The following is a 101,028-nucleotide window of genomic DNA, read 5'->3' as shown; positions in this document are numbered from 1 at the left end:
CCCAATCATATTTTATTATTACAAATCTAAAGGAACGGAGCTCTTTTTGTGAGGAGGAACGACGAGCAAAAAAGCGGTAGTGGAAGGCGGATTAAGCTGCCCAAATAAATTTATCCAGCCGCTTCAACCGATTGCACACCTCAAATTATTTCTTCGAAGTCTGCTTCAAAAGCCACTTCACCCATTCTTCAGTTCCCCGATAATTGGTAAAATCTGCAGGTAACTTTTTGCCGTCGATGTATTCGTTGTAGCACCACGGGTCGCCCAATGCGAAAACCGTCCCTTTGCCGAATTTTGCAATGGCTCCGATGTTTTTCCCCTCTGCCTTCAAAATAGCTTTGGCAGGGGATTTCACGTCGATGGAACTTACTTCTTTCATATATAATTTCTGCTCAGAAAAAATTTTGTTTCCGGCCGAAACCATTACTTTTCCCTGCTCAAATTCTCTTTTCTGAACGCGGTTGTAGCTGTCATCGTTGAAATGAATTCCAAATTCTCCAGCCAATTTATTGAAATGTTCGAATTCTGAATTTCCATTATCGTTGCTCATCAAGACCAAAACGCCTCCTTTTTTCACCCAATCAGTCAGGTTTTTGATGCTGGTCGGGTCAATCAGATTGGCTTTTCCACCATATGCTTCTTTATCAATATCGGCATCGACGATGATGTAAATATTGGCGTTTTTCAAATCTTTTTTGGTCGGAGCGGTTGTCAAAGTACTGATTTCGGCACCCTGTTTTGTGAAAATTTCTCCCAACAGAGAAAACCCGCCGTTGGAAGTGTCGTTCCACGTGTAATGCCACGATTCGAGGACTTTGGTTTCTTTGTTTTCCTTTTTTTCGTTGTTGAAAAAGTTGTCTAAAACGACTTTAGGTTTCTGCTGAGCATTGGAAAAACTAAAGGTCAGCAAAGTTCCTAATGCGAATGTTTTTATGATATTTTTTGCACTCATTTCTAATGATTTGTTTTTTGAATTCGTGAATTTTCGAGTTCTTTTTTTAATATGTTTCTAAATAATTTTAACGCAAAGTCCGCAAAGTTTTTAAATCTTAATCCAAAAATTATTTTGAATAATAAATTGGAATTAATTGAATTTCTCCGTCAAGACCGGAAGGCTGAACTTTCCAGTTGGATGCATCAAATGGCTTGTAGTTAATATTCACAAAATTGATTTCGTGGTAATTTCGCCACTGAATTTTCTTCTGGTCCATATCACGGATTCGGTTCGCCATCAGGTTGCAGACTTCGATTTGGATGGTATTTTTTCCTTTCTTTAAATATTTTCCAATGTTAATTTCAAAAGGCAGACTCCAGACTATTCCGGCATCCTGACCGTTGACAATCACCTTTGCACTTTCATAGAGTTTATCGAATTTCAGAAGATAATCGTCAGCATTTTTCTTTTTTAATTTCAAAGTCGTTGTGTACACTCCGGTTCCGGAAAAACTCTGCGTTGAAGTGTCTTCTGTGAAATTTGTCCACGGTTGAAGTTTGTCTAACGTTTTGGATTTTGGAAGTTCAGGACCGCCTTCTTTGAAAGTCAATTGCCAAGGTTGATTTAAAGCGATTGGCGCATCGGTTTTTTCAGCGTAATACCAATTGGGAATCGAGGTATAAATTTCTTCGGTATTTTTTATAATTAAGGATTGTCCTGATTTCAACTGAACTTTAACTGAATTATTCTGAGTCTTTGCAAGTCCATAATCTCCATTTTCAGGATTCATCAAAGTCACTTGTTTTCCAATATAATTTAACGGAATATTTTGATTGATTTCCTTTGAAGTATGGTTGACGATGTAATAATATTTTCCGCCGTCGAACTGTCTTCTCACGAATTTCAATCCTGTATCGGTCAGTTTTTCTCTTTCAATTTTTAAATATTCCAAAGCTTTTGCAACATCTGAACTCAACAAAATTTTACCTTTCCCGATGTTGGCAAATTTCACATTTCCTGACTGGTTTTGAAACGGTATTTGATTCCATAAAGATTTTAACTGCGTTCTTCTTTTTTCGACTTCAAAATTTCCGGGAATATCTTTTGGCTCGTTTTGAAAGATAATTGATGCGCCGTTTTGAGCTAAATTTATGATGCTTTTTAAAGTAGATTCCGGCAGATACGTCAGTTCAGGAATAATTAAAACCTGATAAGCCGACCCTTCCTTCGAAACCTGAATTTTCTGATTTTCCGACTTTGATTCGCCAATCATTTTATCCGAAATCATATCGAGAGAATACCCCATTTTACTGAGTTTATTCATATTTTCATACATCGGAGTCGGCATCAACCATTTTTCCACGTTATGAACTTTGAACGTCACGTCCTTCCCTTTCGGACTCGCCCATTGGTCGTAAATTGGCCAGTAAATCAGTAGTTCGTTGTCTGATTTTCCGCTTTGCAAAACAGATTGCGTGCGTTCGATATAAGAATTTAATCCTTTCAGATGCGGCCATAAACTGTTTTCAGGAACGAAATTCACCGATGCGTAAAACAACCATCCCGGAAACTTTACATCTGTAGGCGTATAAGTCGTTCCGTGATAAAAAACGTGATTGATTCCTGATAAAAAAACCTGCTCAACTTCCGGTTTTGCCTGAGACCACGAGGTTTTGAAATGCTCGGTTAACCAGGTAAACGTTTCGTTTGAAGTTAATTTTTTGCCTGTCACATTTGCTGCTGAAGAAGCAAATTTCAACATATTAAAATCAGGCATATCTGATTTCTGAATATCAGCAGTATCTCTTTTTAACCCCGGAATTTCAAAAATCGAACTTCCGAAAGTTTCAGATTCGGGAATATCGACAGCTGCGTACAAATCCAACAAATTCCCCGGCGAACCGTGTGCCTGATTGGTATTTTTTGAGTTTTTTGAATGTGCCCAATTGGTGAAATCTTTGGTAAAATTGTTTAAAATCAATTCGCTCAACGTTTCTCTGTAATCGGATTTTACCCTTCCTGCAATTTCACTTTCCTCATTACTCACAAGATATTTGATGTACGGACTTAAATCATAGCCTCTTCTTTTTTTGAATTCATTTAAAAAATCCGGCGTCCAGTCGGCGTTGTAAACCTCATAACTGTCATTGAAAAAAGACCTGATTCCATAATTGGAATTTCCAAAAGCCTTGTCAAAAGTTTTCAGATAATTCTTCGTCGCGTCTGGCGAAAAGTGGTCTAAAGTGTAACCTTCGCCACCCGGCGCCGCACGTTTTACTTTTTGTAAAATTTTACCCACAAAAACTGCGTAAACCGTCCACTTTCCTGCTGTTGGTTTCCAGTTTAAAGAGCCATCAGCATTGATTTTATCTGTTAAAACTACCGCTTCATTTTTTTCATTGTAAGCCGTGACAACATCGAGTTTAATTGTTTTTAAATTCTTCTGTTTCTCGTCTTTCAGAACAATTTTATCTGAAAATTTTTCGCCTGATGAAATCGTGTAGATCTGAACAATCATTTTCGTAGCAGCATCCTGTTCGTCCACTTGCGGTCCGCCAATTGGCCAACCTGTTCCCACGGACATATCAACGCCCATATTTAAGCTTTTGGCTTTGTTGGTCGTGAACTGGAGCATTTTCATCCACTCCGTAGAAAGGTAATTAATGTATTGTTTTTCAAAACCTTTTGCACCGTAAATTGGCACGATTTCAACTCCTCCGAAACCTGCTTTATGTAAAGTAGTGAGTTGTTTATCCAATCCTTTTTCATCAACGGCATTTCCCATCCACCACCAGCGCGTCCAAGGCTTTGCTGTCTCGGTGGTTTTGGGCCACGGATTTTGTGCGGAGAGATTTCCGAAGGCAAAACAGAGGAGACTGAGACTGACTATATTATTAATTTTCATTATTAAATCTTGGCTTTTAAACGTTTGTCATTTAACTTCGTTCAGTTCGAGCAAGCTCTTGTGTCGAGGAACGAAAAATCTAATAATGCTAGATTCTTCACTACACTTCGTTTCATTCAGAATGACAAACTGCATATTACTCAGAGCAATTTTCAATTTCCATCAGGCTTCAGAGATTCCATAAAAACAGATTCTGGCCAATGGAACTCTTCGACTTTATCAGGCTTATTGGGGTTAAAATTTTTATAATTTTTCGAAATATGTTTCTTTAAAGTTAAATTTTGGTCTACAATTGATTTCACAACACATTTTGCCAATTCGTAAGCGCCATAGGTGTTGAAGTGCGTATCATCAGCCAAAGCAGTCGGTTGGTTGGGATAAGAATTTGCGGGATAGTGTACGAATGCTTTTTTTCCTTCTTCCTGTCCCATCGCTTCGAATAAAGTTTTGCTCAAGGCATTCAAATCGATTAAATCGACTTTTTCCTCCTTTGCAATTTCACGCATCGCATCAGGAAAATCATCTAAAGTATTGACGATTTTATTATTTCCGTCAAAAACTCTGCGGTTCATTGAGGTAACCAAAACAGGAATTGCTTCCAGTTCTTTGGCTTTTAAAATCCATTCTTTCAATCTTTTTCTGTAGCCGGATTTTGTACTGTTGCCCGCTTTCTGGTCGTTGTGTCCAAACTGAATAAACAGATAATCTCCGGGCTTTATTTTATTCCAGATTTTATCGATTCGGTGGCGGTCTTCGAAGGCTTTCAGGGTTTCTCCGCTTTCGGCGTAGTTGGCAATCACGACTTCATTCGGAACAAAAAAATACGGCAACATCTGCCCCCAAGACGCCCAAGGTTCGTACTGCGCATCTACAACCGTGGAATCGCCAGTCAGATAAATGGTTTTTGCGGTTTTGTTAGACTGAATGATGACCGAGCAAACTTTTGGCGCTTTGTCATTGAATTCAATCGTCAGCAAATTGTCCCAATGTAAATATTTTCGTTCTCTTGGTTTCAGCTTTACAATCCCAATTTGAGTTCCGTCGTGTTTTCGGATGATGCTGTCTTTGACGTGAACTGTGATTTGTTTTTCGACGATTTCACCTTTTTTTGTCTTAATATCATTCAGCATCAGACGGCGGTTTTCTACTCGCACAGTCGTTTCCGAATTCCCTTCCGTATCGCCAAGATTTAATGTAATATTATAATTTCCTTCAGGAATTGCAACTGAAAAATAGAATGGTTTTTCGCTGGTTATGAAATCTCCTGTCAAAGCATTTCCGCCATTATCAACGGATTTCAAACCGGAAATATCCATAAAACCGTAGCCGATTTTCTTATCAAATTTTGAGGTTGATGTGATGGGAATAAATCCGTTTTCGGTTCTGTCTGTACCAAAATCAAACTTGAAAGTCGTCTGTTGCGCAAACAAAAACGAACCTAAAAACAGCGTCAAAAATTTTATCCAGTTCTGCATCTTAATCTGTTAAAATATTTTCTTTCGGCATTGTAAACTGCTTATTTTCATCGCCCAAATCCGGCAATCCGAAATAAAAATATAAGGTTCTTTTAAATGTTCCATTCAGATGATTCGGTTCACTTTCCAATCCTAAAGATTCGGTTTTATCGTTAATGTTAAATGCTAAAACAGTTCCCAGCGGTGGAATTGAATCTAAAAATGAAATATTTCCGCTTGGCAATTTCGGATAACCTTCTGCTCCGTAAATTCCGTAAAAATCAAAAAGTCTGACGAACATTTTTTCTTCTTTGGTTCCGACCGTTATTTTGCCTTCTGCTGTATCTAATTGCAACCACGAAATATCATCAAAATAGCCTTTAAATTCAGGATAAATCCAAGGTGATTGCCCGGTTTTGGTTGAGTTCTTTAAATTTTGCCAAATATTATAAGTCTGTCCCTGCAAACGGTTTTTCCAAACGTGATAAGGTCCTTTTCCGAGCCATTTTGCGTTGATAACGTAGTTTTCCGGATAATCGAAACTTACGCCTGAAAACTGGTAATCTCCATTTAAAGAATATTGATAATTTAATTCTAAAATTCCGTTTGGATTGAGTTTCCAAATGATTTTATTTCCGTTTTTATAATTGACTTCAATCAGCTGATTTTGACCTTCTGCAAAAGATTTGATAGAAGATAATTCCATTGCTCCGTTCACAAAAACTGGTCCGTTTTTGAAGGTTATTTTTTTTCCTTTTTTATCGACAATCACTGATTTTAATAATCCATCTTTTTTACCAATGGCGAATTCTTTTTCGTCTGATTTTAAAATAAATTCAGTTTCATTTTCAACCACAGAAACCGGAAATTCTTTAATTAAAGAGTTTGAAAACTGTTTTGAAATTTCATCATTAGACTTCAATTTCCAAGTCCAGGTATAAATTTCTTTTCCGAAAGAATCGGTTGCCGTTAATAATAAACCTTCATTTTCTTTCCAGTTTGAAGGAAGACTAAGATTGATATTTCCTTTTTCTGTCGGTTTAATATTCGGAGATTCTGTTTTTCCTTTTTGAAGAACATCAAATCCTGATTCTGATGAAAATGGTGTTTTGAACTTGACCAATTTCCATTCAAATTGACACTCATTTAAATTGGTAAAATGGTAGCGGTTTTCAATAGGAATAATTCCATTAAAATCATCCGGTAACGTTTTCAAATCAATTTTTAGCGGACTGTAAATTTCACGGATGGCATAAAAACTTCCCTCCTTTTCACGATGCGGACCCACAACTCCATCGGGAGCGTTAATGGCATTCACATCAATTTGATTATTAAAGTCTGTTCTTACCAAACCTTCGTCCGCAAACGCCCAGAGAAAACCACCTGCACCTTTTTTGGAATTCCAGTGAAGTTCCCAGTAATCGGCTAAAGAAGTTCCGCCACCGCCGTCATCCTGTGCGTGCAGAAACTCGGTCGGCATATAAATATTTTCTCCTTCGAGAATTTTTTTGGTGCTGTAATAATCTTCGTAATGATTGCAATCGATGCCGTTGAAAGCATTTCCAGGCTTATGATGCGCGTGAATAACGGGACGGTTTGACAAGTCGTATTTTGCATATTCTGCATCCAAATCAAAATTATGTCCGCCCTCATTTCCGTTGCTCCAAAAAATGATGGACGGATGATTCGCATCTCTTGTAACCATTTCTTTCACGAGTTTTTTGCCAACTTGCGTGCTGTATTTTTTTTGCCAGCCAGCGAGTTCATCCAAAACATACAAACCTAAAGAATCACAAATCTGAAGGAATGACTTATTTGGCGGATAATGCGAACAACGAACGGCGTTCATATTCATTTCTTTAATGAGCTGAACGTCCATCAAATCGATGTTGTTGTTGACTGCACGTCCGGTTTCAGGCCACCAAACGTGTCGGTTGATGCCTTTCATCTTGATTTTGGTACCGTTGACGTAAATTCCGTCGCCTTTTTTTATTTCAATCGTTCGGAAACCTAATTTTTCTTCGCTTTGGAAGATATTTTTTTTGTTTTTATTTAAACTGAACTTCGCTTTGTACAAATTAGGCGTTTCAGCGGTCCAGAGTTTTGGATTTTTAACGGAAAACTGAATTTGTTTTAAAGTATCTCCTTTCTTAATGGTGACTTGAGATTCTCCAACGAGATTATTTTTAGCATCAAAAATTTCAACTTTCAAATTGTTGACAGAATTAATTCCTTTTAAATAAATATTAGAGCGAAACGTTCCGTCCGCTTTAGCATCAATTGCTGTTGAAGAAATATTTTCTTTTGGGGTTGCTTCCAAATAAACCGGTCTGAAAATTCCTCCTAAAATCCAATAATCAGCCAAACGTTCTGCATTATTTACCGATTTGTCGGCAGACATTTTAGAAACTTTGACTTCGAGAATATTTTCTTTTCCGAATAGTATTTTGTCGGAAATATCATATTTAAATTCATAAAAAGCACCCTGATGAATTGCTCCGGCCAACTTGCCGTTAATTTTCACTTCGGTGTCCGTCATCGAACCTTCAAAAACGATGTTGACTGATTTTCCTTTCCACGAATTTAGAACTGAAAATTTGTGTTTGTACAAACCTACTTCATCGTTAAATTTAAAGTTTTTGCCGTAGGTTACGTAATCTCTGCCGTAATTGTACGAGCCAAATCCCTGCTGTTCCCATTGTGAAGGAACCTGTATTTTATCCCAGCTTCCTGATTTTCTTCCACCGGTTATCCAAAAATCCCATTCTTTGGTATGTTCAGAATCTGTCCCGCTCAGGAATTGGATTTCCTTAGATTGAGAATGCAGTACCTGTGAGCAAAAGCATAAGAAAACGAATATTTTAATAAAAAAACTCATTTAGCAGAAATATCAGAGTCGTCTTTTTTGTCGTAAGATTGTGTGAGAGAAGCTACTTTCGTAACATTGACTTTGGTTTGCTTTAAATTTTGAATGTTACTTAAATTTTCGATTTCGGGCTTTAAAGCCTTGATTTTTAAATTTTCAAAAGTGAAATCTTTTAAATCAAACAAATCTGATTTTTCAATAGAGAACGCTGTTTCGCAACTTAAATCTATATTTTTGATGGTAATATTATTTGCCAATCCTTTTTTCGGTCTTGCTTCTCCTTTTAAATCAAAAAACTGATTCCATCCTTTTGCGTAAATGAATGTTTTTACGTTTCCTTTGATGTTATCTAAAGTAATGTATTCATAATGTTGAGGCGTGTCGGGACGCATTTTCAGGTGTAATAACCTTGAAGCATCTTTCACCGTAGAATTTCTGAAAATGATATTGTAGTTGTGAATGGATTCACTTCCGCAAGTGAGTGCAGAATGGCAGAATCCGAAAGTATTGTCTTCAATAATGATGTTTCTGTTTTCTCCATTATTCGGGTCTGTGTCTGCTTTTGGACCTTTTCCTCCCTTTAAAGCGATAGCATCATCATTAACCGACATATAACAGTTTTTCACAAGGAAATTCGAACAGGCATCAATATCAATAGCGTCTGTACTTGGTGCTTTTACCGGTTCTTTTGGAGCTAAAATTGTTAAGTTTAATAATTTTACGAATTGAGATTTGTAATAATGCGTGCTCCAGAACGGTGAATTTTTAATCGTAATTCCCTCAACCTGAACATTTTTGGAATTGGAAACATAGATAATTCTAGGTCTCATTTCATCCATATTGGTGCATTTAGGATTCCATTCTCTTCTTTTCCAGAAGGATTTCCAAAATCTTAAACCGTTTCCATCTAAAGTTCCTTTTCCTGAAATCGTGAAGCCGTCCAATCCATCAGCATTGATTAATGCAGGGAAATATTTCACAGTCTGACCTTCCATTCTTGTCGTTACCACTGGAAAGTCGTTGATATCATCGCTTCCTTTTAATTTTGCTCCGTTTTCTAAATATAAATGTGTTCCTTGTTTGAAGAAAACTGAACTTATAAGAAAAGTTCCTTTTGGTACAATGACAACTCCGCCTCCATTTTTCGCAGCCAAATCTATGACAGCCTGAAGTTGTTTTGTCTGAAGAACTGTGCTGTCATTCTTCATTCCATTGGCTGTAAGGATGTATTTTTTTCCTAATTTGTTGATGTCTGTTGGTTTGTTTTCTTTAAACCACTTGTCGATTTTGGTTCCGTCTGGCCATTTGTCCTGGCTTTTCAGACTTGATGAAAATAAGAAAAATACTAATAGTGATATAATAAATTTGGTTTGAAATTTCATAATTGGGTTTAATTAATAAAACTGGTTACGTTGTATTTCAACTTTATAAAAGTAGACATTCTATGAACTTACAGTATCCTGCACTTGCATGTTGCTCATATTCTTGCTTTGAAATTTAATTTAGAAAAAAAAACAAATCTACATTCTCTGAATATACATCAACATCACCTTAATTAACACGCTTTTTTATCTCATTTTTTAATAATTGATTTTGATTAAGCTCAAATCTACTTTTGTAATCTGTTGATTTATAGAAATTAAAAGCAAGACGGAGCAGGACACTCATCTTTTGGTTTGTTTCTAATTTTCCATCATTACAAATTTTTAATCATCAATTAACAATAATTTTATGAAAAATAAAAAATTACCAGTTAAAGAGTCGCTGAAACTTTTTGTGTTTTGCGGGCTGATGTCAACAGCTGTTGGCTTGAATGCTCAAACATTGGCTTTCCCGGAAGCTACAGGATTTGGAAGATATACTACAGGTGCAAGAGGCTCAGCTAATCCTCAGGTTTATCTCGTAACCAACTTAAACGACAGTGGCCCGGGTTCTTTTCGAGATGCGGTAAGTCAGGAAGGTAGATTTGTGATTTTTAAAGTCGGTGGAATCATCAATACCTTATCTCAGATTGCAATCGCAAAAAATACCACTATTGCAGGACAAACTGCTACAGGAGAAGGTATTGTACTTCTTGGAGCAAAGGTCACATTTACTGGTGCGAGCAATACGATTGCCAGATATATCCGCATCCGCTATGGCAATACAACACAAGGTCAGGACACTTCCGGATTATCCAACGGTGCTAATATCATTTTGGATCACATGTCGTTTACTTGGGGAACAGATGAAGTTTTCTCCATCAACTGGGATAACAAAGGTGAAAGTCCTGATAATATCACGATTCAAAATTCTATTATCGGTCAAGGTTTGCATCGCCACAACCACTCTGCTGGTGGACTGATGCAGCCATCCGAGGGTAAAATAAGTCTGATCGGAAACTTGTACATCTGCAACAAAACTCGTAATAATAAAGTAAAAGGAATCAATGAGTTTGTAAACAATGTGGTTTACAACTGGGGAAATTACGGTAATACTTATGGACATACGGAATCCGGTGACGCCTACATTATGGGAGGCGACTCTGCGGGAAGCTCTGATGTGAATATCATTAATAATTATTTCATTGGTGGTCCCAATACGCAAAGTACGCTTACAACGCCTTTCAACAGAGGAAACAATAATTTCTCTTTGTATGGCGCAGGAAATTATTTTGACAACAACAAAGACGGCATTCTGAACGGTACTCTGGTTCCAGCAGATCTTACAGGATATCCGACGGGAGATATTAATTCTATCAAGTCTACGCCGTACGATTATCCGATGAAAAATACACCGTTGTCTGCTCAGGAAGCTTTTGACAAAGCAGTATTAAGTGTTGGCGCGTCATATCCAAGACGTGATCAGGTGGAGAATCTGATGGTTTCCGATCTGGCTTCGAAAGGTACAACGGCGACTTATGTTTATGTTCAATCTGATCTTACATCACAATTTGGTTTTACCAATGGTGGCGCAGGACACGTTTATGGTGCGCCGGCTGCGCTGGATACGGATAATGACGGAATGCCGGATGCTTGGGAAGATGCGAATGGACTTAATAAAAATGTGAACGATGCTTTGGCAGTCAATACGACCAATGCGCCTTATCTTAATATAGAAGTTTACATCAATAGTGTGCCAACTCAAACGCCACAACCTTTTATCATTCCGCCAACAAATGTTAATTTTACGAATGTAGTATCAACTGAGGTTCCGCCTTCCAGCTCTTTTACTGTAAACTGGAGTGATAATGCAGATAATGAAACGAATTATATTCTGGAACGTTCTACGAATGGTACAACTTTTACAGAACTTGCAACACTTGCTGCGAATGTAACAAGTTACAACGAAACAGGTTTGACGCCAAACACTCAATATTATTATCGAGTTAAAGCTATCAATGCAACAGAATCTTCGGTTTACACTACAGTGGGATCTGTGACTACCCCACCAATTCCGTCTGCGCCTACAAAAGCCACTACGCCAACACCATCTACAGGGAATAATAATGTAGAATTAACAAGTGGTAATCTGCTTCTGAAATGGACAGGCAGTTCCAACACAACTTCTTATGCCGTTTATTTCGGAACAAGTGCGTCAAATTTAACTAAGGTAAGCGATGTAGCTTACAGTGCAACACCAAGTTATCAAATGACTGGTCTTAGTCCTGCGACTGATTATTTTTGGAGAATAGATGCGTCTAATGATAAAGGAGTTGCAACAGGTGACGTTTGGAGCTTCAAAGCTTTGACAGCAAGTCTTGTGGGACATTGGCCATTTCAGGAAGCACCGTCGGAAGGAGAAAAAATTGCAGATTTAACAGATTATGAAAATGATGGAATTCTTGACCTGGCGTATGATAATTCGAGTGTAAGAGTTCCGGGGAGAGAAAACAATGCTATCAATCTGGCAACAGCGCCAGGTAGTATGTACATCACAAGCATTCCGGATCAGGATCACATCAGATTTGACAGAAATTCTTTCACTGTTTCTTTCTGGATGAAAGCTCCGGCAAGTATGATCCCGAGCTCATCTTCAACAAGTCTCTATGTTTTGTGCAAAGGCTCCATCACAAAAAATAATACAACTGGTGCTACCGGAAAACGTTTCAATGTGGAGCTAAAAGGTGGACAATTGCGTTTCGCTATAGATGATGACGTTACGAAAAAAGAAATCACGTCTTCTCTTGCCAAATATTTCACAGATCAATGGGTAAATGTGGTCATTATGAGAGATATTGTTGCTCATAAAATGAGAATTTACACAAATGGCATTCTCATCTCTGAAGGCGATGAGACTGCGGTTACAGGCATTGGTGAAGCAAGTGATCTTGTTATAGGAAATATTGGTGAACTTGAGTTCAAAGCAACTACGAATACGCCGGCTCCTTACAAAGGTGCGTTTGATGAACTGAAAATCTTCAATTACGCATTGTCTGCATCAGAAGTAAATGCTTTATACAGCCAGGCCACATTAGACGTTGATAAATTTGGGTCCAAAAATAGAGGAATTGTTTATCCAAATCCAGTGAAAGACCAGATTTTCATCCAACTTCCTAATTATGAGAAATCTACTCTGACTGCAACATTAACAGATATGAGTGGAAAAGTCATTCTTAAAGAAACGATTACTTCCACATCAAAAGGACTTTTCAAACTTAATATTGTTAGTAAAAAAGTGTCAGGAACGTATATTCTCAATGTTTCCGGAGAAAGTCTGAACAGTAATTTTAAAGTAATTGCCAAATAAAATCTAAACCACTTAATTTTTTAAATCATATTTTTCATTATCAAACCTTTCAAATTATTTGGAAGGTTTTTTTTGTATCAGCACAAAAAAAAGAGAGACAAATTTGAGCTGCCTCCCTTCTTTGGTTAAATATAATTGAATGTATAAATTTCTGGGAAAGAGGACATTGCTGCCCTCCTTATCAATAAATCTAATAAACTATGAATTAGATTTATTTGATTTTTTCACATCAAATTTTTTGCCAAAATATTTTTGACAAGAGAAAATTTTATATTTTTTTTGGCAATTTGTCGATGGTATTTTTTAGTCTGAAATCAACGTTAATTTAAATTACTAAAATTTTCAGATGATGATTTTAATCAAAATCTAAACATCTTATTTCTTCCCATTTTATACCTGGAAATATCTTTTAGAATCACTTCATCATTAGGATTGAAATGTTTTAACTCATTTACAATTTCGGAGTGTGTTTTTACTTTTTCTGCTATGATTTCGTAAGCGATATTCCTTGTGGTTTCCTGAAGCTTTGGATCTTTTTTGAATTCAGTTTTTAAGGCTTTCAAGTAATCTAGCTTTTTTTCCGCCGATAGATTGTGATACAATTCCTGAATCTTATCATCCAGGATTTTAACATCGTTAATATTAGCAAAATAATTATTAAGACAATTGAATCCATCGCGGTCTTCTTCCCAGCCTTTTAGCAAAATCTTTTGAGCTTCTTCCTGCAATTCCATTTTTTTTCTGTAGATGAGGGCTCCTTTTACCATCTGACTATTCTTCACGTAATCATCCACAACCATTTGGTAATAAGTATTTGCATTCTTTATATCATTGATCTCTCTGTACAGATCGCCAACTTTTTCTTTCTGTCCCAGTTCTTTGTGGAGATCTATTGCTTTACTGTATTGTTTTGCCTTTTCGTAGCAATTTGCGGCTTCGGATTTATTGTTTAATTTTTTGAGATAAATTACGGCTGCTTCATTATAGAGACCACCATTTTCCAATGTTTTGGCGCCACGAAAATTATCTTTGAGCAGATTCATATAAACTTTTGCTGCTTTGATATAATTTTTTTCTTCGATATATCTTTGAGCAAGCTCTTCATATTTATTAAGCAGCCTGTTGAAAAGCACATTTTCTACATAGCCGGTTCCGCCACGTTTCTTTTGTCCTGCGGAATTTCCATTGTTATTTTCTTTACTTTTCAAAGCAGCTATAACTAAGGATAATATGAAAACCACAGCGATAACTATGAATAAACTGCCAATTGCCGACCAAAAACTTTGCTGTAATAACTGCGCCAGTACACTGATGATTTTCAGAACCGCCAGAATGAGAAATGCAGCCAAAAACTTCTCTGTAAATTTCTGCTTATTCATTTTTATCGGATTTTAAAATGGTTTTATCTTCACTGAAAAGGTAGTACAACAGAAGGATAACACAGATGATAAGAAACCAGGTAAACAGATTGTAACCAAACATTTTTATGACCGGATAAAACAGGTAGACCAACATGCCAAGGAGGATAATAACAAGAGAAGCCTTGACTGTAAATGGAATATTGTCACCACCCATGTTTAAGGTTTTTTTCCTGAAAAAGTAAGAATAGAGTCCAACAATCCCAACAATTCCTGCTATTAAATAAATAATATCCAGAAATGAAACGTCATTTTTTTGAGATGCTATAACTGTGTCCAATGTCTGTATTTTCTTTGCTTTTTTCAGAACAAATTTTGGTTCCGGAGATTCCTTTGTCCCATAAAGACGTCCCAAAGAATCCTCAATCAAAACCTTTTTCTTTTTCAGAATCATGCTTACAACTCCCTCATCTGCAGGTTTTCCTGAACCTGATTTCTTCAAAGAATCGGTGATTTTCTTTTTGTACAACGGTTCATTTTGAGCTAAAAATTTCACAATTTTTTTACCGTAAACTTTTACTAAAGAATCTGTTGCGAGGTTTGTTTTGTCATTGATATTAATAATATCCTCCTGAATTTCATTAATTGGTCTTCCGCCTTCTTTCAAATATTCTTCATAGCTCTTGTCATTCGCACTGCTAAAAGATAACGAAGCTTTTATATGTTCAGCCATCAAACGGCGTCTTTGCAAACCGTACATTGAATCAATTTTCAAATCAATATCTGTAACGCCGGATTTGTAAGCCACTATTGGAACAGACATTTCGCTATCAATGTCCGATATATTATGTATAGAACCAGCTGATTCTTTTGGTGTAGTATCTTTATTAAAATTAAATGACATTCTGATAATAACCATAACAACTAGAAATGCGGGAATTATCCACTTGTTTCTTTCCCTACCGGAAGTACCATTTCCCGAAAATGACGATTGCTGATTTCCGAAAAACTTATTAAACCAGGTATTATCAAATTTGAATTTTGCAAAACCATCATCTCGTGAAGTTCCGGCAACATCAAGCGGAATTCCCAGATCAGCAACTCTGTCGGGATATTTTTCCAGATATTTTAAGTATTTTTCGATCTCTTTTTTATTGCCGGCCATTACTTTTTTAAGGTCAAAAGGCAGATCTTTCATCCACTCTTCTTCTGTCTTCGGATTTTGAAGTGATTCCAGAATTTTTTCATCATTTATTTCAACGGTGAAACGCTCTATTTTCTGAGGAATCTCTATGCCTTTTACAGCTTTTCTGATGATATCATTACTTCTTTCCGGTTCCTGAAGCAGAGAAATCCAGTCTATTTCTTTTGCCAATTTCACAAATCCGAAATCCGGATGCATGATCAAATATTCTTGATCAATATTTCTCCAGTCATCATCATTTATCTTAGGATATATGATGGTATTCTCCGGGATAAAAAACTTGTTATCAACACATTGAAAATAGATATTTCTGCCAATTTCTTTTGGAGCAAAGCTATCAAAAACTAAAAGGCAACCATACAAAACATTGGGTTCAGTAGAAGGAACAGCGTAAGACTTTACCTGATTAAGGTCAATGCCGAGAAAATCCATTTCGGAAAGCCAAATCAGCGGGGATTCTCCTTTGATCAAAATTCCTTTTTTTGGATAGCTGTTATTATAAAAAGGTTTAATAATCAGTTCCATAAGCCAAAATATGATTGATATAAGCATCCAAATATTCCGAATACATTTCCTCTCTTTCCCTTATCTTTAGTTTTGTGCCTTGATGTAAATAATATTCTGAACCACCAAATTCCACAGCTGTTGCCAAAGCCAAAAAACCGTCTTCAGCAGATGGAATATAAAAAACAGGAATATTCTTGCTGCTGCTGGTAAAAGTCAGCATTCCCCGGGAATCTGTGATGATCTCGCTGCCATCGGAAAACACAAATTTGTTTTTGTTCTGCTGCGCATGGATCTTTATGATAGCTCTTCTTTTGTAAAATGTCAAGGAACTGTCATATTTTTTTATCAATTCATTATTTGAAAAGACCAGATTATTTCCTGCGCTGATTCCTGCATTATTAAAGCTATTGAGTATTTTGACACTATTAAGAATCTGTTTACCAATCTCAACATTCACTTTGCTCAAATTTTTCGCAATATCTTTATCATTATTCACTGTTTCGATAGAGCATTCGCCTTCAATATTAATTTTAAAAATTGAAGGTGCATCTTCGTTGTGCAAATAAAAATTTTGATTAAAATAAACCGGTTGGAAATCTCCAGGAATGTGATGACCCATCAAATTGATTTCTGAATATTCTTTTGTGGTCAGATTGAGTTTAGAAACCAAAAATTTATCCTCCTGATACTGGCAAAGAATAAAATGCTGCTGCTTATTTCTGGCCAATGCAAATTTGCCTTTTGGTTTCACGGATATATTTTCTATCAGGACTTCGCAGCCTCTGTGCGTTTTGTAATGTTCGAAATAATTCTTGTTGTAATAATTACTTGACAGATAAGTTCTAAGCAATTGTTTCTTGGAACTTAAAATATAAAATTCCCCTTCATATAAGAATGTGGCAATTTTATTTTTTGGTGTCGGGAATAGCAATGGATAATTCTTGGGAACATCTATTTTTTTTGCATTTTTCGAAGTGTTATCTTCAACTTTCGATTTTTCTTTAGGCGGATTTGACCACAATTCTTTTATCGGGAGCTGAATTTTCTGAACATGTTTCCTTGTTCCCTTGTGGTGTTTGTAAAAATTTAATTCTCCGTCTGAAGAAGTTGTTACTAAAAATTTCAAACGGTCTCTATTCTCGTGAACGACTTTCTGAATGCTTTGATTTCCTAAATTTTCCTGATGAGTAATGAAAAACACTTCTAAATCTTTTTCTGTATGCTCTTCATTGAAAAACTTTTCCAAAGCGTGGGAAACTTCCAAAACTGGACTAACGTGATTCAGATGATCTATCACCTCATTAGTTTTATCCAGAGAAATCGGAATATTGGTTTCTCCCAACGCAAACACTTTACATTCCGAATGTGCTTTCGGATGTTTGATGACTGCAATTGCGGATGCAAAAGCCAGAACCTTCGGAGTTCCCCAATTTCGCAGCGACGTATCAATAAGAATAATTCTTTCAAAAATATTCTCTTCAGGCGGAATTTCACGTTGAATATACAATGCTTCGTTATTCGCTACACGGTTCATGAAAACGTCGTCTTCATTGGCAAATTCCGACAAAAGCATTCTGCTGAAATAGCCTTTGTTCGTCATATCAGAAATTCCTCCAATTGGCTGTTCTCCGGGAGAAAGATGACGCATCGGAATTTTCAGTCCGCTCCAGATTCTTTTAATTAAACTTCCGACCTGAAAAGTTTTTGGCTCCTCAATGAGTTCCTGAATGAAATCTTTGCCGCTTTCTACTGTAGTTTCTTCTTCCACCATTTCATCCTCCAAATCCGGAATATCGACGTGATCCCGCATGGCTTTTATGATAGATTCTGTGGTCGGAAATCTGCTTTGAATAATTGCTAAAGTTTTAATATCCTTGTTAACAACAGATTGCGTCAGTTCAATTTTATCAGCCGCTTCAGAAATTTTGTGTGGTCTTTTTTCGAACCTTTTGATGATTAAATCCGAAGCTCCGTCAGAAATTTGATTGTGACCATCTTTAAAAATGGTTTTTAGAAGAATGATTTTATTCTGTCCTCTTTTGAAAGAACGTCCAATTTTACTTAGATTTTCAAGTAATGCAATAGCAAGTTCGATATCATTAAGGTAGGTTTTGTCCTTTTGTCTTTTCAAATGATAAAAAAGACCATCGAGATTCAGATATCCGTCTTGTAAAGCGTAGAGTACAAGGAGAAATGAACCAAAAGGCGGAAAACCCTGATCTTTCAATTCCTTCAAAATACCGATTGTGTAAGCTCTGTAAGCTATTGCGCCCACATTGGGGATCGAGATGAGATTGTGCTCATTGTACAGCGCATCATCACGAACGTCTTTATCCGTATTCCATTCCCAGAAATAATCTTTATATGATTGGAAGTACTCTCTTAACTCCATTCCTGCGATTTTTCAGTCAGACGAAATGAGCTAACAGAAAGTTTTCTGAAATCATCTTTGTTGAGATGTAAAAAACTTCCATCTTCATTCCATAAAATCCATTGTTCCTGACTTGCATTATATTTTTGTTGTAACAGAACACTCAAATTTTTGAACTCAAAATCAAAACCCGTCGGTAAAAGATGTCCGTCTTTTGTCCAGTAAGTTTTTCCTGGAAAACTCAGTAAAGGATTTCCTAAAAATAATGCTTTATCATTAATGATAATCCAATCAAGCTTTTCCAGTTTGAATTTTGGTGAATCTATAATTAAATCTTTAATCTCAGAAATTGAACAAAGCAATGCAACGGCAGACTGCTCTTCTTCGCTTGGTTTTAATTTAATTTCAACTTTCTCATTGATTCCGAAAAAATTATTATTTGAAATCGGAAAAGTAAGTTTTAAAGCTTTGTCTATAGAATTCCAAAGCAAACCTGTTCTCACCTTTTTTGTAGGAACCAATTCATTTTTTCTGAAAAGAAGACCTTCTCGTAATTCATACAAAATGAAATCAGGCAACTGACGGATTTCGGATGAAATAGCCAGTTCATCGTTAAAACCTTTCAGCCAGATGACATCATCTTCCAAAGCAACCTGAACATTTTTCCAGTCCCGGATCGAGCCTAGAAAATCTTCAGAATGTTTGGGAATTTCTGCCCAAAATTCTTTTATACCGTTTGAAGAATCTTTTGCCATAGACTTTCGATTTCTGTTTGAATATACTGTTTCTGCTCGGGATTTCTGATCCAGTCGCAGCGGGTTTGTAGGTATCTTAATTTATCTTTGATGACGTTTTGTTCTTCAAAACTGAGATTTCCCGAATTCCATTTATCGACAAGAATTTTCACATCTTTCATTACCTCTTCCGGGTTCGGAGCTTTGTTCTGTAAAGCTTGTGGATGTGATTTCGGATGATCGTCTTTCTCAACGGTTCTGTTGATGATTCCTTCCAGAATTTCGATCTGTTCTTCGGTATCCCAAATGTGTTTCAGCACCCACAAATCCGACAGAATTGCTTCGTTTCTTCCGCAAATTAAAGCGCTTGCAGCAATCAGATTTTGCAATTTTACCGCTCTACGATCGGAAATAGCGATTCCTGTATTTCGGAGATTGATAATGGTGTTTAAATAAACTTCATAAATCGGTTTCAAATTAATTGTTTTGCACAAATTCTGAAGCTCTTTTATTTCTTGAGAAAGAATTTCAGGAATTTCAGTTTCTATATTATTTTCCAGTCTTCTTCCGGCTAAAAGCACCTGATGAAGTAAGTCAGGATGAACATAATCAACATTAATTCTTATTAAAAAACGGTCAAACAAAGCGTTCAATGCTTCATCTTCGGGAAGCACATTGCTGGCACCAACAAACATCAATGCAGGAAGATTTCTGGTTTCTTTTCCTCTTTTAAAAATTTTCTCGTTCAAAGCCATTAAAAGTGAATTCAGAATCGCAGAATTCGCATTGAAAATTTCATCCAGAAAAACCATTGACGCTTCCGGCATCATTCCATCTGTATTGGTAAAAAGCTCGCCTTCTTTGAGTTTTCTGATGTCAAACGGACCGAAAATTTCATTCGGTTCTGTAAAACGGGTTAAAAGATATTCGAAATTGTTGCCGTCCTTTACGGTTTTTGCCAATGTTCTGATTATTGCAGATTTTGCGGTTCCGGGAGGTCCGTACAAAAATGCGTTTTCCCTTGCCAAAAGACAGATTCCTAGCAAATCTACTACATCATTTTTTCCAACGAAAGTGTCTTTTACATAATTAAGGACAGTGTTTAGTTTATTAATACTTTGATTCATTCTCGGTCTTTTACATTTTTTAATTCTCTCCAGAATTCATTTTTATAGATTCCAAATTCAGCCATTAATAATTGATTGATAAATGGGATTTCTGCCAATGAATAGGCTTTTTTTTCCATAATTCTTTCGAGATATAATTTTCGGTAAGTTTTGTCTTTTAGTTCTTCTTCCCAATTAATCTTTTCCAAATCAAGATCAAAACCAATTCCCGAATAGTGAAATTGCAATAAAATATTTTTCAATATTTTGATCAATGGATCTTCAGTATCAGCGTTTTGCAGTGCATCTATAATCTGAGGCAAAAATCTTAATGACAAGTCTGCCGACAAAATGGAGATAGAATTTCTTGTCCCATTAAACAGTGGAATCAATTTATCAAGATTTTTTGCAGTATCATTCCGGATCAGATACAATTGTGCAGCGTGATATAAAATTTTTCCGGCCCAGACTGCCGCATCCCGATCACAACTGATCCGATCAGAAAAAAATTCTAATCTTTCTTTTTCAAATTCGGATTCAAAATAATCTGCAGCATCTTGCTCTTCTTCTTTTGAGATTTCATAAAAATCCGTAAAAATGGTAATGCATCCATCCTTCCGAAGTAAAAATAATGTATCTAAAAATGAAGATTTGGTTTTAATCATTTAACAAAAATAAAACTAATTCTTTGACAATTAAAATTTTAGCTGAATGATTGATAGTTAAATAATTATAAAACCGAAAACAATCCTATTTTTGATAAAATGGATGTTTGATTACTGGAAAAATTTAAAGAAAAAAAATGAAAATTGAGTTACAAAATTTATAGTGATAAATATTTATTGAACTCTAATAAGCTGTATCATTTTACAAAAAAATACGATAGATTTATGAGTTCAAATATTCGCTAATAATCTCCAACACCCCAAAATCATCATTAGAAAGAGCAGAAAACGAAGCCGCTTCTTTCACAGAAGAATGGGCATTTTCCATAGCATAAGAATATTTTGATTTTTTCAGCATTGTGATATCATTCATATAATCGCCAAACGACATAGTTTGGGAAGGAGAAATATCAAGCAGATTTTGCAAAATTCCAACAGCATTTCCCTTATTGATATCTTTATTCATTATATCCAGCCAGTACTTGCCGGAAACTACAACTTCTAGATTGTACTTTTGAAACTTTTCCAAAAACGGATATAGATGTTTTTCAGAACCTTCGGGATGATACACTGCAATTTTGAATGAATCATCATCTACTTCATCAGTCAAATCTTTTACCTTTTGATTTTCAGTATAATATCTCGTAAAATAATTGACGAATTTTTCATCATCACTTTCATAATAAGCCTTTTTCTTGGCTGACAATACTGCTCTTGCACCAGGAATCTCACGAATTGTTTCAATGATTTCCCTTACGAATGAGTTTTCTAATTTATCCGCAAAAAGCTCTTTATTTTTATAAATTACATAACCGCCGTTTTCAGCGATAAAACCAATTTCATTTTCAATATCTTTAAAATATTGAGTAATCCCGGGCATCTGTCTGCCGCTGGCAGGAACAAAAAGTATATTTCTTTTTTTAAGTTCTTGATAGATTGTAGGAAAATCCGGACTGACTTCATAATTAGAATTAAGAAAAGTGCCATCCATATCTGTGACAATCAATTTTATGTCTTTCATAAAGTTATTCTTACACAAATAATCCTAAAGAAAATTTGATTTTAATTGAATTAAAAAATTACAGATGCGAAGATAATCACTTTTAATTATCCATTCTTATAATGAATTATTGATAAGTTTCTCAAAATCTCTGCACTCTGCTCCGGTGTAATATCACGTTGCGGCTCTGCCAGCATTTCATAGCCGACCATAAATTTTTTCACTTCGGCATTTCGTAGCAAAGGAGGATAAAAATGCATATGAAAATGCCATTCAGGATGTTCTTTCCCATCTGTTGGAGATTGATGAATTCCCGCTGAATACGGAAAAGAAATTTCAAAAAGATTGTCGTATTTTGTTGTTAAATCTTTTATTATTGAAGCTAAAGAAAGCTTTTCGGAATCAGAAAACTGCAGGATGTTTTCCGCTTTTCTCTTGCTGATAATCATTGTTTCGTAAGGCCAGATTGCCCAAAACGGAACTAATGTGACAAAATCCTCATTTTCAAGAATGATTCTTTCTCCAGCTTCTAATTCTTTTTTGACATAATCTTCCAGAAGCGAACTTCCGTTTTTCTCGAAATATTTTTTCAGATTTTCCTGTGTTCTCAAAACCGTTGATGGAATCGACGACTGTGCCCAGATTTGTCCGTGAGGATGCGGATTGCTGCATCCCATTACGCTTCCTTTGTTCTCAAAAATCTGAACGTGATTGATGTAATCTTCGTCTCCCAAATTTTCATACTGCTGTTGCCAGACATCTACCACTTTTTTGACGTCATCAACTTCCATTTCCGGTAAAGTGAGACTATGATTTTCCGAAAAACAAATGACTCTGTTGATGCCTCGTTCCGGCTTTAATGAAAAAAAATCAGACGGTTCTTCAGAAAAATGAACATCGTCTTTCATCAAAGAACCAAAGTCATTGTCAAAAACAAAAACACCTTTATAATCAGGATTTTTATCACCATTTACTCGTACATTTCCTGAACACAAGTAACAATTCGGGTCGTGAGCTGGAAGTTTTTCTTCATCTACTTTTTCGGTTTGTCCCTGCCAAGGTCGGTTGGCTCGTTGTGGGGAAACCAAAATCCACTCATCCAAAAGCGGATTATATCTTCTGTGAGGGTGTTGCTTTTGATTAAATGACGAATTCATTTCTTTTGTATTCATTAATCCCATCTGATATTTTTACACGGTACACTTTCATTTCGATGTCAAAATCTGCTTTGTATTTTGCGGTGATATTTTCGATAACATCATCTACATTCTCATCTTTTATAAGATTGATGCTGCATCCGCCAAAGCCGCCGCCCATTATTCTTGCACCCAAAACACCGTTTTCTTTTAAAGTTTCTTCCACCATAAAATCGAGTTCTTCGCAACTCACTTCAAATTCAGTAGAAAGTCCAGAATGCGTTTCGATAAGAAGTTCTCCTAAATATTTCACGTCGCCTTCTGACAAAGCTTTGGCGGCTTTTTCAACCCTTTTTATTTCTTTCAGAAGATACAGACATCTTTTGTACGACGTCTCTCCTATTTCTGCTCTCACTTCATCCAGCATTGAAAAGCTAAAATCTCTGAATTTTTCTATTTCTGGAAACTTTTCCCACAGTACTTTTTTACCATTATCAACATCTTTTCTTCGGTCGTTGTAGCCGGAAGTAAGATGCGTATGTTTTACACAACTGTCGAAAAGCACCAGACTGTAACCCTCGATATTAGCTTCAAAATACTGATGTTCCAGAGAATTGCAGTCGAGCATAATTACTTGGTGTTCTTTACCGAAAACGGATGCAAATTGGTCCATAATTCCACACTTTACACCAACAAAGGTATGTTCGGATTTCTGACCAATCAGCGCCAAATCTTTTTTAGATAAATTTAAATCAAAAATTTGATTGAGAATATAGGCAAACCCACATTCCAAAGCTGCTGAAGAAGACAAACCTGAACCCATCGGAATCGTACTGCTGAAGGTAATTTGCAAACCGCCAATCTTTTTTCCACTTTCCTGAATAGCATTAAAAACACCTAGCAAATAATTCGCCCAAGTTTGCACAACCGGAGTTTGCTTTTGATGAATATTAAAACTAAAAGATTCATTAAAATCTTTCGCAAAAAAAGTGCAATTTTCTGAGTCATCCACCTTTTTTACGGCAAAACAAATATGTTTGTCGATAGCGGCAGGAAGTACAAAACCATCGCTGTAATCAACGTGTTCGCCGATAATATTAATTCTTCCCGGAGCCAGAAAAAAACTTTCGGGCTCAGATTGAAAGGCTGATTGAAACGCCTCTTTGGTATGTTTGATTAATTTCTCCTGCATAGATGACTGCAATTTATGGCTTTTTTATAATATATTTTGTCTAAAGCCAATTTAATTATTCATATTAAAAACGGGCTAAAGCCCGTTTCTATTGATATTATAGTAATGTTTAATAATTAATTATTTAAAAACTAATTACTTTCTTTTCATCACCTTTTTTGCGGCTTCAACAATGTCATTTGCAGTCAATCCGTATTTTTCCATAAGTTGGTCGGGAGTTCCGCTTTCCCCAAAGCTGTCGTTTACGGCAACATATTCCTGAGGCGCAAGATTTTCTGTAATCAAAAGCTGAGCAACGCTGTCGCCCAAACCGCCTAATCTGTTGTGTTCTTCGGCAGTTACAACGCAACCTGTTTTCTTTACTGATTTTAAAATTGCTTCAGCATCCAAAGGTTTGATGGTGTGAATGTTGATAATTTCGGCATCAATTCCCTGTTCTTCTAAGATTTCTCCAGCTTTTATTGCTTCCCAAACCAAATGTCCGGTTGCAATAATCGTTACATCTTTTCCTTCGTTGACCATCCAGGCTTTTCCGATTTCAAAAGTTTGATTTTGATCGGTGAAAATAGGAATCACAGGTCTTCCGAAACGAAGATAAACAGGACCTTCGTAATCTGCAATGGCAATAGTTGCTGCTTTGGTCTGATTGTAATCGCAAGTGTTGATAACTGTCATTCCGGGAAGCATTTTCATCAAGCCGATATCTTCCAGAATCTGGTGGGTTGCGCCATCTTCGCCTAAAGTTAAGCCAGCGTGAGAAGCACAGATTTTTACATTTTTATCAGAATAAGCTATCGACTGACGAATCTGGTCGTACACTCTTCCTGTAGAAAAATTGGCAAAAGTTCCTGTAAACGGAATTTTTCCTTCGATGGCTAATCCTGCTGCGATCCCAATCATATTGGCTTCGGCAATTCCAATCTGGAAAAAACGTTCTGGTGCTTTTTCGATGAATTTTTCCATTTTCAAAGAACCGATTAGGTCGGCGCAAAGAGCTACGACATCAGGGTTTTTATCTGCCAGTTCTGCAAGACCGGCTCCGAAACCACTTCTGGTGTCTTTTTTTTCTGTGTATGTATATTTTTTCATTTTACGATTTGTTGTTGAAATGATTTTAATAGGATTCTATCCTATCCTTTGTTAAGTCGTCCCTTTGGGACTTTTGGATTGCGGTGAATCGCTCGCAGCCCGACTTGAGTGGAGCTCTTTTTCTGTTATTGCGATGGTCTAAAAGTTCTACAGATTGCTTCACTTTGTTCGCAATGACAGAAAAAAGCGGGAACGGAAGGCGGATAAAGCTGCCCAAACCTAACGTAGTGGTTCGACGTAGTCAAATAATTTAATCTCTAATAATCTCCTAAAGTTTCTTCGAGTTGGTCTAATGCTTTTGCCAGTTGTTCATCGTTAGGTGCTTTTCCGTGCCAAGCGTGACTTCCCATCATATAATCGACGCCGTGACCCATTCCGGTTTTCAGGAGAATACAAATTGGCTGACCTTTTCCTGTTAATGATTTTGCTTCGTCCAGAACGTTGAGAATTTCTTCCATATTGTTTCCTTTTTCTACTTCCAGAACTTTCCAGTCGAAAGCTTCGAATTTGGTTTTAAGATTTCCTAAAGAAAGGACTTTTGAAGTCGGACCGTCAATCTGCTGACCGTTATAATCGATGGTTGCAATCAAATTATCAACCTTGTTGTGAGAGGCATACATTATGGCTTCCCAATTCTGCCCTTCCTGCAATTCGCCATCGCCGTGAAGAGTGAACACAAGATTTTCGTCTTTATTCAGTTTTTTTCCAACTGCGTGACCGATTGCGACCGACAAACCTTGTCCAAGAGAACCCGAAGCAATACGAACTCCCGGAAGATGCTCGTGTGTCGTGGGATGACCTTGCAATCTTGAATTGAGCTTTCTGAAAGTTGCCAGTTCTGACTTATCAAAATAACCTGCGTGCGCCAAAACGCTATAAAAAACAGGAGAAATATGACCATTGGAAAGATAAAATACGTCTTCACCTTTACCCTTCATATCAAATCCTTCTTTTCTTTTCATCGCATCAAAATAAAGAGCGACCAAAAAATCCGTACATCCGAGCGAACCGCCAGGATGACCTGACTGACAGGCGTGAACCATTCTTACAATATCCCTTCTTACCTGCGAAGCGATACGATTAAGCTTTGAAATATCGTGTTGCATAAATTATTGCATTTTTTGTGAATCTTTGATAAACTGCTCCAATCCTGAATCTGTCAAAGGATGTTTTAGCAAGGAAAGAATCGGCTGAATCGGACAAGTCACGACATCGGCACCGATTTTTGCACAATTGATGATGTGCATACTATGTCTTACAGAAGCCGCTAAAATCTCTGTTTCGTAGCCATAATTATCGAAAATAAGACGGATTTCTTCAATAAGATTCAAACTGTCTGTTGAAATATCATCCAATCTTCCTAAAAACGGAGAGACGTAGCTTGCACCTGCTTTTGCGGCTAAAAGAGCTTGTCCGGCAGAGAAAATCAAGGTGCAATTGGTTTTAATGCCTTTGTTGGAAAAATATTTGAGTGCTTTCACACCATCTTTTATCATTGGAATTTTAACAACGATATTTGGATGAATCGCGGCAAGAATTTCGCCTTCTGCAATCATTTCTTCGTAGGTTGTAGAAAGGACTTCCGCAGAAATATCGCCGTCTACAATTTCGCAAATGTCTTTGTAATGTTGCAAAATAGCTTCTGTTCCGCTGATTCCTTCTTTTGCCATCAAAGATGGATTGGTTGTAACGCCATCCAGAATTCCGAGGTCGTTAGCTTCTTTTATCTGCTCTAAGTTGGCAGTATCAATAAAAAATTTCATAAAGTATTTGGTTAAATTTATTTAAGTGTCAAAATTACACTTATGTGTTTGTCCGTACAATTTTTCTCTGAAATTTTAGATGTAATTAATTTACAATCTTTATTTTAGAGAAAAAGTAGAAACAATATATAAAGTGATTTCTAAGTTGGAAAAATCTTAATTATGATGTCCCATATTGAGTTTAATTTTCTTCAAATCTTCAAGCTCGTGAACCGGTCTTTCAATATCATAAGGAATTGGCATTTTTGAAAACGTCTGGAAATACAGCAGGCAAGCATCTTTCCACCAAACTGCATCTTTTGCCTGTATTTTCAGCTTATCCTGAACATCTGAAAACCTCTCCCCATCAATATAAGGCTGCATTTTATCCCAAACTTTTTGATAGTCACGGACATTTTTTACGCCTGTGTCATATTTGTAAGAGAGTTCTTCCCACAACGTCTTCCCGTCTTTCATTTTATAATCCCAAGGAACGTGATGAAACCAAAGAATGAGGTTTTCGGGAGTCGTTTTGATATTTCCGTAGATGTCGTTGAGTGGAGGAAAATATTGTGAAACAGCATTGCTTCCCGTTTTGGTTCTGTCAAAACCAAGTCCTTTTTCATCAGCCTTATGATAATAAACCGGCGACCAATCAGGTCTTCCGCCTTTGTAATCGCCCCAAGGTTCCGGACCATAATGATGTCCACCTGCGAAAATATGATGAAGACCAAGCGGCATCATATAATCTACGGCAGTTTCTCTTGAAGTGAGCATCATTTCTTTTACTGGATTGAGAAATTTTTCATCATCGTTAAACGTCATTTTAATCCATTCATCAGCAATCTGTTCTGAAGTCAAATCGTGGTTCCAAGCCAAACGTCCGAAAGCATACCAATTGGCTTGTGCAAAATGATGCCCTGTCCAGTTTTTATCCTCACCAATATTTGCAACAGCAGAAATTGCGGTCAATTTTGCTGGTCTTAAAGTTCCGTCCGTAATTTTGGCAATCGTAGAACCTTTTCCGTCAGAATACGTATCGCTGTCTAAAGTCTCTTTAAACAAAGGTGCGAGAAAAACCAAATGATTTGAGAACCCCAAATACTCCTGAGTAATTTGAAATTCAACCATTTCCGGTGTTTTTTTCAATGCTCCGAAAAGCGGATTAAACGCTTCGCGAGGCTGAAAATCAACTGGCCCATTTTTAATCTGAACAATCACGTTATCCCTGAATTTTCCATCAAGAGGAACAAATTCCAGATAAGCCTGCTTTGCACGGTCTTCTTTGCTCGGACTGTAGACAAACGCTCTCCACATCACGATTCCGCCGTGAGGTTTCAGAACATCTGCCATCATATTGGCACCTTCTACGTGGGTTCTTCCGTAATCCTGCGGTCCCGGCTGTCCTTCCGAATTGGCTTTTACCAAAAATCCTCCGAAATCAGGAATTAATTTATAAATTTCGGAAGCTTTGTCTTTCCACCACTTCTGAACATCTTTATTCAACGGGTCAGAGTTTTCCAATCCGCCCAAAACTTTAGGCGATGAGAAATTGACTGACAAATAAACTTTGATTCCATAAGGTCTGAAAATGTCTGCGAGAACTTTTACTTTTTCAAGATAGTCTTTGCGGAGCATATTCGGTGAAGCATTCACATTGTTGAGAACAGTTGCATTAATTCCAACGGATGCATTTGCTCTTGCATATTCTTCGTATCTCGGCGAAATGGTATTCGGTAAATCTTCCCATTTCCAAAGCGAATGTCCGGCATAACCACGTTCAATAGTTCCGTCAAGATTATCCCAATGGTTGAGAATTCTGACATCATACGATGGTTTTTCGGTAATATCGAGATTTGTTATTGATGAATGAGTTTGTTGTAAACGCAAAATATGGTAAACCCCGTACAACAATCCGATTTCTTTTTCGGCAGAAATAACCAGTTTATTCTGAACTGATTTTATGGTATAACCGTCTTTTAGATTTTTCAATGACTTATCCGTACGAAGTTCAGTTTCCTGACCTTCCCAATGATTCATCAGTTCTTTTTTGGCAATATTCAAAGTCGGATTGTTTCCTTTGGAAATAATTTTATCTGCCGAAACTCCATTCTTTGCAGGGAAACGAAGCCAAAGCTGACTTCCGTCTTCTGCGAAAATCATTAATGGAATCATTAGAAATAATAGGATGTACAGTCGGAAATAGCGCATTAGATTTTCTTTTAATTTTATTTAAATAAGTTTTGGCTAAAGCCAAATTGTATCTCTTCATCTTTAAACGGGCTAAAGCCCGTTTCTATTGATAATAGGATTTCATCCTATCCTTCGTTAAATCGTCCCTTCGGGACTTTTTATAGATTATTCTTGTAAGCCCTGAATGGTTTTAATTTTACCATCTTCATCATATTCTAATTCTATTACTTTCATACTTCTAAGCCAGGTTTTTCCTTCACTCGGAACAGAGTCGTGGAAGAACAGATACCATTTTCCTTTAAATTCAACAATGCTGTGATGTGTTGTCCAGCCTACAACAGGTGTCAGAATTTCTCCCTGAAAAGTAAATGGTCCATACGGATTGTCGCCGGTTGCATAACAAATCAAATGCGTGTCGCCGGTAGAATATGAGAAATAATATTTACCGTTGTATTTATGCATCCACGAGGCTTCAAAAAATCGGTGTTTGTCGCCGTGAAGCAAAGGATTTCCGTTTTCATCAAGAATTAAAACGTCTTTCGGTTCTTCTCCGAATTCCAGCATATCATCGCTTAACAACGCAACTTTTGAGGGAATTGCCGGTTCATCGTCATTTGGAATTACTGTAGATTCTAAGGCTTTGTTGTTTCGGTAACGTTGTAATTGTCCGCCCCAGATACCTCCGAAATACATATAATATTTTCCGTCTTCTTCGAAAATACAAGGATCAATACTGTAGCTTCCCATCATCGGATGATTCTCCGGCACAAACGGTCCGTACGGTTTGTCGCTCACTGCAACGCCAATTCTGAAAATGTCATTTTTATCTTTTAAAGGAAAATACATATAATATTTTCCATTTTTGAAAGCCACGTCACAATCCCACAATTGTCTTCCAGACCAAGGAATATCTTCGACAGAAAGGACAACGCCGTGATCTGTAATTTCGCCATTTTCTAAATCATCAAGAGAAAAAACGTGATAATCATTCATATCAAAATGGTCGCCGTTGTCATTTTCTTCGATTCCGCTTTCACGGTCGTGAGACGGATAGATGTAGATTTTGCCTTCAAAAACGTGTACGGAAGGGTCTGCCATATAATCGCTTGGGAAGAGGTATTTTGCTTTGTTCATTGTTTTAATATAGAAATTTAGATAATAGACTGATAGATGATAGATTTTATTTTCTCACAGATTTTCAAGATTACTAAAATAAATAATCTGCTTAATTTGCTAAATCTGCGAGATGAAAATTTTATTTTTCTTTTGTTAACTGAATGATTTTTTCTACCACAGGTTTTGCCTGATTATTCCGGTCAAAAAGTAACGGGTAATCGGTTCTGCCTTTTACCGGGAAATCATTTTTCCAGGATTGTGCATCGGTAGTTCCCCACAAGGTTACTCTTCTGATTTTGTCCTGATGTTTCAGAAATAATCTGAAAAAATCCAGATAACGGTTTTCCCACTCGGCTTTTACATTTTCGGGAAGTCCGGCTGTGTAAGGATTCATTTTTGCTTCATATTCTACCTTATCGGAAACATTAGCAGAAGTTCCCCACGGTGACGGAAGTGCGCTGATTTCCATTTCAGTAACATTTACTTTTACACCGTTTGCTGTATAGTCAAGAATTGCTTTTTCGTATTCAGCAAGAGTTGGTGTGTCGAGACCAACGTGCGTCTGCATTCCTACTCCATCGATGCGGATTTTTCTGGATTTTAAAGTTTGAACCATTTTATTTACGGTTTTAACTTTTTCTGGAAACCATTCGTTGTAATCATTGTAATAGAGTTCTGCATTCGGGTCTGCTTCCTGAGCGTACTGGAAAGCCAACGGAATAAATTCTTCGCCAAGGATCTCATAAAATTTACTTTTACGGTAAGTTCCATCTTCCATAATAGCTTCATTAACCACATCCCAACCTTTTACTCGGCCTTTGTATCTGGTGACAACGGTGGCAATGTGATTTTTCATTCTTTGTTTTAAAACTTCCGGAGAAACGTCTTTGCCATTTTTGTCTACGAAAAACCATTTCGGTAATTGCGAATGCCAAATCAACGTATGACCGATGATGAACATTTTATTTTTCTCTCCAAACGCTACAAATTTATCGGCATCATCGAAAAAGAATTTGCCTTCTTCGGGTTGAAGAAACATCGATTTCATACAGTTTTCTGCAACGATTGAACTGAATTGATTTTTAATAATTTCTACAGACTTTGCTTCTTTCTCATCAATCTGCGGAAGACTCATCGCTGTTCCGATGTAGAATTTATTTTTGAATGCGTTTTTAAGGGAATCGTTGGAAGTTGCCGAGTTGGCTGTCTTGCAGGAGACGGTCAAGGTTAAAATTCCTAATAATGCTACTATTTTTTTCATAATTATTTTTTTAAAATTTAAACGCAAAGCGCGCAAAGATTTTTTGACTACTAAACTTTTTTAAGTTCGCAAAGGCGTAAACTCAGCGAAGAAATACAAAAGTTCAAATAAAATTCCTTTCTTAAGCCTTGTCAAGGTTTTTTTTTTCGTCGAATCACTCGCAGCCCGGCTTGAACGGAGCTCTTTTTCTGGAGCGAAGCGGAACAAAAAAGCGGGAGTGGAAGACGGAAATAGCTGCCCAAATTTTACTATATCTTTAATCTTTCGCTTTTCTTCTTTCTTTAAGGTCGTGCTCGATTTCGATTTCCTTTTTCTTATTAATTTCGTAGAACATAAGCAATCCACAAGCTAAGAAGAACGGAATGGAAGGAAATATGCTGACCAACATTTTGGCTCCTGCGGAAACGGTTTCAGGCTGTATCACGTTGACTGCTCCCTCGGAAGAAATGTAGCCGTACTGACCGATGATGTAAGCAACCAGCGAACTTCCGATGCTCAAGCCAACCTTTAAGCCCACCATCATTGCTGAAAAAATAATTGCTGTCGCTCGTCTGTTATTTGTCCATTCCGAATAATCTGCAACGTCGGCAATCATCGCCCAAAGTAATGGCGTCCCGATTCCGTAGAAGAAACCGTGTAAAATCTGGGATAAAAACATCAATCCAACTGATTTTGGAGGGTAAAATATAAATGCTAAAACGAATAGTGTTGAAATAAACAATGAAGCGATGAATGCATCTCTTTTACCATATTTATCAGCAAACTTTTTGGAGAAAGTGATTCCAACAATCATCATAATGATTCCACCAGCGTTAAACAATCCGAAACCTGCAGAACGAGGGTCTTCTCCGAAGAAATTCATCCCGATGGAATTGAAGAAATTGGTAATCGGCGATATAAATTGCTGAAGGGAAACTTCATCGACATAATTGTTGAAATAATAAACGTACGAACCGCCTTTCATTGCCAATGTAATGAAAATCAATGCGGTAACGGTTAACATAATAATCCACGGCTTGTTTTTCTTTAAATCCTTTAAATCAGCGCTTAGAGTAGATTCCTGTTCCGGTTTTGGAATGACTCTTTCTTTGGTTGTGAGAAAAGTAATTAACAACATTACCGTTCCGATAATTGCAAGCCAGGTCATCACCACCTCGATTCCGGCTGCTTTGTCACCGTGTCCAGCTGACAAAATAATAGGCAACATAAATACCTGAACGAAGAATTGTGCAAACATAACGGCAACAAAACGGTAAGACGAAATACTGTTTCTTTCACTCATATCACCTGTGATAACGCCACTTAAAGCTGCATAAGGTAAATTATTGGCTGCATAAAGTAATAGTAAAACAGAGTAAGTAATTGCTGCATAAATCATTTTTCCTTTATAAGAAAAATCGGGTGTGCTGAACGCAAAAAGTGCCGCTGCACCCAATGGAATTGCCGTTAATAAAATCCACGGACGGAATTTTCCCCATTTTGTGCGGGTTCTGTCTGCCAAAGCTCCAATCAACGGATTAAAGACGAAACCAGGCAATAAACCGACGGTGAGCGTAATGATAGAGGCATCTTCCGGTTTTAATCCGTAAATATCTGTGTAAAAATAAGCTAAATACGTCACTAAAGTCTGGAAAACCAGATTGGCGGCTAAATCTCCTAAACTGTAGCCGATTTTTTCAACGACAGATATTTTTTGAGATGAGTTGTTCATTTTAATAATTTATGATTGATAAATGATTGTTGATTATTCTGTGGTAAAAGGTGATGCGGGAAGACCGGTTTTGTTTTTCAGATTTCCGTCTGGATTGTCTGCCCAGTCGTATCTTACTGAAATGGGATTTGAAACGGTGTCGTTCCAGACAATGATTTTATTGCCTTCGATTTTTGCTTTTGCCCATTCGTATTTTCCGTCTTTTCCTTTGATGGCGAAACCTTTCAGTTCTGAAACGGGTGCGAAATCATCGGTGCCATTTTTAAAGGAAAGAATAATTTTATTTCCTTCTACTTTCATCGACTGATAAACCGGTCCGTCTGCGATGATATTCTTTTTGTAGGCAATCTTCAGTGCCTGTAAAGCCAATCGGTCTCCAACTGTTTTCTTGTTTAAAGGATGAATATCGTTCCACTCTCCTATGTCGATAATTACAGCCAATCCGGTGTTCGGAACTTTCAGCGAAACCTGACGCTGTTGGTCTCTTAATTCTGCCCAATTGCTTTCCACAGGTTGTGTTTTTGGTTCCATAAAATTGGCTAATTGTACTGTGAAAAAAGGCATCTCTTTCTGGTTCCATTTGTTTCGCCAATCCAGAATCATTGTGGTCAGCAAATCGCCGTATTCTTTTGGTTTTCCGGTGTTGCTTTCACCTTGATACCAAATAGCACCTTTGATGCTATAATTGATAAGCGGATTAATCATTGCATTGTACAATCCGGTCGGTTTCCAGCGGATGAAAGTAGTTCCGGGAGCCATTTTTTCCATTTTAGCACCGATTTTATATTTCCATTCTGTTTTTAAATCGATTTTATTTCCGTCGATTTCTAAGTAATAAGGTTTGTCAGCAATAAATTGACCTTTTCCGCTCCCGTTGGTAATCCTTACAGCAATGACGTTTTTGCCTTCTTTTAAAACTCCTGCCGGAATATCGTACCAACGTGGCGGATATTCATAGGTTACATTTCCGACTTTTGTTCCGTTGATGTAGGTAACATCAGCATCTTTTATTCTTCCTAAATTTAAAAAAGCGGCTTTTCCTGCCTGATTTTTAGTTAAATTAATTTCTTTTCTGAACCAAACTGAATCTTCAAAGGAACCTTCCTTATCTTCCCAAGAACCGGGAATATTCATTGTTTTCCAATCAGAATCATTGATGTCAAAATTTTCCCAATGTTGGTTTAATCCGATATCGCTTTGGTCGAGTTCTGCGTACCACGCTTTGCTCAATGCCTGTTCGCCGGATTCGGTAGATTTTATCAAATCATCATTTTGCCATTTTTTGGCTTCGTCCAAATATTCAGGATATTTTTTCAGAGAATTTTCATCCATCCACGCCTGAATCGGAGAACCACCCAAACTTGCGTGGATAATTCCAACGGCAACTTTATTTTTCTGGCTTAATTCTTTTGCGAAAAAGTAAGCAACACCCGAAAAATTAAGAATCGTTTGTGGATTTGTCGCTTCCCATTTTCCTCCATCAAGTTCGCTCTGAGGCGATTTAAAATTATATTTCTGAGGAACAGTAAAGAATCTGATGTTTTGGTTATTTGCATTTTTAATTTCGTCAGCATAAAGCGGAGTCAGCCTGCGCATCGGCAATTCCATATTCGATTGTCCGGAAGCGAGCCAGACATCACCGATGAGAATATCCTTCAATGTAATTTCATTGATGGTCATCGTGTAAGGACCTCCTGCTTTCTGTTCGGGAAATGTGATTTTCCAGTTTCCGGTTGGGTCGGCGGTGGTTTTATAATTTTTATTGAGGAATTTCACTTCCACTTTTTCCCCTGCATCGGCTTTTCCCCAAATATTAAGTTTTTGGTTACGCTGCAAAACCATTCCGTCTGAAACCAGTGCTGGAAGTTTGATTTTGGCTTCAATGAACGAAATGCATAATGAGCCTACGAATAAAATTAATATTTTAAAAAAGATTCTGTTTTTCATAGCAAGTTTGAATTCTGCAGTTTATTTTTAGTTTTTATCTGGCATTTGGGTCAGCAACCTTACCTCGATGATTTTCGGAGTAAGGGATTTTTCATTTGTATTAAATTTCACATTAAGAATCTCTTTCCTATTTTCAGATTCAGGAATCGGGATTAATAATGATTGTGGAGAACCGCCCATTTTTCCGTCGAAATTTTTAGAAATCGCTTTTATTCCGTTGATTTCCACATTCAAAGTTCGGTTGTTATTGGCATTAAAATACACAAGGTAAAGATATTTTGCATTCTTATCTTTGTTCCTCATCTGATAACTGAACCAGCCTTTAGCCTCACGGAAATGGCGGTCTTCCATATATCCAGTGTTGGAATCTTTGCTGTCGATGAAATGGTCAGATTCCGGTTGCTGTTCGCCAAGTTGGATTTTATCAGTTGTGATATTATCTAGTTTTCTGATTTTCTCCTCTTCTTTGGCTTTCTGTTTCTGAATCATTTCGATTTTATCCTGATTCGCCTGCGGAAAATAAATAATGTAACGTTCTTCCTGAATTTTATAAAACGGAACCAACTCCAATCCGTTACTGAACTTATTCTGAGGATACAAACCTTTTAATCTGAAAGTCAAACCCTTATCATTCACCGTTTCCAAATGATTTAAAACTGAATCTGAACTTCCCAAAATCGTCGGGATTTCATTTAACGGAATTTGCAATCCGTGTGCGATATGTCCGCCTCTGCTGTCATCAGCGAAAAGTCCGTCCTGATTTTCTTTTCCGTATTTGGCAGCCAAAACGATAGGACCATATTTGAAGGCAAAATAATCCGAATGGTCAGGAAGCTGCTCTGCGGAAAGGTGCATCGGCATTTTCATTTCGATAACATCTCCTTTTTTCCATTTTTTATTTATCGTAAAATAACCTTCGGCATCAACCGTAACATTGATATTTTTGCCATTTACTAAAATGGTAATTTCAGAAGCATTTGCCCATTCCGGTGCTCTTAATTTTAAATTTATATTTGATTTTGAAGCAACATCAAAAATCAGTTTTGTCGATGGATTTTCAGGGAAATTGTTTTCCTGTCTCAGAACTATTTTCTTTTCAGACCATTTTAAGATGGAAGGAATAAACAAATTCACGTACAAATCTTCATCAGAATAAGCATAAATCATTTCACCATATTTGGCGTGATTTTCCATTCCAGAACCTACACAACACCAAAAGCTGGTCTCCGGCTGAGAATAAACTCTGTAATGACCAGGACGCATCGGCGTGAAATAGACAAAACCTCCTTTTTCGGGATTTTGGGTGGAAAGAATATGATTGTACAAAGCTCTTTCGTAATAATCTACGTAAGATGATTTTGGATTTGTCGCATACAATTCTTTGGAGAGCTTCAGCATATTATACGTATTGCAGGTTTCGGGACCTTCGGTACTTTTAATCATTCCGCTGAAATCATTGATGGGATTAAAATGCTCGCTCACACTGTTTCCTCCGATAATTGCTGACCTTTTTTGGCTAACATTGGTCCAGAAAAAATCTGCGGCATTACTCCAGTCTTTATTGTTTTCTAAATCGGCAATACGTTTAAAGCCAATTACTTTCGGAATCTGTGTATTGGCGTGAATTCCCGTAAGTTTGTCTTCACCATTCAGCAATGGGTTTAAAATGGCAAGATGAGAAAAACGATGAGCAAGTTTGAGATATTTTGGATTTTTTGTAATGTCATAAACGTCGGCAAAAACTTCATTCAGACCGCCGTGTTCGCTGCGCAACATATCCTGAATCTGTTCATCGGAAAGTCCGGAAACTTCATCAGCAATCCAGTCTGTAAGCTTTATCAGCATTTTTTTTGCTTTCTCACTGTCTGCATACCAATAGGCATCGCGTAAACCAGAATAAATCTTATGAATATTATATAAAGGAACCCAACGGTCGTTCAAACCGAAAGTTGCGGCACGAATGTTTCCATCAGCAATTTCTTTCCAGATTTTTTTACCGTTCGGAACGCCTGAAAGGTAACCGTTTCCTGAAAGATTCTGGCAACGTTCCAGCTCATTAATCATATAATCCAAACGCTGCTTGACTTTTGGATCGGCTGTTGAAGCGTACATCAATGCCAAAGCCGAAATGTAATGACCGCCGATATGACCGTCCAATCCTGTATTTTCCCAATTGGGATAGTTTTCTTTTTTAGGTTTCAGTCCTGCTTCTTTTAGATAAGGTGCAAGAAGCCGGTCTGCATCCATCGAAAGGATATATTTCTCATCGGTCTGCATTGCCTTGCTGAAAACACTTTCGGACAGATGAACCTTGTTGAGCGGAAAGTAGCTAACATTTTTCTTTACCTGCCCAAAAGCAAGCGAAGTAAAGCTTAAAAATAATATCAGTGATTTTTTGTTCATTAATAAATGTTATTTCTACATTTCTAAAATAGCGGAAAGTATTCAGATATAAAAGAATTTTAGAATTGCTTGGAATTAAATCTGATTTAGAGTTTCAAAAAAAGCAGTTAAAAACTGTACCTTATCATAAAAAAAAAGATAATCCAAATTGTAGGTTATCAAGCTTCTATATTCAAAACGCTGTGACCAAAATAATTACGATTCGTTTGAAAAAGGGTTTTGTTTTTTGATTCACTGCCTTATCGTAATTGGTGAATTTTTGACTTTATCCAAAAAATTAATCAAATTATTTAATTTTAACATTATTTTAACATTCTATTGACATTAGATTCATATCATTTATAGAAGAATTAGCAAAATATTCAACGATTTCTTTCCCGAAAAAGCTCCGTCTGAAACGATTTTTTAGATTATTGAATTTTAAATGAAAATATAAAGTGTTGTAATTACATTTAATGAACTGTAATCGTCAATCTTGCAACAAAAATCTTAACTTTGCACAAAATAATTTTGATGGAAGAGAATTATCCTAAACATTTTGTCGCAGTAGACTGTATTATTTTTGGTTTTGATGGAGAAAATCTTAAAATTCTCCTGATCAAAAGAAATTTTGAACCCAATAAAGGAGATTGGTCACTGATGGGTGGATTTATCAATGAACAGGAAAGTTCTGACCAGGCGGCCGATCGTATTCTGAATGCGCTGACAGGTCTGGAAAATATCTATCTTGAACAATTGAATACCTACACCGCAGTCGACCGCGATCCGAGTGCCAGAATAATGTCGATATCGCATTATGCACTGATAAACATTCAGGATTCTATTCAAATTAATGAGAAGTACAGTGCCAAATGGTTTGATTTAAAAGGTCACCCCAATTTGATTTTTGATCACAATGCAATGGTAAAAGATGCTGTTCTGAGACTGAGAAGAAGAGCAACCACACGACCGATTGGATTCGAATTGCTTCCCGAAAAATTCACAATGAAAGATCTGCAGAATCTTTACGAAGCGATTTTTGATGAAAAATATGACAAACGGAATTTCACAAGCAAAATCAATGCACTCGATGTCTTGGTAAATACGAACGAGAAAGATATGAGTTCTTCCAAAAAAGGTTCTTTTCTCTACACTTTTGATGAGGAAAAATACAACAAAAAAATCGCTGAAGGTTTTATGTTTAAAATATAAAAAAATAGGATGCCGATAACGACATCCTATTTTTTTATAAGTATTTTCAGATTACCAGAATCTTACATAAAGTGCGGTTAATAGAAGCAATGTCACGACGATCAACACCAAAGTTCTGTTATCAACTTTAAACATTGTTGCGTCGATAGCAAAAGCTTTCGGATTTACTTTCGGTCCTGCAAGACTTATCACCACCATTACGGCAACCGTGATAAAGAACGACCATCCCATATTGATCAAAAATGGAATTTCTGTAATGGTCTGCACGACTCCATTTTCTAATTTTTCATACGTAAAAGCAGTGTACAACCACGTTTCTTTTCCGAAAATATCTACTGCAAAACTGTTGAAGAAAATTGCCAATAAGAAACCTAAAAGAACGCCTACCAAAGCTGCGGTTCCTGTAGTTCTTTTCCAGAACATTCCCAAAAGGAACATTGCAAAAACACCCGGACTGATAAATCCTGTATATTTCTGGATGAATGTGAAACCACCTTCTCCTCCGATTCCCAAAACATCCGTCCAGGTAAATGCCAAAGCAACAGCCATTGCGATGATAATTGCCCAACGTCCTGTTCTTACCATCTGGATTTCAGTAGCATCGGCTTTCAGGTATTTTTTATAAATATCTAAAGTGAAAATTGTGGAAATACTGTTTACTTTTCCCGCCAATGAAGCTACAATTGCTGCCGTCAATGCTGCTACTGCGAGACCTTTCAGTCCGGTTGGCAAAAACCCTAAAATTGCAGAATAAGCACCGTCTTTTACCCCATTGAAACCTGGCAAATGTCCTTTCGTATATAAAACGTAAGCTGCGATCCCGGGAAGCATTACGATAATCGGCATAAATAATTTCAGAAATCCTGCGAATAAAATTCCGGTTCTTGCGGTCTTCAAATCTGCTCCCAAAGCACGTTGCGTGATGTATTGATTGCATCCCCAATAGTTTAAGTTTACAATCCATTGACCTGCAAAATACATCGCCAATCCTGGGAGAACAACATATTTCTGAACACTAAGATTTTCCGGCATTGCCAATGTAGTCGTCGTTGTGGTCGGTTTATCAAGAATCAAATTAAAATGTTGTGGTGCCTCTTTCATCAATGTTTGAAAACCTGCAAAAGCATTTCCTATGGCAGCTCCGTTGATTCTCTGGTCAACAATCTGAAGTGCCATATAAACCGTAGCAAAACCTCCAATAATCAAAACTGCAACCTGAATTACGTCGGTGTAACCGATTACTTTCATACCGCCCAAACCAATCAATAAAGCCATTAGAAGCAATCCGATCATAATGATGTGAAGGTTGTCTCCCCCCAATAAAGTATCGATCGCCAAAGCTCCGAGGTAAAGAATTGAAGTTAAATTCACAATGACATAAAGGAACAGCCAAAAAACCGCCATAATCAGTGAAACCGATTTATTGTAACGCCTTTCAAGAAACTGGGGCATCGTATAAATCTTGTTTTTAAGATAAATAGGAATGAACCAGATTGCAATAATAATCAATGCCAAAGCAGCAATCCATTCATACGCTGCAACAGCAACACCCACGAAAAATCCTTCTCCGGACATCCCGATGAACTGTTCTGCTGAAATGTTGGAAGCAATCAAACTCGCTCCAATCGCCCACCAGGTAAGCGAACCTTCGGCAAGAAAATAGTCTTTACTGCCTGTAGATGTGGATTTTTTTCTGTTGTAAATCCAGATTCCGTAACCGGCTACCACCACAAAATAAATTAGAAATATGATGATATCAATAGTTGCTAAGTTTCCCATATTTTATTTTTTAACTGAGAATTTATAAATTGTTTTTGACTGGTATTTTTGTCCCGGCTTCAATTCAGTTGAAGGGAAAGAAGCCTGATTTGGAGAATCCGGGAAATGCTGAGTTTCCAGACAAAAACCTGTTCTGAATTCATTTTTCCCGCCACTTTTAGTATCAAATTTTCCATCTAAGAAATTTCCGGAATAGAACTGAACGCCCGGTTCGTCTGTTAAAACTTCCATCACTCTTCCCGATTCTGGATGATACACTTTGGCGATACTTCTAATTCCGTTTCCGTTCAGAATCCAGTTGTGGTCGTATCCTTTTCCTTTTTTCAGCTGGTCATCATCTGCGTTGATATCTTTTCCAATCGGTTTTGAAGTGGTAAAATCAAACGGACTTCCTTTTACAGATTTCTGTTCGCCTGTTGGAATCAATGTTACATTGACAGGTAAAAACTTGCCTGCATTGATTTGCATTTCGTGGTCAGTAATGGTTTTCTTGAAATCTCCTGAAAGATTGAAATAAGAATGTTGCGTCAGATTCACAACTGTTGCTTTATCCGTCGTTGCTTCGTAAGAGATTTCTAAGGCATCTTCATCTGTCAAAGTATACAAAACAGTTGTGGTTAATTTTCCCAGATAACCTTCTTCGCCGTCTTCACTTGTGTAAGTCAGTTTCAACGTTGGAAACTTTGCATCTTTTAAAGGTTCAATATTCCAGAATTTGGTATGGAAACCTTCTTTTCCACCGTGAAGGCTATTGGGTCCGTCGTTTTTGTCGATGTCGTAAGTTTTACCTTCCAAAGTGAATTTTGCGTTGGCAATTCTGTTTCCGTAACGTCCAATCAAAGCGCCGAAATAGTAAGGATTTCCGTTGAAATAATCTTCAGGTTTTGTAAAGCCTAAAACGACATCTTCATATTTTCCGTTTTTATCGGGAGCTGTGAGCGAAGTGATAATTCCACCAAAATTGATGACTTCCACCTTCATCCCATTTTTATTCGTTAAAGTATATTTTTTGATGGAATCGCCTTTCGCTGTCACTCCGTAGTCTGAAACCTGTATGTTTTCCATATTCTCTTTTTGAGGCTGATTATTATTTTCTTTTTTATTGCACCCGAAAATACATAAAAGCGCAATAATAATCAGGTTGTAACTTATTTTTTTCATAGTCTGAATGATTTTGCAAGATTAACGATAATAAATCTCATTCCAACGAAGGGTATTCTTAAAATCACGGATTTTTGTGTCTTCATCGATAACAAGAGATTCAATTCCTGCAATTTCTGCAAAATCTTCCAGCATTTCTGCACTGATGTTTTCGCTGTAACACGTATGATGCGCTCCACCAGCCAAAATCCACGCTTCAGCAGCCGTGTAAAGATCCGGAAGCGGTTTCCAAAGAACTCTTGCCACAGGAAGTTTTGGTAATTCTTCCGTGATTTCCAACGCTTTTGTTTTATTAATTAAAAGTCTGAAATGATTTCCGAAATCCATCAAAGCGGCATTCAGTGAATCGATATTTCCTCTTGAATTGAAAACGAGACGAACCGGGTCAGCTTTCCCGCCAATTCCTAACGGATGTATTTCACAAGACGGTTTGTCAACTGCCAAAACAGGGTCAACTTCCAACATATGAGAACCTAAAACCGAAGGATTTGAAGGATTCAGATGATAAGTATAATCTTCCATAAAGGCATTTCCGCCCTCCAGACCTTGTCCCATCGTTTTCATCGCACGAACTAAAGCCGCTGTTTTCCAGTCACCTTCTCCGGCAAATCCGTAGCCTTTTTCCATTAATCTTTGAACTGCAATTCCCGGAAGTTGTTCCAAACCGTGAAGGTCTTCAAAAGTATCTGAGAAACCGTTAAAGTTTCCGTCTTTCAGGAATTTTTCTAAACCTAATTCTATTCTTGCTGCTGCTTCAAGAGATTTTCTGTTGCTTCCGCCAGAAAGAAGAGATTCAGCCATTTTGTATGAGGCTTCATATTCTTCTATCAAAATTTTGATTTCGCCATCGCCGATGGAATTGACAACACTTACCAAATCCCCGATTCCCCAGGTATTTACCGAAAATCCGAATTTGGTTTCCGCTTCTACTTTGTCGCCATCGGTTACAGCAACATATCTCATATTGTCCCCAAAACGAGCGAATTTCGCTCCTTGCCAATCGTTCCAACCTGCTGCCACACGGCTCCAGTCTCCGATTTGTTTCTGAACCCTTTCATCCGCCCAATGTCCCACAACTACTTTTCTGTTTTTGCGGAGACGACTTACCATAAATCCAAATTCACGGTCGCCGTGAGCTGCCTGATTCAGATTCATAAAATCCATATCCATCGTAGACCACGGAATATCCTGATTGAACTGTGTATGAAGATGCAGCATTGGTTTTTGCAAAGCGGTCAAACCACGAATCCACATTTTGGCAGGTGAAAACGTGTGCATCCAGGTTACAATTCCGATACAGTCTTTTGAGAAATTAGCAGCTGTAAGGGTTTCAAAAATTTCTTCCGTAGTTTTTACCGTTGGTTTCAGAACAACTTTTACCGGAATTGATGAAGAAATATTAAGCGCTTCAACAATTTTCTGTGAATGTTCTGCAACCTGCGCTAATGTTTCAGGTCCGTATAAATGCTGGCTTCCGGTGATAAACCAGATTTCTTTGGTATTGAGAGGTGTTAACATAGTTTTTATAATGATTAATTATGAATTTTTTATTGACCATAATAGGCGTTTTTGCCGTGTTTTCGTTCGTAATGTTTTTTGATGAGCGAATCTTTCAGGCGTGGTGCATCTGGATTGATTTGTCTTGTGCGATATGCCATCTCTGCAATGGTTTCCAAGACTTTGCTGTTGTAAACAGCTTTGTCTGCATTTTTACCCCAGGTGAACGGTCCGTGATTTCCGATGAGAACCATTTCGACTTCTTCGTAAGACAGTTCTTTTTCTTTGAAGCAATCCAAAATCTGAATTCCGGTGTTGTATTCATAATTCCCTTCGATTAAATCATCTCGCATTGGCGGTGCACAAGGAATATCTGTCGTCAGATGGTCTGCGTGAGTCGTTCCAAAAATAGGAATGTCCATTTGAGCCTGCGCCCAAGCGACCGAATAAATGGCGTGTGTATGGGAAATTCCGCCAATGTTCTCCCAGTTTTTGTAAAGGTAAGCGTGGGTTTTGGTGTCGGAAGATGGTCTTAAATTTCCTTCGACCACGTTGGCATCATAATCTAAAATCACAATGTCTTCTGGTTTTAAAAGTTCGTAAGGAACGCCGCTTGGTTTGATGGCAAAGATTCCTTTTTCACGGTCGACCGCACTTACGTTTCCGAATGTGTAAACAACAAGCTTCAAAGCATCCAACTGCATATTGGCTTCGTAACATTCTCTCTGGAGTTCTTTATAGATGCTCATTTTATTTTTATTAAATGATTGAAAGATTGAAAAATTAGATATTGAGATTCTTCAATTGCGTCGGGCTTTAGCCCGATGTCTAATCTTTGATTCTCATTCGGATTTAGCCAAAATTTATAATAAGTTTTGGCTAAAGCCGATTTGATTGTTTATTTATTAAACGGGCTTCCTTCGACAAGCTCAGGATGACATTGCCCGCTCATTCCAGCGCTGAATCGTTCGCAGCCCGACCTGAGTGGAGCTCTTTTTGTGTAGCAAAGCGGAACAAAAAAGCGGGAACGGAGGGCGGATAAAGCTGCCATAAACATTTTGGTTGTTAGTTGTTAGTTTTAATTATATAATTTATATAACAGGTCGCCTCTACGAGGCTTGATGTGTATGGATGATTATGTTTAGCTATTAACAGTGCGCTCCTACGGAGCTATCAAAGACCTATTTAAGATTTCTATCAACTATAAACTGTCAACAATCAACTTCTTCTTTGATTTGATATTGTTTTCCGTGAAGTCAGCAAGAATCTGATATTGACTCATTAATTCTGCATATTTTTCCACGTGCTCTGCCTGCGGGAAATATTCGGCTTCGAAATCGGAACCTATTTTCTGGCTTGCTTCCTGAACATTTGTGTAAATTCCTGCTGCAACGGCTGCGTAAATCGCTGCACCTAGAGCTGGAGCCTGGTCGGATGCTGCTACAACAATCGGCATATTGAGAACATTTGCCAACGTCTGCATAATGAAAGGTGATTTTCTGGCAACACCGCCGATTCCGATTACCTTTTCGATTTTCACACCTTCTTCTTCGAAACGGTCAACGATTTTTTTGGAACCGAAACAAATCGCATTCACCAATGCTTTGAAAATATGCGGCGTTTTAGTCCCCAAAGAAAGATTGCTGATAGCGGCTTTCAGTTCCTGATTGGCATCGGGCGTTCTTCGTCCGTTCACCCAATCCAATGCGATAGGAACGGCTTCTGAAAGTGGAATTTTTTCTGCTTCCAAAGTGAGATTCCGGATGAGATTGTTTTCTATTTCTTCTTTTAATTTTTGTTTTTGATGTTCATCGATGACATTAGAATTCATCAGAATATTTTGCGTTGGCCACATCAGAATGTCTTTGTACCAAGCCAACAAATCTCCAAACGCAGACTGACCTGCTTCCAAACCAATCAATCCGGGAATAACCGAACCGTTGACCTGTCCGCAAATTCCTTTCACAGTTTTGTCTCCGATAATTTCGTTATGTGCAACCATAATATCGCAGGTTGACGTTCCCATAATCCTAATCAAAGTATTCTCTTCCACTTTTGCGCCGACTGCTCCGGAATGGGCATCGAAAGTTCCTACGGCAATCACGGTGTTGGTTGTCAAGCCTAGTTTTGCTGCCCATTCTTGTTTTAAATTTCCTGCAACCTCATCGGAAGTGTAAGTTTTATCGTACAATCTGTCCCGAAGTTCAGCTAAAGACGAGTCTAACTGACCAAGGAAATCTTTTGACGGCAATCCGTTCCACGATTCGTGCCACATCGCTTTGTGACCGGCCGCACAACGGCTTCTTTTAAAAGTTGCCAAATCCTGATTGTTGGAAAGGAGAAATGTGATATAATCGCAATGTTCCATCCAGCTGTAAGCCTCATTTTTTACATTTTCATCAACTCTGTTGATGTGGAGAATTTTCGCCCAAAACCATTCGGAGGAATAGATTCCGCCTTCAAATTTGGTATAATCTTCGCCGCCCCAATTTCTCGCCAAATGGTTGATTTCCTCGGCTTCTGAAATTGAAGTATGGTCTTTCCACAATACCATCATTGCATTTGGATTTTCTGAAAATTCAGGCAAAAGGGATAAGGCAATTCCTTCTTTGTTTACCGGAAGCGGTGATGAACCAGTGGTATCGATACAGATGCTGACAATACTTTCGGGTGCTACTCCACTTTCTTTGACAACATCGGAAATGGTTTTTTCCAAGCCTTCAATATGATCTAAAGGATGCTGACGAAATTGGTTTTGCTCCGGCTGGCAGAATTTTCCTTCTGTCCATCTTTGGTAGTAGCTTACGGATGTTGCGAGCTCGGCTCCGTTTTCTGTATCAATCAGGACTGCACGTACTGAATCTGTTCCATAGTCTAACCCGATAACATATTTCTTCATTTTTATAATGAATTAAATTTTAATAAATTTTTACATTTCTCTTATTGAGAGATTTAAACAAATATAAATTTTTATTTTAAATAAATGTAAATATTACACTTAATTTTTATTTTTCTTTTATTGATTGTACTTAAAGGCTATTTTACCTTTAAAACAACGAAAGAATTGGCTGGGATTTGAACAGAAAATTTCCCTTTTTTAATCACAGAATTCTCTTCAAGAGGTTTTATGTTTTCTGTTTCAAAATTATTTTCATCAGAAAGTTGTGATGATGTTAAGGTTGTTTTAGTCAGTTTGCTTCCTAATTTGATATCTTTTGGATTGATTTCAATTGATTTTTCGTGAGAATCTGTATTGACAATTTTGATAATCACTTCATTATTTTCACTGTCATTCACCGCCGATGCAAAGAGTTGATTTTGACCTTTTACAGCATTCCCGTTTTCAGAAATTTTAATTAAATCGGTTCCTTTATTATTGGAAAATAATTTCTGAACATAATAATTTGGTGTCGCATACGACTGGAGATTATTGAACCAAATTAAATCCGGTGTCCATTGCCAACCGTCTGTGTGGGCAAAAAGCGGTGCATAAGAAGTCATTGTGACAACATCTGCATTTCTTTCCAATCCGGTCATAAAAGCAGCTTCTGACAATGCGGTCTGCCAGTTATTTTTATTGTCAGGTTTCACAACCCCAACTGATTGTGCTGCATATTCCCCTGCAAAAACTTTTGGTCCGGAACGATCGTAAGCATCATATCTTCCTGCATTTTTTGTAAACCATTCGGGCGAATTGTAATAATGCTCATCGACAATTTGTGCATTGAGTTTTTTTAACTCTTTCCAGCCATATTCAAAGAATTCTCCGTCAGGCGAAGGCCCGCTTCCGGAAATGATTTGGATGTCTGGATATTTGTCGTGAATGGCTTTTTCAAAAATTTTGTATCGCTCAATGTAATCTTCTCCCCACTGCTCGTTCCCTACACCGATATATTTCATATTGAATGGTTTCGGATGTCCCATTTCAGCACGGATTTTTCCCCATTTTGTACTTTCGTTTCCATTGGCAAATTCGATTAAATCCAAAGCATCCTGAACGAAAGGATTTAATTCCTCCAAATGAACCAATTCGGCTGTGTTGAACTGGCACGCCATTCCACAACTTAAAATCGGTAAAGGTTCTGCTCCCAAATCTTCGGAAAGCTGGAAATATTCATAAAAACCCAATCCGAATGACTGATAATAATCGGGAGTCAGGCGATGGGCAAATCCGGAACTCCATTTGTTGATGAGATATTCTCTGTCGGCGAAATTTCCTAAAGTTTTTTTCCATTGATATCTTTCTGCAAGGGTTCTTCCTTCGACTATACAACCTCCGGGAAAACGTAAAAATCCGGGTTGCAAATCATATAATTTCTGAACCAAATCTTTTCGCAAACCACTTTTTCGTCCCTTCCAAGTGTCTTGCGGGAAGAGCGAAATCATATCCATATTTACCACGCCGTTTCCGGTAAAAGTGATTTGAAGTTTTGCTTTTTCAACTGTTCTTGATGGAGAAAAAACAGCCGTATATTTTTGCCATCCTTTTCCTTTAATGAGAATGGGAACTGTCGAGATTATCTTTTCGTTTTCATCAATCAGACTTGCGTTGACGGCAGAAATGTTTCCTGATACATTTTCCAAGTCGAAACTAAAATCATACTTCGAGTTCTGATGAAGTCCGATTCCCCTGAAACCTTCGTTCTCCAAAATATAATTTTTGTCATTGTAAACTGTTATTCTTGCGTAGTTTTTATTGGTTTTGGAATTATCCGAATAAATCGTCAGAAAACCTGAATCCAGATTGGGAGAAAGTGTTTTTGTGTTTTGCTGTTTCCAGCCCGTCAACGGTTCATCAAATTCAAAACTTCGATTTTTGATGAGCTCGGCATAAATACCGCCATCTGCTGCAAAATTGATGTCTTCAAAGAAAATTCCGTACATCGTTGGCTTGATTTTGATGTTGGTAGATGTTCCGTCTAAATCTAAAGTAAACTTTGAGGTTTGTGCCGATGAAAATGCAACGCAACCTGAAAGAAGAAGGGTGAAGATTTTATTTTTAGTTTTCATTGATACTATTTTTTGATTGTTCAAACAGACACTTCGACTACGCTCAGTGTGACATCTCTAATAATAAACTTTTAAATTGAGTAGTATTTCTGTTTATTGATAAACCTATAAGGTTTCCTAAATTGAGAATAGTTTATTTGACTTTTAACTGCATACGTTTCAATCCTGCATTATCAGACGTTCCACCGTAAAAAATGGTGTAATCGCCAGGTTTTGAAACCAAATCATCTGCTTTTTCATCGTAAAATTTGAATGATTCCTGAGAAATCGTCAGTTGGATGTTTTTTGTTTCTTTAGATTTAATCAAAACTCTTTCAAAAGTTCTTAAAGTCTTTACAGGAGCCAAAGCATCGTTATTTCTTTTCACATAAACCTGCACCACTTCTTCGCCGTCTCTTTCTGAAATGTTGGTAACCGGAATTGTAATAGTCAAATTTTCTTTAGAATTAATAGAGTTTTTACTCAATTTAGCATCTCCATAAGTGAATTTTGAATAACTTAAACCGTGACCGAATGCGTACAAAGGTTTCTCGATCATATAACGATAGGTTCTTCCCTGCATATCATAATTTTCAAAACCCTGATGCTTGCTGGTTTTTGAAAGTGCATTATCTAGTTGCTCCAGATTTTTGTAGAAAGTAATCGGCAACTTTCCAGACGGATTGTAATCTCCCGCTAAAACGTCTGCCACAGCAGTTCCGCTGGATTGTCCTCCGTACCAGGCATTAAGCAATGCGTCATAATTTTTTTCGTCCTGCTGTAAGCCAAGCGCACTTCCTGTACAGAGTACAAAAACAACAGGTTTTCCTGTTTTTCTCAATTCTGCCAACAGTTCACGCTGAACTTTAGGAAGTTCTATTGAAGTTTTGTCACCACCTTTGAAACCTTCGGCGCTTACCTGCATTTCTTCACCTTCAAGACTTGGGGAAAGTCCGCCTGCGAACACAATCACATCTGCATCTTTCACTTTATCTTTTACTGAGGCAAAATTTACCGGGTCTTTTCTGTACACTTCAAAGGAAATGCTTACGTATTTCCCTTTTTGACTGTGTCGAAGTTCTACCAAATATTCTTTTCCTTTCTCCATTTTCACAGAAAATTCCGAAGGATGTCTTGCATCGGGACCTTTTCTTGTAGCGATTTCTTTGCCGTCAACAAAAAGTGTGTAAATATCTGATGTAGCCGCGGAAAATATTACTTCACCAATATAAGTGCTTTTAAAAATACCCGAAATTTTTGCAGAAGTATTTTCTCTTCCGACATTTGGTGCAAGCTGTGTTCCGCCAAAGCTGTTGTAGCTGATTCCTGTTCTATTGACTGAAATATTGGCAGGATTTCCTTTGAATTCATTATTGTTAAAAAACTCTACCTTCATTCCTTTTTGTCCGTTTTTCTGACTGATAAAATTGGGGTAAAGAGAAGTTCTTGAAGATGGATCTGCGACTTCACTTCCCTTCTCATAAATAATTTCAGCGTTTGGAAATTTAGCTTTGATTCCATCTAAAATTGTAACCGTTGAAGAAGGCGTCCCGTTGTAATTTCCTAATTGCATAATTCCGTCATCAGCATTGGGACCGACTACTGCTATTTTTTTAATGCTTTTATTTAAAGGCAGGACATTCTTCTCGTTTTTCATCAGCACAATAGATTTTTGAGCCATTTTCAAAGCCTGTTTCTTATGTTCATCCGAATCTACCACCGAATATGGAATTTGATTCCAATGAACAGAAGATTTTGGGTCAAGCATTCCGAGCTCAAACCAGCCTTTGAGGATTCTTCGCATTGATATATCGAGGTCTTTTTCGGTGATTAATCCGCTGGCTAGAGATTTATTAAGATTGTTATACGTATCACCACATTCTAAATCTGTAGAATGTTTAAGTGCATCTGCAGCAGTACTTTTTTCATCGGGATGGGTTCCGTGGTATTTTTCCTGATAGAAATCTGCCAAAGCCCAACAGTCGGAAACTACCATCCCATCGTATTTCCATTTTCCCCGAAGAATTTCTGTCAATAAAGTATTGTTTGCACAGCAAGGCTGTCCATCAAAAGCGTTATAAGCACACATCACCTCCCTAACATTTCCTTCTAAAACCAATGCTTTAAAAGCAGGAAGATAGGTCTCATACAGATCTCTTTTGGAAATTTCGGCATTGTAAGAATGACGGTTCCACTCCGGACCGCTGTGAACGGCAAAATGTTTGGCGCAGGCGTGTGTTTTAAAATATTTAGGATCATTTCCCTGCAAACCTTTTACCGCAGCAACCCCCAAAACAGAAGTAAGATAAGGATCTTCTCCGTAAGTTTCCTGACCTCTTCCCCATCTCGGATCGCGGAAAATATTGATGTTCGGCGTCCAGAATGTCAGACCTTCGTAACGTCCGGTTTTATTGGCTTCATCGAAAGATTTGTTGTATTTTGCTCTGGCTTCGTCAGAGATCATTTCGAAAGTTTTAAGATGTTCCGGAACGTCCCAGGTTGCTGCTAAACCAATGGCTTGTGGAAAAACAGTCGCTGTTCCGGCTCTGGCGACGCCGTGAAGTGCCTCATTCCACCATCCGTAAGCGGGAATTTCGAGTCTTGGAACTGCTTTGGAATTATCCATCATCATTCCGATTTTTTCTTCGACGGTTAATAATCCGAGAAGATTTTCGATTCTCTGTTCGACAGGAAGTTTTGGATTTTGAAAGGAATGTTTGAAATTCTGTGCGGATGAAAATGCACAAACGAAGATTGATAAGGAAAGTATAATCTTTTTCATTAGGAAATATTTAAAATGCTTTCGGAAGATGAATTTTATTTCAAACTGAAGAAATACCAATTCTATTAAAAACAAATATAACATTCTATTTTAAATAAATGTATATATTACACTTAATTATAAATTATTAAATAAAAAGTCACCAGAATAAACCGGTGACTTCCTAAAAATTAATTTGAAAAAATATGAATGAGGTTATTGTTTTATAAATTTACTTTTGATGTTTTTCCCTGATTCGGATATCTCAATAAAATATAATCCGGAAGGAAATTTTGAAACATCAATTCTGTTTTTGCCGTTGGTCAATTTTGCTTTATAAGAAACTATGCCTCCTTTTGCATCAATGATAGAATACACTGCATCAGCTGATTTCCAATCAACGAAAATTTCATTTTTAGCAGGATTCGGATAAATCTGTACTTTGGAATTGGAAGTATTTTCTGCAGCAAGTGTCTCGAATTCCAATGGTAACATCGAAACTGAATAAGGATTTTCTTCAGAAATATAGGCACTGAAAGAAGAAACAGCCTCACTTCCGCTTGTAATTTTGTAGAATCCTGTCGTTCCACTTACCGTTTTCAGAACATATCCTCCCGTGTATGCTTTTACCGAACTATAATCCGCATTGAACTGATTTGAAACGATCGCTTTTGGTGTGGAAACTGATCCTGATCCTGTGAAAGTAAAAGTTCCATTTCCATTTATTAACACAGGTGTATTAGCAGGAATTTTTCCATTTGGAACAGAGGTACACAAGACTTTGGATGATGAAGGCATCATTGTATAAGCTTGTATTCCATTTGGAACACCAGCTTCGAACGGAAGAACAAGAACCGCATAGCCACTAACTGTTTTAGTATAAGAAGCCGCAGTTGCCGTGAAATTAAATGGTGCATTAAAATCACCTCCCTGATCGGACAATTCCAATGAAGCACAAGTAGTTCCTGAAACAACATTTGAATTTGCAGCTTTGGAATCTGTACGGAAACCAGAGCCACTGCTTACGTAGAAAAGACTGTTGGTATTAGTCATTTTGCTTTTCCAATTTGCAGATGTATTGATATTCGTTACGTTGGTAAAATCCAATGATGTATAATAAGTGTTTTCATAAACATCCATCAGATTGCTGTCTCCGTCTGAATAAACTCCGGCAAATTTCATTGCTTTCTCATTCGAAATTCCAAAATAAACATCTCCGAAATTAAAAGTAAGAATTGAGCTGAAGTTACCATTTCTAAGCCCTATAATACCTTTACAACCAGTCGTAAGAACAGCTCTTGAAATATCAAAAACCAAATCGAAATTGGAAGATCCGGATGATGGTAAATTTACAGTTCCATAATTATATGACTTCACAACTCCTGCATTATCTATATAATAAAGTGTCGTATTGGATGAAGTTGCAAGATTGCTCGTAGTAAAACTATTCACGTGGAAAACCAGTTTATTATAACGATCGTCCAAACTCACATATCCGCTGGCATCCGTCGTATTGGAACTGATTAATGGTGTAGAGTTATACAAAGTAGCGGTTTTACCACTTAATTGGTAAGCTGTACCAAAAGCAGAATTTGTAACTGTTTGATTCTCTATTTTATTATAATTAACATCTTGTCCCGTCATATTGGAAACTTCTCGGATATTACTCTTATCAAAAACGAAAGTTATAACACTGGAAGGATTTACCTGAATTGTAGGGCGAAATGTCTCAGTAAAATTCAGGTTTGAGGAAACCATATTAGTTGTTTCATTGGTCAAGATTTTCTGAGCTGATGTCGTGTAAAATGGCAAATCTACTTTCAGAGTATAAGTGCTAGCTGAGGAATTGAAAACCATCAGCGTCACTTTATCAGCGGTTTCATTGATATAAGCCGATCCTTGCATAGAACCCTGATCACTCCATATCGCATCCAGTCTTTTGGAACCTGTGGTATATTTTGCAAAGTGGGAAAGTATGTATCCTCGTTTGGTGATTCCACCTGCTACAGTTCCAAACTGACCGTCTCCCATCATTCCGTAATATCTTTTCGTAGCGTAATGGATCCATGCATTTCCTCCGCCTACTAATACATCATTTACACTTTTCGCAAAGTCAAATGCATCTGTGCTCCAGGAGAAATTTCTTGTTCCACCATTTGAATTCCAGTTGATGAGATATTCTGTCATCCAGATTTCCTTATTAGTACTCAGAAATCCTTTGTATGTAGAACCAATCCCGCCATATTGATGTCCTGCGTAAATTTCAAATTTCGGTAATACGTCTGCAGCAAGAAGCGCACTGGCATAATTGTTTGACATCCCAACAGTTTCCGGTGCAATGATTCTACAGGAAATGACGTCTGAATAATTTTTTAAGAAATTGGTTATTTGAGCCGGAGTGTAGGTACAACCAGCATAACTCACGACATAATCCGGCTCGTTCTGAAGTGATATTGCATATAACTCTACACCATTATTTCTGAGATAAACTACGAAATCATTGAGATAATTGGCAAAATCTGCATAATTTTCTTCTTTTAAAAAACCTTCCACGCCATTATAAGTTCCGGCATCATTACCGTTGGTTTTCCATTCGGCAGGCGGAGACCACGGGCTGGCAAAAATAATCAAACCCAAAGATTTTGCTTTTTGCGCAGTGGCTAAAGCTGCACTCCAGTTTGCCTGAGTTGTAGGAATATAAAGTCTCATAATATTGTATCCTGCCTCGCTGTTTGTTCCCCACATTTTATCTATTTCAGCAGGAGTCATATGGTCATAAGCAAACTGAGGACTGCATACAAAACCACCGAAACCTGTGATTTTTTGTCTTGGTGTAGTGTTGTCTATACGGACTTTCGGCGTTTGCGCATTTACTTGCCAGGTTAACACAACACTTGCAATAAAAGCAATTCTGTTTATTAATTTTAAGATAGTTTTTTTCATAATGTAAAGTTTTATTTTTAATAATTTTCGACTTTCAAATTAGTTTTTAGTAGCTGCAATATTTTTTCAAAAAAGACAATTCAATTCCTGATGCATTTAGGAAAAGCATCTTTATGGATCATGTGAAGTTTTTTTGGAGTGACAGTTATCGAATCACTTTTAGATCTTCCTAAAATTGCATAACAATCTTTTTACTCGTTCAGCCGAATAAAATCAGTTGATAAATTTCATAGCATTCATATTAATTTCAGTATTAAATGTTATTCGACACTAATATAACAAATAATTCAATAAAATAACATATTTAATTACTAAATTAATAATTTTTTAACTACTTATCATAAAAATACATAATATTAAAATCAATAGAAATATGATTATGTTATCATTGTGTTAATGATTAGTTAATATTAAAGTAAGTATCGAAAGGAGATTAAAAACAACTCATATTTATATACACCCGTCACTAGATATGGATAATTATGATAAGCATCTTATTAATTATGCTGAAAAAAAAATTATAGATATTAAATAATACAGAATTTTACTATTGATTTTGATTGATAAATGGCTTAAAAAATAAGCGATACCTCCTTAATTCGTTCGTGAAAATTAAAATTTGAGAAATCAGTTAATTTTTTGTTCAACGATTGGATTTTGCTCTCGGTCGAGCTGTAAAAGATCAGCTATATTTTTCAGAAAATCGATGGGTAATTTTATTGAAATTAAGACTTATATCAAAAACCCTTTCAGAGTTTAAATTCTGAAAGGGCTGATTTAACAATAATTCTTGCTAATGAGAATCTATTTATTTTCTAAAATTTCACTTTCCGGTGCTCCCAAATAACTTGACTTAACTCCTCCAGTATTGATTAAAATCTTTTCTAAAACAATTCCCGGTTCTAAAACTCTGAAACGTAAATTATGTTTTCCCGGTTGGGAAATCTGATGTTTTGTAATTGATTTAATAATGTGTTCCGACTGCCATCTTCCTAATTCGCCTTTGTAATGTCCATTGAAATTAATGGTTTGAGGAATTCCGCCATCAAAGGAAATCTCGTAGCGCAATCCTTTGTTGTGGTTGAAATTAAGGGTTGGAGCTAAAAGAAGCTGAATTTCAAATTCGCCTTTGGATTCGAAATTAATGTCGTATTCCAGATAAATATTTTCATCAGTTTTTGGATAAGCGTTTTGAGGAAAAGTGGTGATACCGGATTTTGTTTTCCCGAAATCAGGAATAACTTCCCAATGAATTTGGTCTGAATTATTCATTCTTGCAAAATTTTCGGCTTCAATTGAAACATAACCATTTTTCTCCTGAAAAACTTTCTCTTTCGGAGCATTTGCTTCCGAAACATAAGTGACTTCAGGCATTATATTTTCCTTTCCGTCAAACCAAGCTTTGTACCCTATTTTCATCTGATCCATCATATGTGTCCATTTTCCGCCTGAAATCTCATTATTATATTTATTATCGAGGTACGCATTTCTTTCGAAACATTCTTTTACTTTATCTGCATAATTATTGGCTTTAAGATCATTTTGGGCTGCCAATTCCCTGTTTTTGGCAACTGCATAATACATCTCATACAAATTGCTGCAAGCATCAATCGGATAAAGAACCAACTGATAGTATGCATCCTGATATTGAGTAGGAATTTGGTCTTTCAAACGTAATGCATCCACCGCCAAAGATCTGTAGTCATTCAAAACCGTTTCAAATTCATTATAATTTTCCAAGCTAAATGTTTTGCTGTCAAGGGTTTCTGGTGTAACTCTACGGTTGTATTTAGCGTAAAGATTAATCATTCTGGCAATTTCTTTTGAATGTTTTTCGCCAAATTGCTGCGCAGCCCATTTTTCGGTGAATGCCAAAAGATTTTTAGAGTTAAATTGTTTCGGATTCCAAGCCATTTCCAGGAAGAAACTGATCGGAAATTCCATTGGTTTTAAATCACCCACATTCACGACCCAGACTTTGTCTACTTTATGCTCGTAAGAAAGATTCATCTGCTCCCAAACTCTCTGAATTGGATTGATGTTAATCCATTTGGAATTTCTCGGACCGCCTACATAATCGAAATGATAATACATTCCGTAACCACCTTTGTGCAAAGGCTTTGAAAGGTCAGGAAGCTTTCTCACGTTGCCCCAGTTGTCATCACAAAACAACAGAATCACATCATCCGGAACTCTCATTCCTTTGTCATAATAATCCTGAACTTCTTTATACAAAGCCCAAACCTGAGGCGTTTTGTTTGGATTTTTACCAGTAACATTCTGAATGATTTTGCGCTGGTCTTTTACAATATTTTCAAGCAAAGAAATATTAGTTCCCTCTCCCATCGCTTCATCACCGTCGCCACGCATTCCGACAGTGACTAATTTTTCCCAGTTTTTGCTTCTTACTATTCCGGCTTTCCAGAAATCCTGCAACACTTTAGCATTTTTAGAATAATCCCAAACGTTCGGAAGGTTATTTTTTTTGATGTATCTGTGCCAATCCGTCTGAGCCTGTGCCATCGGTTCGTGGTGAGAAGTTCCCATTATGATTCCCATTTCGTTGGCTAAAGGTCCGCTCAACGCATCATCGTCATAGAATGCTTTTCCCCACATCGCAGGCCAGAGATAATTGGCTTTGGAGCGAAGAAGCAGCTCAAAAATCTTTTCGTAAAATTTAGAATTGATGCCGCCGAAAGTTGCTCTTGCCCAACCGCCAAGCGAAGGTTCTTCATCATTCAGGAAAATTCCGCGGTATTCTACGGCAGGTTCTCCGTCGGTATACATTCCTTTTTTGAAGTATAAATTTTCTTTTGCTTCCACCGGAACATCTGCCCAGTAATGCCAGGGTGAAACGCCGATTTGCCGAGACACTTCATAAATACCATAAATGGTTCCTCGTTTGTCGCTGCCTGCAATCACAATGGCTTCCGAAACTCCGGGAAACGGATTGCTAATATTTTGGATAATGTATTTTTCACGTTTTCCGTTTAATGCTTTTCCGTCAATCTTTTTTTGTCTGATTAAATCATCAATCACCGATTTGGTTCCTATAGTTCCAATGATGATTAAAGGAGTATTCATTTCGGAAATCTGATTCAGTATGTTAGGTTGTTCACCTGTTACTTTCTGAAAATCGGATTGTAGGTTTTTGATGGCTCTTAATATTCCTGCATCGATATTATCATTTGTAAATAATGAAATCTTAACTGATTTTTCTTTCAGAAGAATGGCATCGTTGCTTTTTTCTCTGGTGATAAAAGGTTCGGTTGCCTTTGCATTAAAACAAGCACCAAACAATAATACAACGAGAAATAGTATCGGTAATCTGTTCATAATCTTTATTTTGATTTAATTGAAACTTTATAGATTCTGAAAACCTATAAGGTTTAGTTTAACATTGATCGGTTGCGAATTGCACGCAGCCCGGCTTGAACGGAGCTCTTTTTGTGAGGAGGCACGACGAGCAAAAAAGCGGGAGTGGAAGACGGATTAAGCTGCCCAAATTATCCCTGCTTTAATTCTTCAATACAAATCCTCCATTTGGCTGAATTTCAATTTCAAATTCTCCTTTTTTATTGATGGAAACTGTTTTTGTAAAAGTGTTTCCACTTTTATCATCATTAATAAGCTCCAGATTTTTACCAGCCAACATTGGAAGATTGAGTGTAAGTTTTTTAGAAGTTTTTTCAGCATTTACACCCGCAACATACCATTTGTCATTATGCCTTCTCGCTATCACAGAATATTTTCCGGGATAACCATCGATGAAAACCGTTTCATCCCAAAGCGTGGGAACTTCTTTTATAAAATCCAACTGGAATTTTGGAGCATCAGTCAGGTTATTCGGCATTATTCCAAACATCTGAATCGGATTCTGAAACAAAACTGCTGTCGCCAACTGAAAACCATCTGTGGTTAATCTTCTGTTCTTTTCTTTATTGGATTTCGTTAAAAATTTATTCAGAAAAGTTCCGCCAAACTCCATACTTCCCACCGTATTTCTGATGAAAGGATGTAAGGTTGCAAAAAATGCTTCCTGCTTACGGACATCTTCCGAAAAGTAAAGCATTTCCGAGGCTAAAACAGCTTCGCTTCCAGCATAATTCGGGTACATTACTTCCCAACCTCTCGGCAAAGTAGCGCCGTGGAAAATAATCATCAGACCAAAATCATTGGCATCCGACAAAATATCTTCGTACAGACGCATCGTTTCCTGCTTGTCGCCACCAAAAAAATCGACTTTCAGACCTTTTACACCGATTTCTTTCAGCCATTTCATTTCTTTTTTGCGTTCTACAGAAGTGCTCATTTTGTTTCTTGGTCCCATTGGCGCATCATTGGCGGCTCCGTTGGAATTATACCAAAGCATTACTCCCACATTTTTAGATTTGGCGTATTGAACGAGTTCTTTCATCCGGTCTTTGCCGATATTTTTATCCCAAAGCGCATCCATCAAAATGAATTCATAATTAAGTTTTGATGCCAAATCAATAAATTTGGTCTGATCGTCATAATTCATACTGTTATCCTGCCATAGAATCCAGCTCCAGGTAGATTTTCCGAACTGATATTTCTGCGAAGGTTCATAAAGAGGTTCTACAACATCAAATGGAATGGTCGTTTCAACTATCGGTTTCAAAGAATTTCCAATCGTAATGGTTCTCCACGGAGTTTTCCCGGGCAAAGAAATTGCTGCTCCTGAACTTCCGAATCCGTTATTTTCCGCCATATTCGGATAAGCAACTCGGTAAAGATTTTTATCTGAAGTGGTGTTGAGATGAGAAGCACAATACAAACTACTAACTCCAGTTTCTGAAAGCAAAACCCAGCCCTCGTTTCCGATATGAAAAAGCCCAGGGAAAACGTAACCATAATCAGCTTTCGTTCCTAATTCTGCATCGGCTTTGTAGCCGCTTTCGTAGCTCGGTGCGGTGCGTGCAAAACCAGTCATCGGCTTCATCATTGGCGAAAGAAATGTTGTCGTCTTTTGAGGAAATCTGTATCCAGTAATTTCCGATTGTACGACAATGCTGAAGCGTTCTTTCATTGGCGGAATTTCATATCTAAAAGCAATATTATTATCACTTACCTGAAATTCAATCCCAATAGTATGTTCGTTTGCATTGATAAAATTGACAGTCAGCGTATTGGCTTTGTACTCAACTTCTGACTTTTTAATTTTTTCGTTGCTGTATTTTTTGGAAACGAAATCTTTCTTGCTGTTGATGAATTTTAAATTTTTAGAGAAATCAGATTCATTGGTTACTAAACCCAACGGAGATTTTTCGAGCATCATTTTTCCCTGAAAATTCAAAGAATATAATGCATTTCCGTTTTCTGAAAAAACTTCAAGCTTTAACTTTCCATCCGGACTTGAAACTTCGGCAACTTGTGCTTTGACATTCGATAAAAAACAAAAGCTTATTAATAATAGAAATAAAAGTGTAAATTTTTTCATTCTGATTTATTTTGAAAACATCCAATAATCGAAAAACATAATGTCTTTTTCCGCTTTGCCATTGAAAACGAAATAAAGATTGTGAGTGCCTGTAATTTTGTTGGATACATTAATTTTAACCGTTTCAAAACGGTCATCTCCACCAGTCATCGGGACTTTTACAGTTCCCGCAATCGGTCCGTCCAAACTGTCCAAATGAATATCCATTGTAACTCCGCCGTTATGCGTGGTTCCTACTCTTGCAGAAAAATTTGTTGCGCCATCTTTTCCAAAATCAACATTTTTTACGCTTGTGTAGGCTCCGCTTTTCTTTGCTTTAATGAAAACTCCCGCAACTTTATTTTGATAAGATTTTACATTTTCTGACCACGAAATCATCTCCGCCTGATTGAATGTGTAAGGATTAACGGTTGCAATAGCTTTCGTAATCCCATTGGTCATTTTGAAAGGTGAAATAGAGCCATCTTTATTAAATTCTAATTCCTGCACGCTTACTGAACGTGTGAACCCACTTCCGCCCGGCAATGCACCATTGTGATAAAAAAAGTAGGTTTTCCCTCTGAAATCAACCACGCCGGGATGATTGGTAAAAGATTTTCCTTCTGCAGGCATTATAATTCCGCCATATTTCCACGGACCTTGCGGACTTTTGCTTGTCGAATAGCCGATAAATTCAGGTAATGCACCGCCCGGCCAGAAGAGATAGTAGAGATTTTTTCGTTTGTACAACCACGGACCTTCTTCATACTTCGTCGGTCTTTCCGGATTTCCTTCCCGCTTTCCGAAAGATTCTTCGGTCATCGGAACTTCAACAATATCGCCGGAATAAGAAATCATATCTTCATTGAGTTTTACATATTTAAGTTTCGGATTTCCCCAATACAAATGTGCCTGACCGTCATCATCAATGAAAACCGTCGGGTCAATATCGCCCCATTTACTCTGAACTAAAGGTTTTCCTAATGGGTCGTGAAACGGCCCAAACGGACTGTCGCCAACTGCAACTCCAATTGCACCTTTGTTATTGGTTTTGGAAATCATTGGCACATACATAAAAAATTTCTCGTTTCTCTCGATACACTGAGCCGCCCACGCATCACGCTTTGCCCAATCAAAATCGTTGTAGGAAAGAATAACGCCGTGATCTGTCCAGTTGACCATATCGTTGGTAGAATATAATTTCCAGTTATTCATTGTAAACCACGTAGAATCGTCTTCGTCGTGACTCGTGTAAACATACAAACGGTCATTGAACACCATCGGCGCCGGGTCGGCGGTGTAAGCGGTTTGAATAATGGGATTCTGTGCAGACAAAACTCCTGCATATCCTATTAACAGAGTACTTAACGCTGACTTTATTATATTTTTCTTCATTTTTAAATAATTAACATTCAAACATTATTTTTTCTGAAAACTCCAGTAATCGAAATTAAAAAGCTCACGACCTGCCGTGATATTTTTTCCCTGAAAGACAAAATACACATCGTGAACGCCTGAAACGGATTCTGAAATTTTGGCTGTCAAAGTTTTCCAGACGTCCCAGTCTCCTGTTCTCGGCACTTCAATTTGGGCTAATTTTATTCCTTTAACACTGTCTAAACGGACTTCCAGAATTCCTCCGTCAAGTCCGGCAGCTATGGAAGCTGAAAATTCCGAGGCTCCCTGACTTCCAAAATCTACAGAACGGACTTTAACGAATCCACCTGTTCTTGTTTCGGTTACATAAACTCCGGTTTTCTTATTTTCGGCGGTTTTGCATTTTTCGGACCACGCAATCATTTCTGCTTCGTTTCTTTTGTAGGGATTTACCGTTCCTATTGGATTTACGCCTTCTTTGGTCATTATAATTTTCGGAATGCTACCGTCCGGATTATATTTAAATTCTTCAATGGCTGTTGATCTGCCGTAGCTTCCGGCACCCGGCAATAATCCTGTATGATAAAACAAGTAGGATTTCCCTTTGAAATCAATGATTCCGCCGTGGTTGGTAAAGCTGTTGGTCGGCTGGTCGGTCATTATTTTGCCCTGATATTTCCAGGGACCTGTTGGTGATGAGCTTGTGGCGTAAGACAGACATTCTGTACGTCCGGTCATTCCTGCGTACATCAGATAATATTGTTTATTACGCTTGTAAAACCAAGGTCCTTCCACAAAAACATCTTCAAATTGCTCTTGCTTTTGCAAAACCTCATCACTTTTTCCGGGACGTCTGAGTCCGCCAAATGATTCCACCGACTGTGGAATTTCAGTAATTTTCCCTTCATACCAAACCATATCTTTGTTGAGCTTTACATAAAAAAGATGGCTGTTTCCCCAATAGAGATAGGCTTGCCCGTCTTTATCTATGAAAACCGTCGGGTCGATATTGTCCCAGCTTCCCGTTGTAATCAATGGTTTTCCGAGCGCATCTTTAAATGGTCCTGTCGGAGTATCTGAAACGGCAACACCAATTGCCATATCATTATTAACGGTTTGGGCACAGATGTACCAGTAAAATTTGCCGTTTCGCTGTATACATTGTGATGCCCAGGCGCGGTCACGAGCCCAGCTGAAGGATTCTAAGGAAATTGGAACACCGTGGTCTGTCCAGTTGACCATATCTTCGGATGAATGAACCCTCCATTTCGTCATATAATAAAAATCGTATCCCGGAATGTCGTCTCCTGTGTAAACGTACATTTTATCTTTATACACCATCGGTGCAGGGTCCGGCGAAAAATGGGTCTGGACTATTGGATTCTGAGCAAAAAGACAAATTGCATTCGTTAATATCAATGAGCTTAGTAAAGATTTCAATTTTAAATTATTCATATTCAAATATTTATAATTAATTCTGAATAAATTTATAATAAGCCACACCGTGCGCCGGAATATCCAGTGGCAGGCTTTCGTTAGTTGTATTTAATTTTGAAATATCTTTTTGCCTCCATAAATCACGAACGGTTTGTTTTCCAGCTATTCCCAACTTCGAAAAATCTTTATAATTCATCTTCACTTTTTCCCTTCCGAAATTGGTAAAAGCAACTGCTTTTCCTCCGTCTTCCAGCTCTTTGACATAAACTCTGAGCTCTCCGATAGTTTGTAGACACATTCCCTGTTTCCCTAAAACATCCTGATTGACGGCAATTACCTCATCATTCGTTAAAAGATTTAATGTAAAATCATCTAATTTTTCTAAATCACAACCAATAAGCAAAGGCGCTGAAAATATACTCCAAAGGCTGATGTGGAGATATTGCTCGTCCGGTTTAAGACGGCTCTTGTGAGGATTTCCCCAACCTACTTCGCCAACAACTAGCATATCTGCATCGTTCCAATTGCCTGGTTTCGCAAACGGAGCGGCTTTATCCTGAGCCAATGCAATGCCTTTGACGCTTGCCCAAGTATCGGTAATATCATTGGTGGTTCTCCACGACTGCGCATCAACTTTATCGCCCCATTTCCAGACGTCTCCCATCCCGTACTGACAAAGATTATACACAATATCTCTCGGTTGCTGACGAAGCAAATCGCCCATCACTTTGAAAGGTTTCACTCCTTTTTCCGGGTCACCTCCGCCCTGAAAAGCGAGGGAAGGAACTTTGAAAGCGTCGTTTTCCGGCAAGCCATCTATCACGCCGCCATAGCTGCACCAGTCGTATTTTAAATAATCGATGCCCCATCTTGAATAAATTTCGGCATCCTGTTTTTCGTAACCGTAGCTGCCGACACAGCCGCCGCAAGTCCACGGACCAGGAGAAGAATAGATTCCCATTTTTAATCCGTTATAATGTACATAATCTGCAAGACCTTTCATATCTGGAAATTTTGAATTGGGAATAATAAATCCTTTTTCATCACGCATTTTTGCTTGGTCTTTAGAATCCCGATTGTACTGCCACGAGTCATCAATATTGATGTAGCTCCAGCCGTGATCTGCCAAACCGCTTTTTACCAAAGCATCTGCTGCAATTTTCACTTTCTCCGAAGAAACTTCTAGCCCAAAACAATTCCAGCTGTTCCAGCCCATCGTCGGCGTGAGCGCAATCTTATCTCCACAAACGATTTTGATTTTTTTTGAAGTTTTTCCTTTTGCATTCTGAGCCATTAAACTGACTTCAGATGTTCCTTTTTTATCCAGTTTCCCTGTGATGATTCCTGTTTTCGGATCTATTTTTAATCCTTTCGGAAGCTCTTTTACAGAGAATGTCATCGGTCGATCTCCTGTTGCCGGAATCCTAAACAGGAAAGGCGAGCCGGGGCGAACGCCGAAAACCTTTGCAGAATTGATTTTTGGCGTTGCAGGAGATTTTGGCGTTAAAATATATTCCTCTGATGAAATTGGATTGAATGTTTTTAAGGTATTCACTCCTGTGGTTTCAAATTTTGCATCAACCCAGTTGGCGTGGTCATAATAAGGACCGTTTTCACCATCTGTTACCAGCAATTCCAGTTGGTTAATGCCTTCTAATGAAACAGATACAGGTTTTGCCTTATCACCAAGATGCATTAATTCACTAGACCATATTTTTTTATTATCTCCATAAATTTCAAAAGCTACTGCCGGATTCTGCTCTTTAACCTCATCATCGAGTCCTACCAATGCCGTAAACGTCTTTGCTTTTCCATCTAATTGTATCAACAGGGAACTTTCGGCGTGTGTTCCGAAACCTCTTTTAAACACTTCGCCGGCAATCGTCAAAGGTTTTCCGGCGACGGATGTATTGATGCCCGGTTTGCCGTGACCTTGTGTGGAAACGCTCAGGTCAAGTTCATCTAACCAAACGACAGTCTGTGCATTTAACCAGCATCCAGCTATTAAGAAATTGAGAATAAAGAGTTTAAATCTGTACATTTTTAAAATTGATTAAGATGATTCATTGTATTTAAAAAAATATAGGATTGTCCATAACTTCACCTAGGTCTTCGACTTCGCTCAGACTGACATTGTTAAAACATTCCGATAAGCTCAATATGACAACAGCTAATATTAGAAATGTCACACTGAGCGGAGTCGAAGTGTTTGTTTAATTATTTAACTTGCACTAAATTTCCACCAATCGAAGTAGAAAAGGTCTTTGCTTCCTTTGAATACAAAATACACATCGTGCACGCCTTTCATATTTTTTACTGGAGATTTAATGGTTTTAAATAAGTCGCCTTCCGCTTTTCCGATTACCTGAACGGTTCCTAATATCGGTCCGTCCACCGCATCGGTGTGGATTTCTATACTTCCGCCATTCATTGAAGCCACCGATACTTCCAGAGATTTTGTTCCTTTGGAAAAATCAACGCCCTGAACTTTGAGGTAATCACCATTATTAATCGATGAAACCACCATTCGGTCAGTAATTTTTTTGCCTGTGTCGTAAGGATTATTTCTTTCCCACTCAGTCATTTTTTCTGTTTTCAAGCCTTCACTGTACGCAATCGTTTCCGCTTCAACTTTTTCATACGGATTCAAAGTAGCAATTCTTTTTACACCTTCAGGATTCCAGAATGGTAATTTTTGAATCGTACCATCGGCATTATAAGTCAGTTCGCTCACACAAATGGAACGGCGCTCGTAATGCTTACTTATTGTTTGTTTTCCAAGATTGTAATTGAAACCAAAAACGTAAGATTTTCCTTTATAATTGATGATTCCGGGATGATTTCCGTTGGAGCGTTTGTCACTGTCCATAATCATTCCTTTGTATTCCCACGGACCGGTTGCCGACTTGCCCATTGCATAACCGATTCCTTCCGGACAGCACGTTGAAGCATACGCCATATAATAATTTCCGTTACGTTTCCAAGCCCAAGGACCTTCCTGATAATGAAACGGGTCGGGAGAACCTTTGACTTTGGCAATCGACGTATCTTTCACAATTTGTCCGTCAACAGAAATCATATCTTTATTAAGCTTTACATACCATAAATTAGGATTTCCCCAGTACAGATAAGCTTGTCCATCATCATCAATCAAAACCGTCGGGTCGATATCATCACTTGAATTTTTAACCAGCGGTTTTCCGATCGGGTCTTTGAAAGGACCATACGGACTGTCTGCCACCAAAACACCGATTCCTCTTTGTCCTGGCATCGGGCAATACATATAAAATTTGCCGTTTCTTTCTATGACCTGAGGCGCCCACGCTCCGTTTTCCGGGTCTGTCCATTTGAAATCCTTTAGAGAAGCCACAACGCCGTGGTCTGTCCAATTGACCATATCGGTTGAAGTGTACAACAGCCAGTCTTTCATTTTAAATCCGAACGCATCATCTTCGTCGTGACTAGTGTACAGAAAAACGGTGTCTTTGTAAACCAATGGTGCGGGATCAGCCGTGAATTTAGTCTGAATGATGGGATTTTGCGCAGACAGCGATAATCCTGTGAGCATCAACCCAATATTTAAAGTATATTTTAAAACTGTTTTCTTAATCATAATCAGTTTTTTTTGAATTTAATATTTAATGATTTGTTCTGTCCAGGTTGGTCCATCGATGTAAAACATTCCGTCTTTGTAATTTACTGGCTCGATTCCCATTTGCGGACCAGATTCCCAAGGCTGAAAAGTCTGACTGTAGGGATAAGGTCTTTTTTCATACATAAAATAATGGCAGGAATTCCAGAGATTTCCGTCTGGTCCGATGAACAATGCATTGTGTCCCGTTTCCTGATATGGATCTTCGGTATCGGTAAAGAAAAGATTGTCGTAACCGTTTTCTTTAGCCATTTCGGTTCGGTATCCTTTTTTTCTTGTTCCGAAAATAGGTTCTGGTGATGCCAGTTCCCAAGGTCCTAGAGGCGATTTTGATTTTAATAAACCCACTTCGTAACCTCTTGTCCAAGTCGAGAAAAACATAAAATAAGTTCCTTCTTTTTTGATGACAAAAGGTCCTTCGATTCCGCCAACCATCCATTCCGGCCAGCCGGGTTGTTTTTTGTCGAGAAGTTTTTGAATAGGTGTGGTTAATTTTCCTGTTTTCAAATCAATTTTAGCTTGAAAAAGTCCGTTACCACTACAGTATAGATAAACCTGTCCGTCTTCATCTTCAAATAAGGTAGAATCATTATTATATTGTGGCGTCAAAGGTCCATTGACCAATTTATAAGGTCCTCTAACTTTATCTGCTGAAAATAACCAAACACTGTGAGTTGCCATTCCTTTCGGGTCTTCTTTGGTGACTTTTCCGCTGTTTACGGTCAACCAGTATTTTCCTTGTATAAAATGAATTTCGGGAGCCCAGAATCGTCCGTTGTAAGGTGTGTCTTTCGGAAGTTTTTTGGCATCGATGATAAAAGAATGCTGTTTCCAGTTGATTAAATCTTTCGAAACCAACATTCGGACACCGGGATTCGGACCTGTCCAAACCGGATTGGAAGTTCCCACACAATACCACAAATCATCTACTTTGATGATGAAATGATCACGCATAGAAATAGCGGAATCTCTGGTTATAGGATTGGTGTAGCGAAATTCTTTCTGTAGGGAACTTTTGCTTTTTTCAGTCTGAGCAAATCCATTACTCAAAGTAAAAATGAATAATGAAAATGCCAGAATATTTTTAAAAATCTTCATATTTTTAATTTTGTCTTTTTATGTTGATAGGATCGCATCCTATTCTTTGTAAAACCATCCCGTTGTGACTTGTTGGATATTTATCTCTTATACGGACTTTCATCCATTTTCAAATACGTTTCTTCGTAGCCGCCGTTGTCCACAACTACTTTGTACAAAACAATTCCCGGGTCTAAAGGTTCAATTATCAGGGTATAATTTCCATTTTGATTGGCAGGAAGCGTAAATGTTTCTACTTTTTCGACCAATCTCGCAGCAGCTGCAGGATACATTTTGGTATAATTATTTGCCCAAGTCAAATCCTGATTGATGCCGATGGTTTTTGGTTCGTTTTTATCGAAATAAGCTTTAATACTGTGACCACCATTTTTGAACGGAAGCGTAGAATCAAAGAAGAAATGAACTTTTACAGTGGAAGATTTATTTTTTAATTTAAACTGATAAGCTACTGAAGATTCATCTGTTTTCTCGGTGTAAGGCATCAAAGCAATTCCGGAAAGCGTTCTTCCTAAATCTGGAATAACTGTCCATTTTGTGTTTTTGGAATTTTTAGTTTCAAAAAAATGTTCGGCTTCCATCGCCACTACACCATTTTTCTCTTCGAAAATATAACCGCCTATTTTTGCTTCTTCGGGTGTGATTCTGTAAACGGTTGGTTTGATGTTTCCTTCTTTCGGTTCGTCCCAGGATTTGTAACCAATATGCGTTTGATCCATCATATGATTCCATTTTCCACCGGAGATATTCAGGTTGTAATCTTTGGTGTATTCGGCATCTCTGGCGAAACATTCATCGGCGTAATCTGCCCAATAATTGGCTTTCACGTCTTTTTCATCTGTCAATTTGTGATTCATTGCGACAGCATAATACATATCGTAGAGATTGGCCATTGCACGAACAGGATGTAAAACGATTTGTTTGTAAGTGTCTTTGTAAGTTTCATCTAAAGTCAAAAACTGTCTCAAAGCTCTTGTTTCCAAAGCCAAATACGAATCTCTCACCTGGAAAAATTCTCCACTTTGAAGATTGTAAGTCTTGTGATTCATCATTTCTGCAGAAACTCTGGAATTGTACTTACAATACAGATTGATGATTTCTGCAATTTCTTTCGCATTGTGATTTCCGAAATGTTCTTCCGCAAATTTTACAGTGTAATTTTCAAGATTATCCTGGGTAAAAGAAGTCGGATTCCACGCCATATTCAGAAAGAAATCCATTGGATATTCATTCGGTTTTAAATCTCCAACATTCAGAATCCAGATTTTATCCACGCCATAACTATACGTCAACTGCAACTGTTCCCACATATGCGGAATTTGCGCCATATTCAGCCATTGATACGCTCTTGGCGCACCGTGCAAGTCTACGTGGTAATACATTCCGTAACCGCCGGGATGTTTTTTGGTATCGAGATAAGGCAATCGGCGGACATTTCCCCAATTGTCGTCACACAATAGAATCGTCATATCATCCGGAACTTTCATTCCCTGGTCATAATAATCCAAAACTTCGCTGTACAACGCCCAAAGCTGAGGTGTTTCTTTTGCCGACTTTTTAGTTACTTTTTCGATAATTTTACGCTGATCCTGCATAATTTTTTCCAACAGTTTGAAGTTGGCTTCAGCACTTCCCAAATCGTTCATCGGTTCGTCACCATCGCCACGCATTCCCATTGTGACTAGATTATCGTAGTTTTTGTTCCGGCTGAATCCGTCTTCCCAGAATTTCAGAAGCGCATCTTTATTGGTGTGGTAATTCCATTCGCCGTTTCCGTATTCGTTGCGGTTATTTCCCCATTCTTTCTGTGCTCGCATCATCGGTTCGTGGTGCGAAGTTCCCATCACGATTCCGTATTCATCGGCAATTTTTGGGTTGAGCGGATCATCTTCGTTGAAGGCTTTTCCCCACATGGCAGGCCAAAAATAATTGGCTCGAAGACGAAGCAAAAGTTCAAACATATGCGAATACATTTTACTGTTGATTCCTCCGAATTTGGCTCTAGCCCAAGTTCCAAAAGCAGGTTCTTCATCATTAATAAAAATCCCACGGTATTTTACTTTTGGTTCGCCTGAAGCAAAATATCCCGGAATTACATAAGCTGAAGAGCGTTTTTGAACGGGAACATCGCTCCAATAATGCCAAGGAGAAACACCTAATTGTTTGGACAGTTCATAGATTCCGTAAATCGTTCCACGTCTGTCGCTTCCTGCAATAATGAGCTGTTTTTTGGATTTAGATTTTGGATTTTCAACCGTGGTAATCACGAAACTTTCCCATTTTCCTTTTATATCTTTAGCATTTATTTTTTTGGATGAAATAAGTTTATCAATACTTTTATTTGTGCCTAAAGTTCCAATGATGATTTCAAAATCGCCAGAAGTTTCAGAGGTTGAAAGATTCGGCAAATTCCCTGTCACTTTCTGAATATCAGACTGCAAATCTTTTATAGCACGAATGACGGCAACATTTTCTGATTTTTCGTAAAATAGATTTGCGGCATTTCCTTCCACTGAAACAATTGGAAAACCATTCTCATTTGAAATGATATTTTCTGTAATTCCTGATGTTTGTTGAGCAAATGAAACTCCGATGTTAAGAAAACATAGTAAAAGAAAAATTTTTATTTGGTGAATATTTTTAAGCATAAATTTATTCTGATTGTAATGACTCGTTTATTTCTTTCTGATTGACAGGCTTGAAAAGCAACTGTGAAAACAGATACAAATCATTTTTCCAAACTTTGAAATCGTGACCGCCCGGTTCTACATAAAAAATATGTGGAATTTTATTTTCCGTCAGATAATCGCTTGTTCTTTTACTGAAAGGCATCAATCCATCCTGGTGGCCACAGGAAATCCAAAGCAGTTTTAATTCTTTTGCTTTGGCAGGATTCGGAAGTAACTGTTGAGGTTCTTTGGTGTTTGGCGCAGAGGAAAAACCGCCAATCCAAGCGAATTTATCGATATTTCCCAATCCGAAATTCAGGGTTTGTCCGCCTCCCATTGACAGTCCTGCAATCGCTCTGTTTTCTCTGTCTTTTTTTACCGGATATTTTTTTTCTATGAAAGGAATCAGGTCGTTTAACAAATCTTTTTCAAAGGTTGCGAAAGCTTCCACTTTATATTTCGCCCAAATATTTCCCGTTGCTCTGTCATCTTTCATCGCTCTGCCATTGGGCAAAACGACAATCATCGGCGTCAGTTTCCCTTGTGAATAGAGATTGTCGAGAATAATCTGGGGCGTTCCATTTTTAAACCATTCTTTTTCATCTCCGCCTATGCCGTGAAGCAGGTACAAAACTGGATATTTTTCGCCCTTTTTGAAGCCTGGAGGTGTATAGACTAATGCTTTTCTTTGAGTTCCTATTGATTTCGATTCGTACTTAATCGTATCAATTTTTCCGTGTGGAACTTCTTTATTTTCTACATCAAAACCTTGTGGAGCCTGTTTTTCAAAAGTTTGCGCAGAAACAGACATTCCCGAAAACAAAAAAGCTACAATAAGAAGTATTGAATTTTTCATATTATTATTTGTAATTTTTACACTTATTAATTTAGACAAAAAAATAATACCCAATAGAATTATTTTTTCCTTTTTAATGTCAATTTTGGCTGCAATTAACAGGTCGCCTCTACGAGGCTTTGTTTTAATGAATCCTCTTTTTTGCTATTAACAGATTGCTCCTACAGAGCAGTATTTATGATTCTTTTTAAAGGCCGAATCTCTCGTAGCCCGACTTGAGCGGAAATCCTTTTTTGCTTGTACACTAGTTCTATTTATTCTAAAATCTCCAGCAAAAAAGATTGGGAGCCCTTCTATAAGCTCAGGATGAACTACAGGCGGATAAGCTACCAAAAAATTAATTCTCTCTTTTATTATTCTGAAGTTTTGTTTACTCTGAAAAAATCAATATCCACAAAACCTCCAATACTTTTCGTAGCATAATTGAAAATCGCAAATTTTGAACCCATAAAAAATCTTCTGTAATCAAAAATCATTTTGTAGTCTTTCGCCATTTCTGTCCAGTTTTTCTGGTCGATGCTGTAAGAAAAATCCGTCAAATCTTTTCCAAGGTTGAAATCAGCTTCAATACGTAAGAAAATCTTATCAGATTTAATTTCAATGCGTTTCTTTTCTTCTTTCTTTACTCCAGTAATCGCTTTCGTTTTGTTATCCAAGCTTACTTCATTTGTAGAAAAAATGAGAAATTTTTGATTACCTTCTTTTACAATCGATAAAATCCCTGAATCCCCATTGAATGCGCTAAAACCTGTAACGTCGCCGTCCTTCATTCCTTTTAAATCTAACGCAACAACTGCACTTGATTTCGGACCTTCCATTCTTTGCGTTAAAGTATTCGGCGCGGCATAAATATTATCTACAATACGGCTCGTTTTCAGTCTCATAAAACCTTTTCTGTCGGATAAAGACCAGGCTTCGTTCACAGGATTATGATTCCATTGCCACTGGATTTTCAATTTTTTATCTGAAAACTCATCACTTTCTACAATATTATTTTTTGGTTTAAATGTAGGAAGCGGAACTTCGCCATTTAATGGAACTTTCCCATTATCGCCCAAAACAGGCCAGTCCTTTTCCCACTTTACAGGAATCAAAATCGGGACGCGCCCTACTCCATTTCTATCCTGAAAAATCAGTGAATACCAATTGCCGTTTTTATCATCAATCAAAGCACCTTGTCCAGCGTAAGAAAATCCTAAAAAGTTGTCTTCCAAAATGACTTTTTTCTCGTAAGGTCCGGCCACTTTATCTGCTCTGTAAACTTCCTGACGGCGTTTTCCACCTCTTGGCCAGGAAATCATCATCATATAATATTTTCCATCTTTTTTAATAATTTGATTGCCTTCCAAAAGTCCGGTTTCAGAAGAATCTTTTTCAAAAACCACCGTTCCGTCTGGATTTCCGATGACATCTTTAAAATCTGGACTTAATTCAAAAACTTTGTTGGAAGTAAAAACATAAACTCTGTCGTCATCATCAAATAACAACGAAGCATCGTGAAAATGTCGGGTTCTGGTAATCAGTTTCCAGTTTCCTTTTTCGGGATTATCCGTTACATAGAAATAGGATCTGAAAGGCTCGTCATTCGGGGAAAATAAAACGTAATATTTCCCTTTGTGATAGCGGATGGAAGAAGCCCATTGTCCGCGACCGTAAACTGTTCCATTAAGCAAATCATATTTAGAATTGTCATTCAGAGTATTGAAAACATAGCTTGCCATTTCCCAATGAACCAAATCTTTGGAGTGCATTACCGGAGCTCCCGGCATCAGGTGCATAGTGGTACTGATGAGATAAAAATCATCGCCGTTTCTGGTAATTGACAAATCCGGAGCATCTGCCCAAATGATAGGATTGGTAAATGCTGTCGTCTGTTGTTTCTTAACCGGATTTACCTGAGCCAAAAGGAGATTCAGCCCGATAAATCCGTATAAAGAAACTATATAAAATGGTTTATTAATTTTCAAAACTTTAATATTTTGATTGGTTTAAATATTGAATAATCTTTTAAACGCAATGGACGCAAAGATTTTTTAACAACTAACTTTTTTAAAGTTCGCTAGGATACTTCGACAAGCTCAGCATAAACTACAACTCAGCAAAGTCTTGCAATTTTTAAAATTTTCCTCTCGCAGATTTATCTGATTTTACAGATAATCATCATAAAAATCAGCTTAATCCGTTTTATCTGCGAGATAATTATTTTTAATATTAGTTCGGTACAATATCATTAGATAATGTGCTGTACAAGCCAATTAAACTTCCTGTGAATCCGCCTGCAACATCGGTAGAAAGAATATCTCCGGAAACCGGACCGCCAAGATTTTTGTAGGTTTTTCCATCTAAAGAGTAATTAAAATTAAGATCATCTTTTTCACTAACCACCTGCAATTTGATGGTTTTTGAAAGTGAAATCTTTTCGCTGGCAATCAATTTTGATTCTCCTTTTTCTGTTCTTTCTAAAACGATGTAAAAGTCTTTATCCTTTTTAGTAATTCCGAAAACATAGTTGAATCTTTCACTTTGATAACAAGTGATTCCGGCTAATTCTTTTTCAGATTTCGGTTTGAAATCGAGTGTTACGGAAGTTTCAAAATCTTCGTGCTGTAGTCTGTGGAATAATGCCGAAACCGGAGCCAAAGCTTTGATATTGGTTTCAAAAGGAGTTACTTTCACCCCATTTTTAGCTGTTGCAATAAAGTTTTCTCGTGGTCCACGCATTGCAATCCATCGTAAATCAAGGTTTTTATCGGTTAGTTTATCGTTGTACGTGAAATTTCCGTTCGGGAAAAATCCGTTTTGTCCGGTTTGATTTTTTACGCCTTCCGGTAATTTTATTTTTGGCTTCATTGGAACCAATCCGTTTTCAAAAACAGGATATGTTCCGTTCCAGTCTACAGGAAGAATGAAAGTTTCTCTTCCGTGATTCACACGTCCTTTTTCGTTTGGACGAATCGCCAGAAATACACCATAATATTTTCCATCAGGAGTTTCCACCAAATCGGCGTGACCAGCCCAATCTACTTTATCTTTTCTGTCTTTCGGGAAATATCGCTGTGTTAAAATAGGATTGTTTTTTGCAGGAATGAAAGGCCCTTTCGGCGAATCTGACATAAAAATAACTTCGCTGTGGTTACCGCCAGTTCCACCTTCTGCACACATCAGGAAATATTTTCCGTTCTTTTTGTAAATATGTGGACCTTCGATCCAGATTGGTTTTTGGGAAAGATCAACGCCACCGTTTACAATAATTTTATCTGAACCAGCCACAACCTGGTCTTTTTCCAAATCGTAATCCCACATTTTGATGACGCGGTGACCTTGATACTGTTCTGTTCCTTTTGGTGGTGCATCGTTATGAACAATATATGCTTTACCATCATCATCAAAGAAAATTGCAGGATCGATTCCATCGAAATTCAGTTTCTGGACTTCGCTCCAGCCTTTTGCAGGATCTTTCGTTTTCACGACCATATTTCCTACTCCGCCAGCAATCTGGGTAGTAATCATATAAAAAGTGTCGTTGAATTTGTTGTATTTGATGTCCGGCGCATAAATTCCCTGAGAAACGCCTCCTTTTTCAACTTTAAGCTGTGAAGGTCTGTCGAGAACGTGACCCACCTGCTTCCAGTTGACCAAATCTTTAGATGTAAAAATCGGAACACCCGGAAACATTGAAAATGATGAATTAACCAAGTAATAATCGTCTCCCTTTCTGGTAATACTCGGATCCGGATAGCAACCCTGAAGAATTGGCGAATAAAATTCGTTTTCTTTCAAAGGATTGTTGGTGTATATTTTATCATTTCCACGATAGGAAAAATCTGAAAAAGTCTGTGCTGAAATGCTATTGATTGAGAATAACGCAGAAGCGATAATGAACTTAGAAGTCTTTCGACTTAATATGGTATGGATGATATTCTGTTTCATTTTTTATTTTTATGCTTTGGAATTTTATGACATCAGATTTCGTTATTTTCATTAAAAAAAGAAACGAAATAAGATTTTTTTACTGAATTAAACTTTAAAAACAAGACCTTAATTATGAGAAAAAACATTAAGGCCTTGCAACTATATGAAGAAAATAATATTCATTTTAAACTCCACTGAATGCGCTGAAACCTCCATCAATAGGAAGTAAAGCACCTGTGATAAAACTTGCGGCATCTGAACACAAAAATTGTACAGCACCATTAAGTTCGTCTGCATTTCCGAAACGTCCCATTGGGGTTTTGGCAATGACTTTTTTACTTCGGTCGGTTAAAGAGCCGTCAGGATTCAATAAAATTGCACGGTTCTGATCTCCAATGAAAAATCCTGGAGCAATTGCGTTGACACGAATTTTATCGCCAAATTTCAATGCTACATCCGACGCCAGCCATTGTGTAAAATTGGTAATCGCCGACTTTGCCGCTGAATAACCTGCCACTCTTGTAATTGCCGAGTAAGCCGCCATTGATGAAATATTGACGATACTTCCGCTTCCCTGCTCTGCCATTACTTTTCCGAAAACATAGCTTGGATAAACGGTTCCGTTTATATTAAGATCTGTTACTTCGTTCCACGCTTCCATTTTCATATCAAAAAAAGACTGGTCGGGAGACAAAGTTGCAGCAGGGATATTTCCACCTGCAATGTTAAGAAGAATATCTATTTTACCGTACTTTTCAAGGATTTTCTTTGACGCTGTTTCGAGACTTTCAACATCCATTACATTGGCTTCCACGGCGAATGCATCACCCCCCGATTCTGTTAATTCTCTAACACGAGCATCCAGAGTTTCCTGATTTCTTCCCAAAGCCACAACTTTTGCTCCGGCTTCGATGAAACTTTTAGCCAGACTTCCGCCTAAGACGCCTGAAGCTCCGGTAATGACTGCTACTTTATCTTTTATGCTGAATATTTCGTTCATTTTTTGATTGATGGTTGATAAATGATGATTGATAATATTGAACCCTTCGGGTTCTTTGATTCGTTTAATCCTGTACCATAGGTTTCACCTACGGCTATTGTTGTTGAACCCTTCGGGTTCGGAGTTAGCTTTATTTTAGTCCAGAGTTGACGGCTGCCATTACCCCTTCGATTTGTCCTAACGCCAACATTCTTCCTAAGAATGAATAGCCTGGATTGTAACCCTTGTCAATATCGTCTGTCAAAAGTCTGCCGTGATCCACACGCATTGGTAAATCCGGGTTTTCCTTTTCAAAAATTTTGATCACTTCGATTAATTTTCCTCTTCCTTCCAGGTGGTTGGCTTCGATAAAATCTCCGTTTTCGAAGACATTGGTGCTTCTCAGGTGTACAAATTTTGTTCTGGAAGCATATTTCTGAGCCAATTTTGGAACATCATTCTGCAAACCTGCACTCAATGATCCTGTGCAAAATGTCAATCCGTTGTGTGGATTGTCGACAGCATTCAGAAACCAATCAATATCTTCTTCATTAGTCACGATTCTTGGCAATCCCAGCAAAGAAAACGGCGGATCATCCGGATGAACACACATTTGGATGTCGTATTTTTCACAAACGGGCATTATTTTTTCGAGGAAATATTTCATATTCTGGCGAAGCTGATCTTTATCAATTCCATCGTATAAAGCCAACAGATTTTTGAATAACTGAACAGGATTTTTATCGCCTTCTTTGATATTTCCATTCACAAAACCCTGGGTTTTCACAATGATAGAATCAATCAGATCGTTATTGTCTTCTTCAGATAAAGTTTTTTTCAGTTCTTCAACTTTTGAGAGAATTTCGTGATTATAATCTTTCTCTGCACCTTCTCTTTTTAAAATATGAATTTCAAAATAGGCAAATTTCGCTTTGTCGAAATAAAGTGATGACGAACCGTCTTTCCATTGAAAATAAAGATCTGTACGAGCCCAGTCTAAAACCGGCATAAAGTTGTAGCACACAGTTTTCACGCCTGCTTTTCCTAGATTCTCTAAGCTTTTGATATAATTTTCTATCAGATGATCTCTATCTTCGCCTCCGTATTTGATAGACTCACTCACGGCAAGGCTTTCAACTACAGACCAACGAAGTCCGAAACTTTCTATATAGTTTTTATAATCATTAATGGCTTCAAGAGTCCAAACTTCACCATTAGGAATGTCGTGCAATGCCGAAACAATACCTTCTACCCCAATCTGGCGGAGCATATTTAATTTTATTTTATCTTTTTTTCCGAACCAGCGCCAGGTTTTTTCCATAAACTTTATATTTTTTCATTAAACAAAGCAGGTGTAAAGTTTACACCTACTTTGTTCTTGATTGATATGAACTTAAAAATTAATTAGTAACCAGGATTCTGATATTTAGCTTTTTCCTCGGCCGTCAGACTCATATTATCTAGCTGACCTTGAGGAATTGGTCTGAGATAATGAAACTTCTGAATATTACGAGTGAATGTTTGAGGTGTATGATCACCGTAGTTAACTCCACCAATTTGGTAAGTCGCCGAAACCTCACCCCATTTCTGAGTACGAATTAAATCATACCATCTGTAAAATTCTCCATAATACTCTCTAGAACGTTCAGCCAAGATGTAATCAATTGTAATTGTTGAAGGTGTTGCTGCAACCATTGCTGCACTGTTATCTGCTACCATTGGGGCATTTTGAGCATTGTTAAATTTCCATTTTCCTGCTCTAGCACGGATTACGTTGATCAAATCTCTTGCTGACATTGTACCAGTCGCACCTTTTACAGCAGCTTCTGCAGCGATGAAATAAAATTCTGAGAATTTAGCTACATTGAAAGGTCTTGTTAAACCTGCGTTGGGATATCCTAAACCATTAGGATCAAGCGTAGTGTAAGTTCCAATTTTCCAAAGACCTGGATACACCATTCTACTGATTCCATTAGGCGCAACAACATAGTCAGCTCTTCCAGGCAAAGTTCCCGCTCCAACACCGTTTTGCCCTGCTCCTGTTGGATAAGTTGGCGTTACAGAATCATCATTTAAGAAAGAAAGGATAACACCGCCTGGTTGCACAGGTAAGGCATTAGCATTATAAAGTGTAATATTGCCCACTCCAGCTTTTTCCCAATTTCCTCTGTATGCGCTTACAAATGTACCATCATAACGAGAGTCCACAGATTTGTCTGAAAAAGTGTTTTTAATAACCCCAATAGGAGGAGCCATACGTACCCAAGGTCTTCCAAGCGATTGTGTAGCTGCTCTCTGAACAGAACTTACAATATCATTAGCTCCCCAAGCTGGTGTTTTGCTACTTTTCAGGTTGGTATAATTCCAGGTCTGCATCCAAGCTGCAAAGTTATCTGGTGACCAAGCTGCACCAAAACCGGTTGGATCACCTTCGTTATAATAAGTACTTGAAGCCGTATGATCTGCATAAAGCATACACTCACTATTACGGTCATTAGATCCAACGTTAACATCATAGAATGTAGGTTGTAATGAATAAGGACCAGGATTAGTAATTCCTTCCATAGCTAAATCATAAGCCTTTTGGAAATACCATTGAGCACTTTGACCATTGGGATCTGTTCTTGGTGTTTCTGGATAAGTTGGAATACTATTTGGGTTTTGCAACCACCAACCATAAGTCAGATAAGCTTTTGCCAAGAAAAGTCTTGCTACATTTTTTGTAACCCCACCAGTTACTCTTGGTGCAGCTGGTAAATTATCAATTGCTTTTAAGAGGTCTGGAAAAATAGTTTTGGTATAAACTTCTGTAACAGTATTTCTTTTAGAAACTGTGACTGCAGATGTATTAAATTTCAGTTCTCCAGAACCTAAATCCAAAGGTACTCCTCCATAAGTCTGAACCAATAGGAAATAGTCAAAAGCTCTGAAAAATCTTGCCTCAGAAACCAAAGATTCTGCAATATTAAAACTTGGTCCTTTTTCAATAATTCCGTTCGCAGTATTGATGTAAGGAAAAACTGATCCCCATATCATACTGGTTGGAAACGTATTTGGATTGATACTTCCAACATTGCCTGTCATGTCCAGATCCTTGAAATTACCGTCGGCACTTTGTCCCCAAGTAGATTCGTCTGTTCCGTTTTGGCAGTTACTCATATAATAGCCATTTCCATAAAGCGATCTCATATGTCTGTAGAGAGATGTAACACCTTGTCTAATACCATCTTCGGTATTGAAAAACTCTACAGTATAACTTGATCTTGGTTGCTCTTCTAAAATATCATTACATCCTGTGAATGCTAGTGATAAAAATACTGAGCCGATTATTATTTTTTTGTTTAAATTTATCATGACCTTCTTTTTAAAACGTTAAATTAAGTCCCATCAAATAGTTTCTGGTTGCCGGATTATTAGTTCCTATAATCAATTGTCTCGATTTATAATTTGAGTTAACAGCTTGATTTTGATCTCCCACGGAGTTCGGTTCTGGATCCATTCCAGACTCTTTGTGGTATGGTGAGAATAAAACTAATGGGTTTGTAACTGTAAAATAAATTCTCAAACTATTTAAATTCAAATCTTTCAAAAATTCTTTATTTACATTATATCCTAAAGTTATAGTTCTTAACTTAAGATATGAAGCATCAAAAAGTGCTAATGTGGAAGCGTATTTTGGATTATCACCATCTCTTAGCCCACCAGGTTTTGGATATCTAACATTCGGATTTTCTTCAGTCCAATAGTCCACATCTACGTTGCCTCCTCTACCTGTCAATCGATTAAGATAACTTGAAGAACCATATAAAGTACTGATCAAAACACCGCCGTGTTGGAAAGCACCTACAGTACTTAATTCAAAGTTTTTATAGGCAAATCTCATATTAAATCCACCTTGCCAATCTGGCGCCGTATCAATAATTTGTCTATCAGCTGCTCCTATTGCTCGCATAGGTGTTCCATCCGCATTATAACCACCAGTATATAATACTTTAATCATTCCTACTGCAGCACCTGCTTGGGGTTCCAGAATATTCAAATAAGGATCACCTTGCTGCCAAAGTCCTATATTTTGATAGTCCAACAAAGCATTAATATTGTGTCCTACAAACCAGAGATTTCCCTCGTCTCTATCTCTACCAGATGCCAGACTTAAGATTTGATTTTTATTGGTATACCAGTTAATTCCAGCATCCCAATTGAAACCTTCCGCACTTTGTATAATACTTCCATTCAATGAAAATTCCCAACCTTTATTTTCTGTTACACCTACATTGGCAGTTTGTGATCCTAGACCACTGGATTGTGGAAGTGCCACCGCTTGAAGAAGTCCTTCTGTTTTGGTTCTATAATATTCTACAGTCCCAGTTAATCTGTTATTAAGAAATGCAAAATCAACCCCATAGTTTTGTGTTTTTGAATATTCCCATCCTAAATTTGGATTAGGCGCAGAACTAACGTAAAGTCCTGTTCCATTTGTGGTACCAAAGTTATATGGTACTACTGTTAGCACACCCAAAGTTGAATATGGATTGACAGCCTGGTTAGAGGTTTGTCCCCATCCTGCTCTTAACTTGAAAAGATTAATAAAGCTGAAATTCTGCATAAAAGATTCGTTTGTCACATTCCATCCTAATGAAAGTGCCGGATAAGTATGCCATTTGTTTCCTGGGGCTAATCTAGATGAGCCGTCTCCACGTAATGTTGCGGTTAACATATATTTATTATCAAATGTATACATCACTCTCCCCATATAAGACATTAACCCCCATTGTTGATAGACTTGATTATTTGGATCAATAGTGATATCTGCCTGAGGTGACTGTCCAATGTTATAGTACTGGAAGAAATCACCAGGTACATTTCTAGCGCTTATGTAACTACTTACATATCTGTTTTGCTCAGCCGAGTATAGACCCACTGCATTCACTTTATGCTTACCAAAAGTTCTATCATAAGTTAATAAATTTTCCAATACCCAGTGGTATGTCTGATTATTACCTTGTCCAGCTGACGAAGGTGCTGCCGCATTTACATTGAAAGCTCCCACACCAGTATAATTTCCGCTATTGGAGGTACGGTAATCTAAACCTACATTTAATCTGTACTTCAATCCATTAAGTGGTAAGGTTACTTCCCCATACATATTATTGTAAGAAGCGAAAGCTTTGCTTTCATCTATATATTTATCTCCCAGATTTTGAACAGTTTTTCTGGTATATACCCAACCTTGGTCAACATTTGAAGCCGTGCTGATCGTTCTTTTGAAGGTTCCGTCTGGGTTATATGGATTTGCTAAAGGAGAGTTACCCAGAGTTGGTGCAGCCGCAATACCATTACCTTCTGAAATAGTAAAATTGGTATTGGTTGTAAAACCAAATTTAAAATTTTTACCAACCTGCTGATCTAAGCCAATTCTCAATGCAAACCTTTCATAATTCTGAATCGGCACCAAAGCATCTTGTTTAAAGTATGACAAACCAACATTGTAATTACCTCCATCGGTTCCGCCAGAAACACCAACATCTTGGCTGGTGATCATTGCTGGTTTATAATACAAACTTTGCCAATCTGTATTGGTGGTCAATGTCTCGTCAGTTCCAAGTCCATAAATATTACCAGCATCGGTTCTTAATTTGGCATATTTAGGACCATTCATCATTGGATACTTTGAAAACAAGGTTTGAACACCTGTAAAAGAATTATAGCTAAATCTTGGTTTTTGGCCTTTCGCACCTCTGTTTGTAGTTACTAAGATTACACCATTTGCTCCTCTAGAACCATAGATAGCTGTAGCAGAGGCATCTTTAAGGATATCAATACTTTTAATATCGCTGGAACTGATGTCGCCAAGTGATCCTACAAATGGAATTCCATCCAAAACAATTAACGGATTATTATCTCCAGTTAAAGAACGTACACCTCTAATACGAATTTGCATAGATGCACCCGGTTTTGAAGAGGTTTGGGTAATATCAACACCCGCTGTTCTACCCTGCAACGCCTGCGTAATATTTGCAGATGGCACTTCTCTCAAAGCATCACCTTTTACGGTAGCTACGGATCCTGTTACGGATTCTTTTCTCTGAGTTCCATACCCAATGACTACAACTTCTTCAATCTGCTTTTCTTTTGCAACTGTATCTTTTGTACTCTGTCCATAGGCCAGCCCGGAAGGTAGCAGAGCCATCGCAAAAAATATTGCAGCTCTGTTGGTTTTACTTAAATGAAATAGATTCATAATTTATAATTTTTTAAAGTTAGTTTTATAAGAAAGCTGATCTTATTTTCAAAAAATCCCATCAGCTTCCTTACTTTTATTAGATGTACATATTCACAAGCGCTTCAAACAGTTCCTGCTTACCACTTTTTGGCTGAGGCTCTCCTGTTGTGTGCGCTATTCTTTGTAAATCCTCTAACGTAAGTTTACCCTCTTCAAAAGCTTTCCCATTTCCATTGTCAAAAGATGAATATCTCTCTGTTCTCAATTTTGTATAATCTGAATTTTCCAAAATGTCTGCTGCTACCAACAATCCTTTTGCAAAAGCATCCATACCTGCTACGTGAGCTATGAAAAGATCATCTGCATCTATGGAATTACGACGGATCTTCGCATCAAAATTAACTCCGCCAGTACCTAAACCACCACTTGGAAGAATCACCAACCAAGCCTGAGCTAGTTCTAAATAATCGATTGGAAATTGATCTGTGTCCCAGCCATTTTGGTAATCACCTCTGTTGGCATCTATGCTTCCCAGCATTCCGGCATCTACAGCCGCCTGAAGTTCGTGCTCGAAAGTATGACCTGCCAATGTCGCATGGTTTACCTCAAGATTCAGTTTGAAATCTTTATCTAATCCGTGGCTTTTTAAGAAACCAATCACTGTTTCTGCGTCGTAGTCATATTGGTGTTTTGTAGGCTCCATCGGTTTTGGTTCGATTAGGAAATTCCCCATAAAACCTTGGCTTCTCGCATAGTCGCGTGACATTGTAAGGAAACGTGCAAGATGCTCTTTCTCACGTTTCATATCTGTATTCAGAAGGCTCATATAACCTTCTCTTCCGCCCCAGAAAACGTAATTTTCTCCGCCTAAAGCTATTGTTGCATCAATAGAATTTTTCACCTGAGTTCCTGCGCAAGCCACCACATCAAAGTTTGGATTGGTAGAAGCACCGTTCATATATCTCTCGTGGGTGAAAACGTTGGCTGTTCCCCAAAGTAATTTGATCCCCGATTCATTTTGTTTTTCTTTTGCATATTCTACAACAGATTGCAGATTTTTCTCATAATCTTTCCAGTTGTCTGCAGGATCTACCAGATCAATATCATGGAAACAGTAATATCCGAATCCCATTTTTTGCATAAATTCGAATCCTGCATCCATTTTATATTTGGCTCTGGAAACTGCATCTGTTCCCTGGCTCCAAGGATGGTGGATTGTAGGACCTCCAAATGGGTCGCTGCCGTCTGCACACAACGTATGCCACCACGCCATAGCAAAACGCATCCATTCCTTCATAGGTTTTCCCATCACTATTTTATCTGCATCATAGTAGCGGAATGCCAAAGGATTTCTGCTCTCTCTGCCTTCAAATCTGATTTGATCTACTCCTGGAAAAAACTCTTTTGTTTGTGTTAAAATGTTCATATTTATTTAATTTATTTTAGATTTTAATTTTTAAAATTTGATATAAGATCTCTTCCCTCGCTGATTTTTGAGACCAGTAAGTCCGGTAATTATTCGGTTGTGATTTTTGATTAAATTATCTCAGCAAGATGCTCCTGCCACCTTTCGTAAGCTTCCAGATATTGTTCTTTTTTTTCAAGTTCGGGTTCTATCACTGCTATTTTTTCCAGCGAGGAAAATGCTTCTTTGGAATCTTCATAAAAACCGATTCCCATTCCCGCTGCTCTTGCTGCGCCCACGGCACCATCGGTATCGTACAGTTCAATTATCGCATTGCTCACACTGGCAAGTGACTGGCGGAAAATCGAACTTAAAAACATATTGGCATTTCCTGCGCGGATGACATTGATTGTCATTCCCATATCTCTCATTATATTCATCCCATATTCATAAGAAAAAACGATGGCTTCCTGTGCAGCGCGGAGAACATCACCTTTGGAATGAATATTAAAATTGATCCCGTGAATGGAACATCTGGTATCTCTATTTTCCAGAACTCTTTCTGCGCCGTTTCCGAATGGAATAATGCTCAATCCTTTGGAACCAATCGGGGAAAGCGACGCGAGCTCATTCATATCGCCATAAGATGATAATGAAGTGGCGAAGTTGTGCTTCAACCAGGAATTCAGAATCCCTGTTCCATTGATGCAAAGCAAAACGCCCAATCTCATTTGTTCTTCACTGTGGTTTACGTGTGCAAACGTGTTGACTCTGGAAAGCTTGTCATAATCCAGCTCATCCAAAACACCATAGACAACACCTGAAGTTCCTGCCGTGGAAGCAATTTCTCCAGGATTGAAAACATTAAGAGATAATGCATTATTTGGTTGATCGCCAGCTCTGTAGGAAATCGGTGTACCTTCTTTCAATCCCAGTTCTGCTGATGCAGATGCAGAAACTGTTGATTGGATACCGAATGTCGGGATAATCTCCGGAAAGAAACTTCTTGGAATCCCATAATAATTAATAATATCTTCTGAAATGCAGTTGTTTTTAAAATCCCAGAAAATCCCTTCGGACAAACCTTCTACTGTGATTCCTATTTCTCCGGAAAGCTTCATTGCGATGTAATCTCCGGGAAGCATTATTTTATCAATTTTACTGAAAATTTCAGGCTCATTTTCTTTAACCCAAGCTAATTTCGAAGCGGTGAAATTTCCAGGCGAATTTAAAAGATGAGAAAGACATTTTTCTTCCCCAATATCCTGAAACGCTTTTTCGCCATAAGGAACTGCGCGGCTGTCACACCAGATGATAGATGGGCGTAGAAGATTCTGATCCTTGTCCACCAAAATCAATCCGTGCATCTGCCAGGTGATTCCGATACCTTTGATATCTTCTGCATCTATGCCTGCGTGCGACATAACGGACTGGTGCGCCAGTTTCAGGTTTGTCCACCAATCTGCAGGATTCTGCTCTGCCCAGCCAGGATTGATTGCAATGATTTTCATCTCTTTTTTCGGAGAAAAATCAGAAGCCACAATCTTGCCGCTGGAAGCCTCTATGAGACAAACTTTTACAGATGAACTGCCGATATCGTATCCTAATAAATACATTTTAAAATGAAGCTTATTTAATTAATTTATTTTGTGATTTTTTATAAATCTTCGCATCAAACTTATAATATCTGGCTGCGCGGTGTGAAACATTGGTTTCTATCTCATCCAAAGGAATAATGTAGCTAAAGGATGAAATCTTTTTGTGAAAGTTTTTTATATCGATATGTTTTTCACTCAATGCATTGTATAACTGATACAATTGTCTGATGGTAAATTTTTTTGGCAGCAACACAAAAATGATTGTAAAATCTGAATCAATCCATTTTCTGATCTCAATCAATGATTCTGCAATAATCTTGTTGTGATCAAACGGCAGTTGCGGAACTTTGTCTATCGGATGCCAGTCTACGGTATCATACTTTGAACTATTAATCTTGTGATCTATCCGGCATAGTGAGAGATAAGCCACAGTGATAATCCTGTCTATATTATGCTTATACTCATTACCCATCCACTTTATATCATTCTGATTGCTTGCGCGGTTTGGGTCTGCAAAACATTTAAATTGCTTGAGCACCATTTTCTTGATCCCTGTCAATTCATACAAAACCCTGTTTGCGGCATCGTCTACATCTTCATCACTGAATATTAAGCTTCCGGGCAATTTTTTCTGCTGCTCCAGTGGAATGTCTTCCACGTGACGCTGAACCAAAAGAATATTGAGCTTATTCTCATGATCAAAGCCAAAGACAACACAGTCAACAGATAAATAGGTATGAATAAAATTTGGATTCATTTGATCGTTAACATTTACGTAACATCACAAATATAAAAATACAATTGATAAAAAAAAATAAATTTTCAATTATCTACTATATATCAACAATTTACATATCTATTTATTATGATAAGAATGTAATAGATAATATGATAAGCTTATCATAATATTTATGATATATAAAGTTAAAAATACAGTAAGCATAGAATCAAAATAAGATTTTCCGGATAAAATGAAATTGTTTATTTTAATATAAATTATGATAAGAAAAACATAAAATTCATCGTAATTTTTTTTAAAAAACACCAAAAAAAGACTCTTTTCAATTAAAAAATGTGTTTTTTACACTTAATTATTTAACAGAATCAATAACTAAATTCTCAAATAATAGATTTGTCGCTGTTAAAAACATAGAAATTTGGTATCATGTAAATGTTTTTGAAGTTTTCTTAAAATTTATGAATCGTTAATATCAGTTCAATATAGCAGGTTAGTTTTTGATGGTAAATCATTAAGAACTCAATGATTCGAGAATGAATGACTTTCAGGTTCATCACCTTGAAAATATTTTTATAATATTTTTATAAAAATTAGCATTACAAACTTATGATCTGCATCATAACTGAAAAATAGCCGTAATCCTAATTTTGTCCCTCAAAAAAAACGAGAACACGAGAGTCATAATTTTTAAAATGGCATAAGATTTATTAGTAGATTCAATTAATTGTCAATAACTTACAAATCATTAATATTTTCAAAAAAAATAACCAATAAAAAACTATAAATACCCGAAATGATTGCTGAAGAACTATTACTATCCTACGGTGCAGAATATGAAAAATTCAAACGTGGAGATGCTATCTTTGATGAAGGTGACACGCCAAAATGCTATTACCAAATTGTAAAAGGCAGGATAAAACTTAATCACTACAACGAAGCCGGAAAAGAATTGATACTTGCGATTTTGCAACCAGGCCTGAGTGTCTGCGAACTTTTACTTTTCATTGATAAAAAATACCCTGTAAATGCTATTGTTTTCGAAGAAAGTGTGGTATTGAAACTGCCAAAATCGAAGTTTATAAAAATGCTGGACGACCATCCAAAACTTTCAAGAGACGTCAACAAATTTCTCTCGGAGCGGTTATACTACAAATTTGTAATGCTGGAGAATAATTCTTCTTTGCAGGCAGATGTGAGAATCAAAGGTGTTTTGGATTATCACAAAAGTTTCAGTCCAGACAAGAGTTCGTACTCTTATGAAGTTCCACTGACAAGACAGCAACTAGCATCCATTACGGGACTTCGTGTAGAAACTGTCATCAGAACCATAAAAAATCTTGAGAAGCAGGACGTTCTTAAGATTATTAATAGAAATATTTATTATTAATAAAATACTATTAAAGATACAAAACCCACTTCAGAAAGTGGGTTTTGTGTTTTAGAATACTTTGGAAATATAAATTATAGTTAGTTATTTTATTCCAAAGTATCTCAAAAGAATCAATTAATTAATCAAGTGGTTTTCTTCCCGATATAATGTTATAAAGAATAACAATAACGGCGATTACCAATAAAATGTGGATCAAATATCCGGTACTTAAGCCTTCTACAACGCCTAACATTCCTAAGAGCCAGACGAAGACACAAATGGCCGCTACCAGCCATAATAGATTTTTCATAATTTAATTTTAGTTGTTTATATATAATTTCCAACGATCAAAACTACTTTTACACAGCATCCTGTTTGTTGTGAAATATCTTTATTAATAATTTTGATCTTGCCAGATCTTATTTCTAAGCTGGATTATTCCTTTCCGTTTCCAATTCCCAAACACGGTGGTTTGCGATGGCAGTTATGAAAGAATCGTCAGCATTTTTGGTTTCTGACGTGACAATAGCAGAATCTTTATGCTTCTTGCTAGCCACATTACTTGCCTGGAAAATCTCATCTGTTTCATTTCCGAAATAGATTGCTTTACAATGTTTGTAAGCTTCATTTACAAATAAAACAGTTCCTGGCTTGTTGTCTTCATCCAGAAGATTCTCTGTTGATTTTTTTCCACTGCACAGGTATAATGCATCGAAGCAGACACTGGCTGTACTAGTAAGAGAATGTTTTGGTGTAAACTCTGTCCCATCATCCGCTTTTACCGGAGACAAGCTTCCTGCGATAATTTGAACAACAGCACCTTTTTTCTCCAATTTTGATTTTAAAGAATTGACATCAGCAGCAGTGACTCCATTTTCCATAATAAAACCTATCACACGGCTTTCTATAGAATCTTTAACAGTGTTCTGCATACTTAGAGCATCGGAACTTTTTGTCTTAGGTTCTATCTCAGCACTTTGCAGCGTTTTCGGATCTGCATCAGCCGGGATACTTCCGTTTGGCTGATCCAGTTTGACTACGCCTATACCTACTTTTTTGGCAACATTAGACGCCAGATCTTTATTAATGAAATTAAGTTGTCCTACTACTCTTTCTCGGATTTCAGGGATTGTAACTTTTGATAATTCAAAAATCAACGCATTCTGAAGATGTTTCTTTTCCGGAGCAGACTGGCTATTGAAAAATAATTTGGCCTGAGAATAATGATCTACGAAACTTTCGCTTCTCGCACGGATTTTTTTCCCATCTATTCTTTCTTCCTGAGACGCAAAACCTCCATCCTTCATCATGGCTTGGAAAGGACAACCGCCGCCAATCGAATTGGGTTCATAGCTCACTTTTCCTTTCACAATCTGCTGACGCATATGACCGTCTCGCTGATTATTATGAACAGTATTTATAGATCTGTTGATTGGGATTTCGTGGAAATTTGGTGATCCTAATCTGGACAATTGTGTATCGGTATAAGAAAATAATCTGCCCTGCAGTAGAGGATCATTACTAAAATCAATTCCCGGAACGAGATGTCCCGGATGGAAAGCAATCTGCTCTGTTTCTGCAAAGAAGTTATCGGGATTTCTGTTAAGCGTCAAAGTTCCGACCAATTCTACTGGAACTTCTTCTTCAGGAATCAGTTTTGTAGGATCTAGTAAATCAAAATCAAATTTATGTTCATCTTCTTCCGGAATAATCTGAACTCCGAAATCCCATTCCGGAAAAGCACCGTTTTCGATCGCTTCCCAAAGATCTCTTCTGTGAAAATCTGAATCTTTGCCAGAAATTTTCGTAGCCTCATCCCAAGCTACGGAATGCACGCCCAATTTTGGCTTGAAATGAAATTTTACAAAGTGAGACTTCCCTTCATCATTAATAAATTTAAAGGTATGAACACCGAATCCTTCCATCATTCTATAGCTTCTCGGGATCGCTCTGTCACTCATTGCCCACATAATCATGTGCATACTTTCCGGCATTAGTGAGATAAAATCCCAGAATGTATCATGAGCAGAAGCTGCCTGAGGAATGGCATTGTCCGGTTCAGGTTTTACTGCGTGCACAAGATCAGGAAATTTCATCGCATCCTGAATGAAAAACACAGGAATATTATTCCCTACCAAATCATAATTGCCTTCTTCTGTATAAAATTTGATGGCAAACCCTCTTACATCTCTCGCCAGATCTGTGCTACCTGCACTGCCTGCAACTGTGGAAAATCTTACAAACACAGGCGTTTCTCTGCCTTCCTCAGCCAGGAATTTTGCTTTGGTATATTTTGCTAAGCTTTTATTGACTTTAAAAGTACCATGTGCACCCGATCCTCTTGCGTGAACGATTCTTTCCGGAATTCTCTCGTGGTCAAAATGGGTAATCTTCTCTCTTAGGATGAAATCTTCCAGCAGACTAGGTCCTCTTTCTCCAGATTTCAAAGAATCCTGATTGTTGTTTACCTTCAAACCTTGATTGGTTGTGAGTGCCTGATCCTGATTATTGGTTTTGTGATCATTTAGCTGCTCCAGCTTTTCATTTTTTTTGTTATTTTTCATAAGTTTATTTTGATTGATGAATCTTTATTAATGATAAAAATTTCTGATATGGTAGTTATCAAAGGTAGTTGTGAAGCGAGAAAATAGTTTATGATTTGAATCATAACATACAGTAATAATATTTAGAAATCGTGCTGATAAAATATAAGAATGCTTATAAAATACGTTTAACATTCCGCTTTTGTTATGACTACAATCATATAAAATGGGTACTTTTTGATATAGTTTTACAAATCACAAATTGCTCTTTAATTCCAATTAAATCATATTTCTATTACTTGGGCTTGGAAAAAATTTCCATTTTTAATTTGTGATAATACATTTTTATCTATGCAAAATATTTTATGTTTCAGTCATTTACATTGGGATTTCGTTTACCAGCGTCCACAACACCTATTAACCAGATTTGCCAAACAAAACCGGGTTTTTTATTTTGAAGAACCTCGCAATGGTATTTCAGATTTTTACGAAATCGATTTACAAGATAGTGTCTCAATTATTAAAATTTTCATCAATGACAATGATGGAGAACACAGGAACCAAAGATTAGAAAAACTGATCAATCATGTTTTAGAAGATCAAAACATAAAAATTTATTCCTGTTGGTATTATACGCCAATGGCTCTGGAATATACATCAAATCTCAATCCTCAGATTACCATTTATGATTCTATGGATGAGCTTTCTGCGTTCAGATTTGCGCCACCACAGTTGTTGGAATTGGAAAGTGAATTGTTCAAAAAAGCTGATGTGGTTTTCACTGGCGGACATACACTTTATCAGGCAAAAAAAAATCGCCATCACAATATTCATCCGTTTCCAAGCAGCATAGATAAAGAGCATTTTCATAAAGCACGTCTCAATGAAAAAGATGCCGAAGATCAAAAACACATTCCGAATCCAAGATTTGGCTTTTTTGGTGTGATTGATGAAAGATTTGATATCGAATTATTAAGAGAAGTTTCTGCACAGAAACCGGATTGGCAATTTGTTATCATTGGTCCGGTGGTAAAAATTGATATTAATGATCTTCCAAGGGCAGAAAATATTCATTATCTCGGTTCGAAAAAGTATGCAGAGCTTCCAGACTATATTAGTCATTGGGACATTGCAATGGTGATGTTTGCCATCAATGAGTCTACAGAATTTATAAGCCCTACAAAAACCCCGGAATATCTGGCGGCCGGACTTCCGGTGATTTCTACACCCATCAAAGATGTTGTAAAACCCTATGGGGAAGAAAATCTGGTTTACATCGCAAAAGATGCAGAAACCTTTATTAAATATGGCGAAGAAGAACTCAGCAAAACATCTCGAAATGAATGGCTGAAAAAAGTTGATGAATATTTGGCTGATGAATCCTGGGACAACACCTTCGAAAAGATGAATGAATTGATTAATAACGTCAAAAAAACCAACGGAATCTATGTATGATTTTTTAATTATCGGTTGCGGTTTTGCCGGTTCGGTTTTGGCAGAAAGGTTGGCTAATGAAGGAAAAAAGGTTCTGATTGTTGACAAACGAAATCACATCGCAGGAAATGCTTATGACTATTACAACAAAGAAGGTATCTTAATTCACAAATACGGTCCGCATATTTTCCACACAAATTCCGAAGAAGTTTTTAAATACTTAAGCAAATTCACAGAATGGCGTCCTTACGAACACCGTGTTTTGGGAAGCGTGGATGGACAATTGGTTCCGATTCCAATCAATCTTACTACGATTAATAAGCTTTACGGAAAGAATCTAACTTCGGATGAAGTCGTGAATTTTTTAGCATCAAAAGCTGAACTTAGAAAACCAGTTTTGACTTCGGAAGATGTCGTTCTGAATGTTGTAGGGAAAGAACTTTACGAGAAATTTTTCCGAGGTTATACCAAAAAACAATGGGATCTGGATCCGTCGGAATTGGATGCTTCTGTGACTGCCCGAGTTCCGACGAGAACCAACGCAGACGACCGGTATTTCACAGATTCATTACAGGCGATGCCGAAAAACGGCTACACAGAAATGTTTCAAGCAATGCTTTCCCATGAGAATATTCACGTAATGCTGAATACGAATTACAAAGATATTGTTGATATAATTCCGCACCAAAAACTGATTTACACAGGTCCGATTGACGGCTATTTTGATTATCAATTTGGAAAGTTGCCTTACAGGTCGATTGATTTTAAATTTGAAACTTTGGATCAGGAAAATTATCAGGAAACCGGAACCATCAATTATCCTACTTCAAATCTTTATACGAGAATTACAGAATTCAAGCATTTGACAGGACAAAAACACCACAAAACTGCCATCGTTTACGAATATCCGACTGCGGAAGGCGATCCTTATTACCCGATTCCGAGGAAGGAAAATCAGGACGTTTACAACCAATACAAAAAATTGGCTGATGAAACACCGGATGTCTTTTTCACAGGGCGATTGGGAACTTACAAATATTACAATATGGATCAGGTTGTAGCGCAATCTCTGGCGTTGTTCCGAAAGATCATCAAAGAAGAAAATGCAGTACAACAGTAATTACCTTAATTTCAAAAATCCTTTTCAATCTTTTCTGATGGCGGGTTTCGAATGCGCAGACCAGCAGAACGCATTCGGAGTACGAGTTGATCTGATAAAGTTGACTGGTCACGATCGTTTTATTAATGAAGATTATCAGAGATTAACAGAAATCGGAATCAAAACCGTACGGGAAGGAATCCGTTGGAGTTTTGTAGAAAAAACACCTTTCGTTTACGATTGGACACAGGTTGAGGAGATTATTATTAATGCAGAAAACAACAGCATCCAGGTTATTTGGGATATTTGCCATTTTGGTTTTCCTGATGATCTGACGCCTTTGCATCCGATGTTTGCGCGACGGTTCTCACAATTGTGCAGAACTTTTGTTGTGAAATACAGAAGTCTGGTTCCCGATGGAGAATTAATCGTCACACCAATCAACGAAGTTAGTTTTCTGTCCTGGCTTGGCGGCGATGCGAAAGGCACAAGTCCGTATTGTGTGAACCAGGGTTGGGAAGTAAAATATATGCTGATGAAAGCTTACATTGAAGGTATTGAAATGATGAAAGAAGTAGACCCAACGATTAAGATTATGACAACTGAACCGCTGATCAATATCATTTCTTCCAATCCGCAAGATCAGAATTCAGTTCTGCACGCTACGGAAAAACATAATGAGCAATATCAGGTTCTGGAAATTCTGAGCGGAAAAATGTGCCCCGAGCTCAGAGGAAAACCGGAATATCTGGACATCATCGGCGTCAATTTTTATTATAACAATCAATGGACGTTTCCGGATCACCAATTTATTCCTTGGAACGAATCGCCCTCAAATCCATTGTGGCGGAGTTTGCATTCACTGATTGAAGAAGTTTTCATCAATTACGGAAGACCAATTGTAATCTCTGAGACAAGCCATCCCGGAGAAGACAGATCCAAATGGTTAGCAATGATTAAAGATGAATGTTTTTCTATTTTGGAAAGTGGCTTGCCTTTGTACGGCTGCTGCATCTACCCTATCATTGACCGTCCGGATTGGGATTTTCCACACATTTGGCATCACAGCGGGCTTTGGGACATTACAAATTTTGAAACTTTGGAACGAGAAATACATCATGAAAGCCTTGAGATATTACAAAACTTCACAAAATCAAGAGGGAAAAATTAGAAAAAATTTATGATAAAAAAAAACGCCAATAGATTATATTAGCGTTTTTTTACTTTTCACTGTTATTGTGACCGCAGAGGTGCAATTTTCGAACACTTTTGTAGAAGATTTGGATAAACTTGCAAAACTCTCATCATTTATTATCCCATAAAACATTATCTACTATATATAATTCCATTTCGGGTTACTTCATATCAGATTGAAATATAGAGATTAATTAGATGAAAGTTGAAGTTCATTATAAGACTTGCTGGCAAATACATTAATTAGCAATTTTATAAATTTTTATAATGCATTTGAAGCAATAAGATATGAATCAATCTTGATTTAAAATAAAATCTTTGATGGTAATTTTAGCGAACGTATGTGCTAGTGCTAAAATTTCAGAAGCCTCTTCCTCTGAAACATTTAAACCTGAATTTTTGAGTATTCTTATTGCTACATCTAATTTAATTTCTTGAAAATTCATCATCGACCCTGGCTCAAATTTATATGAACTATCAATAATGGAATTTTTCTTTTTTTTACTTGTAGGCACTATAGAAAAGATCAATTAGAAGGAGAATTATCTATTTTTTGTCACCTAAAATAAGATACTGACTTAAAAATAATAGATAAAAGTTCCGATTTAATACTCAGTAAAAATCGGCAATAATTGTGTAAAAAAGAGTTGTATAGATAGCTGGAAGTCTAATTAAAGTTAGTCTGGAATAAAAAGATTCCAAGCTAGATGACTTTGGGATAAAAAAGATTATTTTCGATGAACTATACAAAATTTAAAGTTTTAGGTTCTTTAAAAATTCTAAAATAGAAGAAAAAAAAACTGACAAAGAAATAACGTACTAACCCTTGATACATATAAATTTTGTAAACAGAAGGTATTTCAAAAAATTCATCCAAGCTTTTTAGAGAGTTTGCAACATTTTATAATACATTATTATTTTCAATCTTAATTTGCTTACTATTAATAGAAAAACCTTTAAATACTTTTATTTAAAGGTTTTTCTATTAAAATCATACCAGAACATTTAGAAAGCGGAAAAAAAATTATTGATATCAATTCAGTATAATTAGAATTCATGTAAACTACAATATGCAACGATATGAAAATATTAAAGAAAATGCTAACCACAAGAAGTTCAAAGTCAATCAATGTAATTAGAATTGAGTAAAAGATAAATAGAAAATCTTTAAAAAGTATTAGGCATTATGTTCGGATGGGACTTGTTATTTTTTCAAAAAAGCACTTTCTATAAGCGTTATATTGTTCTCTTATTTAGCAGGTCACCGAAAAAAGGTCACTTTTCTAAACAATTTAGAGCGTCGTTTTTACTGGTGCAAATATATTTTTTATTTTCACAAAGAAACAAGCCCACTTTTCATCATTAACATGTCTAAAATACAGACTTTCAAAGACTTTAGAAAAATTTTTATTAAAATTATCTTTGAAGGTTTTTAATTTCATATCTCTAAAGTCACAATCATACTATTATCAATCAACTTATTATCTTCATATATTGATTTAACCAACTTTTTTTGAAAAAACAGTTTTTCTTCAAAGGTTTGAATTTCTACTATAGCCTTATCAGAAGCAATAACAAACCACCCTTCTCCAATTTCCCCATCTTTCCTAGGAGTCATATTCATATTACCACTTGCCCAATAAATAGACTCAACCATCAATTCTCCTGATTCATTTCTCCATGCAAATAATTTTGTAGGCTCTGGAATCCAATCAAGGTGTCTTGCTAGAACAGGATTTATTGCTATCCATCTTGATTTTATATCAAACTGACTAAATCTATGGTCTCTATGAACAATTATAAAATGACCGCCTCCATTTAAATTGTGGTAATTATCACTAAGCTCATGAAAAACTGAACCAAAGATATAAGGTTCAGAATCGTCTATACTATCTGAGACCGTAACTTGTGATGAAAACTCTTCAGATGGACTTCCCCAATCTAAATTTTTAATAACATTATATTCTCCTATAATTTTAAAACCATTATCATAATTAATAAGAGAATTTTCCTGCAATCTTACATTATCATCAATTTTATCAATCCAATCTTTTCTTACAAACTTCTCTTTTTCTATTTTTGGAATGAAGCTTGGCTTTTTTATTGTGTGAAAAAATGGAACACTTTTATCTTTAGAGATTAGCACATCTCTAAGTTCCTCATTGTAACATGTTTGAGAGTCAATCAATTCAGTGGCTAATTGCATAATTGCCCTTAATGCCGTGATAACTCGGGGTCTATGAAATGAATATTTTAAGTTAATTTCTTCTAGGTGACCTCTTATTTCTTTTTCAAACTCAACAGTCCATTCATTCTCATTGCCTAACTCTTTCATCAAAGATTGTGTCCTTATCAGTAAAATAGACTTATCTACTTCTGAAATTATTGATATATAGTTAATTATATTACCAAATGGACTTATTAAATCATTAGGATTATTAACATCTAATATGGGAATATATGAATCATTTTTTCTTCCCAATTTTAGCGATTTTATTTCTGGAATTTCTAAGGAGTAAATAGCAGGTAGTGCATTAAATTTACTCTGCGGAATATCTTTTCCAAAAAATTCAAGGATTTCAATAGCATCATTCCTAATCTCAAAATCTTTAGATATTGCATATTCTTCGAGTATTGGAACAAACTCAACCGTCTTTTCTGGGCTGAGATGAAATAAAAAAACTACAATTTCAATAATAGAGTAATCATTAAGCTTTCTCTCTATAAGATAATTGCTTGCATACGTATTATTAGCGTCAATACACTTTGCAAATAGTATTATTGCTTTTTCTCTTACTATGTTAACAGGGGATTTTAAAAGCTCAACCAAATAGTCAATATATACCTTTTCAGACGGGGTATCTAGTGATTCTAGTAAAGGTAAATCTGCTAAAGGCTTACTATTAGACATTAGTCTTTGGAGATATTCAAAAACTTCATTCCAGATTTCTACTTCTGGAAAGCTTTCTGTTAATAATCCCATTATGTCTCTTAAATCATAAAAATATGAACTAGGATAGCCTGTCTCAATTACATTGTATGAGAAAACTTCAAAAGCCTTTTTTGTCGCTTTTGAGGAATCAACTTTTTTTAGAGCATTAAATGCTTCTATTCTTGAGCCTCCATCGTAATGTTTTACCCATCCCGATTCGCTCGACAATTCAATACTTTTCTCAGCCAAATCTTTTGCTAAATCAGAATCTCCTTTATTCAAAGCTATTCCACTCATTTTCGAATAAAATATTGATTCTCTTTTTGTGATTTTTGCAAAGCTGTTAATATCTTTGATATTATCAAGAGATATTATAGGTTCTAATTTATCTATGACTTTTGACCAGTTAAAATATGAGTTACCCTTATCCTCATTTTGTAACATTTCTTTAAAATCATCATAACTCTTTATTTGTTCAAGAACTTGATTTTCAGATAATCTTTTATAATCTGGTTTTAGAACTAATTCATTTGAGGATGAATCATTATTTTTATCATCTTTTGGAAGAATAAAGTCTGGAAAATAATCTATCGTATTTAAATCTTGGGTTACAAAAAAATTGTCTACCTCTTTTAAAAGATATACCCTGTCTGCCTCAAATGAATTTATATTTATACTGTTTAAAATATATGGAAGCTGGTTTTTGAAAAAATTTTCACCACATATTTCATATCCCTTTTTAAGAATTTCTTTAAGTACTTTTATACTAGTAGACTCTGATAAGAGTAAATACAAATCACAGTATAGGTTAATAGCATTATTATAGTTTTGTTCCGTATTTATCTGTTTAGTAAAATACTTTATAAAAAGGGCCAAAGCCTCATTAAAGTCTATAAGCCCATTTTTTATTTGCCAATTAGACTGTTGCACTCCATCATTTAAATTGTTTTCAAAACCTACCTCTAGTAAATCTTCTGAAGCATCCCAATATGCTCTTCCCTCTGTAGTCTCTTTAATATGATTAAGGTGTGATAAGAACCATACAATTCTGTCAGAAGCACCCGTGGGATTTACTTTATTTATTTCTCGCAACCACCTTATCCATGTATTAAACTGATAGTCTTTACGATAGCCTATTCCTATTGACTCTTGTATTGCTTGTTTTAACCATTTTTCACTTTCATTAATCTCATTAATTTGAAAGTAAATGTTTGCCTGATCAATACATTCTCTTACACGCCCATCAATATCATGATTATCCAACATGAAACTTTCAATTATTTGCAATCGTTCTACACAAATATCTTTTGAATAGTCTTCTTCAATAAGAGATGTAACTATATGTCGTTGAGTTTTACTATTCCAGTATTTTTTATTGCTATCAAATTCTAAAGAAAGCAGATGAGCTATTTTATTTATATTTTCTTTTCCGGTCAATGATACAGCGTAAATTAGGAGATTAAAATATTCCTCCTTGCACTGTTGTATTTTATACCAATAACTATTGCGCGGAGAAATTTCTTTATAATAAAATTTGACAACCGGAATCATCCTTTGAGTAATTTCTCCCGAGAAACTTCCCATTATTCCCTCACTTAGTACCTGAGAAATTAAACATAACATTCTTTCAAACTCAACTAATACTTCTTCATCACTTCCAGAAGCAGCAGAAGGGATAGCAGCAGTAATAGGTAGTCCTTTATTGCAAAGATTAAGTAATTTATTAAACTTTATTAATGGAATAAATGGATCCAAAGAATCACTATATCCCAAATCTATTTCTTTTGTTGCGGCTTTTGAAGGGTGTTTAATATTCTCAATCCACTCCCAAACTTCAGTGGTATCCTGAGTGACTTTGAAAATTAAATCGGCAATAAATATTCTTCCAATTGGTGACGTATTCTCTATTGTAAAATATCCTTTTAAAGAAGATATAAATTCAATTGCTCGATTATTATCATTTGTATCTATACATTCTTCAATTGCATTTTGGAAAAGATGAAATATTGCATTTTTACCTTTTTTTGTCTTAGTATTGATGTTATATAAAATTTTGGCGAAATCATCCCATTTATTCTGCTGAATAATACTATAACCCAGACTTTCTAATATTTGAATACGTAAATCTGATTCTTTTTCTTCAAATCTATTATTCTCAGAGTCATTAGAAAATTTAATACTATTAATAACTAATAAAATGTTGTCTATCAATTCAAAATATGCAGCAGTCGCTGCCCATTCTTTCAAGGAATCTTTTGTCTCCCTGTAATTATGTGAATTCTCAATTAATATCTTCTGATTAGTAATGATTTCAGGATAAGCTAAATTGTAAAATAACTCAGCTTCTGATTTGTATCCAGAATTAAAAAAAATCCTAGAGGCTTTTAAGGCATAAGATTCTGAACAATGCAGTACATTTCCTGATCTTAAGTATCCTACAGCTTCACTAAATTTATTTATTTGTAAAAGTTCTTCTGTAAGAGATGCAGGATTAATATTAAATAACCTTCTTTCAATCTCAGCGGAACAAAACAAATATTTTAGAAGAAAAATTAAACTATTTTGCTTTCTACTAATTTCAATACCTAAATTTATATCTTTTTTAATTTCGTCCGCAGGTCTAAAATTTAATAGCTGATTAGTGAAATTTTCTGGAGTTGCTACAGTTAAAAATGTGTCAAAATCTTCAGATTCGAACAAATGATAGTTCTGATTCCATCTTTGCTCGATAGTAGATTTCTCATAATATTCCGCTAACTGTTTGTGATAGTTACGATGCAAAATGAAATCAAAATCGTTATTTAAATAATTTATGGCTGTTTGGGTTAACAAAAATTGCTTGAATGAATTATGAAAAAAAGACAATGCTTTATTCTCTTCATTAAATAAAATTTTTGCTTTCTCATTAAATGATTTGTGTGTTGCCCTTTCAAAAGACCATTCTTGTAAAAAATCGATATTTATTAAGCCTTTTATTCTAGCAATCAAGCCTAAAAAACTAACTAAGTTTTCGTCTTGATTAATCGGTTCCCAAATCTTTTTATAATAGTTATCTATGTCTCCTTCAATTGTTGGAAGGGAGTCAATCGCTTCCTCTAAGCTCTCTATTCCTGATAATTTTTCCACCAAATATGATAAATATAAGGGATGCCCTTGCGACTTTTCATATATTTTTGATTTTATACCAAGAGTTACTTCGGCAATGAAATCTACGTTATCTATATAATTATAAACGTCTTCTTTTCTTAAAGAATCAATTTTTATAGTTCTTTCGGAATTCTGGTGTTCACTTTTAACTTCTTGTGGAATGTCGCTTAAATCGTAAGACTGACTACCTAAAATAATAATAACACCACTTGGTAATGTTGCAGGTAATGGAAGTTCTCTAAGAAAACTGGTTGAAGCTGATTTATATTCTCTCGGAACATGGTCTAACCCGTCAATAATGATTATAGTTTTTTGTTGAGACTCATTATATTCTTCACTGTAAAACGTCAGCAAAAAGTGTACTGATTTAGGCTTAAACTTAGGGAGTGTTTCATAAGAGATTAATTTTTAAATTTGATATTATGAACACCAGGAAAAAACCTACTCCTGAAACTTACATTAAAGAGATCAGGAGAAAAACCAGAAGAATTTTTACAGCCGAGCAAAAGATTCTCATTGTCATGGAAGCTCTTCGTGCAGAAACTTCTGTAGCAGAGCTCTGCCGTAAGCATGGCATTCAGGAGTCCACCTTCTACAAATGGAACAAAGAATTTCTTGAGGCCGGTAAGAAACGTCTTTCCGGAGACGTGGTTCGTGAGGCTACTTCTGATGAAGTCAGCCAGCTTCGTGAAGAAAACAAGAAGCTCAAGGAAATGGTTGCTGATCTCGTTTTACGGTATGATATTGTAAAAAAAAGCTTGGACATGCTGGATTAACCCCAAAATACAGAAAATATATGAGGTTATCCGCCGGTGAAAAATTAGAGGTCATAGAACTCGTTACCCGCAGTGAAATAGGAGTCAATAAGACTTTGAGGGAACTCGGCATCCATAAGAGCACCTTTTACAACTGGTACAATCTGTATCTGAAAAAAGGATATGAAGGATTTTTTTCTTCCCCTTCTTTTAACAGAAAACAATGGAACAGCATTCCCGAGGAAGAGAAAAACCTTGTAGTAGAGATCGCATTGGAGCATCCGGGACTTTCCAGTCGGGAACTGGCTTACAAAATCACTGATGAGCAGGGTATTTTTATTTCAGAATCAAGTGTGTACAGAATTTTGAAAAAGCGGGGTCTGATTACTGCTCCCTCTCATATCCTGCTCTCAGCTGCCAATGAATTCAAAGATAAAACCAATTTTGTACATGAGATGTGGCAGACAGATTTCACTTATTTTAAGATTATCGGTTGGGGCTGGTACTACTTAAGTACTGTTCTCGATGATTACAGCCGTTATATTGTCCACCACGAACTCTGTAGAAATATGAAAGTGAATGATGTGAAAAGAACGGTAGATTCAGCTGTAATAAAGGCATGTCTTAAAAAAGGACAGGTTCCTAAACTTTTATCTGATAATGGTTCCTGTTATGTAGCTTCCGAATTGAAAGAGTATTTACAGAAAAAGCATCAAATCAATCAGCTTCATGGAAAACCCGCTCATCCGCAGACCCAGGGAAAGATCGAACGTTACCACAGAACGATGAAAAATGTGGTAAAACTTCATTTTTATTACAGCCCTGAAGAATTGGAAAAAGCACTGGAGGAATTTGTAAACCGGTATAATAATGAACGGTATCATGAGTCTCTGCAAAATCTAACTCCTGCAGATGTGTATTTTGGAAGAAGCGATGAAATACTCCGGGAACGCAGGAAAATAAAAGAGAAAACAATGCAGCTCAGAAAACGGAATTACTTTAAAGAAAAAGTAAAACGCTGAGAAAAAGTTGTTCTGGAAAATTTTTGAGCCCTCAAAGCTCAGAAAAATTTTACGGAAATCAACTTTTTATTATAACTTTAAACTAACAAATACTCCCTAAGAGAAAGTCCATTTTCTTTTGAAGACATACACTAAACTTTTATCTGATAATGGTTCCTGTTATGTAGCTTCCGAATTGAAAGAGTATTTACAGAAAAAGCATCAAATC

The 101,028-nt window shown here is 37.0% G+C and carries 59 protein-coding genes and 1 pseudogene; 7 read left to right on the top strand and 53 right to left on the bottom strand.

What is annotated here, in order from left to right; genetic code table 11:
• Nucleotides 1-145 precede the first annotated feature (145 nt).
• The 5 genes from OPU68_RS15915 to OPU68_RS15895 all read right to left on the bottom strand — a co-directional run bounded on the left by OPU68_RS15915 (nt 146) and on the right by OPU68_RS15895 (nt 9,541).
• A complete protein-coding gene (locus OPU68_RS15915; protein WP_498474946.1) occupies nt 146-952 on the bottom strand; it encodes a DUF4350 domain-containing protein in 807 nt (268 codons plus the stop codon).
• Nucleotides 953-1,061: 109 nt separating this feature from the next.
• Nucleotides 1,062-3,839 carry a glycosyl hydrolase gene (locus OPU68_RS15910; protein WP_498474945.1) on the bottom strand — a complete coding sequence of 926 codons (2,778 nt, stop codon included), beginning with the start codon at nt 3,837-3,839 and terminating at the stop codon, nt 1,062-1,064.
• A gap of 152 nt (nt 3,840-3,991) precedes the next feature.
• Nucleotides 3,992-5,314: a rhamnogalacturonan acetylesterase gene (locus OPU68_RS15905; RefSeq protein ID WP_498474944.1), complete on the bottom strand. Its 1,323-nt coding sequence runs from the start codon at nt 5,312-5,314 to the stop codon at nt 3,992-3,994.
• Nucleotide 5,315: 1 nt separating this feature from the next.
• Nucleotides 5,316-8,171 carry a glycoside hydrolase family 2 protein gene (locus OPU68_RS15900; RefSeq protein ID WP_498474943.1) on the bottom strand — a complete coding sequence of 952 codons (2,856 nt, stop codon included), beginning with the start codon at nt 8,169-8,171 and terminating at the stop codon, nt 5,316-5,318.
• A complete protein-coding gene (locus OPU68_RS15895) occupies nt 8,168-9,541 on the bottom strand; it encodes a rhamnogalacturonidase (RefSeq protein WP_498474942.1) in 1,374 nt (457 codons plus the stop codon). Before OPU68_RS15895 ends, OPU68_RS15900 begins: the two co-directional genes overlap by 4 nt.
• Before the next feature lie 349 nt (nt 9,542-9,890).
• Here OPU68_RS15895 and OPU68_RS15890 point away from each other — a divergent pair, with 349 nt between their 5' ends.
• Nucleotides 9,891-12,887, top strand: a complete 2,997-nt coding sequence (locus OPU68_RS15890) for a LamG-like jellyroll fold domain-containing protein (RefSeq protein ID WP_498474941.1) — start codon at nt 9,891-9,893, stop codon at nt 12,885-12,887.
• Nucleotides 12,888-13,246: 359 nt separating this feature from the next.
• Here the strand turns inward: OPU68_RS15890 and OPU68_RS15885 are convergent, their stop codons facing one another.
• The 18 genes from OPU68_RS15885 to OPU68_RS15800 all read right to left on the bottom strand — a co-directional run bounded on the left by OPU68_RS15885 (nt 13,247) and on the right by OPU68_RS15800 (nt 37,622).
• Nucleotides 13,247-14,266, bottom strand: coding sequence for a tetratricopeptide repeat protein (locus OPU68_RS15885; protein WP_498474940.1), 1,020 nt, complete (start codon nt 14,264-14,266; stop codon nt 13,247-13,249).
• Nucleotides 14,259-15,974: a bpX3 domain-containing protein gene (locus tag OPU68_RS15880; RefSeq protein ID WP_498474939.1), complete on the bottom strand. Its 1,716-nt coding sequence runs from the start codon at nt 15,972-15,974 to the stop codon at nt 14,259-14,261. Before OPU68_RS15880 ends, OPU68_RS15885 begins: the two co-directional genes overlap by 8 nt.
• Nucleotides 15,958-18,348, bottom strand: a complete 2,391-nt coding sequence (locus OPU68_RS15875) for a hypothetical protein (RefSeq protein WP_498474938.1) — start codon at nt 18,346-18,348, stop codon at nt 15,958-15,960. The genes OPU68_RS15880 and OPU68_RS15875 overlap by 17 nt, the downstream gene beginning before the upstream one ends.
• Entirely contained in the window at nt 18,339-19,082 is a 744-nt protein-coding gene (locus OPU68_RS15870) for a hypothetical protein (RefSeq protein ID WP_498474937.1), read from the bottom strand. The genes OPU68_RS15875 and OPU68_RS15870 overlap by 10 nt, the downstream gene beginning before the upstream one ends.
• On the bottom strand, nt 19,055-20,188 hold the full coding sequence (locus OPU68_RS15865) for an AAA family ATPase (protein ID WP_498474936.1): 1,134 nt from the start codon (nt 20,186-20,188) through the stop codon (nt 19,055-19,057). Before OPU68_RS15865 ends, OPU68_RS15870 begins: the two co-directional genes overlap by 28 nt.
• Nucleotides 20,185-20,832 (bottom strand): conflict system bpX4 domain-containing protein, encoded by a 648-nt coding sequence (locus OPU68_RS15860; RefSeq protein ID WP_498474935.1) that lies wholly within the window; start codon nt 20,830-20,832, stop codon nt 20,185-20,187. Before OPU68_RS15860 ends, OPU68_RS15865 begins: the two co-directional genes overlap by 4 nt.
• 223 nt (nt 20,833-21,055) lie before the next feature.
• Entirely contained in the window at nt 21,056-21,853 is a 798-nt protein-coding gene (locus OPU68_RS15855) for an HAD family hydrolase (RefSeq protein WP_498474934.1), read from the bottom strand.
• A gap of 86 nt (nt 21,854-21,939) precedes the next feature.
• Nucleotides 21,940-23,004, bottom strand: a complete 1,065-nt coding sequence (locus tag OPU68_RS15850) for a UDP-glucose--hexose-1-phosphate uridylyltransferase (RefSeq protein WP_498474933.1) — start codon at nt 23,002-23,004, stop codon at nt 21,940-21,942.
• Nucleotides 22,973-24,160 (bottom strand): galactokinase, encoded by a 1,188-nt coding sequence (gene galK / locus OPU68_RS15845; RefSeq protein ID WP_498474932.1) that lies wholly within the window; start codon nt 24,158-24,160, stop codon nt 22,973-22,975. Before galK ends, OPU68_RS15850 begins: the two co-directional genes overlap by 32 nt.
• Before the next feature lie 135 nt (nt 24,161-24,295).
• Nucleotides 24,296-25,249 (bottom strand): transketolase family protein, encoded by a 954-nt coding sequence (locus OPU68_RS15840; protein WP_498474931.1) that lies wholly within the window; start codon nt 25,247-25,249, stop codon nt 24,296-24,298.
• A gap of 257 nt (nt 25,250-25,506) precedes the next feature.
• Nucleotides 25,507-26,355 carry a transketolase gene (locus tag OPU68_RS15835; protein WP_498474930.1) on the bottom strand — a complete coding sequence of 283 codons (849 nt, stop codon included), beginning with the start codon at nt 26,353-26,355 and terminating at the stop codon, nt 25,507-25,509.
• Between the two features lie 3 nt (nt 26,356-26,358).
• Nucleotides 26,359-27,012, bottom strand: a complete 654-nt coding sequence (fsa, locus tag OPU68_RS15830; protein ID WP_498474929.1) for a fructose-6-phosphate aldolase — start codon at nt 27,010-27,012, stop codon at nt 26,359-26,361.
• A 156-nt stretch (nt 27,013-27,168) separates the two neighbouring features.
• The gene (locus OPU68_RS15825; RefSeq protein ID WP_498474928.1) at nt 27,169-29,202 is read right to left on the bottom strand and encodes an alpha-glucuronidase; all 2,034 of its coding nucleotides are present in this window, start codon (nt 29,200-29,202) and stop codon (nt 27,169-27,171) included.
• A 147-nt stretch (nt 29,203-29,349) separates the two neighbouring features.
• Entirely contained in the window at nt 29,350-30,318 is a 969-nt protein-coding gene (locus OPU68_RS15820) for a glycoside hydrolase family 43 protein (RefSeq protein ID WP_498474927.1), read from the bottom strand.
• 121 nt (nt 30,319-30,439) lie between these two features.
• Complete coding sequence (locus OPU68_RS15815) at nt 30,440-31,561, bottom strand: endo-1,4-beta-xylanase (protein WP_498474926.1); 1,122 nt, start codon at nt 31,559-31,561, stop codon at nt 30,440-30,442.
• Between the two features lie 256 nt (nt 31,562-31,817).
• Nucleotides 31,818-33,272 (bottom strand): MFS transporter, encoded by a 1,455-nt coding sequence (locus OPU68_RS15810; RefSeq protein ID WP_498474925.1) that lies wholly within the window; start codon nt 33,270-33,272, stop codon nt 31,818-31,820.
• A gap of 33 nt (nt 33,273-33,305) precedes the next feature.
• Complete coding sequence (locus OPU68_RS15805; RefSeq protein WP_498474924.1) at nt 33,306-35,219, bottom strand: sialate O-acetylesterase; 1,914 nt, start codon at nt 35,217-35,219, stop codon at nt 33,306-33,308.
• A gap of 27 nt (nt 35,220-35,246) precedes the next feature.
• A complete protein-coding gene (locus tag OPU68_RS15800; RefSeq protein ID WP_498474923.1) occupies nt 35,247-37,622 on the bottom strand; it encodes a beta-L-arabinofuranosidase domain-containing protein in 2,376 nt (791 codons plus the stop codon).
• Between the two features lie 513 nt (nt 37,623-38,135).
• Here OPU68_RS15800 and OPU68_RS15795 point away from each other — a divergent pair.
• Nucleotides 38,136-38,813 carry an NUDIX hydrolase gene (locus tag OPU68_RS15795; RefSeq protein WP_498474947.1) on the top strand — a complete coding sequence of 226 codons (678 nt, stop codon included), beginning with the start codon at nt 38,136-38,138 and terminating at the stop codon, nt 38,811-38,813.
• Nucleotides 38,814-38,864: 51 nt separating this feature from the next.
• Here OPU68_RS15795 and OPU68_RS15790 read toward each other — a convergent pair whose 3' ends face one another.
• The 26 genes from OPU68_RS15790 to OPU68_RS15665 all read right to left on the bottom strand — a co-directional run bounded on the left by OPU68_RS15790 (nt 38,865) and on the right by OPU68_RS15665 (nt 85,343).
• Entirely contained in the window at nt 38,865-40,592 is a 1,728-nt protein-coding gene (locus tag OPU68_RS15790; RefSeq protein WP_498474922.1) for a sodium:solute symporter family transporter, read from the bottom strand.
• A gap of 3 nt (nt 40,593-40,595) precedes the next feature.
• The gene (locus OPU68_RS15785; RefSeq protein ID WP_498474921.1) at nt 40,596-41,753 is read right to left on the bottom strand and encodes a galactose-1-epimerase; all 1,158 of its coding nucleotides are present in this window, start codon (nt 41,751-41,753) and stop codon (nt 40,596-40,598) included.
• Nucleotides 41,754-41,774: 21 nt separating this feature from the next.
• Nucleotides 41,775-43,271, bottom strand: a complete 1,497-nt coding sequence (gene araA, locus OPU68_RS15780) for an L-arabinose isomerase (protein ID WP_498474920.1) — start codon at nt 43,269-43,271, stop codon at nt 41,775-41,777.
• A gap of 29 nt (nt 43,272-43,300) precedes the next feature.
• A complete protein-coding gene (locus tag OPU68_RS15775; protein WP_498474919.1) occupies nt 43,301-43,999 on the bottom strand; it encodes an L-ribulose-5-phosphate 4-epimerase in 699 nt (232 codons plus the stop codon).
• Between the two features lie 452 nt (nt 44,000-44,451).
• Nucleotides 44,452-46,149: a ribulokinase gene (locus OPU68_RS15770; protein ID WP_498474918.1), complete on the bottom strand. Its 1,698-nt coding sequence runs from the start codon at nt 46,147-46,149 to the stop codon at nt 44,452-44,454.
• A 137-nt stretch (nt 46,150-46,286) separates the two neighbouring features.
• A complete protein-coding gene (locus OPU68_RS15765; protein WP_498474917.1) occupies nt 46,287-48,260 on the bottom strand; it encodes an alpha-L-arabinofuranosidase family protein in 1,974 nt (657 codons plus the stop codon).
• 133 nt (nt 48,261-48,393) lie between these two features.
• Nucleotides 48,394-51,021, bottom strand: a complete 2,628-nt coding sequence (locus OPU68_RS15760; RefSeq protein ID WP_498474916.1) for a glycoside hydrolase family 3 C-terminal domain-containing protein — start codon at nt 51,019-51,021, stop codon at nt 48,394-48,396.
• 195 nt (nt 51,022-51,216) lie between these two features.
• A complete protein-coding gene (locus OPU68_RS15755; RefSeq protein ID WP_498474915.1) occupies nt 51,217-53,943 on the bottom strand; it encodes a T9SS type A sorting domain-containing protein in 2,727 nt (908 codons plus the stop codon).
• 804 nt (nt 53,944-54,747) lie between these two features.
• Entirely contained in the window at nt 54,748-57,279 is a 2,532-nt protein-coding gene (locus OPU68_RS15750; RefSeq protein WP_498474914.1) for a glycosyl hydrolase 115 family protein, read from the bottom strand.
• A gap of 181 nt (nt 57,280-57,460) precedes the next feature.
• Nucleotides 57,461-59,404 (bottom strand): glycoside hydrolase family 97 protein, encoded by a 1,944-nt coding sequence (locus tag OPU68_RS15745; protein ID WP_498474913.1) that lies wholly within the window; start codon nt 59,402-59,404, stop codon nt 57,461-57,463.
• A 6-nt stretch (nt 59,405-59,410) separates the two neighbouring features.
• Nucleotides 59,411-60,778, bottom strand: a complete 1,368-nt coding sequence (locus tag OPU68_RS15740; protein ID WP_498474912.1) for a glycoside hydrolase family 43 protein — start codon at nt 60,776-60,778, stop codon at nt 59,411-59,413.
• A 24-nt stretch (nt 60,779-60,802) separates the two neighbouring features.
• The gene (locus OPU68_RS15735; protein ID WP_498474911.1) at nt 60,803-62,215 is read right to left on the bottom strand and encodes a glycoside hydrolase family 43 protein; all 1,413 of its coding nucleotides are present in this window, start codon (nt 62,213-62,215) and stop codon (nt 60,803-60,805) included.
• A gap of 16 nt (nt 62,216-62,231) precedes the next feature.
• Nucleotides 62,232-64,238 (bottom strand): NPCBM/NEW2 domain-containing protein, encoded by a 2,007-nt coding sequence (locus OPU68_RS15730; protein ID WP_498474910.1) that lies wholly within the window; start codon nt 64,236-64,238, stop codon nt 62,232-62,234.
• A gap of 180 nt (nt 64,239-64,418) precedes the next feature.
• On the bottom strand, nt 64,419-65,810 hold the full coding sequence (locus tag OPU68_RS15725) for a glycoside hydrolase family 43 protein (protein ID WP_498474909.1): 1,392 nt from the start codon (nt 65,808-65,810) through the stop codon (nt 64,419-64,421).
• A gap of 18 nt (nt 65,811-65,828) precedes the next feature.
• Nucleotides 65,829-66,947, bottom strand: a complete 1,119-nt coding sequence (locus tag OPU68_RS15720) for a glycoside hydrolase family 43 protein (protein WP_498474908.1) — start codon at nt 66,945-66,947, stop codon at nt 65,829-65,831.
• 80 nt (nt 66,948-67,027) lie between these two features.
• Nucleotides 67,028-69,592 carry a glycosyl hydrolase 115 family protein gene (locus tag OPU68_RS15715; RefSeq protein ID WP_498474907.1) on the bottom strand — a complete coding sequence of 855 codons (2,565 nt, stop codon included), beginning with the start codon at nt 69,590-69,592 and terminating at the stop codon, nt 67,028-67,030.
• Nucleotides 69,593-69,596: 4 nt separating this feature from the next.
• Nucleotides 69,597-70,469 carry an alpha/beta hydrolase gene (locus OPU68_RS15710; RefSeq protein ID WP_498474906.1) on the bottom strand — a complete coding sequence of 291 codons (873 nt, stop codon included), beginning with the start codon at nt 70,467-70,469 and terminating at the stop codon, nt 69,597-69,599.
• 353 nt (nt 70,470-70,822) lie between these two features.
• The gene (locus OPU68_RS15705) at nt 70,823-72,436 is read right to left on the bottom strand and encodes a glycoside hydrolase family 43 protein (RefSeq protein WP_498474905.1); all 1,614 of its coding nucleotides are present in this window, start codon (nt 72,434-72,436) and stop codon (nt 70,823-70,825) included.
• Nucleotides 72,437-72,680: 244 nt separating this feature from the next.
• Nucleotides 72,681-74,399 carry a glycoside hydrolase family 43 protein gene (locus OPU68_RS15700; protein WP_498474904.1) on the bottom strand — a complete coding sequence of 573 codons (1,719 nt, stop codon included), beginning with the start codon at nt 74,397-74,399 and terminating at the stop codon, nt 72,681-72,683.
• Nucleotides 74,400-74,565: 166 nt separating this feature from the next.
• On the bottom strand, nt 74,566-75,381 hold the full coding sequence (locus OPU68_RS15695) for an SDR family oxidoreductase (RefSeq protein ID WP_498474903.1): 816 nt from the start codon (nt 75,379-75,381) through the stop codon (nt 74,566-74,568).
• A gap of 130 nt (nt 75,382-75,511) precedes the next feature.
• Nucleotides 75,512-76,681 (bottom strand): mannonate dehydratase, encoded by a 1,170-nt coding sequence (uxuA, locus tag OPU68_RS15690; protein WP_498474902.1) that lies wholly within the window; start codon nt 76,679-76,681, stop codon nt 75,512-75,514.
• An 83-nt stretch (nt 76,682-76,764) separates the two neighbouring features.
• Nucleotides 76,765-78,714 carry a RagB/SusD family nutrient uptake outer membrane protein gene (locus tag OPU68_RS15685; protein ID WP_498474901.1) on the bottom strand — a complete coding sequence of 650 codons (1,950 nt, stop codon included), beginning with the start codon at nt 78,712-78,714 and terminating at the stop codon, nt 76,765-76,767.
• A gap of 10 nt (nt 78,715-78,724) precedes the next feature.
• On the bottom strand, nt 78,725-81,601 hold the full coding sequence (locus OPU68_RS15680) for a SusC/RagA family TonB-linked outer membrane protein (RefSeq protein WP_498474900.1): 2,877 nt from the start codon (nt 81,599-81,601) through the stop codon (nt 78,725-78,727).
• A 79-nt stretch (nt 81,602-81,680) separates the two neighbouring features.
• On the bottom strand, nt 81,681-83,009 hold the full coding sequence (gene xylA, locus OPU68_RS15675; RefSeq protein WP_498474899.1) for a xylose isomerase: 1,329 nt from the start codon (nt 83,007-83,009) through the stop codon (nt 81,681-81,683).
• Nucleotides 83,010-83,119: 110 nt separating this feature from the next.
• Complete coding sequence (locus tag OPU68_RS15670) at nt 83,120-84,604, bottom strand: xylulokinase (RefSeq protein ID WP_498474898.1); 1,485 nt, start codon at nt 84,602-84,604, stop codon at nt 83,120-83,122.
• A gap of 13 nt (nt 84,605-84,617) precedes the next feature.
• Nucleotides 84,618-85,343 (bottom strand): NrtR DNA-binding winged helix domain-containing protein, encoded by a 726-nt coding sequence (locus OPU68_RS15665; RefSeq protein WP_498474897.1) that lies wholly within the window; start codon nt 85,341-85,343, stop codon nt 84,618-84,620.
• Between the two features lie 775 nt (nt 85,344-86,118).
• On the opposite strand from OPU68_RS15665, the gene OPU68_RS15660 reads away from it, so the two are divergent.
• Nucleotides 86,119-86,712 carry a Crp/Fnr family transcriptional regulator gene (locus OPU68_RS15660; protein WP_498474896.1) on the top strand — a complete coding sequence of 198 codons (594 nt, stop codon included), beginning with the start codon at nt 86,119-86,121 and terminating at the stop codon, nt 86,710-86,712.
• A 121-nt stretch (nt 86,713-86,833) separates the two neighbouring features.
• On the opposite strand, the gene OPU68_RS15655 is transcribed toward OPU68_RS15660, so the two are convergent.
• Together OPU68_RS15655 and OPU68_RS15650 are read right to left on the bottom strand one after the other, a co-directional pair.
• Nucleotides 86,834-87,004, bottom strand: coding sequence for a lmo0937 family membrane protein (locus OPU68_RS15655; protein WP_498474895.1), 171 nt, complete (start codon nt 87,002-87,004; stop codon nt 86,834-86,836).
• A 115-nt stretch (nt 87,005-87,119) separates the two neighbouring features.
• Nucleotides 87,120-89,258, bottom strand: coding sequence for a catalase (locus OPU68_RS15650; RefSeq protein ID WP_498474894.1), 2,139 nt, complete (start codon nt 89,256-89,258; stop codon nt 87,120-87,122).
• 330 nt (nt 89,259-89,588) lie between these two features.
• Here OPU68_RS15650 and OPU68_RS15645 point away from each other — a divergent pair, with 330 nt between their 5' ends.
• From OPU68_RS15645 to OPU68_RS15635, 3 genes are read left to right on the top strand one after another with little or no spacing between them, the layout of a single operon-like run.
• Nucleotides 89,589-90,692 (top strand): glycosyltransferase family 1 protein, encoded by a 1,104-nt coding sequence (locus OPU68_RS15645; protein WP_498474893.1) that lies wholly within the window; start codon nt 89,589-89,591, stop codon nt 90,690-90,692.
• Nucleotides 90,685-91,791 (top strand): UDP-galactopyranose mutase, encoded by a 1,107-nt coding sequence (glf, locus tag OPU68_RS15640; protein ID WP_498474892.1) that lies wholly within the window; start codon nt 90,685-90,687, stop codon nt 91,789-91,791. Before OPU68_RS15645 ends, glf begins: the two co-directional genes overlap by 8 nt.
• Entirely contained in the window at nt 91,775-92,941 is a 1,167-nt protein-coding gene (locus OPU68_RS15635) for a hypothetical protein (RefSeq protein ID WP_498474891.1), read from the top strand. Before glf ends, OPU68_RS15635 begins: the two co-directional genes overlap by 17 nt.
• Before the next feature lie 316 nt (nt 92,942-93,257).
• On the opposite strand, the gene OPU68_RS15630 is transcribed toward OPU68_RS15635, so the two are convergent.
• Together OPU68_RS15630 and OPU68_RS15625 are read right to left on the bottom strand one after the other, a co-directional pair.
• Entirely contained in the window at nt 93,258-93,479 is a 222-nt protein-coding gene (locus tag OPU68_RS15630; protein ID WP_063969918.1) for a hypothetical protein, read from the bottom strand.
• 923 nt (nt 93,480-94,402) lie between these two features.
• Nucleotides 94,403-99,397, bottom strand: a complete 4,995-nt coding sequence (locus OPU68_RS15625; protein ID WP_498474890.1) for a hypothetical protein — start codon at nt 99,395-99,397, stop codon at nt 94,403-94,405.
• Between the two features lie 68 nt (nt 99,398-99,465).
• Here OPU68_RS15625 and OPU68_RS15620 point away from each other — a divergent pair.
• A pseudogene (locus OPU68_RS15620) lies at nt 99,466-100,820 on the top strand (IS3 family transposase).
• Nucleotides 100,821-101,028: the final 208 nt, after the last annotated feature.

The sequence above is a fragment of the Chryseobacterium sp. TB1-D10 genome, assembly GCF_059803555.1.
Note: the sequence above shows the minus strand (reverse complement) of the source record. Positions and strands in the feature narration are given on the sequence as shown.

Excerpts from the sequence above, each read along its gene's own strand:
- OPU68_RS15915 (WP_498474946.1), bottom strand. The coding sequence starts at position 952 with ATGAGTGCAAAAAATATCATAAAAACATTCGCATTAGGAACTTTGCTG.
- OPU68_RS15910 (WP_498474945.1), bottom strand. The coding sequence starts at position 3,839 with ATGAAAATTAATAATATAGTCAGTCTCAGTCTCCTCTGTTTTGCCTTC.
- OPU68_RS15905 (WP_498474944.1), bottom strand. The coding sequence starts at position 5,314 with ATGCAGAACTGGATAAAATTTTTGACGCTGTTTTTAGGTTCGTTTTTG.
- OPU68_RS15900 (WP_498474943.1), bottom strand. The coding sequence starts at position 8,171 with ATGAGTTTTTTTATTAAAATATTCGTTTTCTTATGCTTTTGCTCACAG.
- OPU68_RS15895 (WP_498474942.1), bottom strand. The coding sequence starts at position 9,541 with ATGAAATTTCAAACCAAATTTATTATATCACTATTAGTATTTTTCTTA.
- OPU68_RS15890 (WP_498474941.1), top strand. The coding sequence starts at position 9,891 with ATGAAAAATAAAAAATTACCAGTTAAAGAGTCGCTGAAACTTTTTGTG.
- OPU68_RS15885 (WP_498474940.1), bottom strand. The coding sequence starts at position 14,266 with ATGAATAAGCAGAAATTTACAGAGAAGTTTTTGGCTGCATTTCTCATT.
- OPU68_RS15880 (WP_498474939.1), bottom strand. The coding sequence starts at position 15,974 with ATGGAACTGATTATTAAACCTTTTTATAATAACAGCTATCCAAAAAAA.
- OPU68_RS15875 (WP_498474938.1), bottom strand. The coding sequence starts at position 18,348 with ATGGAGTTAAGAGAGTACTTCCAATCATATAAAGATTATTTCTGGGAA.
- OPU68_RS15870 (WP_498474937.1), bottom strand. The coding sequence starts at position 19,082 with ATGGCAAAAGATTCTTCAAACGGTATAAAAGAATTTTGGGCAGAAATT.
- OPU68_RS15865 (WP_498474936.1), bottom strand. The coding sequence starts at position 20,188 with ATGAATCAAAGTATTAATAAACTAAACACTGTCCTTAATTATGTAAAA.
- OPU68_RS15860 (WP_498474935.1), bottom strand. The coding sequence starts at position 20,832 with ATGATTAAAACCAAATCTTCATTTTTAGATACATTATTTTTACTTCGG.
- OPU68_RS15855 (WP_498474934.1), bottom strand. The coding sequence starts at position 21,853 with ATGAAAGACATAAAATTGATTGTCACAGATATGGATGGCACTTTTCTT.
- OPU68_RS15850 (WP_498474933.1), bottom strand. The coding sequence starts at position 23,004 with ATGAATACAAAAGAAATGAATTCGTCATTTAATCAAAAGCAACACCCT.
- galK (WP_498474932.1), bottom strand. The coding sequence starts at position 24,160 with ATGCAGGAGAAATTAATCAAACATACCAAAGAGGCGTTTCAATCAGCC.
- OPU68_RS15840 (WP_498474931.1), bottom strand. The coding sequence starts at position 25,249 with ATGAAAAAATATACATACACAGAAAAAAAAGACACCAGAAGTGGTTTC.
- OPU68_RS15835 (WP_498474930.1), bottom strand. The coding sequence starts at position 26,355 with ATGCAACACGATATTTCAAAGCTTAATCGTATCGCTTCGCAGGTAAGA.
- fsa (WP_498474929.1), bottom strand. The coding sequence starts at position 27,012 with ATGAAATTTTTTATTGATACTGCCAACTTAGAGCAGATAAAAGAAGCT.
- OPU68_RS15825 (WP_498474928.1), bottom strand. The coding sequence starts at position 29,202 with ATGCGCTATTTCCGACTGTACATCCTATTATTTCTAATGATTCCATTA.
- OPU68_RS15820 (WP_498474927.1), bottom strand. The coding sequence starts at position 30,318 with ATGAACAAAGCAAAATACCTCTTCCCAAGCGATTATATGGCAGACCCT.
- OPU68_RS15815 (WP_498474926.1), bottom strand. The coding sequence starts at position 31,561 with ATGAAAAAAATAGTAGCATTATTAGGAATTTTAACCTTGACCGTCTCC.
- OPU68_RS15810 (WP_498474925.1), bottom strand. The coding sequence starts at position 33,272 with ATGAACAACTCATCTCAAAAAATATCTGTCGTTGAAAAAATCGGCTAC.
- OPU68_RS15805 (WP_498474924.1), bottom strand. The coding sequence starts at position 35,219 with ATGAAAAACAGAATCTTTTTTAAAATATTAATTTTATTCGTAGGCTCA.
- OPU68_RS15800 (WP_498474923.1), bottom strand. The coding sequence starts at position 37,622 with ATGAACAAAAAATCACTGATATTATTTTTAAGCTTTACTTCGCTTGCT.
- OPU68_RS15795 (WP_498474947.1), top strand. The coding sequence starts at position 38,136 with ATGGAAGAGAATTATCCTAAACATTTTGTCGCAGTAGACTGTATTATT.
- OPU68_RS15790 (WP_498474922.1), bottom strand. The coding sequence starts at position 40,592 with ATGGGAAACTTAGCAACTATTGATATCATCATATTTCTAATTTATTTT.
- OPU68_RS15785 (WP_498474921.1), bottom strand. The coding sequence starts at position 41,753 with ATGAAAAAAATAAGTTACAACCTGATTATTATTGCGCTTTTATGTATT.
- araA (WP_498474920.1), bottom strand. The coding sequence starts at position 43,271 with ATGTTAACACCTCTCAATACCAAAGAAATCTGGTTTATCACCGGAAGC.
- OPU68_RS15775 (WP_498474919.1), bottom strand. The coding sequence starts at position 43,999 with ATGAGCATCTATAAAGAACTCCAGAGAGAATGTTACGAAGCCAATATG.
- OPU68_RS15770 (WP_498474918.1), bottom strand. The coding sequence starts at position 46,149 with ATGAAGAAATATGTTATCGGGTTAGACTATGGAACAGATTCAGTACGT.
- OPU68_RS15765 (WP_498474917.1), bottom strand. The coding sequence starts at position 48,260 with ATGAAAACTAAAAATAAAATCTTCACCCTTCTTCTTTCAGGTTGCGTT.
- OPU68_RS15760 (WP_498474916.1), bottom strand. The coding sequence starts at position 51,021 with ATGAAAAAGATTATACTTTCCTTATCAATCTTCGTTTGTGCATTTTCA.
- OPU68_RS15755 (WP_498474915.1), bottom strand. The coding sequence starts at position 53,943 with ATGAAAAAAACTATCTTAAAATTAATAAACAGAATTGCTTTTATTGCA.
- OPU68_RS15750 (WP_498474914.1), bottom strand. The coding sequence starts at position 57,279 with ATGAACAGATTACCGATACTATTTCTCGTTGTATTATTGTTTGGTGCT.
- OPU68_RS15745 (WP_498474913.1), bottom strand. The coding sequence starts at position 59,404 with ATGAAAAAATTTACACTTTTATTTCTATTATTAATAAGCTTTTGTTTT.
- OPU68_RS15740 (WP_498474912.1), bottom strand. The coding sequence starts at position 60,778 with ATGAAGAAAAATATAATAAAGTCAGCGTTAAGTACTCTGTTAATAGGA.
- OPU68_RS15735 (WP_498474911.1), bottom strand. The coding sequence starts at position 62,215 with ATGAATAATTTAAAATTGAAATCTTTACTAAGCTCATTGATATTAACG.
- OPU68_RS15730 (WP_498474910.1), bottom strand. The coding sequence starts at position 64,238 with ATGTACAGATTTAAACTCTTTATTCTCAATTTCTTAATAGCTGGATGC.
- OPU68_RS15725 (WP_498474909.1), bottom strand. The coding sequence starts at position 65,810 with ATGATTAAGAAAACAGTTTTAAAATATACTTTAAATATTGGGTTGATG.
- OPU68_RS15720 (WP_498474908.1), bottom strand. The coding sequence starts at position 66,947 with ATGAAGATTTTTAAAAATATTCTGGCATTTTCATTATTCATTTTTACT.
- OPU68_RS15715 (WP_498474907.1), bottom strand. The coding sequence starts at position 69,592 with ATGCTTAAAAATATTCACCAAATAAAAATTTTTCTTTTACTATGTTTT.
- OPU68_RS15710 (WP_498474906.1), bottom strand. The coding sequence starts at position 70,469 with ATGAAAAATTCAATACTTCTTATTGTAGCTTTTTTGTTTTCGGGAATG.
- OPU68_RS15700 (WP_498474904.1), bottom strand. The coding sequence starts at position 74,399 with ATGAAACAGAATATCATCCATACCATATTAAGTCGAAAGACTTCTAAG.
- OPU68_RS15695 (WP_498474903.1), bottom strand. The coding sequence starts at position 75,381 with ATGAACGAAATATTCAGCATAAAAGATAAAGTAGCAGTCATTACCGGA.
- uxuA (WP_498474902.1), bottom strand. The coding sequence starts at position 76,681 with ATGGAAAAAACCTGGCGCTGGTTCGGAAAAAAAGATAAAATAAAATTA.
- OPU68_RS15685 (WP_498474901.1), bottom strand. The coding sequence starts at position 78,714 with ATGATAAATTTAAACAAAAAAATAATAATCGGCTCAGTATTTTTATCA.
- OPU68_RS15680 (WP_498474900.1), bottom strand. The coding sequence starts at position 81,601 with ATGAATCTATTTCATTTAAGTAAAACCAACAGAGCTGCAATATTTTTT.
- xylA (WP_498474899.1), bottom strand. The coding sequence starts at position 83,009 with ATGAACATTTTAACACAAACAAAAGAGTTTTTTCCAGGAGTAGATCAA.
- OPU68_RS15670 (WP_498474898.1), bottom strand. The coding sequence starts at position 84,604 with ATGTATTTATTAGGATACGATATCGGCAGTTCATCTGTAAAAGTTTGT.
- OPU68_RS15665 (WP_498474897.1), bottom strand. The coding sequence starts at position 85,343 with ATGAATCCAAATTTTATTCATACCTATTTATCTGTTGACTGTGTTGTC.
- OPU68_RS15660 (WP_498474896.1), top strand. The coding sequence starts at position 86,119 with ATGATTGCTGAAGAACTATTACTATCCTACGGTGCAGAATATGAAAAA.
- OPU68_RS15655 (WP_498474895.1), bottom strand. The coding sequence starts at position 87,004 with ATGAAAAATCTATTATGGCTGGTAGCGGCCATTTGTGTCTTCGTCTGG.
- OPU68_RS15650 (WP_498474894.1), bottom strand. The coding sequence starts at position 89,258 with ATGAAAAATAACAAAAAAAATGAAAAGCTGGAGCAGCTAAATGATCAC.
- OPU68_RS15645 (WP_498474893.1), top strand. The coding sequence starts at position 89,589 with ATGCAAAATATTTTATGTTTCAGTCATTTACATTGGGATTTCGTTTAC.
- glf (WP_498474892.1), top strand. The coding sequence starts at position 90,685 with ATGTATGATTTTTTAATTATCGGTTGCGGTTTTGCCGGTTCGGTTTTG.
- OPU68_RS15635 (WP_498474891.1), top strand. The coding sequence starts at position 91,775 with ATGCAGTACAACAGTAATTACCTTAATTTCAAAAATCCTTTTCAATCT.